95 protein-coding genes and 1 pseudogene (1 of these 96 running past the window's edge) are annotated in these 115,343 nt (G+C 69.6%); 66 read left to right on the top strand and 30 right to left on the bottom strand.

Annotation, left to right across the window (positions count from 1 at the left end; all coding sequences use genetic code 11):
- Positions 1–261: the 5' portion of an antibiotic biosynthesis monooxygenase gene (locus Q9R39_RS17155; RefSeq protein WP_035717146.1), read on the bottom strand. It extends 48 nt beyond the left edge of the window; only the first 261 of its 309 coding nucleotides appear in the window; it begins with the start codon at positions 259–261; the stop codon falls past the left edge of the window.
- 111 nt (positions 262–372) lie between these two features.
- Here Q9R39_RS17155 and Q9R39_RS17150 point away from each other — a divergent pair, with 111 nt between their 5' ends.
- On the top strand, positions 373–1,203 hold the full coding sequence (locus Q9R39_RS17150) for an alpha/beta hydrolase (protein ID WP_311277861.1): 831 nt from the start codon (positions 373–375) through the stop codon (positions 1,201–1,203).
- Between the two features lie 69 nt (positions 1,204–1,272).
- Here the strand turns inward: Q9R39_RS17150 and Q9R39_RS17145 are convergent, their stop codons facing one another.
- Positions 1,273–2,223 (bottom strand): hypothetical protein, encoded by a 951-nt coding sequence (locus Q9R39_RS17145; RefSeq protein ID WP_068972210.1) that lies wholly within the window; start codon positions 2,221–2,223, stop codon positions 1,273–1,275.
- A gap of 163 nt (positions 2,224–2,386) precedes the next feature.
- Positions 2,387–3,283, bottom strand: coding sequence for an A/G-specific adenine glycosylase (locus Q9R39_RS17140; RefSeq protein ID WP_068972209.1), 897 nt, complete (start codon positions 3,281–3,283; stop codon positions 2,387–2,389).
- On the opposite strand from Q9R39_RS17140, the gene Q9R39_RS17135 reads away from it, so the two are divergent.
- From Q9R39_RS17135 to Q9R39_RS17125, 3 genes are all read left to right on the top strand, one after another.
- Positions 3,282–3,932 carry a carbonic anhydrase gene (locus Q9R39_RS17135; protein WP_055475232.1) on the top strand — a complete coding sequence of 217 codons (651 nt, stop codon included), beginning with the start codon at positions 3,282–3,284 and terminating at the stop codon, positions 3,930–3,932. The genes Q9R39_RS17140 and Q9R39_RS17135 overlap by 2 nt on opposite strands.
- A 133-nt stretch (positions 3,933–4,065) precedes the next feature.
- A complete protein-coding gene (locus Q9R39_RS17130; protein WP_058252679.1) occupies positions 4,066–4,836 on the top strand; it encodes a hypothetical protein in 771 nt (256 codons plus the stop codon).
- Between the two features lie 187 nt (positions 4,837–5,023).
- Positions 5,024–6,103, top strand: coding sequence for an alpha/beta hydrolase-fold protein (locus Q9R39_RS17125; RefSeq protein WP_311277860.1), 1,080 nt, complete (start codon positions 5,024–5,026; stop codon positions 6,101–6,103).
- A 97-nt stretch (positions 6,104–6,200) separates the two neighbouring features.
- Here the strand turns inward: Q9R39_RS17125 and disA are convergent, their stop codons facing one another.
- A complete protein-coding gene (gene disA / locus Q9R39_RS17120) occupies positions 6,201–7,286 on the bottom strand; it encodes a DNA integrity scanning diadenylate cyclase DisA (RefSeq protein ID WP_055475230.1) in 1,086 nt (361 codons plus the stop codon).
- A gap of 106 nt (positions 7,287–7,392) precedes the next feature.
- On the opposite strand from disA, the gene Q9R39_RS17115 reads away from it, so the two are divergent.
- Entirely contained in the window at positions 7,393–7,941 is a 549-nt protein-coding gene (locus tag Q9R39_RS17115; RefSeq protein WP_055475229.1) for a PaaI family thioesterase, read from the top strand.
- 22 nt (positions 7,942–7,963) lie between these two features.
- Here the strand turns inward: Q9R39_RS17115 and radA are convergent, their stop codons facing one another.
- Complete coding sequence (gene radA, locus Q9R39_RS17110) at positions 7,964–9,343, bottom strand: DNA repair protein RadA (protein ID WP_055475228.1); 1,380 nt, start codon at positions 9,341–9,343, stop codon at positions 7,964–7,966.
- A gap of 86 nt (positions 9,344–9,429) precedes the next feature.
- Positions 9,430–10,113, bottom strand: a complete 684-nt coding sequence (locus Q9R39_RS17105; protein WP_311277859.1) for a hypothetical protein — start codon at positions 10,111–10,113, stop codon at positions 9,430–9,432.
- Positions 10,114–10,559: 446 nt separating this feature from the next.
- Here Q9R39_RS17105 and Q9R39_RS17100 point away from each other — a divergent pair, with 446 nt between their 5' ends.
- The 3 genes from Q9R39_RS17100 to ispF are packed head-to-tail and all read left to right on the top strand — an operon-like array spanning position 10,560 to position 12,235.
- Positions 10,560–11,048, top strand: a complete 489-nt coding sequence (locus tag Q9R39_RS17100; RefSeq protein ID WP_004020903.1) for a CarD family transcriptional regulator — start codon at positions 10,560–10,562, stop codon at positions 11,046–11,048.
- A 30-nt stretch (positions 11,049–11,078) separates the two neighbouring features.
- Positions 11,079–11,771: a 2-C-methyl-D-erythritol 4-phosphate cytidylyltransferase gene (gene ispD / locus Q9R39_RS17095; RefSeq protein ID WP_311277858.1), complete on the top strand. Its 693-nt coding sequence runs from the start codon at positions 11,079–11,081 to the stop codon at positions 11,769–11,771.
- Positions 11,768–12,235 (top strand): 2-C-methyl-D-erythritol 2,4-cyclodiphosphate synthase, encoded by a 468-nt coding sequence (gene ispF, locus Q9R39_RS17090; protein ID WP_311277857.1) that lies wholly within the window; start codon positions 11,768–11,770, stop codon positions 12,233–12,235. The genes ispD and ispF overlap by 4 nt, the downstream gene beginning before the upstream one ends.
- Here the strand turns inward: ispF and Q9R39_RS17085 are convergent.
- Together Q9R39_RS17085 and Q9R39_RS17080 are read right to left on the bottom strand one after the other, a co-directional pair.
- Positions 12,232–13,464 carry a nucleotide disphospho-sugar-binding domain-containing protein gene (locus Q9R39_RS17085; protein WP_311277856.1) on the bottom strand — a complete coding sequence of 411 codons (1,233 nt, stop codon included), beginning with the start codon at positions 13,462–13,464 and terminating at the stop codon, positions 12,232–12,234. The genes ispF and Q9R39_RS17085 overlap by 4 nt on opposite strands.
- Positions 13,461–14,813 (bottom strand): hypothetical protein, encoded by a 1,353-nt coding sequence (locus Q9R39_RS17080; RefSeq protein ID WP_311277855.1) that lies wholly within the window; start codon positions 14,811–14,813, stop codon positions 13,461–13,463. Before Q9R39_RS17080 ends, Q9R39_RS17085 begins: the two co-directional genes overlap by 4 nt.
- A 497-nt stretch (positions 14,814–15,310) precedes the next feature.
- On the opposite strand from Q9R39_RS17080, the gene Q9R39_RS17075 reads away from it, so the two are divergent.
- The 5 genes from Q9R39_RS17075 to rlmB all read left to right on the top strand — a co-directional run bounded on the left by Q9R39_RS17075 (position 15,311) and on the right by rlmB (position 22,018).
- Positions 15,311–16,819: a condensation domain-containing protein gene (locus Q9R39_RS17075; protein WP_311277870.1), complete on the top strand. Its 1,509-nt coding sequence runs from the start codon at positions 15,311–15,313 to the stop codon at positions 16,817–16,819.
- Positions 16,819–18,270, top strand: a complete 1,452-nt coding sequence (locus tag Q9R39_RS17070) for an acyltransferase (RefSeq protein ID WP_311277854.1) — start codon at positions 16,819–16,821, stop codon at positions 18,268–18,270. The genes Q9R39_RS17075 and Q9R39_RS17070 overlap by 1 nt, the downstream gene beginning before the upstream one ends.
- On the top strand, positions 18,267–19,613 hold the full coding sequence (locus Q9R39_RS17065) for a condensation protein (protein ID WP_311277853.1): 1,347 nt from the start codon (positions 18,267–18,269) through the stop codon (positions 19,611–19,613). Before Q9R39_RS17070 ends, Q9R39_RS17065 begins: the two co-directional genes overlap by 4 nt.
- A 63-nt stretch (positions 19,614–19,676) precedes the next feature.
- On the top strand, positions 19,677–21,068 hold the full coding sequence (cysS, locus tag Q9R39_RS17060) for a cysteine--tRNA ligase (RefSeq protein WP_065629179.1): 1,392 nt from the start codon (positions 19,677–19,679) through the stop codon (positions 21,066–21,068).
- Positions 21,068–22,018 (top strand): 23S rRNA (guanosine(2251)-2'-O)-methyltransferase RlmB, encoded by a 951-nt coding sequence (rlmB, locus tag Q9R39_RS17055; protein WP_065629180.1) that lies wholly within the window; start codon positions 21,068–21,070, stop codon positions 22,016–22,018. Before cysS ends, rlmB begins: the two co-directional genes overlap by 1 nt.
- Before the next feature lie 20 nt (positions 22,019–22,038).
- Here the strand turns inward: rlmB and Q9R39_RS17050 are convergent, their stop codons facing one another.
- Positions 22,039–22,797, bottom strand: coding sequence for a LamB/YcsF family protein (locus tag Q9R39_RS17050; protein ID WP_055475217.1), 759 nt, complete (start codon positions 22,795–22,797; stop codon positions 22,039–22,041).
- A 98-nt stretch (positions 22,798–22,895) separates the two neighbouring features.
- On the opposite strand from Q9R39_RS17050, the gene Q9R39_RS17045 reads away from it, so the two are divergent.
- Positions 22,896–24,443, top strand: a complete 1,548-nt coding sequence (locus tag Q9R39_RS17045; RefSeq protein WP_311277852.1) for a carboxylesterase/lipase family protein — start codon at positions 22,896–22,898, stop codon at positions 24,441–24,443.
- A 293-nt stretch (positions 24,444–24,736) separates the two neighbouring features.
- Here Q9R39_RS17045 and Q9R39_RS17040 read toward each other — a convergent pair whose 3' ends face one another.
- A complete protein-coding gene (locus Q9R39_RS17040) occupies positions 24,737–25,540 on the bottom strand; it encodes an alpha/beta hydrolase (RefSeq protein ID WP_311277851.1) in 804 nt (267 codons plus the stop codon).
- 269 nt (positions 25,541–25,809) lie between these two features.
- Between Q9R39_RS17040 and Q9R39_RS17035 the strand changes: the two genes are divergently transcribed.
- Genes Q9R39_RS17035 through Q9R39_RS17020 form a run of 4 tightly spaced genes read left to right on the top strand, consistent with a single transcriptional unit; the run spans position 25,810 to position 32,550 of the window.
- Complete coding sequence (locus Q9R39_RS17035) at positions 25,810–27,726, top strand: LPXTG cell wall anchor domain-containing protein (protein WP_311277850.1); 1,917 nt, start codon at positions 25,810–25,812, stop codon at positions 27,724–27,726.
- A gap of 5 nt (positions 27,727–27,731) precedes the next feature.
- The gene (locus Q9R39_RS17030) at positions 27,732–29,342 is read left to right on the top strand and encodes a hypothetical protein (protein WP_058252620.1); all 1,611 of its coding nucleotides are present in this window, start codon (positions 27,732–27,734) and stop codon (positions 29,340–29,342) included.
- Complete coding sequence (locus Q9R39_RS17025) at positions 29,339–30,898, top strand: glycosyltransferase (protein WP_311277849.1); 1,560 nt, start codon at positions 29,339–29,341, stop codon at positions 30,896–30,898. The genes Q9R39_RS17030 and Q9R39_RS17025 overlap by 4 nt, the downstream gene beginning before the upstream one ends.
- The gene (locus Q9R39_RS17020; RefSeq protein ID WP_058252622.1) at positions 30,895–32,550 is read left to right on the top strand and encodes a glycosyltransferase family 39 protein; all 1,656 of its coding nucleotides are present in this window, start codon (positions 30,895–30,897) and stop codon (positions 32,548–32,550) included. Before Q9R39_RS17025 ends, Q9R39_RS17020 begins: the two co-directional genes overlap by 4 nt.
- A 24-nt stretch (positions 32,551–32,574) precedes the next feature.
- Here Q9R39_RS17020 and Q9R39_RS17015 read toward each other — a convergent pair whose 3' ends face one another.
- Positions 32,575–33,723 carry a beta-mannosidase gene (locus tag Q9R39_RS17015; protein ID WP_082652958.1) on the bottom strand — a complete coding sequence of 383 codons (1,149 nt, stop codon included), beginning with the start codon at positions 33,721–33,723 and terminating at the stop codon, positions 32,575–32,577.
- Positions 33,724–33,736: 13 nt separating this feature from the next.
- On the opposite strand from Q9R39_RS17015, the gene Q9R39_RS17010 reads away from it, so the two are divergent.
- Positions 33,737–34,282, top strand: a complete 546-nt coding sequence (locus Q9R39_RS17010; RefSeq protein WP_058252623.1) for a DUF2599 domain-containing protein — start codon at positions 33,737–33,739, stop codon at positions 34,280–34,282.
- Positions 34,283–34,334: 52 nt separating this feature from the next.
- Here the strand turns inward: Q9R39_RS17010 and Q9R39_RS17005 are convergent, their stop codons facing one another.
- Genes Q9R39_RS17005 through Q9R39_RS16995 form a run of 3 tightly spaced genes read right to left on the bottom strand, consistent with a single transcriptional unit; the run spans position 34,335 to position 37,032 of the window.
- On the bottom strand, positions 34,335–35,204 hold the full coding sequence (locus Q9R39_RS17005) for a metal ABC transporter permease (RefSeq protein ID WP_058252624.1): 870 nt from the start codon (positions 35,202–35,204) through the stop codon (positions 34,335–34,337).
- Entirely contained in the window at positions 35,201–36,043 is an 843-nt protein-coding gene (locus Q9R39_RS17000) for a metal ABC transporter ATP-binding protein (RefSeq protein WP_058252625.1), read from the bottom strand. Before Q9R39_RS17000 ends, Q9R39_RS17005 begins: the two co-directional genes overlap by 4 nt.
- The gene (locus tag Q9R39_RS16995; protein WP_058252626.1) at positions 36,040–37,032 is read right to left on the bottom strand and encodes a metal ABC transporter solute-binding protein, Zn/Mn family; all 993 of its coding nucleotides are present in this window, start codon (positions 37,030–37,032) and stop codon (positions 36,040–36,042) included. Before Q9R39_RS16995 ends, Q9R39_RS17000 begins: the two co-directional genes overlap by 4 nt.
- Before the next feature lie 127 nt (positions 37,033–37,159).
- Between Q9R39_RS16995 and mshA the strand changes: the two genes are divergently transcribed.
- The 3 genes from mshA (at position 37,160) to Q9R39_RS16980 (ending at position 40,885) form a co-directional block, all read left to right on the top strand.
- Positions 37,160–38,515: a D-inositol-3-phosphate glycosyltransferase gene (gene mshA / locus Q9R39_RS16990; protein ID WP_311277848.1), complete on the top strand. Its 1,356-nt coding sequence runs from the start codon at positions 37,160–37,162 to the stop codon at positions 38,513–38,515.
- A gap of 60 nt (positions 38,516–38,575) precedes the next feature.
- The gene (locus tag Q9R39_RS16985) at positions 38,576–39,196 is read left to right on the top strand and encodes a YbjN domain-containing protein (protein WP_311277847.1); all 621 of its coding nucleotides are present in this window, start codon (positions 38,576–38,578) and stop codon (positions 39,194–39,196) included.
- Positions 39,197–39,277: 81 nt separating this feature from the next.
- Positions 39,278–40,885 (top strand): 4-coumarate--CoA ligase family protein, encoded by a 1,608-nt coding sequence (locus Q9R39_RS16980; protein ID WP_058252628.1) that lies wholly within the window; start codon positions 39,278–39,280, stop codon positions 40,883–40,885.
- 69 nt (positions 40,886–40,954) lie between these two features.
- On the opposite strand, the gene Q9R39_RS16975 is transcribed toward Q9R39_RS16980, so the two are convergent.
- Positions 40,955–42,403 carry an APC family permease gene (locus tag Q9R39_RS16975; RefSeq protein ID WP_078113001.1) on the bottom strand — a complete coding sequence of 483 codons (1,449 nt, stop codon included), beginning with the start codon at positions 42,401–42,403 and terminating at the stop codon, positions 40,955–40,957.
- A 151-nt stretch (positions 42,404–42,554) separates the two neighbouring features.
- Here Q9R39_RS16975 and Q9R39_RS16970 point away from each other — a divergent pair, with 151 nt between their 5' ends.
- The 4 genes from Q9R39_RS16970 (at position 42,555) to Q9R39_RS16955 (ending at position 45,938) form a co-directional block, all read left to right on the top strand.
- Positions 42,555–43,301 (top strand): phosphoglyceromutase, encoded by a 747-nt coding sequence (locus Q9R39_RS16970; RefSeq protein WP_058252630.1) that lies wholly within the window; start codon positions 42,555–42,557, stop codon positions 43,299–43,301.
- An 81-nt stretch (positions 43,302–43,382) separates the two neighbouring features.
- Positions 43,383–43,703 (top strand): GNAT family N-acetyltransferase, encoded by a 321-nt coding sequence (locus Q9R39_RS16965; protein ID WP_058252631.1) that lies wholly within the window; start codon positions 43,383–43,385, stop codon positions 43,701–43,703.
- Between the two features lie 139 nt (positions 43,704–43,842).
- Entirely contained in the window at positions 43,843–45,255 is a 1,413-nt protein-coding gene (locus tag Q9R39_RS16960) for a cell wall metabolism sensor histidine kinase WalK (protein WP_205334081.1), read from the top strand.
- Complete coding sequence (locus Q9R39_RS16955) at positions 45,252–45,938, top strand: response regulator transcription factor (RefSeq protein ID WP_058252633.1); 687 nt, start codon at positions 45,252–45,254, stop codon at positions 45,936–45,938. The genes Q9R39_RS16960 and Q9R39_RS16955 overlap by 4 nt, the downstream gene beginning before the upstream one ends.
- 28 nt (positions 45,939–45,966) lie before the next feature.
- On the opposite strand, the gene Q9R39_RS16950 is transcribed toward Q9R39_RS16955, so the two are convergent.
- Entirely contained in the window at positions 45,967–46,827 is an 861-nt protein-coding gene (locus Q9R39_RS16950) for a hypothetical protein (RefSeq protein ID WP_311277846.1), read from the bottom strand.
- A 54-nt stretch (positions 46,828–46,881) separates the two neighbouring features.
- Between Q9R39_RS16950 and Q9R39_RS16945 the strand changes: the two genes are divergently transcribed.
- The 11 genes from Q9R39_RS16945 to Q9R39_RS16895 all read left to right on the top strand — a co-directional run bounded on the left by Q9R39_RS16945 (position 46,882) and on the right by Q9R39_RS16895 (position 59,048).
- Positions 46,882–47,859: a Ppx/GppA phosphatase family protein gene (locus Q9R39_RS16945; protein ID WP_176455923.1), complete on the top strand. Its 978-nt coding sequence runs from the start codon at positions 46,882–46,884 to the stop codon at positions 47,857–47,859.
- A 54-nt stretch (positions 47,860–47,913) separates the two neighbouring features.
- On the top strand, positions 47,914–49,704 hold the full coding sequence (locus Q9R39_RS16940; protein ID WP_311277845.1) for a hypothetical protein: 1,791 nt from the start codon (positions 47,914–47,916) through the stop codon (positions 49,702–49,704).
- Between the two features lie 52 nt (positions 49,705–49,756).
- Positions 49,757–50,659: a sugar phosphate isomerase/epimerase gene (locus tag Q9R39_RS16935; protein ID WP_311277844.1), complete on the top strand. Its 903-nt coding sequence runs from the start codon at positions 49,757–49,759 to the stop codon at positions 50,657–50,659.
- A gap of 38 nt (positions 50,660–50,697) precedes the next feature.
- A complete protein-coding gene (locus Q9R39_RS16930; protein ID WP_311277843.1) occupies positions 50,698–51,555 on the top strand; it encodes a thioesterase family protein in 858 nt (285 codons plus the stop codon).
- Between the two features lie 6 nt (positions 51,556–51,561).
- Positions 51,562–52,422 carry a pyrroline-5-carboxylate reductase gene (proC, locus tag Q9R39_RS16925; protein WP_311277842.1) on the top strand — a complete coding sequence of 287 codons (861 nt, stop codon included), beginning with the start codon at positions 51,562–51,564 and terminating at the stop codon, positions 52,420–52,422.
- Between the two features lie 188 nt (positions 52,423–52,610).
- A complete protein-coding gene (locus Q9R39_RS16920; RefSeq protein WP_004019963.1) occupies positions 52,611–52,844 on the top strand; it encodes a helix-turn-helix domain-containing protein in 234 nt (77 codons plus the stop codon).
- 293 nt (positions 52,845–53,137) lie between these two features.
- On the top strand, positions 53,138–53,239 hold the full coding sequence (locus Q9R39_RS16915) for a 30S ribosomal protein bS22 (protein WP_003402602.1): 102 nt from the start codon (positions 53,138–53,140) through the stop codon (positions 53,237–53,239).
- A gap of 97 nt (positions 53,240–53,336) precedes the next feature.
- Complete coding sequence (locus tag Q9R39_RS16910; RefSeq protein ID WP_311277825.1) at positions 53,337–54,389, top strand: NAD-dependent epimerase/dehydratase family protein; 1,053 nt, start codon at positions 53,337–53,339, stop codon at positions 54,387–54,389.
- A 192-nt stretch (positions 54,390–54,581) separates the two neighbouring features.
- Complete coding sequence (locus Q9R39_RS16905; RefSeq protein ID WP_311277824.1) at positions 54,582–55,757, top strand: lysophospholipid acyltransferase family protein; 1,176 nt, start codon at positions 54,582–54,584, stop codon at positions 55,755–55,757.
- 71 nt (positions 55,758–55,828) lie between these two features.
- Positions 55,829–56,992, top strand: a complete 1,164-nt coding sequence (locus Q9R39_RS16900; protein WP_078113005.1) for a zinc-binding dehydrogenase — start codon at positions 55,829–55,831, stop codon at positions 56,990–56,992.
- A 337-nt stretch (positions 56,993–57,329) separates the two neighbouring features.
- Positions 57,330–59,048: a DUF222 domain-containing protein gene (locus Q9R39_RS16895; protein ID WP_311277823.1), complete on the top strand. Its 1,719-nt coding sequence runs from the start codon at positions 57,330–57,332 to the stop codon at positions 59,046–59,048.
- 32 nt (positions 59,049–59,080) lie between these two features.
- Here the strand turns inward: Q9R39_RS16895 and Q9R39_RS16890 are convergent, their stop codons facing one another.
- On the bottom strand, positions 59,081–60,208 hold the full coding sequence (locus tag Q9R39_RS16890) for an HAD family phosphatase (RefSeq protein ID WP_068972464.1): 1,128 nt from the start codon (positions 60,206–60,208) through the stop codon (positions 59,081–59,083).
- Positions 60,209–60,388: 180 nt separating this feature from the next.
- Between Q9R39_RS16890 and Q9R39_RS16885 the strand changes: the two genes are divergently transcribed.
- The 9 genes from Q9R39_RS16885 (at position 60,389) to Q9R39_RS16845 (ending at position 68,540) form a co-directional block, all read left to right on the top strand.
- Entirely contained in the window at positions 60,389–60,643 is a 255-nt protein-coding gene (locus Q9R39_RS16885; protein ID WP_055475263.1) for a glutaredoxin family protein, read from the top strand.
- Positions 60,644–60,793: 150 nt separating this feature from the next.
- On the top strand, positions 60,794–61,600 hold the full coding sequence (locus tag Q9R39_RS16880) for a redox-sensing transcriptional repressor Rex (protein ID WP_311277822.1): 807 nt from the start codon (positions 60,794–60,796) through the stop codon (positions 61,598–61,600).
- The gene (locus Q9R39_RS16875) at positions 61,597–62,976 is read left to right on the top strand and encodes a glutamyl-tRNA reductase (RefSeq protein WP_311277821.1); all 1,380 of its coding nucleotides are present in this window, start codon (positions 61,597–61,599) and stop codon (positions 62,974–62,976) included. Before Q9R39_RS16880 ends, Q9R39_RS16875 begins: the two co-directional genes overlap by 4 nt.
- On the top strand, positions 62,973–63,917 hold the full coding sequence (gene hemC, locus Q9R39_RS16870) for a hydroxymethylbilane synthase (RefSeq protein WP_065629205.1): 945 nt from the start codon (positions 62,973–62,975) through the stop codon (positions 63,915–63,917). The genes Q9R39_RS16875 and hemC overlap by 4 nt, the downstream gene beginning before the upstream one ends.
- Before the next feature lie 49 nt (positions 63,918–63,966).
- Positions 63,967–65,658 (top strand): bifunctional uroporphyrinogen-III C-methyltransferase/uroporphyrinogen-III synthase, encoded by a 1,692-nt coding sequence (locus Q9R39_RS16865; RefSeq protein ID WP_055475195.1) that lies wholly within the window; start codon positions 63,967–63,969, stop codon positions 65,656–65,658.
- A gap of 112 nt (positions 65,659–65,770) precedes the next feature.
- Positions 65,771–66,748, top strand: coding sequence for a porphobilinogen synthase (gene hemB, locus Q9R39_RS16860; RefSeq protein WP_311277820.1), 978 nt, complete (start codon positions 65,771–65,773; stop codon positions 66,746–66,748).
- A gap of 48 nt (positions 66,749–66,796) precedes the next feature.
- Positions 66,797–67,543, top strand: coding sequence for a hypothetical protein (locus Q9R39_RS16855; RefSeq protein WP_311277819.1), 747 nt, complete (start codon positions 66,797–66,799; stop codon positions 67,541–67,543).
- Entirely contained in the window at positions 67,540–67,965 is a 426-nt protein-coding gene (locus Q9R39_RS16850) for a hypothetical protein (protein ID WP_078113010.1), read from the top strand. The genes Q9R39_RS16855 and Q9R39_RS16850 overlap by 4 nt, the downstream gene beginning before the upstream one ends.
- A 5-nt stretch (positions 67,966–67,970) precedes the next feature.
- Positions 67,971–68,540 (top strand): DUF3093 domain-containing protein, encoded by a 570-nt coding sequence (locus Q9R39_RS16845; RefSeq protein WP_137809726.1) that lies wholly within the window; start codon positions 67,971–67,973, stop codon positions 68,538–68,540.
- Here the strand turns inward: Q9R39_RS16845 and Q9R39_RS16840 are convergent.
- The 3 genes and pseudogenes from Q9R39_RS16840 to Q9R39_RS16830 form a co-directional block, all read right to left on the bottom strand.
- On the bottom strand, positions 68,522–69,226 hold the full coding sequence (locus Q9R39_RS16840; protein WP_137809725.1) for a hypothetical protein: 705 nt from the start codon (positions 69,224–69,226) through the stop codon (positions 68,522–68,524). The two genes, Q9R39_RS16845 and Q9R39_RS16840, sit on opposite strands and share 19 nt — an antisense overlap.
- A gap of 25 nt (positions 69,227–69,251) precedes the next feature.
- Positions 69,252–69,416 (bottom strand): annotated as a pseudogene (locus tag Q9R39_RS16835) (catalase); the annotation flags it as partial.
- Between the two features lie 97 nt (positions 69,417–69,513).
- The gene (locus tag Q9R39_RS16830; RefSeq protein WP_226512572.1) at positions 69,514–71,607 is read right to left on the bottom strand and encodes an acyl-CoA dehydrogenase; all 2,094 of its coding nucleotides are present in this window, start codon (positions 71,605–71,607) and stop codon (positions 69,514–69,516) included.
- 157 nt (positions 71,608–71,764) lie between these two features.
- Between Q9R39_RS16830 and Q9R39_RS16825 the strand changes: the two genes are divergently transcribed.
- A complete protein-coding gene (locus Q9R39_RS16825; protein WP_078113015.1) occupies positions 71,765–72,460 on the top strand; it encodes a TetR family transcriptional regulator in 696 nt (231 codons plus the stop codon).
- A gap of 170 nt (positions 72,461–72,630) precedes the next feature.
- Positions 72,631–73,794 carry an acyl-CoA dehydrogenase gene (locus Q9R39_RS16820; RefSeq protein ID WP_311277818.1) on the top strand — a complete coding sequence of 388 codons (1,164 nt, stop codon included), beginning with the start codon at positions 72,631–72,633 and terminating at the stop codon, positions 73,792–73,794.
- A 142-nt stretch (positions 73,795–73,936) separates the two neighbouring features.
- Here the strand turns inward: Q9R39_RS16820 and Q9R39_RS16815 are convergent, their stop codons facing one another.
- Positions 73,937–74,539, bottom strand: coding sequence for a YdcF family protein (locus tag Q9R39_RS16815; protein WP_265967935.1), 603 nt, complete (start codon positions 74,537–74,539; stop codon positions 73,937–73,939).
- A 94-nt stretch (positions 74,540–74,633) separates the two neighbouring features.
- The gene (locus Q9R39_RS16810; protein ID WP_269554056.1) at positions 74,634–76,103 is read right to left on the bottom strand and encodes an NAD-dependent succinate-semialdehyde dehydrogenase; all 1,470 of its coding nucleotides are present in this window, start codon (positions 76,101–76,103) and stop codon (positions 74,634–74,636) included.
- A gap of 135 nt (positions 76,104–76,238) precedes the next feature.
- Between Q9R39_RS16810 and Q9R39_RS16805 the strand changes: the two genes are divergently transcribed.
- The 7 genes from Q9R39_RS16805 (at position 76,239) to ccsB (ending at position 83,499) form a co-directional block, all read left to right on the top strand.
- Positions 76,239–77,180: an SGNH/GDSL hydrolase family protein gene (locus tag Q9R39_RS16805; protein ID WP_311277817.1), complete on the top strand. Its 942-nt coding sequence runs from the start codon at positions 76,239–76,241 to the stop codon at positions 77,178–77,180.
- Between the two features lie 83 nt (positions 77,181–77,263).
- Positions 77,264–78,613, top strand: coding sequence for a glutamate-1-semialdehyde 2,1-aminomutase (hemL, locus tag Q9R39_RS16800; protein ID WP_078113018.1), 1,350 nt, complete (start codon positions 77,264–77,266; stop codon positions 78,611–78,613).
- Complete coding sequence (locus Q9R39_RS16795) at positions 78,613–79,239, top strand: histidine phosphatase family protein (protein WP_058252659.1); 627 nt, start codon at positions 78,613–78,615, stop codon at positions 79,237–79,239. Before hemL ends, Q9R39_RS16795 begins: the two co-directional genes overlap by 1 nt.
- 15 nt (positions 79,240–79,254) lie before the next feature.
- Positions 79,255–79,848, top strand: coding sequence for a TlpA disulfide reductase family protein (locus Q9R39_RS16790; protein ID WP_247451513.1), 594 nt, complete (start codon positions 79,255–79,257; stop codon positions 79,846–79,848).
- Positions 79,848–80,690 (top strand): cytochrome c biogenesis CcdA family protein, encoded by an 843-nt coding sequence (locus tag Q9R39_RS16785; RefSeq protein ID WP_247451515.1) that lies wholly within the window; start codon positions 79,848–79,850, stop codon positions 80,688–80,690. The genes Q9R39_RS16790 and Q9R39_RS16785 overlap by 1 nt, the downstream gene beginning before the upstream one ends.
- A gap of 11 nt (positions 80,691–80,701) precedes the next feature.
- A complete protein-coding gene (locus Q9R39_RS16780) occupies positions 80,702–82,459 on the top strand; it encodes a cytochrome c biogenesis protein ResB (protein ID WP_311277816.1) in 1,758 nt (585 codons plus the stop codon).
- A 20-nt stretch (positions 82,460–82,479) separates the two neighbouring features.
- Positions 82,480–83,499 carry a c-type cytochrome biogenesis protein CcsB gene (ccsB, locus tag Q9R39_RS16775; protein ID WP_311277815.1) on the top strand — a complete coding sequence of 340 codons (1,020 nt, stop codon included), beginning with the start codon at positions 82,480–82,482 and terminating at the stop codon, positions 83,497–83,499.
- A 36-nt stretch (positions 83,500–83,535) separates the two neighbouring features.
- Here ccsB and Q9R39_RS16770 read toward each other — a convergent pair whose 3' ends face one another.
- The 3 genes from Q9R39_RS16770 to Q9R39_RS16760 form a co-directional block, all read right to left on the bottom strand.
- Positions 83,536–84,012, bottom strand: coding sequence for a helix-turn-helix domain-containing protein (locus Q9R39_RS16770; protein WP_058252664.1), 477 nt, complete (start codon positions 84,010–84,012; stop codon positions 83,536–83,538).
- A gap of 123 nt (positions 84,013–84,135) precedes the next feature.
- A complete protein-coding gene (locus Q9R39_RS16765) occupies positions 84,136–84,354 on the bottom strand; it encodes a hypothetical protein (RefSeq protein WP_058252665.1) in 219 nt (72 codons plus the stop codon).
- Between the two features lie 136 nt (positions 84,355–84,490).
- Positions 84,491–84,715: a BldC family transcriptional regulator gene (locus Q9R39_RS16760; protein WP_058252666.1), complete on the bottom strand. Its 225-nt coding sequence runs from the start codon at positions 84,713–84,715 to the stop codon at positions 84,491–84,493.
- A 190-nt stretch (positions 84,716–84,905) separates the two neighbouring features.
- On the opposite strand from Q9R39_RS16760, the gene Q9R39_RS16755 reads away from it, so the two are divergent.
- The 6 genes from Q9R39_RS16755 to Q9R39_RS16730 all read left to right on the top strand — a co-directional run bounded on the left by Q9R39_RS16755 (position 84,906) and on the right by Q9R39_RS16730 (position 90,966).
- Positions 84,906–85,283 (top strand): DUF4229 domain-containing protein, encoded by a 378-nt coding sequence (locus tag Q9R39_RS16755; protein WP_396275676.1) that lies wholly within the window; start codon positions 84,906–84,908, stop codon positions 85,281–85,283.
- A 12-nt stretch (positions 85,284–85,295) separates the two neighbouring features.
- The gene (locus tag Q9R39_RS16750) at positions 85,296–86,429 is read left to right on the top strand and encodes a PLP-dependent cysteine synthase family protein (protein WP_058252668.1); all 1,134 of its coding nucleotides are present in this window, start codon (positions 85,296–85,298) and stop codon (positions 86,427–86,429) included.
- 45 nt (positions 86,430–86,474) lie between these two features.
- Complete coding sequence (locus Q9R39_RS16745) at positions 86,475–87,176, top strand: ABC transporter ATP-binding protein (RefSeq protein WP_159371825.1); 702 nt, start codon at positions 86,475–86,477, stop codon at positions 87,174–87,176.
- Positions 87,176–89,740 (top strand): FtsX-like permease family protein, encoded by a 2,565-nt coding sequence (locus tag Q9R39_RS16740; RefSeq protein WP_277242492.1) that lies wholly within the window; start codon positions 87,176–87,178, stop codon positions 89,738–89,740. The genes Q9R39_RS16745 and Q9R39_RS16740 overlap by 1 nt, the downstream gene beginning before the upstream one ends.
- A 91-nt stretch (positions 89,741–89,831) precedes the next feature.
- On the top strand, positions 89,832–90,113 hold the full coding sequence (locus tag Q9R39_RS16735; RefSeq protein ID WP_065629224.1) for a hypothetical protein: 282 nt from the start codon (positions 89,832–89,834) through the stop codon (positions 90,111–90,113).
- Positions 90,106–90,966 (top strand): Clp protease N-terminal domain-containing protein, encoded by an 861-nt coding sequence (locus tag Q9R39_RS16730; RefSeq protein ID WP_277242493.1) that lies wholly within the window; start codon positions 90,106–90,108, stop codon positions 90,964–90,966. The genes Q9R39_RS16735 and Q9R39_RS16730 overlap by 8 nt, the downstream gene beginning before the upstream one ends.
- 30 nt (positions 90,967–90,996) lie before the next feature.
- On the opposite strand, the gene Q9R39_RS16725 is transcribed toward Q9R39_RS16730, so the two are convergent.
- Positions 90,997–91,866: a 1,4-dihydroxy-2-naphthoate polyprenyltransferase gene (locus Q9R39_RS16725; RefSeq protein WP_311277814.1), complete on the bottom strand. Its 870-nt coding sequence runs from the start codon at positions 91,864–91,866 to the stop codon at positions 90,997–90,999.
- Positions 91,867–92,012: 146 nt separating this feature from the next.
- Here Q9R39_RS16725 and Q9R39_RS16720 point away from each other — a divergent pair, with 146 nt between their 5' ends.
- On the top strand, positions 92,013–92,888 hold the full coding sequence (locus Q9R39_RS16720; protein WP_068971444.1) for a type IV toxin-antitoxin system AbiEi family antitoxin domain-containing protein: 876 nt from the start codon (positions 92,013–92,015) through the stop codon (positions 92,886–92,888).
- 42 nt (positions 92,889–92,930) lie between these two features.
- On the opposite strand, the gene menE is transcribed toward Q9R39_RS16720, so the two are convergent.
- From menE to Q9R39_RS16700, 4 genes are read right to left on the bottom strand one after another with little or no spacing between them, the layout of a single operon-like run.
- Positions 92,931–94,055 carry an o-succinylbenzoate--CoA ligase gene (gene menE, locus Q9R39_RS16715; protein WP_311277813.1) on the bottom strand — a complete coding sequence of 375 codons (1,125 nt, stop codon included), beginning with the start codon at positions 94,053–94,055 and terminating at the stop codon, positions 92,931–92,933.
- Between the two features lie 38 nt (positions 94,056–94,093).
- The gene (locus Q9R39_RS16710) at positions 94,094–94,438 is read right to left on the bottom strand and encodes a DUF3349 domain-containing protein (protein ID WP_078113028.1); all 345 of its coding nucleotides are present in this window, start codon (positions 94,436–94,438) and stop codon (positions 94,094–94,096) included.
- A 29-nt stretch (positions 94,439–94,467) separates the two neighbouring features.
- Entirely contained in the window at positions 94,468–94,749 is a 282-nt protein-coding gene (locus tag Q9R39_RS16705) for a hypothetical protein (RefSeq protein ID WP_065629227.1), read from the bottom strand.
- Between the two features lie 2 nt (positions 94,750–94,751).
- Positions 94,752–96,047 carry an inorganic phosphate transporter gene (locus Q9R39_RS16700; RefSeq protein ID WP_065629228.1) on the bottom strand — a complete coding sequence of 432 codons (1,296 nt, stop codon included), beginning with the start codon at positions 96,045–96,047 and terminating at the stop codon, positions 94,752–94,754.
- Positions 96,048–96,190: 143 nt separating this feature from the next.
- Here Q9R39_RS16700 and Q9R39_RS16695 point away from each other — a divergent pair, with 143 nt between their 5' ends.
- The 4 genes from Q9R39_RS16695 (at position 96,191) to Q9R39_RS16680 (ending at position 115,161) form a co-directional block, all read left to right on the top strand.
- Positions 96,191–97,255, top strand: coding sequence for an LLM class F420-dependent oxidoreductase (locus tag Q9R39_RS16695; RefSeq protein WP_311277812.1), 1,065 nt, complete (start codon positions 96,191–96,193; stop codon positions 97,253–97,255).
- A gap of 604 nt (positions 97,256–97,859) precedes the next feature.
- Complete coding sequence (locus Q9R39_RS16690) at positions 97,860–112,787, top strand: non-ribosomal peptide synthetase (protein ID WP_311277811.1); 14,928 nt, start codon at positions 97,860–97,862, stop codon at positions 112,785–112,787.
- Complete coding sequence (locus tag Q9R39_RS16685) at positions 112,781–113,404, top strand: low molecular weight phosphotyrosine protein phosphatase (RefSeq protein WP_231742510.1); 624 nt, start codon at positions 112,781–112,783, stop codon at positions 113,402–113,404. Before Q9R39_RS16690 ends, Q9R39_RS16685 begins: the two co-directional genes overlap by 7 nt.
- Positions 113,401–115,161, top strand: coding sequence for a DUF4012 domain-containing protein (locus Q9R39_RS16680; protein ID WP_058252676.1), 1,761 nt, complete (start codon positions 113,401–113,403; stop codon positions 115,159–115,161). Before Q9R39_RS16685 ends, Q9R39_RS16680 begins: the two co-directional genes overlap by 4 nt.
- The last annotated feature ends 182 nt before the right edge of the window (positions 115,162–115,343 follow it).

The following is a 115,343-nucleotide window of genomic DNA, read 5'->3' as shown; positions in this document are numbered from 1 at the left end:
CGCACCCGAGGCGACCGGCTTCGCGCGCTCACCGGAGTGCGCCTCGCGGGCCGGACCCGCCGACCAGGCCTGGAAGTCCTCTTCGGACTCCCACTCGGTGACGACGAAGTAGCGGTCGTCACCCTTGACCGGACGCAGCAACTGGAATCCGAGGAACCCCTTGGACCCGTCGACCGAGTGGGCGCGATTGGCGAACCGCTTCTCCAGTTCGGGGCCCGCGCCCTCGGGGACGGAGATGGCATTGATCTTCACAACAGACATGCGTCCACCATAGGCGCTGCGCGCGGGCGGTCGTCTGGGGAACGACGACACGGCGGTCGGGCCCCGTGCCGGTCGTCGGTGGCACTGCGGTTCTGCGACTACAGTTCTGGCATGTTCGACGGTGAGGTTCCGCAGGAGACCGGACTTCGCGACCACGGTGGTCCCGAAGTCGCGGACAACGCGAACGGATCGTCGGCCACAGTCGAGCGCGCGGCGCCGCCCATCGTGTTGCTGCACGGCCTGATGGGCCGCGGACGGACATGGCGCCGCCAGGTCCCGTGGCTGCGCCGGTACGGCCGGGTGTTCACCTACGACGCCGCGTTCCACACCGGCGCCGACGCCGAAGAACCCTGCGACGGCGGCGAACTCGCGACGGAGCGGTTCGTCGCCGACCTCGCCGAGGTCCTCACCTGGATCGACCGCGGGCCTGCGGTCCTCATCGGGCATTCGATGGGAGCCCTGCACGCCTGGTGCGCGGCGGCGGAGTACCCCGAACTCGTCGCGGCACTGGTCGTCGAGGACATGGCCCCCGACTTCCGCGGCCGGACCACCACGAGCTGGACCCCGTGGTTCGAGTCCTGGCCGGACCGATTCGCCTCCGAGGCCGAAGCCGTCGAGATGTTCGGGCCGGTGGCCGGCCGCTACTTCTTCGAGGCCTTCGACGACGGCCGGTTACACGGCCGGATTCCGTTGTGGACCGCGATCGCCGAGGAATGGGGCCGACGCGACTTCTGGACGCAATGGCGTTCGGTCGACGTGCCGGCGCTGCTGATCGAGGCCGAGCACGGGGTCACCCCGCCGGGGCAGATGCGGACGATGTGCGCGGTCAACGACCACGCCCGATACCTCCGCGTGCCGGGTGCCGGACATCTGATCCACGACGACGCGCCGCATGTCTATCGCGGTGCGGTGGAGGCATTTCTGTCCGGCCTCGACCGCTGAGGCTGCTGCGCAACGTAATTCGGGGCGTACACGACGAATCGTGTACGCCCCGAGAAGGAACGGGTGGCGTCAGGCCGGGTCGGCCGGCGCGATGGGCGCGCCGTTGAGCCGGCGCCAGCAGTGCACCAGGAACAACTGGGCCACCGGAGCCGCGACGATGAGTCCCACGTAGCAGAGGAGCACACCGACGAGGTTGATGGCGTAGGTGACCAGCAGGGTCAGGATCGAGTCGCCGACCTTCGACTTGGTCAACTCGAAGGACGCCTTCATCGCGTTGATCGGCGACAGACTCTTGTCGATGGTCGCGACCACCGAGAACATCAGGAAGAACATCGCGATGATGCCCGGGATGATGCACAGCGCGTAGCCGATACCCGTGATGAGGCCGACGAGGATCGCGGTTCCGATGACCGGCCCGAAGCGGATCGGGGTCAGGAACGACTTCGCCGTCACCGGTTCGCCGTTGGCCACCCGGACCGCGCCCGAGATGATGCTCGCCTGGATGTAGAGGAGGCCCAGGATGAAAACGAGGTACACCAGGCCGAGGAGGATGCCGCCGCCGAGGCCGAGCGACGTCTCCTCGTAGTAGAAGCCATTGCCGTAGTCGACGGTCTCGGTGGTGCCGAAGATCGACACCGCGGAGAACCCCACCGCGATGAGTGCTGCGCCCAACAGGAACACCGCGAGGCCCGGCAGGATCATCGCGCCGACGTTGTTCTTGAACTTGCCGAAGGCCCACGAGAACGCGGTGCCCACGTCGATCTTGCCCGAATCTCCCGGCGCGCCGTAGGGATCCGGGGCTCCGGGATAGGCCCCGGCGTCACCGTACTGCGGCCCGCCCGGAGGCGGCGGAGGCGGGGCCTGGCCGTACTGCGGCTGCGGCGGCGGCTGCTGGCCGTACGGCGGTTGCTGCCCGTACTGCGGCGGCTGCTGCCCGTATTGGGGCGGCTGCTGCCCGGGGAAGCCGCCCGGTTGCTGCGGGTCCGGCGGCGGGACAGGGGGATACGGCGGCTGACTCATGGATCGGGACATTAGCAACGATCCGGGCGTGGTGGGAGACTATCTCCGAACGATCAAACGACTGGTCAATGAACCCGGCACGGATTATGAGGTCTGTCATCGCCGGCTCGAGCGGAGTTCCGGTACAGCCGTCTCGGTGCCGTTCGGCGGAGTCCCGGCGGAGCTATGCCTCGCCGGCGAGGCAGTAGCGTCCGCTCGCGGTGATCTCCACGAGCCCGTCGACGAGCAGCGAATCCAGGGCCCGGTCGCGCTGGGCGGTGTCGGAGGTCCACACGACGTCGAGTGCGGCTCGGTCGACGGCGTCGTCGGTGTTGCGCAGGACATCGAGGAGCAGACCGCGCACCTGGCGGTCGGTGCCGGCGAACTTCTGCACCCGGCGCGGCGGTCCGGAGTGCGCCGGCCGGCCGAGACCGACCCAGGTGCAATTGTCGACGAGAGGGCACTTGTCGCACTTGGGGTTTCGGGCCGTGCAGACGAGCGCGCCGAGTTCCATCAGCGCCGCCGAGAAGCGTGGCGCCGACGCGGCGTAGGTGCCGTCGTCGGACCGGGGGAGCAGCGCCTGCGCGTCGGCGAGATCCCGCCGCGACGGATTCGCCGGTTGTTCGCGCCCGTGAACCGCGCGGACGATGACCCGCCGGACGTTGGTGTCGACCACCGGCACGGCCTGTCCATAGGCGAAGCAGGCGACCGCCCGTGCGGTGTAGTCCCCGATACCGGGCAGTCCCAGCATGGTCTCGACATCCTCGGGAACCCGATCGCCGTGGTCGGCGGCCAGCACCTTGGCGCACTCGTGAAGGCGGAGCGCGCGTCGGGGGTAGCCGAGCTTGCCCCACGCCCGCAGGACCTCCCCGGCCGGTTCGACCGCCATCGCCGAGGGGACCGGCCATCGCCGGACCCACTCCCGCCAGGGTTCGACCACCCGGGACACCGGCGTCTGCTGCAACATGATCTCGCTGATGAGGATCTGCCAGCCGCTACACGACGGGTCACGCCACGGAAGATCCCGTTCATGCATATCGAACCAACCGAGCAGATGGCCCGATGGCACACTATTGGGCATGACCGCAACGACACCACGGCAGGCCTGGCGCATCCTGCGCGACGGCAACAACCGATTTGTGACAGGTGAATCTCAGCATCCCAGCCAGGGTATCGAGGACCGGGCGCGACTCGCCGGGGGCCAGCACCCGCACGTCGCGCTCTTCGGTTGCGCCGACTCCCGCCTGGCGGCCGAGATCATCTTCGACCAGGGTCTCGGCGACATGTTCGTCGTCCGCACGGCCGGTCAGGTCATCGACTCGGCGGTCCTCGGTTCGCTCGAGTACGCCGTCGAGGTGTTGCAGGTACCGCTCATCGTGATCCTCGGGCACGACAGCTGCGGCGCGGTGAAGGCCACCCTCGACGCGCTCGACGACAACCAGATCCCCGGCGGTTACATCCGGGACGTCGTGGAACGGGTCACCCCAAGCATCCTCGCCGGCCGTAGCGAGGGCCTGACACGAGTCGACGAGTTCGAGGCCCGCCATGTGGTGGAGACCGGGCAGCTGCTCATGCAGCGCAGCCGGATCATCGCCGACCGGATCAGTACCGGCCGCCTGGCGATCGTCGGCCTGACCTACCAGCTCAGCGAGGGTCAGGTGAACGTCCAGGGCGTGTACGGGGACATCGGTGAACGCCCGGCGCCCACCGCGGTGGCCGAGTCTGCCTGACGTCGTATTCGTCTCCGCATGCGGTGGACCTGAAGGCGAACTCTAGACTTTGCCTGCTCGGGACCGCTTTCCCGCTGCGACACGCCGCACGTGATGAACCAGAAGTCAAGACCCGGCCGTTAGCGTTGTGGTCGTGATCGAACCCCAGGGCCCGCTGCCACCCGAGATCTACTGGCGACGCCGCGTCGTCGCCGCGGGTGGTGCGCTGGTCGTGGTCGGTCTGGTCGTAGCACTGATCGTGTGGATGACGTCGGGAAGCGGGGATCCGCAGAACACCGCAGCCACCGCGAGCGTGTCGTCGAGCTCATCGGCGTCGTCGACGACATCCGCGCCGCCCGCGTCGGAACCGCAGGCGGGTGGCGCCTCCGGTGAACCGGATGCGGGGGGCGGCGCCGGCGGCGGGGCGGGTGCTCCGGCGGGGCCGCCCGCGGGGTCCGCGACCCCGGTCGAATCGGCAAGTCCAGCAGGCGTTCCCGGAGCGGCCGGCGGGCCGGCCCTGTGCCCGGATCAGGCGATCTCGGTGGTCCTCTACACCGACAAGCCCACCTACACGATCGGACAGAACCCGGTGTTCACCATCGTGACCACCAACGCGGGACTGTCCGAGTGCACCCGCGACGTCGGCAAGGCCGTGCAGAACGTCATCGTCCGCACCCTGGACGGCACCCGGACGCTGTGGTCGGCGCGCGACTGCTCGCCGCTGAACACCGTCAACAACGTGGTGCTCAAGCCTGCGCAGCAGGTGAAGGACACGATCACCTGGTCGGGCACCACCAGCAGCCCCGGTTGCGAGCGCCCGCGGACCCAGGTGCCCGCCGGCTCCTACTCCGCCATCGGCAAGATCGGCGAACGCGAATCGTTCCCGATCACGTTCAACATGGTCGCCCCGGCCCAACAGCCCTGAGCGACGGTCACGTTCGCCGGGCCAGGCGACTAGTCGTAGCGCTCGATGCTGGTCTCGGCCAGGCGGGTACCGCGAACTATTCGTTCGCTAGGTAAAGTACCGACTCGTTGAGTATCAATGATGAGATCTCCTACCTCGGTCTCGTCTGGCGGGGAGGTCTCTCATCCGAGTCGGATTCAAGGCGTTCATGCGTCGCTGTGTGGTTGCCGCGGGCGTTGCGGTGACGTGCGCATCATCAACGCTGGTGTGGGGCAGCGGGCCCGCAGTGGCATCCGACCCGGAGATGCTCAGGGCTGACGCGGGTTGCGTCTGGAGAACGCCGGCCGAGCGCGCTCAGAACCTACAGACATGTACCTTCGACTCGACTGCGCTCGGGCGAGAGGCCACGGTCCAGATCCGAGCCGCAGACACACGAGAGCGCCAGGCAGGGCGCGGAATCTACTTCCTGGACGGATTGGGGTCGAATCCGGAGTTCAGTACGTGGACAGCGGAGCCTGAAACCGTCGCTGCCTACGATTCCGTCAACACTCTCGTCTTTCCGGCCGGTGGTGCAGGTGAGTGGATGACAGACTGGGAGAAAGCGCCCACCGGTCAGTCGATTCCGCCGCAATGGAGCTCGTTCATCGGGGTCGAACTGCCGAAGTATCTGCAGCGGAACTTCGATGTGCCGAGATCGGGCAACGGCATCGTCGGGGTATCGATGTCCGCGGGTCCGGCGATCGTCCTTGCGCTGGACCATCCAACGGTGTTCAAAGTGGCCCGTTCCTACTCCGGCTACTATCCGACTGACAACCCGCTCGGGTGGTTGGGAATACCTGCCATCCAGCGTGAGCGTGCCGACATCGAGAACGGACGCACCGCGATGTGGGGAGACCCTGAGGCGCCGGGTAACCGCTGGGCACAGAACGACGTCCTGTCCCGTATCGGCGAAGTCGCGCGAACTCGCCAGACCGTGATTGTTTCCTCCGGGAACGGAATTCCGACCAGCAATGAACTCCGCGAAGCCAACCAGGTCCTTCAGGAACGATTGGCTGCTGATCCCGGATCGGGTCCGAAGCTCGTGCAGCAGGCGGCAACCGCGCTAGCTCTGGGAGTTGCGCTGGAGTCTGGCGCTATGTTCTCGACGGTGGCCCTCCAGGCCGTATCGACACGTCTCGGACTGCCGATCTCGTTCAACTATCGGAACGGCGGACACAACTGGTATGCGTGGTCGGCGGACGCGAACGATGACGCGCAGATGATCGAACGAGCACTGCTGTCCAGATAGCGGCCTCGCGGCCGTTGCCGTGATCGTCCTGGGACGAGACGCCCGAATACTAGACTGAACGGCTGCCAGTTCACTCAGCCGCATTTCGGTGGCGCGATCAGTCGTAGCGCTCGATGCTGGTCTCGGCCAGGCGGGACAGTCCCTCACGGATGTGGCGAGCCCAGATGCTGCCGATACCCTCGACCGCCTGCAGGTCGGCCGACGAGCTCGCGAGCAGCGCCTGTAGGGTCCCGAAGCTGCGCACGAGCCGGTCCACGTGGGCGAACTGCAGTCGCGAGATCCGGGCGAGCAGACGGTAGCCGCGGGGACTCATCGCCGTGTCCTGGGCCTCGATCGTCGTCGGGTACCCGAAGGCCCCGGCGAGCAGGGTGAGGTCGAGAAGGTCTGCGTCGCTGAGGTTTTCGACGACTTCGAGCGCCTGGCGGACATCCTCGGCGGTCGCCGGCTCGGGGCTGGCGTAGTAGTCGCGGACGAGCAGTTCGCGCATGGTGTCGTTGTCGCTGATCAGCTCCTCGAGCTGCAGGCTGACCTGCCGGCCGTTCACACCGAGTTCGAGGACGTACTCCTCGATCTCGGCCGACACACGACGGACCATCTCCATGCGCTGGGCGGTCGACATCGCGTCGCGCAGCAGCACGTAGTCCTCGATCTCCGCGCGCGACAGCGCCGAGATCACCTCGTCGAGCCGGGCCTTGTACCGCTCGAGGGTGGCCAGCGCGACGTTGGCACGGGACAGGATCGGGTCCGGGCTCTCGACGACCCGGCGGGCGCCGTCGACGTAGACGCTCACGATCGACATCGACGCGCTCACCGAGATCACCGGATGCCCGGTCTGGATGGCGGTCCGCTCCGCCGCGCGGTGACGGGTGCCCGACTCCTCGGTCGGGATGGAGGGATCGGGGACCAGCTGGACGTTGGCCCGCACGATGCGCTTGCCGTCGGTGGAGAGCACGACTGCGCCGTCCATCTTGGCGAGCTCGCGCAGTCGCGTCGGCGCGAACTCCACGTCGAGGTGGAAACCGCCGTCGCAGATCTTCTCGACGTCGGAGTCGTGCCCCAGCACGATGAGGGCGCCGGTGCCGCCTCGCAGGATGCGTTCGAGGCCGTCACGAAGCGGCGTGCCGGGCGCGACGCGCGCCACCGTGTCGCGCGTCAGCTCCGATCTGACCACCTCGGCAACCATGACTTCCCTCCAGCTACCCGTCCGTCCCCGCGGGGACGGCGCCCACCCGCGCAAGGCCGGATGCCCGCGACATCGGCCGTTCTGATGGTGACTAGGGTACCGGGGTGTGAAGAGCAGCAGTTTCGTGGTGCCCGACGACCTGGACGAGGTGGAACGCCACCCGAAGGCGGCCAAGCCGGGCGAACCCGTCCGCATGCACAACCCGACCTGCTATGGCTGTGGACCGGACTCCCCGCAGGGCCTGCATCTGGTGGTGCATGCGGGTGAGGGGTTCACCGTCGACGCGTCGATGGAGGTCGAGACCCGGATGGAGGGCGGCCCCGGCGTCATCCACGGCGGCATCCTGAGCACCGCGTTCGACGAGGTGATGGGCACGATCCCGCTCCTGATCGGGCCCTCCGGGGTGACGGTGCATCTCGAGGTTGATTACATCCGGCCCATCCCGGTGGGCTCGACGCTGCAGTTCACCGGCACCTTGCTGGGCCGACAGCGCCGCAAGATCTTCACCGAGGCGGTCGCCCACATCGGTAATCCGGACGAGCCGGTGGCCAGCGCACACGCGATCTTCGTGACGATCGATGTGCGGAAGCACTTCGCCGCCCATGTCGAGAAGAGCGCCCGGGCGGAGGAGTACAAACGCCGGATGTACCCCTAGGCGCAGCGGCCAGGGGGACGGGTCAGAAGGGCGCGTCCACCGGATCGGCGTCGCGGAGACCGACGGCGTCGCCGAGGTTCGCCACACGCAGGATCCGGATGCCCGTCGGCAGTTCCTCGTCGGTGGCCGCGGGGATGATCGCCTCCCGGAAGCCGAGTCGCTTCGCCTCTGCGAGTCGGCGCGCGACGGCCGAGACACGACGGACCTCACCGCCGAGCCCGACCTCGCCGACGACCACCGTCGACTGCGGGATCGGCTGGTTCTTCACCGTGGAGTACACGGCGAGCGCGATCGCGAGATCGGCGGCCGGCTCGGTCACGCGCATGCCGCCCACCGTGGAGAGATACACCTCGCTCTTCGCGATCTGTTTCAGACCCCCGCGTGCCTGCAGTACCGCGAGCACCATCGAGACGCGGTTCATGTCCAGGCCGGAGACCGCCCGGCGCGGAATGTTCATCTCGGTGCCGTTCGCCAGCGCCTGGACCTCGCCCACCAGTGCGCGTTTGCCGTCCATGGTCACCAGGGTCGCGCTGCCGCTCACATCCGAATCACGTTGATGCAGAAAGATTCCGGAGGGATCCGGGACCTGATGGATGCCGTCGTCGCGCTGTTCGAAACACCCCACCTCGTCGGCCGCCCCGAACCGGTTCTTGACACCGCGGACCATGCGTAGCGTCGAGTGCCGGTCACCCTCGAACGCGAGTACGACGTCGACGAGGTGCTCCAGCGACCGCGGCCCGGCGACCGCGCCCTCCTTGGTGACGTGGCCGACGAGGATGACCGCGACCCCGCGGTTCTTGGCGAGCGAGACCAGTGCGGTCGTGACCGCCCGGATCTGGGTCACGCCGCCGGTGACGCCGTCGGCCCCGGAGGCGACGAGGGTCTGTACCGAGTCGACGATCATGAGTGACGGCGCGACGGAGTCGACGTGGCCGAGGATCGTCGCGAGGTCGGTCTCGGCGGCCAGGTAGACGTTCGGGTGCACCGCGCCGGTGCGCTCGGCCCGCATGCGGACCTGCCCGGCAGATTCCTCGCCGGTGATGTAAAGCGCCGTGCGGTCCTGTGCCGCCCAGTGTTTGACGGCTTCGAGCAGCAGCGTCGACTTGCCGACGCCGGGCTCACCGGCCAGCAGGATGACCGAGCCCGGGACGACGCCGCGGCCCAGCACCCGGTCGAGCTCGCCGATGCCCGTGGGGATCGCGGCGGACGATTCGGCGTCGACCTCGGTGATGCGCAGAGCGGGGCTCGACGGTGCGACCGCCGCGGTCGAGCGCGCCGACGGTGCCGGCCCGGCCACCTCGCCGATGGTGCCCCATTCGCCGCACTCGGGGCAGCGGCCCACCCACTTGGGCACCTGATGGCCACACGCGGTGCAGCGGAAGGACGTCTTGGTTCTGGCCACCCGGTCAGCCTAGGTGGCGGGGCCGACAGAACGAGCGAGGCCCGGCGTGTGCCGGGCCTCGCTCGTGGAAGTGGTTCGACCGGTGGTCAGTGGCCGCCTTCGCCGTGACCCTCGCCGTCGGCGCCGTGTTCGCCGGTGCCGGCCCCGGAGCCCTCTTCGCCGTGGCCCTCGTCGCCGTGATGCTGGTTGTAGAAGGTCGGCTCGGCGTTACGTGCCACGTCCTGGCGCTCGAGCTCGGCGCCGCCGTCGACCGGGGCGTCGACGGTGGTCTGGCCGGCATCGACCCAGCGGCCGTCGGCCTCGCGCTTCTCGAACACGAACGTCAGCTCGGTCGTCAGACCCGCCGCGACCGTGTCACCGGTGTTGTCGAGCTCGACGCTGAGGCGCTTCTCGAACTCGGGGTTGGCGCCGACCGGGGTGCCGCCGCGCAGCGCCCCGTTGGGCGGGATGACGCGATCATCGGCCTCAGCGCCCTCGATGAAGGTGACCTGCCCCTCCTCGGGGTTGATCTCCTTGAGGCGGTAGTAGACCAGCGGATCGGAGTTGGCGATGACGAACGCCAGCTCGAACGGTCCGCCGTCGCCGAAGACCGTCGATGCGTCGTTCTCGGGGTAGAGGATCTGCACGTCGCGGAGCCCGAGTTCGTCGTAGTTGACGTTCGCGCCGTTGATCGCGGGCAGCTGATTGGCGGTCTGCGAGATCTGACCCGCACCGCAGCCGGTGGTGCCGAGGGCGACGGCGATGCCGATCGCGGCAACCGCGGTCACCATGCGAGATGGCCGAACCGCCGACCGCCGCGCGGAAAGTGATAGCACTGACACCCGATCCTCCCAGGTCAAACGAAGCCGACATGCAGCGCGCGAAACCCTGCACTACGCAGCGTAGTGGGCGCGGTGCGGAAAAGTCCGGCCGGGTACCCGATTGGTCTTTCGCCGTCGCCGGCGCCACGGCCCCGCAGCGGTCGCCGGGTGGTCGAGCCCACGTCGTCCCAGGGGTCTGCGGGCGGTGCCGGGGAGCCCGGTCGACACCGTGGTGGGGCGTACCCCGCGCCAGGCCGACGGGGAGCTCCGGTGGGGTAGCCCACCCTCACCGCGCACCCCTCGCGACCTCGCAAGAGCCTGTCATGAAACCTGTTCACCGCGTTGACCTGCACCGTTGGGTGGGTGCCTCGGAACGCCCGTGCTAGACTGGCTTCACTCGAAAGGGGCAAGGAACATTGAATTTCAAAGTTGGCGACACCGTCGTTTACCCCCATCACGGTGCTGCCCGGGTCGAAGACATCGTGACCCGGACCATCAAGGGTGAGCAGATCGAATACCTTGTTCTCAAGGTTGCCGACGGTGACATGACCGTTCAGATTCCCTCGACGAAGCTCGAGTACGTGGGCGTTCGCGACGTCGTCGGGCAGGAAGGTCTCGATCAGGTCTTCCAGGTTCTGCGGGCCCCGCACACCGAGGAGCCGACCAACTGGGCGCGCCGGTTCAAGGCGAACCAGGAGAAGCTGATCTCGGGCGACATCATCAAGGTCGCCGAGATCGTCCGCGACCTCTGGCGTCGCGAACAGGATCGTGGGTTGTCGGCCGGTGAGAAGCGGATGCTGACCCGAGCCCGTCGCGTTCTGGTCGACGAGTTGTCACTCGCCCAGAACACCGACGACGAGAAGGCCACCAGCATGCTGGACGAGGTCCTCGCCGCCGCTTCCTGACCGCCGGTCGTACCTGGTTCAGGACTCTTCGTGACCCCTACGCCGGAGCTTTCCGGCGCAGAAGTCTGTGTCATCATCCCGGCCGCCGGGTCGGGAACCCGACTCGGTGAGCCGGTGCCCAAGGCCTTCGTGGATGTGGGCGGACGGACGATTCTCGAGCGATGCATCGACAACATCCCCGCCTCGCTGGGGGCGACCGTGGTCGTCGTGGTGCCCGCCGACCTCGTCGATCGGGCGTCGGCGTTGCTGACCGGCGTGCGCGTCGTCGCCGGTGGCGCTCACCGGTCGGATTCGGTGCGCGCCGGCATCGCCGCCGCCGGCCACGCCGGCATCCTGCTCGTGCACGACGCCGCGCGACCACTCACCCCCGCGCGGGTGTTCACCGACGTCGTCGCCGCGATCCGCGCCGGGCATCAGGCGGTCGTCCCCGCCGTTCCCGTCGTCGACACCCTCAAACAGGTCGAGCCCGGCCCGGCCGGTCTCGAACGCGTGACGCGGACCGTCGACCGCGAGGAGTTGCGCGCCGTACAGACCCCCCAGGGTTTCACCCGTGACGCCCTCCTCCGCGCGCACGCCGATGACGCCGGTATCGCGACCGACGACGCCGGCCTCGTCGAGACATGCGGAATCGATGTCCACCTCGTCCCCGGAGACCCGCTTGCCATGAAGATCACCACGCCCTGGGACCTGCGTATCGTGCGCGACATGGTCGGTGGGCGATGAGGGTCGGCATCGGTACCGATGCCCATCGCGTCGACGCGTCCGCCGAGTGCTGGATGGTCGGTCTGTATTTTCCCGACGAACCGGGGTGTGAAGGCCACTCCGACGGCGACGTCGGCGCCCACGCGCTGTGCGATGCGGTGCTGTCGGCGGCGGGTCTGGGTGACGTGGGTTCCGTGTTCGGCACCGGTCGCCCGGAGTGGGAGGGTGTCTCGGGAGTCCAGATGCTCTCGCACGTACGGACTCTCATCGAGGCCGAAGGGCTCCGCGTGGTGAACGCGGCCGTACAGGTGGTGGGCAATCGGCCCAAGATCGGACCGCGCCGTGCGGAGGCGCAGCAGGTGCTGTCCGACGTGCTGGGCGGCCCGGTGTCGGTGTCGGCGACAACGACCGACGGCCTGGGCATGACCGGCCGCGGCGAGGGGATCGCCGCGGTGGCCACCGCGCTGCTGGACGCCGCGGGCTAATTCCCCGAGCTCAGCAGGATGTCGCAGGCCCGGCCGGTGGCCTCGGCCGACGGGGTGAGACGCGCGGCGAGACCGGCCGCGCCCGCCGCCACCGCGGGATCGGTGAGGGGGGCCAGATCGTCCGGGCCGAACCGGGCGAGACGATTGCCCGCTCCGGCGCCGGCTCTGCGCAGGGCGGCCGCCCACATCGGCTGATCGGCGCTCAACCACGCGACCACCGACGGGATCCCGGCGCGCGCCACGGCCGCCGTGGTGCCGGCGCCACCGTGGTGAACGGCACCGCCGCACTGCGGCAACAGGAGCTCGTGGTCGACGGGCCCATCGATGTGCAGCAGCCGGTCGTGGTGTGGCAGCGGGTGTTCGGTGTGCCCGATGACGCGCAGGCCGCGGGCGAGCAGAGTGGACACGATGGCGGTGATCTGCTCGCTGCTGATCTTCATGCTGCCGAAACCGACATACATCGGCGGTTCGCCTCCGCCGATCCAGTCCAGCGCGGCGGCCGTCGCGTCGTTCCCGGCCGCCATCGCACTCCGGGACGCGCTGTCGGGCAACAGGAATCCGACCAGCGGACGCTGCGCGCCCCACTCCTCGTCGAGACCGGGGAAGAGCGCGGCGTCGTAGGCCTGGATCTCCGGCACGCCCCGCGCGCGGAGCCGGCTTCCGAGTGGGCCTTTCGCGACCGGTAGGTCGAGTTCGTGGCGGAGTCGACGGTCCGCCCCGCGCACCGTCAGCCAATAGGTGCGGTCGGCGAGCAGCCACATCGCTCGCGAGACGGGCCGGGGGTAGCGGCGGTAGCGGACGTCGAGGCTCGCGTTGGGCCGCAGCGGACAGAAGTGCAACGGCACGAACGGGATTCCACGACTCTGTGCGATCGCCTCGCCGCGGTCCTGGGCGAGCGGACCGGTCACGAGCAGATCCGAGGAGTCGGCGAGCTCGCGCATCACGCGCTCGGAGGTCGCGCGCCCGTGTTCGGCGACCTCGCCGAGTGCACGCAGACGTACGCGCGGGTTCTTCGATTTGAGGCGTTCTTTCACCAGAGGGCTCGCGAGGAGCTCGGCGGTCGACGGTGCCAGCACCTCGGTCGGCAGACCCGTCGCGGCGGTCATGTCGACCAGATCCTCCGGTACGGCCAGACGTACCCCGTGTCCGCGCCGGGTGAGCTCGGCGCCGAGCGCGATCGCCGGCTGGATGTCACCCCGGCTGCCGTGGACCGCGAATGCGAACCTCATGCGCCCCAGGGCTTTCCCGAGATCCCCCAGGCGGCGAGCTCGTCGTCGACGAGGGACCGCAGGGACGCGGCGTCGGGGATGCGGACCGGGTCGAGGGAACTGACGCTGAACATCACGTGGCCGTCGTTGATCGCGAGCCAGCCGCTGACACCGCCCTTGCGGTCGCGCAACCGCACCGGGTCGCCGGTCGCGGTGATGGCCCGGATCGACAGTGCACCAGCGGTTCCGGTGCCGAGCGTCGCGAACTCGTCGGGGGCCTGGCCGACGTTCGACGCCAGGCACAGCGGTGTGGTCACCTTGGACGCCAGGCGCCGCGTGATCGACGGGCTCAGCGCCTGCAACACGACGGCTCGTTGCGCGACGGCGCCCGAGTTTGCGGCGAGTCTGCCGTAGGCGTCCTTGCATGCGGTGCGCACCGCGGTGAGGTCGTCGTAGCGCCCGGGGACGACCTCCACGAAAGCCGTTGCGCCCGAGCTGGCGTTGGCCCGCCGGTCGTCGAGCGTGCGGGAGGAGACCGGCAGCGAGACCGGGACGACGTCCCCTTCCGACACGCGACCGCTGCGCTCGAGGATGCCGACCATCAGGGCGGCGAAGAGACTGTTGTCGGTGCCCCCGCGGGACTTCGCCGCCCCGGCGTAGTCCGCCTGCGGGATCAGGACCGTGACATTCGGCGCGGTCTCGGCGCTCGAGACGTCGGTGTCGGGTGTGGTCCGGCCGGTCACCCGCACGGGGGAGGGCGGCGGGGTGGACCGGCTCGCCCGCCAGATCCGCGCCGCGGTCGTGCCCGCGGTCCACAGCAGGTCCGCCGCATCGCGGACGTCGGAGACGAGGCCGGGTTCGGCGCCGGGCACGTAGTCGAGGCCGTGGATGGCCTCGATGACCGCGACCGCTCCGGTGCCGCCGTCGGCGATGACATGGGAGATGATCAGCGAGACCAGCACCGAGTCGTCGGCGGCCGCGCGGGCGACGACGAGCCGCCACGCCGGCCCGTTCTCGAAGTCGAGCGGGGCGTCCGCCTGTGCCCGCCCCCAGGCCTCCTCGTCGCCGGCCGGTACCGGTTCGGTCTGCACCGAGACCGCGCCTGCCTCCGGGGTGTACCGCCAGTACGCGCGGCCCGGTCCACGGTGTCGGGTGACGAGCCTGCTCAGGCGCCCATAACGCAACTTCTGGCCGAGTGCGGTGATGGTGTCGACGTCGACCGTGCCGGGGAACCGCCAGAGTGTCTGGTTCACGACGGGGAGGCCGAGGACGACGTCCATCCGGACGAACAGGTCGTCGTCGGCGGTCAGGCGGTCGACGGCCTCCGGTGCCGACGTGCGGTCGGGGCGGACCAGGGATGCAAAATTCATGCTTGCCTTGCCGTTGGTTGATCGGGTCAGGTGATTGCCGGTACGGACTCCGCACTCTTCACCGCAGGACGCGCACACTACCGGACGCCTCTCCGGGAGACACGAGAGGGAAATCGCGGTTCGGTAGGGGTTCTGACGATGAGATCTTTCACACCGAGTCACGGACCAAAGGGCGACTCCCGCGCGCCCAGCGGTCATTGCTACGGCAGAAAAGCGCTCCGGCGACCTCAAAACTAAGGGTCAGAGCCATACGAGCACGTTAGTCGGACCTACGGACGTTCGAGTTCAGGTTGTCGGCCGACTCTTGCCACCGCATAGCCTCGCATTCATTTTGCTCGCCAAACTATCAATCAAGGCGGATCCGGGTTACTGTCTTGACCGTTGATAAGGGCGTCCTAACCACGTTGGTGCGATCGGCTGTGGTGTCTGGGTCTGCGGTGGTGTCGTTGAGGACGTCCACCGAGGTGCTCGAACGCGTGGCGAACACGGAGGAAGTTGTGGAATACACCGAGCTGACCGACTATTCGATGCCCGGCGGCACCGTCACCGCCTGGGAGCCGCAGGTCGACGCCACCGAGTGGCAGACGGACTCCCGACAGCTGTCCTACATGCACCTCGAACACGCCCGCCGGGCGGTCCGCGAGGGGTCGGAGTGGTACAGCCAGTGGATCGGCACCGCCTTCCGGATCGAGCATCCGCTCGACCGGGAAGCTCTCTCCCGCACCATCATCGCGTGGTATCGCCGGCACGAGGCCTTCCGGACCTCGGTACGCGTCCACGAACCGGAGCATCCGCAGGGCGACCTGACCCGGATCACCATATCGGCCGATTCGATCACCGTCCGCCAGCGCGACTTCGGGTCGGACCTGGCCGCCGACGAGGTCTCCGGCCTGGTCACCGACTACTTCAATCGCACGGTCACGCCGCTGAGCTGGCCGCACTGCATCGCCGTGACCGTGGAGCCGACCGGTGACGACACCGGGTTCCTGCTCGTGTTCGCGGCCGACCACACCGTGATGGACGCCTACACCCAGGTGTTCGCCATCCGCGAGCTCACCGCACTCTACGCCGCCGAGGTGACCGGTGAACCCCACGCGCTGCACCAGTTCGGCAGCTACCTCGACTTCAGCGACGCCGAGCGTCGACTCGGTGAGCAGATCGACGCGAACAACGTCGCGGTCAGTCAGTGGCGGGACTTCTTCGACGACACCCCGACCGCCGTGCAGCCCGAACCCGTCCCGCGTTTCCCGCGGTTCGAGGTGCCGGCCGGGTCGCCGCGCACCATCGTGTCGGAACGCCTGCCGGACAACGGGTTCCAGGCGACCTTGTCGCACTGGCTGCTCGACGCCGCGGACACCAAGCGCTTCGACGCGGTGTGCAAGGGTGCCGGATCGTCGATGACGGCGGGGATCTACACCGCGCTGTCCATGACCTCGGCCGCGCTGTCGGGCAGTGCGGATCTGCGATTCATCGGCCCGGTGCACACCCGTAACGCCATCGAGTGGGGCGAAGCCGTCGGCTGGTTCGTCGGCATCATCCCCGTCGCGGTCCGGCCCGGCCGGCCGGCGAAGTTCACCGACGCGCTGACGGCCGTGGCGGCGACCTCCACGCAGTACAAGAGCGTGGGTGCGGCCCCGTTCGCGCCGGTGGCCGAACTCATCGGCGGCGACGTGACCCCGCCCGGCTTCGTGGTGTCCTACATCGACCTCCGTCATGCCGAGGGTGCGGCCGACTGGACACCTCGCCAGGCGCGGGTGCTGCGCAGCGCGACGCGCGACGCCGACGAGGTCTACTTCTGGATCAACCGGATTCCGACCGGGCTCAACGTGTCCGCGCGATTCCCCGCCGACGAGAACGCCGCCGCCGTCGAGGTCTTCCTCTCCACGTTCCGTGAGATCCTGACGACGATCGTCGCCGACGGTGACTGCGAGTACACCTACCGTGCGGTCGAATCCGTGCCGGCCGGAGCGCACACCGGAGGGTCGACGGCCGCACTCGGCAGCTGATGACCGGCGCCGTGCGGACCGTCTTCGCCACGCCCCGGTTCGGTGCGCCGGGCTCGGTGGTGGTCCCGCTGCGCGACCACCTGATCGGCGGTCGGACCGTCGAATGGGAACTGCGCGAAGCCGATCGAGTGGGCCGTGCCGCGCAGCAGTGGGGGAGCGGGGTCTCGTTCCTGCAGTCCGACCACCTGGCGACGATGGGCGACAAGCGGCGTCGCGGCGAGGTGCACACCGGATTCCTGCTCGCCGCCATGCGTTTCGACACCGTCCTCGACGAGGGCGCGATGGCCGCGGCGCTCACCGACTTCGTGCGTCGGCACGAAGAACTGCGCGCGCACTACCGCCCCGGACCGGACGGTCCCCAGCGGTGGGTGGCGCCGCCCGAGGAGTACGTGATCGAGGTCGCCGACTCCGAATCCGTCGTCGTGGACGGGGCCGATCTCGGCACCTGGGTCGGGCGTCGGGCATCGGAAAAGGCTCGCGCGGAACTGGTTCCGGGGTCCTGGTGGGCGGCGACCGTCGGCGACGGCGGTTTCACGTTCTTCGTGGCCACGGATCACGCACACGGCGACGGATATTCGTCGGTGCTCGCACTGACCGAGATCACCGCGCTCTACCGTGCACACTGCGCGGGGAGGACACCCACACCGCCGGCGCCGGGCGCGTTCGGCAAAGCCGTGCTCGCCGAACGGTCCGCGGCGGCCGCGCTCCCGCCCGACGACGAGCGGGTGGCGATGTGGCGAGAGGTGTTGCTGGCCAACGACGGTCGCGCACCGCGGTGCCCGCTCGACCTGGGCCTCACCGACGACGCCCCGGCCCCGGCGGTCGCGGTGGAGCAGTGGTTGCTCGATCCGGATGCGCTCGCGCGCTGCGACGCCCGACTGGACCGGACCGGCGGGGGATTCGCCGGTCTCCTGTACGCCGCCCTGGCGGTGCGTCACCGCGAGATCACCGGTGAGTCGCGGTTCTTCGTCTCCACGGTGCTCGCCACCCGCGACGCCGGGACCGCGTGGACCCAGGGCTGGCTGTGCAACTTCGCCCCGATCGCCGTGGAGCTCCCCGCCGAGCCGGTGCCCTTCGACGACGTGGTGCGCGCGGCCGGGCGCAGCGTGCGCGCCGCGCGCCGCGCGAGTTCGGCACCCGCACACGGGGTCCTGGCGTTGCTGGCCGCCGAAGGCGTCTTCCGTGGCCTGGACGGCAGCCCGTACATGGTGTCCTATACCGATCTGGCGCGACTACCGATCGGCGACGACCCGGCCCTGACGACGATGCAGACCTCGAGTGGTGTCGGCCCCACGCGCAACGCCAACCTGTGGTTCACGCGGACCCCCGCGGGCCTCGTCGTCCGGTGTCATCTCCCCGACAACGACGTGGCACGCACATCGGTCGCCGACCACCTCGCACGTGTCGGCGGCATCCTCGACGACTATGCGAGCGGGAGGCCCGAGCGGTGAAGCTCTCGAGTTCGGAGACCTGGGAGGTCGAGCCGGGGGAACTGATCCGATGGCTCCCGATACCCGGCGGCTGCGCGGCGTCGTCGAGCGCGCCGGTGTCGGAGAACGAGCGATTCCACCTGGGCTCGATCGCGCAGGGGCAGCCCGGCTGGATCGCGCTCACGCTCGACTTCCCCGAGCGGCTCGAGCTCGCGCGCCTGGGCGAGGTGGTGTCCACCGTCATCGCGCGGCACGACGTCCTGCGCAGCCACTACGTGGCGACCGACACCGGATACCAGCGCGTGCTGCACGGCGGCGTCGACGTCAAGGAGGACTCGCCCGAACCCGACGCCGGGCTCGGGCCCGCGGGATTCGCGGCCGACCTGTCCGGACGGATCACCGCCACGTGCAACCCGTTCGAGCCGGTGCCGCACTTCCTGGCCGCCGTCCGCAGAGCGTCGAGCACGACCCTCGTCTGCGGGTTCGACCACTGCTACGTCGACGCGCGCTCGATGGCGCTGCTGTCCTCCGAGATCTGCGATCTGCTCGCCGGAGCGGCCCTCGCTCCCGCGGAGTCCGGGCTGGACGCGCTGCGTCGGGTCGCGGGCGACGAGGCGGCGGTGACCCCCGACGACCCCCGACTGGTCGAGTGGGGACGATTCCTGGCCGCGACCGACTGGCAGGTCCCGGAGTTCCCCGTCGACCTCGGTGTCCCGGCGGGCGAATCCGTGGAGATGCGCACGATCGTCGAGACCCTCCTGCCGGGCGATACTGCGCGGGCATTCAGTTCGGCGGTCCACCGACACGGCGGACGGACGTACCCCGCGGTGCTCACCTGCGCGGCGATGGCCGTCAAGTCGCTCGGCGGGCCCGACGAGCTCGCCACCGTGGTGCCCACCGGCACCGGCGCGGGCCCCGGGTGCGTCGGCTGGTCGGTGGGCAACGCGCCCCTGCGGATCACCGCGGGCGACGATCTGTTCGCGGCGGCAGAGATCAACACGGCCCGGCTCGCCGCCGCCCTGCCGCTGGCCGAGATCGGGCTGACCCCGGTCTACCTCGCCTTCGGCAACCGGCTCCGCCAGCGCCGGTCGGACGTCTTCATGATGTCCTACGTCGACTACACGCGGCTGCCGGGTCCGCACCGCGGGGTACGGGCCGAACAGGTCTCCAGTGCCAAACCGACCGACACCGCACAGTGGTGGTTCTGGCGCGATGCGGACGGGATCCACGTCCGCGTGCGGCATCCCGCCACCGAAAGGGCGGTCGCGGTCCTCTCCGCGACCATCGCGGAGATGAGGGCGACCGCCGCCGCCGTCGTCGCGGAGCCGGCCGGCCCGGTCGGCGTCCCCGGTGAGCGTGCGTGAGGTGCGCGCACCTGCGGCTCGGGCCGTAGGTGGCCAGGTCAGGGTCCGGTAGGATTGCCGGTCGTGACCCTGCGCCTGTATGACACCGACTCCCGAGAGGTGCGCGACTTCGTGCCGCTGCACCCAGGCCAGGCGTCGGTGTACCTGTGCGGGGCGACGGTCCAGGGAGTTCCGCACATCGGGCACGTCCGCAGCGGCATCGCCTTCGACATCCTGCGGCGCTGGCTGACCCACCAGGGCCTCGACGTGCTGTTCGTGCGCAACGTGACCGACATCGACGACAAGATCCTGCGGAAGGCCGCGGACGCGGGACGGCCGTGGTGGGAATGGGCGGCCACCCACGAGCGTGCGTTCGACGACGCCTACCGCGCGCTGGGGGTCCTGCCGCCGTCGGCCGAGCCGCGGGCCACGGGGTTCGTCACCCAGATGATCGAATACATGGAGCGACTGATCGACCGCGGACACGCCTACGTCGCCGACGGCAATGTGTACTTCGACGTCCTGAGCCTGCCGGAGTACGGGTCGCTGTCCGGACACCGGCTCGACGACGTGCATCAGGGCGAGAGCGCGGGGACCGGCAAACGCGATCCCCGCGACTTCACCCTGTGGAAGGCGGCCAAGCCCGACGAGCCGTCCTGGCCGACGCCCTGGGGCCCCGGCCGTCCCGGCTGGCACCTCGAGTGCTCGGCGATGGCCACCTCGCTGCTCGGCGCTGAGTTCGACATCCACTGCGGCGGGATGGATCTCATCTTCCCGCACCACGAGAACGAGATCGCGCAGGCACACGGTGCGGGAGATGCGTTCGCGCGCTACTGGTTACACAACGGCTGGGTCACCATGGGTGGCGAGAAGATGAGCAAGTCGCTGGGCAACGTGGTGTCGATCCCCGCGATGCTGCAACGGGTCCGGGCGGTCGAGCTCCGCTACTACCTCGGCAGCGCGCACTACCGGTCGATGCTGGAGTACTCGTCTGGCGCGCTCACCGAGGCCGCCGCCGGCTATCGGCGCGTCGAGTCGTTCGTGGCCCGGGTCGGCGCGCGCGTGGGCGAGGTGGTCGTCGGGGATGTCGACCCCGAGTTCGCCGCCGCGCTCGACGACGACCTCGGCGTCCCGGCCGCACTCGCGGTCGTGCACAACGTGGTTCGGCAGGGCAACACCGCGTTGGAGTCCGGTGACGGAGCCGCCGCGCTGGCGGCGGCATCCACGGTCCGCGCGATGATGGGGATTCTGGGCGTCGACCCGCTGGACGACCGGTGGGCGGGTGCCGCCGACGAGTCGGCCACCACCTCCGCACTCGACGTGCTGGTGCAGGCGGAATTGCAGCGACGCGCCGACGCGCGCGTCGCCAAGGACTGGGCGACCGCGGACGCGGTGCGGGATCGGCTGGCGCAGGCCGGTATCGAGGTCACCGACACCCCCGACGGTGCGCAATGGGCATTGAAGGGTGAGGCGTGATGGCAGGGAATTCCAAGCGCAGAGGCGCGATTCGCAAGGACGGCACCAAGAAAGGACAGACCGTCGGGTCGGGTGGTCAGCGTCGCCGCGGCCTCGAGGCCCGTGGCGCGACACCGAAAGCGGTTGACCGGCCGTATCATCCGGCCCACAAGCGAGCCAAGGCGGCGTCGAAGTCGGCGGCCGGCCGCGGCGGGGCGCGGGCCCGGGACGAAGGCCCCGAGTATGTCCTCGGCCGCAATCCGGTTGTGGAATGCCTGCGCGCCGGCGTGCCGGCCACCGCGCTGTACATCGCCACCAACTCCGAGCCCGACGAGCGGGTCGCCGAGGCGGTGAAGATCGCCGGCGACTCGGCGATCTCCATCCTCGAGGTCGGCAAACCCGAACTCGATCGCCTGTCCACCAACGGAATGCACCAGGGCATCGCGCTGCAGGTGCCGGAGTTCGAGTACACCCACCCGGACGACCTGATGGCGGAGGCCAAGGCCAGCGGCACCCCGCCGCTGCTCGTCGCCCTCGACAACATCACCGATCCGCGCAACCTGGGCGCGGTGATCCGCTCGGTCGCGGCCTTCGGCGGGCACGGCGTGGTCATCCCCGCACGACGCAGCGCGAGCGTGACGGCCGTCGCCTGGCGGACCAGCGCCGGTGCCGCGGCGCGCCTGCCGGTCGCCCGCGCGACCAATCTGACTCGCACATTGAAGGATTGGGCCGACGCCGGGGCGCAACTGGTCGGTCTCGATGCAGACGGTGACGTCACCCTCGACGACTACGACGGCAGCGGCCCCACCGTGATCGTGGTCGGTTCGGAGGGCAAGGGGCTCTCCCGCCTCGTCCGCGAGAGCTGCGACTCGATCCTGTCCATTCCGATGGCCGGCGACGTCGAGAGCCTCAACGCCTCGGTCGCCGCGGGTGTGGTCCTCGCCGAGTTCGCCCGCCAGCGACGCGGCTAGGCAGCATCCCTCCCGGCCGGTCAGGCCGGTGGCGCGCCGATGACGATTCCGGCGGCGGTGAGTGCGTCGCGCACGGCCTGCGCGTGTCCGACCGCGCCCGGGGTGTCGCCATGGAGGCAGACCGATCCGGCGTCGACGTCGATCAGGGTTCCGTCGATCGCGCCGATCCGGCCCGTCGTGACGAGTTCGACCACCCGTCGCGCGATCTCGGCGCTGTCCGACAACACCGCGCCGTCGGTTCCGCGCGGCACGAGGGTGCCCTCCGGGGTGTAGGCGCGGTCGGCGAACGCCTCGGAGATGGTGTCGAGTCCCGCCCGTCGGGCGCGTGACAGCACCTCCGATCCCGGTAGCCCCATGACCGCCAATCCGGCGTCGACATCGCGGACCGCGGTGACCACGGCCTCGGCCTGCTGCTCGTGATGGACGATGGTGTTGTACAGCGCGCCATGCGGTTTGACGTAGGTGACGGCCCCGCCGACCGATCGGGCGAGGGCGTCGAGCGCGCCGATCTGGTACACCAGGTCGGCGACGAGGTCCGGAGTCGTCATCTCCATGAACCGGCGCCCGAAGCCGCTGCGATCGGGGTAGGACACCTGGGCGCCGATCCGGACCCCGGCGTCGACCGCGGCCCGGCAGGTGGCGAGCAACTGCGCGGGGGTGCCGGCGTGAAAGCCGCACGCCACGTTGGCGCTGGTGACGATCCCCAACATCGCCGCGTCGTCGCCGATGCCTTCACCGAGGTCGGCGTTGAGGTCGATGCGTGCCGCGCCGGAACCCATGAGCGCATCGTAGTGGTGGCCGACCAGCGGGGACCGCCCGATCGGTGTGTGTGCGGCGGCGGGTAGACGAACTCGTCGTTTCGTCTACGGTGGTGGGTATGGCAGTACTCGACAGTAAGGTGACCACCCGTAACGGCGTGGTCGAGGGCGCCCGGGGGAAGCGGCTGCGCAAGGGGACCATCAGCTGGCGAGGCATCCCGTTCGCGGCACCGCCGGTGGCCCATCGCCGGTTCCGTGCACCGGAGCCCGCCCACGACTGGCCCGGCGTCCGCGACTGCACCAAGGTGGCCAAAGCGGCCATCCAGGAGAAGCGGTTCACGGCCATCGCACCGGGCAAGTTCGCGCCGATGGCTGAGGACTGCCTCACGCTGAACGTCTACTCGCCGGATGTGGTGTCCTCGACGCCGCGACCGGTGATGGTGTTCATCCACGGCGGTGCGTTCATCCTCGGCACGGCCGCCACCCCGCTCTACGACGGCGCCTTCCTCGCGCGTGCCCAGGACGTCGTCGTCGTCACCATCCAGTACCGGTTCGGTCCGTTCGGCTTCCTCGACCTCGGTCAGTTCGCCACCGAGGATCGTCCGTTCGACTCCAACGTCGGACTGCGTGACCAGATCGCGGCCCTGCAGTGGGTCCAGGACAACATCGAGGCGTTCGGCGGCGACGCGGAGAACGTCACGATCTTCGGCGAGAGCGCCGGCGGGTCGTCGGTGCTCTCGCTGCTGTCCGCCCCGTCGACGACCGGTCTCTATCACCAGGCCATCGCGCAGAGTCCCGCCCCGGAACTGATCGTCGAGCAGGACGCGGCGAAGATCTACGCGGACGAGTTCGTCCGGCTGTTGCGCGACCCGCAACGTCGGGCGACCTCTCTCGAACGGGACGAGCCGCCGGTCGACACGGTCCACGCCCAGCGTCTGCTCACCTCGCCCAACCCGGCGTTGCTGCTGGCGGCGGGGAACCGGCTGATGCGATTCGCCACCAAGACCGCCGGTGGTGCGATCCCGTTCGCGCCCGTCGTCGACGGCGACCTGCTGCCGCGGTCGCCGCTCGCCGCCGCCGCGGGTGGGCTCACGCAGCCGGTGCCGCTCGTGATCGGCAGCAACCGCGACGAGGGCAAGCTGTTCGCCAAACTCTGGAACGTCCTGCCCGACGCCGAACGCACCCTGATGCGCGTCGAGGACGAGGAGGTCCGGCGCGAGATCGCCTCGCACTACGAGGACGGGGACCGCGATCGCATCCGGCTGGCCGGCGACTCGATCTTCTGGGCACCGATGAGCGCCTTCGCCGACGGGCACAGCGCCGTCGCCCCGACCTACGTGTACCGCTACGACTACCAGACGAAGGTGCTCGAGGCCACGGGCTTCGGGGCCACGCACGCCACCGAGCTGTTCAGCGTGTTCGGTGCCTACCGGGCCCCGATGGGTGCCGGTCTCGCCCTTGCCGACTGGCCCGCCACCGGCCGGGTCACCAAGAACGTCCAGACCCGCTGGGGCGGGTTCGCCCGCACCGGCGACCCCGGTTTCGGCTGGCCCGCCTACACCACCGCCGACCGCAAGGTCCTCGTCCTCGACGACCCCGACCACGTCGAGGCCGACCCGGACAGCCTGCGGCGCCAGGCGTGGTACCGGGTGCATTCGTCGGCCTAGGCGGCCGTCGTGCACAACGAGAGAACACTCCTCAGCATCCACATCTCTGCTCCCTGAGGTGCGAGCGAAGCGAGCCACGAAGGGCTTCGCAACGTGTCTCACCAGGCCCTTCGTGGCTCGTCGCTCACGCTCCTCACACCTCAGGGAGCAAAGGGGCAATCGCTGACGCTCCTCACACCTCAGGGAGCAAAGGGGCAATCGCTGACGCTCCTCACACCTCAGGGGGCAATGGGTATGTCGTTCTCTCGGATCAGGGAGCAGGGGCAGGTCGTGCTTTCGGTCGGGGAGGGGGGTCAGCCGAACTCCCAGACCGACGGGGGGTCGGCGGCCAGGAACGACAGGACGAGCGGGTTGAACAGCTCGGGCGATTCGACCGGCAGGATGTGGGTGCCCGGGATCACGGCCAGCCGGGCCGACGGCAGCGTCCGCGACAGCTCGAGCGCGTGCTCGAGGCGGACGAGCCCGCGATCGCCGACCACCACCAGCGTCGGTACCTCGACGCCGGTGAATTCGCTTACCTCGCACTCCGGTTCGGCGGCGAGCATCCGGACCGCCTTGTCGAAGACCGTCTCGAAATGCTCGGGCCCGTCCGGTGACGTGGTGTCGTAGTAGATGCGCAGGTAGTCCATCGTCACCGGGTCGCGGCGAGACACCCGGGAGATGAACTCGTCGGCCATCCGGCCGGCACGGTTCAGGTATCCGCCGACGAACACCAGCCGATGGACGAGGTCCGGGCGGTCCCGGGCGACGAGCAGGGCGACGGTGCCGCCGTCGGCCCATCCCACCAGATTGGCAGGCCGGCGCACGACGGTCTCGAGATAGACGATCGTGCGTGCCACGATCCGGTCGAGGTGGAACTCGCCGGGGAGGTCGGGACTGTGACCGTGACCGGGCCGTTCGGGTACGAACACCTGCTGACCGGCGTCGAGGAAGGCGGGGATCTGCGTTCCCCACGTCGACGCCGACGCGAACAGCCCGTGGAGCAGGACCATCGGCGGGCCGTATGACTCGCCGGCGGTGAAGTGCCAGATCGTCGCGTCGGCGATGTCCACGTAGACGCCGCCGTCGACGCGTTCGCCGGCGTGAACCTGTCGCATCGCGCTCCCTCGAATCTCGCCGGACGTGTCGACCTGCAGGACATGGTCGCAGAGTCGGGTGCCGGTTCGGGGCATCGTTGGCGAATCGAGATGGCACGGATGACTCGCACCGGGCGGCCCACCGGTCCGATCGCGTGAAAATATGTGCCGAGCCGTGTCGTGGGATAGGTTCTCTTCGGGGCGTTAAGGGTCGGGACGGGGGTCACTCGAAGGGTGGCGAATGCACGTGTCCTGGAAAACCCGCGGCGAGTCGCGTTGTCGACGTAGCCGTGCGTGGGCCGGCGTTGTTGCTGGTGGGCCTGCTGTTGGCCGGCATCGCCTCGATCGGGGCGCCGTCGACACCGGCCGCGCAGGCGGCGCCGGGGGATCCGCCTGCGCCGCTGAACCTTCGCGATCTCGGTTCGTCGCCGACCATCGCGTTCCCGGGACAGCAGGGCGAGGTGAGTCTGTCCCTCGCGATACCGCCGGATCTCGCCCTCACCGAATTGCGCGGCGTCACGCAGTATCCCGCTTTCGTCACCGGCGGCAACATCGACGTCCTGCAGGAAGGCCGGCTGATCTCGCGGACGCCGATCAATCCGGCTGTGAATTCGCCGATCTCGCTGTCGCTACGCGGCGTGCGGGTCGAACGCAACGCCGCCGACATCGTCCTGCGGACCTATCTGCGCACGGCCGGATCGTGTCTGTTCGACCCCGATTCGGGGTTGCGCATCCAGAACGCGACCGTCACATACGGCGGCCGAGAAGCCGCGCCGAACAGCGTCGCCGAGTTCCTGCCGCCGGTTCTGCGCAAGCTGACCATCTTCGTCCCCGACGACGTGCGGCCCGCCGAGGGCGCTGCGGCCGTGTCGCTCGCGACCGCCGTGATCGCGAATTACGGTGCGGCGACAGTGGAGATCGAGACGGACTCGCTGCCGCGCGGTGATGCCGCACCCGACGAGGAGATCGAACCGCTCGAACGGCAGATCGTCATCAACTCGGCCCTGCCCGACGGACTCAGCCTGGGGCCGGGTGCAGGCTGGCCGGTTTTGCGGATCGGCGGCAGCGAGGACGACCTGGAGACCCAGGTCGAGTTCCTCACCTCTGATCTCTCGTCGATCGCCGTCAGTTCTGCGGCCGTGGCCGGACCGCCTTTTGCCGCACCGCAACTCGCGCCGGAGGTCACCACGCTCGCCGAACTGGGCGTGGGGGATCAGCGCGTCTCGGCGACCGGCTGGCCGACCATCTCGTTCGGGGTCGACCAGACGCGCCTGGGACGGCCGTCTCAGAACGTGCGAATCCAGCTGAAGGGCACCTACACCCCGATGGGCGGCCAGATCGCGGTGTCCGTCGGGGACCGGGTCATCGCCTCCTGGCCCGCCGACTCCTCCGGCAGCTACAACTCCTGGGTCGACATCCCCGCCGACCTGCTGACGCGTTTCACCGAGGTCACCGTCACCTACAACCACGGCGACGTCGGCGAGCAGTGTGGCGCGGGAGTGCGGAGTTCGCTGAGCCTGGACTCCTCCGGTGAGGTGCGATCCGAGGTCGCCGACCCGCCGACACCATCCGGGTTCGCATCGTTGCCGCAGGCGTTGATGCCGCGGAACTCGTTGGCCTGGACCCGCGGTGACGTCGCCGACGTCGCCCGCGCGGTGGCACTGATGTCGGGCCTGCAGCGACTGTCGGCGGTGCGTCTCGGAGTCGACGTCGTACCGCTCGACGACGCCATGTCGGCCTCGGCCCCCGCGGTCGTCATCGCCGCGGACGGCCAGGGATTGCCCGAGCTGTCGCTGCCGGTGACCGCCGACGGCGGCACGGTCTCGGTGCTCAATCCGGACGGCCGGCGCGCCGAGGTGCTGCTGTCGCCGACCGTGCGCTTCGGTTCGCTGCAGGTGGCCCGTGATGCCGGCCGGTCGGTGCTGGTCGCGACGTCGACGAACGACGCCGCTGATCTCGACGCCCTGCTCGACTGGCTGGCCGCCGATCCCGATCGCTGGCCGTCGCTGAACGGCGACGCCTTGTTGCAGGTGTCCGGCCAGGAGCCCGTCCTCGTGGTCGATGACGACGCGCAGCAGCCGGAATCGTCGACCGGCGACACCTCCTGGGTGGCGTTCGCGGTCGTCGGGGTCGGCATCGTCGTGGTGGCGGCCGTCGCGGCGACCCTCATCCTGCGCCGTCGACGGCAACGGACCGCCGAGAGCTGACCGGCGTGCCCGAGGCTCCCGCGACGACCACGGCCCAGAACCCGGAACCGTCGACCCCGGATCCGGGGTCGGCCGGTGCGACGAGTGCGGTCGCCACGCTCGTCGGCGTCGTCACGCGCCGCAAGCCCGAGACGCCGCACCCCGCTTTTGTCGATCACCCGGAGTGGCTGGTGGCGGCCCGGTGGCTGTTCCTGATCGGGTGCACGGCCCTGGGGTTCTGGAACACGATCGTCGCGATCGTCGACGAGTTGATGGCGCAGACGCTCATCCTCTACGTCCCGGTGCTGGTCGTCCTCGCGCTGATCGCCGTCATCGGGGTGTCGTGGCGCACCGTCGACGAACTGCCGATCTACGACCGGCAGACCGACGTCATCGTCGGCATCGTGGTGCTGATCCTCGCGCTGGCGATGAAGTATCTGGTCAACCCGCGCTATGCGCGCGCGTACCTCACCACCCACATGGATCTGCTCGCCCTGTGGTTGTTCGTCTTCGGCGCCGCGGTTCTGCTCTTCGGGCTGCGTCCGGTCGCCCGCTACCGGTGGGTGTGGCTGCTGTTGGTGCTCATCTTCCCGCCGCCGGTCCGCGCCGTCGTGCTGATCATGGGTGGGACGTCGCTCGCCGCCGGTTTCGTGGTGGTGCTGATGGCCGTCGCCGCGACCGCGATCGCGGTGGGTCGGACCTGGCGCCGAAAATTGGTCGCGGCGCTGCTGGCCGGTGCGGTGGGCCTGGTCGCGCTGTTCGTGCTCGACGCGCTCGGCGCGCCCCGGAACATCGTCGTGCCCTATCCGGGCCTGATCGCGGCCCTCGCGACGTCGGCCTACATGCTGGTCGACTATCGGCGGCGCGGCGGCCGGCAGTGGTCGCCGCCCGAGGCCGGCCGGATCAGTCCGCCGAAAGTCCCGTTCGTGGGCCGGCCGGGTCTGGTGGTGCTGCTCGTGGCGGTCCTGCTGGCGCTGTGCCCCACCCCGCCGGTGGGTAGCAACTACCAGAGCAATCGCTATCCGCAGCTCGGTATCGGTGAGCCGCTCGTGGTCCCGGTCGGCTGGCGGCAGGAGTCCCTGGGTGTCTACGGGTGGGTGTCACGCCTCTACGGGCCGGGGTCCGTGCTGATCCGCCAGGTCCTGGTGCAGACCCGCGGCAACCGCGCCTACGACAAGTTCGCGCGTCCCCGGCGGGTGGTCGTCGACAGCGTCGACAGCAGGCGGCCACTCGTCCTCGACGTCTACCCGGACATCTTCCGCTACGACCTGTCCAGCGAACGCACGAGCCTTCCGATCGAGGTGGACCTGTCGAACGGGGTCCGGGGTCGGGTGTGGAGTGTCGTCGACGACGAGCGCTACCTCACCTACACGGCGTTGTCCTGGCGATGGAACAACGGCAACCGGACCCAGCAGGTCATGCTGTGGGCAGTCGACAACCACGAGCCCGAGGCCTACTTCCCGGAGCCGCGGATCACCATCCTCGCGAACATGAACTCGCTGATGACGATCCTGCTGCGGGGCAACTCGGTCCTGCTGGACACCGACCCGCAACTCAAGGACGAGGCCCTGCTCATCGGCTTGGCCGGGGAGCTCATCCGGGCCCAGCTCGGGGCCGCTCGGGGGGCCGGTGCATGAGCATCGACAAGGCCGGCCCCGGGCACGCCGCAGCCGCCTACAAGCCGGGGGTCGCGCGCAGCACCAGACCGACGCGTCCGGTGGCCGAACTGCTCGCCGACCCGGGCTACCGGGCGCAGGCCCTCGAAGACGCCGTGAACCGTCTCCGCAACGCCGACGAGGACATGTCGGCCTCGGTGGCCTTCAGCCGGATTCAGAAGATCATCGGGTTCACGCTGCTCGGCATCATCGCCGTCGCGATGGTGATCGAACCGGTCGGGACCTGCGCGACCCTGGTCTCGATCGCCACGATCGGATACGTGGTGACCCTCGCCGACCGCCTGGTGATCTTCCGGCGGGGACTGGTCAACGGTGCCATCCGCGTCTCCGACGAGGACGCCCGGTCCATCCCCGACGACGAGTTGCCCGCCTACACCGTGTTCGTCCCGGCCTACGGCGAGCCGGAGGTGGTGGGTCAACTGGTGGCCGCGATGGAGACGATCGAGTACCCACGGGACAAGCTCCAGGTCCTGCTGCTGTTGGAAGAGGACGACGAGCCGACGATCGAGGCGGCGCGCGGGGTGGAGGAGAACGGGATCGTCACGGTCGTCCTGACACCCCCGGCGCAGCCGCGGACCAAACCGAAGGCCTGCAACTACGGCATGCACTTCGCCACCGGCGACATCGTCACCATCTTCGACGCCGAGGACAAACCGGACCCGTTGCAGCTGCGTCGGGCGGTGTACGTGCTGAACAACTCCGGCGACGACTCGGTGGTCTGCGTGCAGGGCAAGCTCAGCTTCCACAACGTGCGCGACAACATGCTGACCGAGTGGTTCACGGCCGACTACGGCATCTGGTTCGGCTTCCTGCTGCCGGGCATGATGGTCAGTCGAGCGCCGATCCCGTTGGGCGGCACGTCGAATCACTTCCGGCGCGATGTCCTCGACACGATCGGCGCCTGGGACCCCTACAACGTGACCGAGGACGCCGACCTCGGGGTCCGGATCGCCGACCACGGATACCGCACCCTGGTGCTCGACTCGGTCACGATGGAAGAGGCCAATGTCGATGCCATCAACTGGGTCCGCCAGCGCTCCCGTTGGTACAAGGGCTACATGCAGACGTGGCTCGTCCACATGCGGCACCCGGTCAAGCTCTGGCACATCCTCGGGCCCGTCGCGTTCGTGCGCTTCACGCTGCTGATCGCCGGGACCCCGGTGATCGCCTGCCTGAACATGGTGTTCTGGCTGATCCTGGCGCTGTGGATCGGCGGACAGCCACCGGTCGTCGCCGAGCTGTTCCCCGGACCCATCTACTACCTGTCGCTGATCTCGCTGCTGCTGGGCAACGGGGCGGCGCTGTACATGAACCTCGTCGCGATCCGCGAGGACGATCGCAGCGAACTGCTCGGTTCGGCCCTTCTCATCCCGCTGTACTGGCTGATGATGAGTGTCGCCGCCATCAAGGGCATGTGGCAGATCCTGGTCAATCCGTCCTACTGGGAGAAGACCTTTCACGGTCTGTCGACGAGCAGTTCACCGGACACCGATCCCGACGGGCAGGAGACGACGTGACCCGCCGTGTCCCGGCCTCGGTGCTGATCTTCCTCGCGACGTGGATCCCGTACCTCGTCATCGGGGTCTACCTCGTCAGCGAGGTGCAGCTGTTCTTCGGCGACGCGCTGTCGAGGGTGCAGTCGGCACAGAGCGTGCTGTTCAGTCGGACACCGCATCTCGCGGCGATCGGATTCATCTTCACCCCGCTGACCGCCATCGTCCAGCTGCCGCTGACCGCGCTCACCCCGTGGATCCCGGAGATGACGACGCAGGCGCTCTCGGCGGTGATCATGTCGTCGGCGTTCATGGCCGGATCGGTGGTGCAGGCGTCGGGGATCGCGCGCGACCAGGGCCTGCGTCCTCTCGTGGCAGGCACTTTCACGACCTTCTACGCGATCAATCCGATGATCGTCCTCTATGCCGCGAACGGGATGAGCGAGGCGCCGTACCTCTTCTTCTTGGCCTGGGCCACCCGTCGTCTGATCCGGTGGGTCTCCTCAGACGACGTCCACGAGCTCGTGGTGGCCGGGATCGCGCTCGGCCTGTCCTATCTCACCCGCTACGACGGCGGTGCCGCCGCATTGGCCGCGGCCTTCGTGGTCGGCTGGGTGACCTACACACGTCGCGACCGCCGAAAACGGGTGTCGCGCACGCTCCTCGCCATCACCCTGGTGGTGGCGCCCAGCGCACTGGCCTTCCTCGCCTGGGCGGCGGCGGGCTGGCTCATCACGGGTGACGCGTTCGCGCAGTTCACCTCTGAGTACGGCAACGCCGCGATCATCGCGCAGTCCGGCGGTAGCGGGTCGTCGACGACCGGGGATGCGATCGGGTTCTCCCTCACCGAGATCTTCATCCTCGCGCCACTGCTTCCGATACTCATTCTCGGAGTCATCGGGGTCCGTGCCCGACGTCATCGGCTTGCGGCGATGTTGCCCGCACTGTTGATCGTGGCCGTGCTGGCGTTTCAGGTCTTCGGTTACTCACGCGGTTCGACGTTCGGCTTTCTTCGGCTCTACATGACCGTGGTCCTGCTCGCCGCCGTCATCGCGCTGTTGTCTGTGCCCCTGCGGGAGCAGGTTCCGATGCGTCGCGAGGGCAGGCATTCGGACATTCTGCCGGCCCGCCCCTATGCCTCGCGTTGGAGTAACAAGATCGCCGCGACGATCGTGATCGTCGTGGTCGCCACCGCGATCCCGGTCACCGCCGCCGGGATGACGTCACCCAAGTACGCGCCCCAGGAGTTCGCGCTCGGATCGGTGGTCGATCCGCGCCCGGACTCGGTGGACCAGAAGTACCTCGGCGAGCAGCGCATCGTGCGGTCGTTCTCCACCGAGCGGGCGCTGGCGCAGTATCTCGACGGTCTGGACCTGCCCGACGGCGCGGTGTTGTGCGACACCGTGTACGGCTTCGCGGTGGTGGTCCAGTCCGAGCGGCCGCGCCAGTTCGTCATCCCGTCGGATCGCGACTTCGCGCAGCTGCTCAACGACCCGGTCGGCGGCGGTGTGCGCTACTTCCTCACCGTCCCACCGGAAGGTCGGGGACTCTCCGACGCGGTCAACCAGCGGTATCCGACCATCTACGAGAACGGCGCCCAGATCGGGGTTCTCGTCCTCGAGGCGCGCAACCAGGGCGCGGATCTGCCGGACTGGCGGCTGTATCAGCTGGTGTGAGCTCGCGCGGGCCATCGCAGGTGGTCAGGAGGAGTTCTCGCGCACCACATTCCAGGCCGGGTCATCGAGCCCGATGTCGTACGTGCACTGCGCACCGCGCGGGTCCGGGACGAAGGACCACAGCAGCGCGCCGGCGACCCCGGCGTCGCGATGGCGCGCGACGATGGTCTCGAACTGCGCGGCCCGATTCGCGATCGAGCCACATGAGCCGGCATGTATCCCGATCTCGTTGACCACCAGCGGTTTTCCGAGCTCGCGGGCCTGTGCCAGTCGTGCGCGCAGATTGCTGCCCGCGGGCCCCGATTCGGGGTCGACATCGGAGCGGTAGTCGTGGAAGTCGAGCACGTCCACGCCGGCCGAGCCCAGGACCTCGGCATAACCCGCGCCCGCGAGGCCGCACTGGTCGCCGCCCACCACTCCCGAGAAGATCGGCCGGTCGGCGTCGTAGGCCCGGAGATGGGCGCCGGCGCGGTCGAAGAACGAGCGCAACACGGCCGTCGCATCGTCGGGACACGTTCGCGCCTCCCAGTCGCACGAGGCCGGACCGCATTCGCTCGCCTCGGGCTCCCCGACGAGTTCCCAGCCGGCGATCGACGGCTCGTCGTGCCAGCGGGTCACCGCGATCTCGACCCACTCCGCGTACGTCAGCCCGCCGACGATCTCCTGGCTCTGCCAACCGTCGACGTAGAAGTCGCGCTCCTTGAACCGCTCGTCCTCACAGTCGCCCGAGCCTCCGGTGAGGACCGGCAGGACCATCTGGTGATGCCGGGCCGCGGCCCGGAAGACCCGGTCGATCGGCCCGAAATCGATGAGCCCGCTGCGCTTGTCGACGGCGAAGACCGAGTACAGGTTGAATCGGGTCAGCGCACGGGGCGGGAGTCTGTCGAAGTACCCGTCGACCTCGACCTGGGCGCCGCAGCCGCGGTTGACCGACCAGTCGGTGCTGAGCTGATAGGCGTTGAACCCCGCTGGCCACCAGGGTTTCCCGTCGAGCATTAGGCCGGTGGGAGTGGTCGAGGCCCGATGCGACTGGGTGACCTGGGGAGGTCCCGGATCGGGGGTGCGCGCACACCCCGCGAGGCACAGCACGACGACGGCGATCGCGGTGACGAACAACCCGACCGCCCGCTTCTGCGTGCGCCGGCGGACCACAAGGTGCAGGCTACCCGTCACCTAGGGTGTCGGTATGTCGACGGGGTTGCGCAGGGCGGGTGCGGGAGAGGCCGACGGAGGGCGGCGGCGGTGGCGCGCCGCGGCCGGCGCGCTGGCCGTCGCCGCGGTCCTGTCCGCGTGCGGGACAGACGCGGTCGACCCCGGAGCACTGGGTCCGAGCACGACCGGCTCGAGCACGACGAGCCCGTCGCCCACCCCGTATTCATCGGGCCCGTACTCGCCCACCGAGAGCGCGCCGACGATCGTCTACCGCCCGCCGTACATCGAGCGGACCGAGTGGACCGACACCGCGGTCGGTCCGAGCCTCTCGGTGTTCCCCACGAATTCCGGGCGCTACACCACCGACCCCGGCGCGATGGCCGCCGCGTGGGCGGAGGTCGTCGCTCTCGACCCCACCGCCGACACCCCCGGGATGCAGGCCCAGTTCGATTGCCACTGGCGGTTCGCCCGCATCGTCGAACCCGAGAAGCCCAGCTGGAACCTCGAACCCGGCCGGCCGGTCGTCGCCGAGGAGGACATGGTCGGCGCCGGCTGCAACCCCGGTTTCGCCGAGGAATGACAAGTACTGCGGTGCGAGCGAGGCGGCCCGGCGGTGGTTGTGTTCTGTCGGATCAGCGCGTGCGATGCACGCGGCGGTTGCCGATGATCCGGCACACGACGTAGATCGCGAACGAGATGATCGTGACGAAGACCGACACGGGCAGCTTGGGAGCGAGCGACATCAGCAACCCGCCGACCGCCGCGACCTCGGCGAACACGACCGACAGCACCAGCGTGCGCGTCGGATTCGACGTGACGCGGGCGGCGGCGGCGCCCGGGGTGATCATCAGCGACATCACCAGCAGCGCGCCGATGATCTGCACGCCCTGCGCGGCCGCCAGGCCCATGATGATCGCGAACACCACCGACAGGGTGCGGATGGGTACCCCCCGCGCCTGCGCGACGCGGGGATCGGTGGAGGCGAACAGCAGTGGCCGGTAGATGACGGCCAGCACGACGACGACGATGCCCGTGGTGATGGCGATCGCGACCAGGCCGTTGATGCCCACGCTCACGACCTGACCGGTCAGCAACGCGAAGCCGGTCCCGATCCGGCCGTACAAGGCCAGGAACAGGACCCCGATGCCGAGGCCGAACGCCATCACGACGCCGATCACCGAGTCGCGCTCCCGCGCCTTGTTGCCGAGGAAACCGAAGACCGCCGCGGCGATGACCGCGCCGATGACGCCGCCGAGGTTCACGCTGAACCCGATCAGCAGGGCCGCCGCGGCACCGGTCACCGACAGTTCGCTGGCGCCGTGCACCGCGAAGGACATCTGCCGGGCGACGATGAGCGGGCCCAGCAGGCCGCCCAGGAGACCGAGCAGCACCATCGCGAGCAGTGCCTGCTGCATGAAGTCGTAACCGAGCAGGTCGATGGTGGTGGAGAAATCCCAGAGGTCGCTCAACGAGCGGTCGACGGAGAGGTGGGTGACGCTCACGCCGGACCGCCTCGCCTCGCGACACCCGGTTCGCTGTCGGCGGCGCAGTGGTGGGCGTCCTCGCCGCCGATCACGACCAGACGGCCGTTGACGCGCAGCACCTCGACATCGCTGCCGTACAGCTCGCTCAGCGTCTCCGTCGTCATCACCTCATGCGGCTCGCCGATGCGGAACCGGCCGTCGACGAGGTACAGGACCCGGTCGACAAAGGGCAGGATCGGGTTGATCTCGTGGGTCACGAACACGACGGCCGTCCCGGCGTCCCGGCGCCGGCGATCGATGAGGTCCACGACCACCTGTTGATTGGTCGGATCGAGACTGGCGAGCGGCTCGTCGCAGAGCAGCAGCGCGGGATCGCTCACCACCGCCTGGGCGACGCGTAGCCGTTGCTGCTCGCCGCCGGACAGGACGCCCAGCGGGGCGTCGGCGTATGGCAGGGCGTCCACCGAACCGAGCGCGGTGTCGACGAGTGCGCGGCGTCGTGCCCGGCCCCGGAGTCCGACACCCCAGCGGCCGCCGTCGACACCGAACCCGACGAGGTCCCGGCCGCGGATGGCCATCGGGTCGGCGTCGTCCTCGGCGTGCTGCTGGGGGATGTAGCCCACGGCGTCGGTGGTGGTCACGGTGCCGCGGTCGAGCGCGTACTGGTGCAACAGAACCCGCAGGAACGACGTCTTGCCGGAGCCGTTGGGCCCGAGGACCGCGACGAACTCACCGGATTCGATCGTCAGGTCGAGGTCGTCCCAGAGAACCCGGTCGCCGAACGCGAGCCGGGCGCCGGTGAACTCCACGACCGGCCTGCCCTTGCCTGCTCCGGTCGAGTCGCCTGCCCCGGTCAATTGGAGCCGGAACCCAGCGCCGCGGTCAGGGCGTCGATCTGGGCGCCCTGCCACACGACGTAGTCGGTGACGCCGTCGGGCAGGGTCTCGGTGAACTCCACGACCGGGACGCCCGCGGAGCGCGCGACGTCGAGCATGGCCTGTGTCACCGGGTCCACGGCCTGGGTGTTGTAGATCAGCACCTTCGCCCGACGGTCGGCCAGGATGTCCTGCAGTGCCGCACGGTCGGCGGCCGCGGGTGACTGGCCCTCCTCGACGGCCTGGGTGAAACCGGCCGGTGCGATGTCGACGAGCCCGGCCTCGGTCAGCATGAAGCCCGCGAGCGGCTCGGTCTGGGCGACCTCGGTGTCGGCGTGCTGTTCCCGGATGGTGGTGAGCTTCGCGCGCAGACCGTCGATGCCGGTGGTCAAGGTCTCGGCGTTGGCGCGGTAGGTCTCCGCGTTGTCCGGGTCCTTCTCGGCCAGCGCGTCGGCGACCTTGTCGGCCACCTGGGCGACGACGGGGAGGTCGTAGAAGACGTGCTCGTTCTGGTCGCCGTGCGCGTGGTCGTGGGCCCCGTCGGAGTGATCACCGTCGGAGTGATCGCCGGACGCGTGCTCGTCGCCGTGATCGCCACCGGCCTCGTCGGCATGCTCGTCGCTCCCGAGCAGGGCGTAGGCGTCGACCGCCGTCGCGTCCGAGTTGGCCGCCGCCTCCTCCATGTAGGAGTCGTAGTGGCCGCCGTTGAAGACGAGGATGTCGGCATCGGCGATCGTCGCGGTGTCCGCTGCCGAGGGCTCGAACTCGTGCGGATCACCGTCGGCGTTGGTGTACAGCGCGGTCACCTCGGCGTTGTCGCCGGCGACCGCGGCCGCCACCGAACCCCAGACGTTCGTGGACGCGACCACGGTCGGGGGGCCGTCGGTCCCGCCGGAGTCGCTGGAGCAGGCGGACAACACCAGGGCGGCGGCGGACAGCACACCGGCCGTGGCCAGCAGGGATTTCTTCATCGACAACCTTCACGCAAATGACAATCGTTACCGAAAGCAGTCTAGGTGATCGCGGCGACGGGCGTGCAGGGTGTCCGCAGGCCGGGGGACTCCTCGCCCGACACGGCGTTTCTCTATGGTGGAGACCATGACCTCGAGCCCGTCCCCGCGGCGTGTCGCGCTGATCTCCGTGCACACCTCGCCGCTGGCGCAACCGGGCACCGGCGACGCCGGCGGGATGAACGTCTACGTCTGGCAGACCGCGACGCGGCTGGCCCGTCGGGGAGTCGAGGTCGAGATCTTCACCCGCGCGACGTCGTCGGCCGACCCGGCGTCGGTCGCCGCAGCGCCGGGGGTGACGGTGCGCAACGTCGTCGCCGGCCCGTTCGAGGGCCTCGACAAGCGCGACCTGCCCGCCCAGCTGTGTGCGTTCACGGCCGGGGTCCTGCGTGCCGAGGCCGCGCAGGCGCCCGGTCACTACGACGTCATCCACTCGCACTACTGGCTCTCCGGCCAGGTGGGGTGGCTCGCCCGCGACCGGTGGGGTGTACCGCTGGTGCACACCGCGCACACCCTGGCCGCGGTCAAGAACGCATCGCTGGCCGAGGGCGACACCGCCGAGCCGCAGCTGCGGGTCATCGGGGAGCAGCAGGTGGTCGGGGAGGCCGATCGCCTGGTCGCGAACACCCAGACCGAGGCGACCGAATTGCTCTCGATGTACGGTGCCGCCGCCGACCGTATCGACGTGGTGACCCCTGGTGCCGATCTCGACTGTTACACACCGGGTTCCGCCGCGGCCGCCCGCGCGGAGCTCGGCCTCGACCCCGACGAGATGATCGTGACGTTCGTCGGGCGCATCCAACCGCTGAAGGCCCCCGACCTCCTCGTCGCCGCGGTCGCGCCGCTCATCGGTGAGTCCGCCGCGACCGGGCGGAGGCTGCGGGTGCTCATCGTCGGCGGGCCGTCGGGGTCGGGGCTGCAACGGCCCACCGCGCTGATGGATCAGGTCGCCGAACTCGGGATCGCCGATTCGGTCACCTTCCTGCCGCCCCAGCCGGCGAACCGTCTGGTGCAGGTCTACCGGGCGTCGGATGTGGTTGCCGTGCCCAGTCATTCGGAGAGTTTCGGACTGGTCGCGATCGAGGCGCAGGCCTGCGGGACGCCCGTCATCGCCGCGAATGTGGGTGGCCTCGGGGTGGCGGTCGACGACGGTCGGACCGGTGTGCTGGTCAACGGGCATCGGGTCGGGGACTGGACGAATGCGCTGGAAAAGCTTCTCGCGCAACCCGATCGACTCGTCGAGCTCGGACACAACGCCCGCGCCCACGCCGAGCAGTTCTCCTGGGAACACACGGTCGATCAGCTGCTCGAGAGTTACGGCCGGGCGATGTGGTCGTTCGCCGCGCACCAGCGCCCGGCGTCGCCCGAGGTGTCCGCGACGGCCGCGGCCTCGGCTCGTCTCCGACGCCGCTGGCGTCGTCGGCGCAACCGGGTCACCGTCTGACGCTGTACCGAAGTCGCCCGCTGCGCAAGGGGTTTCCGATTCCACCGACGAGAGGATGCCGTGAGTCGCAACGAGGTCGTCGACCTGCTGGAGAAAACGCTGGGCGAGAACGAGATCGCCTTCGCACGCAAGAGCGGCGGCGGGGCCGACGTCGATCACGTGGTCGTCGAGCTGCCCGGCGAACGCAAACTCAAGACCACCGTGCTGCTGACGGCGAGCGAGCACGGCGTCCGGGTGGAGGCCTTCGTGTGCCGCCGGCCCGACGAGAACCACGCCGGCGTGTACAAGTACCTGCTGAAGCGCAACCGCCGGCTGTACGGCGTCGCCTACACCATCGACAACACCGGTGACATCTACCTCGTGGGCCGGATCTCCGTCGACGGGTTGAGTTCCGGCGAGGTCGACCGGATCCTGGGGCAGGTCCTCGAGGCCGCGGACGGGGATTTCAACACCCTGCTCGAACTCGGGTTCCTGACCTCGATCCAGCGCGAGTGGGCGTGGCGGGTGTCGCGCGGCGAGTCGCTGCGCAACCTGCTCGCGTTCGAGCACCTCATCGACAAGGAATCCCTGCCGGAGGCGGGGGAGCCGCTCGAAGGCCGCTATGTACCGGGCGAGTCGGTCGTCGACGGCGCGCAGAGCACCACCGGGGATCCGTCGATCGCCGAATCGGACGAATCGTAGACTCTCTCGAGAGAGGTCCACGTCACATCGTGTCAACATGCGTTGTACGATGCTGTCGAGAAATTCCCCAATGGAGGTGTCATGAGCTTCACGAGTCCGTTCCCCGACGTCGAGATCCCGGACGTGAGTGTGTTCGAGTTCCTGTTCGGCGCGGTGGCCGAGGAGGACCTCGCCCGTACCGCGCTGGTGGACCCGAAGTCGGGGGCGACGACCACCTATGCGCAGCTGATCTCGCAGATCGAGGCGGCGGCGGGCGCGTTGGCGTCGCGGGGGATCGGCGTCGGCGACGTGGTGGGCATCCTGTCGCCCAACATCCCGGCGTTCGCGACGGTGTTCCACGGGATTCTGCGGGCCGGCGGCACCGCGACGACGATCAACGCACTCTTCACCGGACCCGAGATCGCCAAGCAGCTGCGGGATTCCGGCGCCAAGATGCTGGTGACGATCTCGCCGATGCTGGAGCAGGCCAAGGCCGCCGCCGATGAGGTCGGGCTGGCGGATGCCGACCTGATCGTCCTCGACGGCGAGGGCCAGGACGCCTCCGGACACCCGAACGCGGCGGACCTCCTGGGCGCCGGACTGGCCGCACCGGAGGTGTCGTTCGATCCGGCCACGCACGTCGCGGTCCTGCCGTATTCATCGGGCACGACCGGGAATCCGAAGGGTGTCGCGCTCTCGCATCGCAATCTGGTCGCCAATGTCGCGCAGATCCGACCGTTGCAGGGCATGGGCGCCGACGATGTGGTGATCGCGGTGCTGCCGTTCTTCCACATCTACGGCATGACGGTGCTGCTGAACGCGGCGCTGTACAACCGGGCGTCGCTGGTCGTGATGCCGCGGTTCGACCTCGTCGAGTTCCTCGAGAACATCCAGAACCACAAGGTCACCATGGCCTACATCGCGCCGCCGGTGGCCGTGGCGCTGGCCAAGCACCCGATCATCGACAACTACGACCTGTCCTCGCTGCACACGATTATGTCGGGCGCGGCGCCGCTGGACGACGAGCTGGGCCAGGCCGTCGCCAAACGTCTCGACCTGCACATGCTGCAGGGCTACGGCATGAGTGAGTTGTCGCCGGTGAGTCACATCATCCCGGCCGACACCCCCGGCCTGCTGGGTCAGCAGGACCCCCCGCTGTCCTCGACCGGGTGGGCGGTGCCGAACTCCGAGAACAAGATCGTCGACCCCGCATCGGGTGCCGAGATCGAGCTGCCGAGCGAGGGACTGTCGGAGCCGGGCGAGCTGTGGGTCAAGGGGCCGAACGTGATGCTGGGCTACCTCAACAACGAGCAGGCGACCGCCGACACCATCGACGCCGACGGCTACCTGCACACCGGCGACATGGCGCAGGTCGACCCGACCGGCTGCGTCTACATCGTCGACCGGCTCAAGGAGCTCATCAAGTACAAGGGCTACCAGGTGCCGCCCGCCGAGCTGGAGGCGCTGCTGCTCACCAACGACAAGATCGCCGACGCCGCGGTCATCGGCGTGATCGAGGCGGAGTCGGGCGAGGAGATCCCCAAGGCCTTCGTGGTGCGCCAGCCCGATGCGGAGATCACCGCCGACGAGGTCATCGAGTTCGTGGCGTCGAAGGTGGCCCCGCACAAGAAGGTCCGGGCGGTCGAGTTCATCGAGACGATCCCCAAGTCGGCCTCGGGCAAGATCCTGCGCAAGGACCTCCGCAAGTAGTCTCTGCTTCTGACATCGAGTATGACGTTGTGCCCGGTTGCCGGGCACAACGTCATACTCGTCGGTGCGTCAGGGGATCTCGTGGGGAGGGATGTCGTCGTAGGAGGCCGCTTCGGCGCCGGTTCGCTTCTGATGCCAGTAGGTGAACGCCCACAGCACGACGCCGAGCAGGAGTAGCCAGGCCGCGATCACGTACTGCTGGTTGTCGGCGCGGGCAAACGGGAGGGTGAGCGCCCCGGAGGTCACGGCGCCGAGCACCGCAACCGGCGTATAGGTGCGGAAGTGGTTGTGTCCCACGTGATCCTTGCGCAGCACCAGGACGGAGACGTTGACGACGGTGAACACCGCGAGCAGCAGCAGCGCGGTGGTGCCGCCGAGCAGTCCGACGATGGAACCCTTCGGGTCGGCGCTGACGTAGACCAGTAGGCACAGCGCGATGACGGTGGTGAACACAATCGCGGCGAACGGGGTACGGCGTCCGGGATGGACGTAGGCCAGGAACTTGGGCAGGACACCCTGCTTGGCCATGCCGTACAGCAGCCGGCTGGCCATCATCATGTTGATCAGGGCCGTGTTGGCCACCGCGAACATCGAGATCCACGGCAACAGCTCGGTCATCGGGAAGTCCGGGGCGGCGGTCTGCACGACGTCGACGAGCGGGGTCTCGCTCTCGGCGAGCACACCCACGGGCACGATCGCGACCGCGAGGATCGCGATGAGCACGTACACCACCGCGGTGATCCCCAGACCACTGAGCATGACCTTGGGGAAGATCCTGGTCGGTTCCTTGCACTCCTCGGCCATGTTGACCGAATCCTCGAATCCGACCAGTGCGAAGAACGCCAGCGCCGTCGCCGCCGACACCGCGATGAGGATGTTCCTCTCCTCCGGCGATTCGAAAACCACCACCGCATCCCAGTGATCGGCGTTGCCACCGAACACGAAGAACAGGGCGATGAAGATGACCAGCAGGAGACCCGTCAGCTCGACAAGGGTCAGGACCACGTTGGTGCCCACACCTTCGGCGACGCCGCGGAAGTTGATGAACATGACCAGCAGCAGGAAGCCGATCGCGATGAACAGCAGAGCGGGGTGCGTCGCATCCGGGGACTCGCCGCCGTTGATGCCGGTCAGCATGTTCACCGCGAACGCGCGGGACGCGGTGGTCGCCGAGGTGATACCCGAACACATCACGGTGAACAGCACGATGAAGGTGATGAAGTGGACGCCGAAAGCCTTGTGCACGTACAGGGCAGCGCCGGCGGCCTGGGGATATTTGGTCACCAGCTCCAGGTAGGAGAACGCCGTCAGCGTCGCCACCGCGAACGCGATGAGGAACGGCAGCCACGCCGCGCCCCCGACCTCGCCGGCGACCTGGCCGGTGAGTGCGTAGACGCCGGTGCCCAGGATGTCGCCGATGATAAACAGCAACAACAGCTTCCAGCCCAACACGCGTTTGAGCTCGGGCTGCTTCTCCGCATTCTGGCCGGTCGCGCCGGCGTCTGTACTGGCTGTCATGCGCTAACGCTAGACCCGCCCATGGCCGTTCGCGCGGCGAATCGACCGGTTCATTACCATTTCGTCGTCACCAGGTGCGCGCCGGGGTCCGGCCGGGGGTTCAGGCGCCGGTGAGGAGAGGGTGCGCACCGACTGTGGAAAACTATCGGCCATGAGCAACGGCACCCTGATCCTGATGCGGCACGGCGAGAGCGAATGGAATGCGTCCAACCAGTTCACCGGTTGGGTCGATGTGGCGCTCACCGACAAGGGCAGGGCCGAGGCCGAACGCGGGGGCGAGCTCCTCGTCGAGCACGACCTGCTGCCTGACGTCGTCTACACGTCGCTGCTGCGCCGCGCGATCACGACCGCGCACATCGCCCTCGACCGGGCCGACCGGCTCTGGATCCCGGTGATCCGCGACTGGCGACTCAACGAACGTCACTACGGCGCGCTGCAGGGCCTGAACAAGGCCGAGACCAAGGAGAAGTTCGGCGACGAGCAGTTCATGCTGTGGCGCCGCAGTTACGACACCCCGCCGCCGGCGATCGAACCCGATGCCGAATACAGCCAGGTGGGCGACGCGCGGTACGCCGATCTCCCCGAGGTGCCGCTGACCGAGTGCCTCAAGGACGTCGTCGAGCGGTTCATCCCGTACTACCTCGAGACGATCGTCGCCGACGTCCGGGCGGGGAAGAACGTGCTGCTCGCGGCACACGGCAACTCGCTGCGCGCGCTCGTCAAGCACCTCGACGGCATCTCCGACGACGACATCGCCGGACTGAACATCCCCACCGGCAACCCGCTTCGTTACGACCTCGACGACGACCTGAAGCCGCTCAACCCGGGTGGTACCTACCTCGACCCCGAGGCGGCCGCCGCGGGTGCCGCCGCGGTGGCGGCCCAAGGGCAGAAGTAGTCGTCGGGGTCCGTTCGGACATCCAGACGTGACACGTTTCGCCATGGCGTCGACGGTGTGGCGCGCGCTACATTAGACGGCATGGCGGACATGGGCACCCTGCGAATCGAGCACTCACCTGCCCAGGAGCGGTACGAGGCGATCCTCGTCGCCGATTCCCAGGGCGACGACGAGATCGTCGGTTATCTCGACTACGTCTCCGAGCCCTACCAGGTGGTCATCACGCACACCGTGATCCGCGAGCAGTTCAGTGGTCACGGGTACGCGGGCCAATTGGTCCAGGCGGTCCTCGAGGACATCCGGCGCGGCGGCAAGCAGGTCGTGCCGGTCTGCTCCTACGTGCAGCGCTTCATCGAACGTCACCCCGAGTTCGCGGACATGGCGGTTCCGGTTCCGCAATGACCGGTCCGGACACGGCCGCCCCGGTACCGGGGAAGCGCGCCGCCGCGTCGGCAGGGACTCCGGCCAACTCCGCGTGAACAACTGTCGAACACCTTCGTCAGATGTGCGTTCGGTGTTGGTCGAGCCGTAAGCTGCCCCTGTGACCGCCGCAATCTTCGCCGCGACGATCGCGTTCGTACTCGCGCTCTGCCTCGGTGTCGTGATCGGTCGACGCACCCGGGACCGGGACCGGTCCCGAGGGTTCGCGTTCCTCGATCGCATCCCGCGTCGTTCCGCATCCACCGCCGCCGAATTCGTTCCCGAGGCGACCCTCGGTCCCCGTGAGGTGCCGGCCTCGGCCGAGGTCCGTGACTCCGACGTGCAGGCGACCACCGACGACGGCCGCATGACCAAGGCCGGTCTGTTGAGCATGGTCGTGCGTAACACCGAGACCGCCATCGCCGTGGTCGACGAGTTCCGCGACGTCGTGCTGTACAACCAGCGGGCCGTCGAACTCGGGCTCGTACGCGAGATGCTGCTGGCCGACCCGGTGTGGGAGGCCGTGAAGGAAGTGCTCGACACCGGCGTCGAACGGCGCTTCGAGTTCAGCCCGCCGATGTCGAGTCTCGGTTTCGTCTCTACCGGCCGGACGCCCCGGCCCAGTGTCGAGCACGTGCGCTGTCACGCGCGGATCGTCGCGCAGGGCGAGGAACGCTATGTTGTCGCGTACGGACTCGACGACACCGAACACAAACGCGTGGAGGCCACCCGGCGCGACTTCGTCGCCAACGTCTCGCACGAACTCAAGACCCCCGTCGGCGCGATCGGGCTGCTCGCCGAGGCGTTGCTCGAGTCGGCCGACGACACCGATTCGGTGCAGCACTTCGGTCGCCGCGTCGTCGGCGAGACCAAGCGCATGGGCAACATGGTGAGCGAGTTGCTGGCGTTGTCCCGACTCCAGGACGGCGTCACACCGGAGTTCACCTGCATCGACGTAGACTCGCTCATCGACGACGCGCTGACCGCGGCGACGCTCGCCGCCGAGGCGGCGGCCATCGAACTGCGCGCCGACGGTCCGATCGGCGTCATCATCCGCGGCGACCGTCCGCTGCTGCTCACCGCACTGAACAACCTCATCTCGAACGCCATCTCGTACTCGGCGTCGGACACCGTGGTCTCGATCAGCCGCCGCGTGATCAAGATCGACGGGCGGCCGATGGTCGCCATCGCGGTGACCGACCGGGGGATCGGGATCGAGCCGGAGGATCAGCAGCGGGTCTTCGAGCGGTTCTTCCGGGTCGACAAGGCCCGGTCCCGGATGACCGGCGGCACCGGACTCGGACTGGCCATCGTCAAGCACGTGGCCGCCAATCACGGCGGGACCATCAACCTGTGGAGCAAACCCGGCACCGGCTCGACCTTCACGCTGTGCATCCCGGAGGACCTGTCCGACGCCGGCTGGCCGCCGGCCGCCCAGCAGGCGCTGTCGGATCCCGATGCGCCGCCCCGCGCACTTCCCTCCGCGGAGGGTGACGACCCATCTGCCCGACCCACCGAAGGAAACAAGAGTTGACCCACGTTCTGATCGTCGAGGACGAGGAATCGCTGGCGGATCCGCTGGCCTTCCTGCTGCGCAAAGAGGGCTTCGAGGCCAGCGTCATCACCGATGGCGCCCAGGCGTTGCCGACCTTCGATCGCGTCAGCCCCGACATCGTCCTCCTCGACCTCATGCTGCCCGGGATGTCCGGAACCGAGATCTGCAAGGCCCTGCGCACCCGGTCGAACGTCCCGGTGATCATGGTGACCGCGCGCGACAGTGAGATCGACAAGGTCGTCGGCCTCGAACTCGGCGCGGACGACTATGTGACGAAGCCGTATTCGGCGCGCGAGCTGATCGCCCGCATCCGCGCGGTGCTGCGACGCGGCGGGGAGGTGCCCGACGACGGTCTGGAGATCGGGATCCTGGAGGCCGGGCCGGTCCGGATGGACGTCGAGCGACACACCGTGTCGGTCAACGGAACGTCGATCACCCTGCCGCTCAAGGAGTTCGACCTCCTCGAGTATCTGTTGCGCAACTCCGGCCGCGTCCTGACCCGGGGTCAGCTCATCGACCGGGTGTGGGGCGTCGACTACGTCGGCGACACCAAGACACTCGACGTACACGTCAAGCGCCTGCGCTCGAAGATCGAGCCCGACCCGGCGAATCCGAAGCACCTCATCACCGTCCGCGGCCTCGGGTACAAGCTCGAGGCGTGAGCCGGCCGGGCCGCGGCGCCCCGGGGGGCTACTCCGGGGGCTGCAGCTCGTATTTGACGTCGGTCTCGCGGCGCTCGGTCGCGGCCTGCGTCGCCGGGTGGATCGCGATGAGCCCCAGCCCGTTCCGGCGCCGGCAGGCCGCTGCCAGCGCCGCATAGGCGGCCTCGCCGAGCAGCGCGGTGAGCTCGGGTGCGTACGACTCCCACACCTGCTTGGCCCCGATGTGGACGTCGGGGGAACCCGAGCAGTACCACTTCAGATCGTGGCCACCCTCGCCCCAGCCACGCCGGTCGAATTCGGTGATCGTCGTCTGGAGCACCTGGGTGCCGTCGGGGCGTTCGATCCAGTCCTGCTCACGACGGATGGGCAGCTGCCAGCACACGTCGGGTTTGACCGTGAGCGGTTCGAGTCCCTTGCGCAGCGCCATCGAGTGCAGCGCGCATCCGACGCCGCCGGAGAAACCGGGTCGGTTCAGAAAGATGCACGCGCCCTTGTGGAGTCGCGTCTTCAAGGCGGGCTCGTCGTCGAGGTCGCTGTCCTCGAGGTACCCCTTCGGGCCGACCGGGTCCTTGCCGGAGCCCTTCTTGTAGAACTGCCAGTCCTCGGGCGTCAGCATCGCGACGCCGCGGGCGAGGGTCTTGCGATCGTCCTTGTCGGACAGATACGCGCCGTGACTGCAGCACCCGTCGGTCTCCCGGCCCGGGAGGATGCCCTGACATGCGGGTGTGCCGAACACACACGTCCAGTGCGAGAGCAGCCAGGTGAGATCGGCCCGGATGACGTGCTCGGGGTCGGCGGGATCGGCGAATTCGTACCATTCGCGCGGAAAGTCGAGTTCAACCTCCGGCGCGGGATCGATGCGAGGCGCGGACGGCGAAATGGCGGTCACCTTTACACGGTAGCCGGGATCGGGCGGTGCAGGCGGCTGCACTACCGTTGACCCGTGCGCTTAGGAGTCCTCGACGTGGGCAGCAACACAGTCCACCTCCTGGTGGTCGACGCCCATCGTGGCGGTCACCCCACCCCGATGAGTTCGACCAAGGCCGTCCTGCGCCTGGCCGAACAGATCGACGCCGACGGCCGGATGAGTGATCGCGCCGTCGCCAAGCTCATCGAGTCGATCGACGAGTTCACCCACATCGCCCGGACGTCCGGTTGTGAGCAGATGATGGCGTTCGCGACGTCGGCCGTGCGCGATGCGACGAACTCCGACGACCTGCTCGACGAGATCGAGCAGCGGACCGGGGTGCGCGTGCTCGTCCTGTCGGGGCGCGACGAGGCCAGGTTGACGTCGCTGGCGGTGCGCCGCTGGCGTGGCTGGAGCGCCGGCCGCATCCTCGCTCTCGACATCGGCGGCGGCTCCCTGGAGATGTCCAACGGCGTCGACGAGGAACCCGACGTCGCGCTGTCGCTGCCGCTGGGGGCCGGACGTCTCACCCGCGAGTGGCTGCCCGACGATCCGCCGGACCGGCGGCGGGTCGGCGTGCTGCGCGACTGGCTCGACGCCGAGCTCCGCGCACCCGCGTCCCAGCTGCTCGCACCCGGTGCGCCGGATCTGTGCGTCGGCACGTCGAAGACCTTCCGGAGCCTGGCCCGACTGACCGGCGCGGCGCCGTCGAGCGCCGGACCGCGGGTGCGCCGCGAACTGACGACGAGCGGGCTTCGTCAGCTCATCTCCTTCATCTCCCGCATGACCAAGGCCGATCGCGCCGAACTCGAGGGCGTCAGCTCGGACCGGGCGGGCCAGCTGGTCGCCGGGGCGCTGGTCGCCGAGGCGGCGATGCGCGCGTTGCAAGTCGATACACTGGAAATCTGTCCGTGGGCACTCCGGGAAGGTGTGATCCTGCGCCGACTCGACGCGGAGCAGGCCGACGCGCTGGAGCCGACACCGGTGCAGGGCGTTCGCGAGGGCGTCGGCTGACGCCCTGGTAGACCCGGACCCAAACGTTCGAGAACGAGGACGGAGAGCCACTACATGCCGAAGGATTCGGAGCCCGAATCCCGACCCATCTCGGTGTCGGAACTTCTCGCCCGCTCGCAGGGGTCCCAGGGGGACTCGCCGGCACGTACCCGTGACGGCCGCGGCCGCCGACGCGCCGGCCGGGACGGATCGTTCTCGGTGTCCGAGCTGACCGGCGAGATCCCGAAGGTCGCCGACGCGGGAGAGGGTTCCGCGGCGCCCGCGGCCCGGCCCGAGCCGGCAACCCGGCCCGAGCCGGCAACCCGGCCCGAACCCGCAACCCGGCCCGAGCCGGCTGCCCCACCAGCGAGCACCGCGCCTGCGGAGACGGCGGCCCCGGAGAAGGCAGCTCCGGAGAAGACTGCTCCAGAGAAGACGGCTCCGGAGAACGGTGCCCCGGAGCGGGACACGACCCCGCGGAACCGTCCGGCCGCGGCCGCCGCGCCGTTCCCGCGTTCGACGAACCCGGTCCCACGCCGCCCGGCCGACGATCAGCCCGTCGTCGACCGGCCGCGCGCCGACCAGCAGCACCAGGCACGGCCGGGTAACCGCACCGCCAGCGGGATGCCCGGTTACGGCCAGGGAGCCGTCCCGCCGATGTCGACGCGCGACTTCAGCTCCGAGGCGGTGGCACGTCGCCTCGGGCAGACGCCGCCGCGAGATTCCGCTCCCGTCGACCAGGAGTCGGCGAACGCCGTCACCGGCATCATCCCGGTGGTGGGTGAGAACGGGTCGGATCTGTCGGTCGTCGACTCCGACGACGTGGTCACCTACGACCTGACCGAGGTCGATGCGGGAACCGACGGCCCCCGCGAGCGCGGCGACGGCGGGTTCTCCGACGTCATGGACTTCGACGCCTATCGCAACTTCGCCGACGTGGAGAGTGGGAACGACGGGCCGGGGGGCAAGGGCCGGTCCGGGGGCCCGGCCCGCAAGATCGGGGCGTCGAAGAAGACGGGGCCGTCGGGTGTCGTCGGGTTCGCGCGAAAGCTCTTCGGCGGCAAGAACCGGGACCGGAACGACCCCGATCGCCACACCGACGACCACCCGGACGCACACACCGACGGCGACGAGTCGACGCACGACTGGGCAGCCACCGCGGCCGCCGCCGCGACCGCGGGTGGGACGACGGCGGCGATCGCCGCGGCGCACCCCGAGACCCATGACGCCGACGGTCGGTGGACCGGCTCGGACGAGACCGAGAGTCTCCAGACCGCAGGCCGCCCCACCGACGACCACCCGACCGAGGCCATCGAACCGATCGAGTCCACTTCCGAGGGCGACGAGGACCGGGTCGACCTGGTGGAGGAGCGCGAGCCGGAGGGTCCCGCCGAGCCCGAGGGCCCGGCAGAGTTCGATGCCCTGAACGACACCACGGACATCGACGAGACCTCCGATGACGACGCCGATCCCGACTCGGCAGCCGCCACGGCGGAGCACGCCGGCCAGGACGTCGTGCATTCGGCCGCGGACGCGGAGTCCGCCGAGCGGACCGGCACCGTCGACACACCGGCACCGGACGGTCGGGCGACCGACGACGCCGAGGAGTCGCCGGTGAAGGCCTGGCTGGTGTTGTTCGGACAGGCGATCGTCGGCCTCGCGGTCGGCGTCGGCCTGTTCTGGGGTTTCACCGAACTGTGGCGATGGAATCCGTACTTCGCGCTGGTGCTCGCGGTCCTGGTGATCTTCGGCATCGTGACGCTGTCGCATGTGGTCCGGCGCACCAAGGACCTGCCGACGACGCTGCTCGCGCTCGGCGTGGGTCTGCTGGTCACCATCGGGCCGCTGGTGTTGTTGGCCGCGTGAGCCGGTGTGAACCGATGAACCCGTCGGGAGCGGAGCGAAGCGGGCGGACCGGATGAGACCTGACCTCCCGCGTCCGTCCGCCGAGATCCCGATCGGTCTGTCGACGGCGTCGGTCTATCCCCAGAACACCGAGGCGGCCTTCGCCTACGCCGCCGAACTGGGCTTCGACGGCGTCGAGTTGATGGTGTGGGGTGACGCTCTGAGCCAGGACATCCGGCGGGTCGAGTACCTGTCGGACCATTATCAGGTTCCGGTGCTGTCGATCCACGCCCCGTGTCTGCTCATCACCCAGCGGGTGTGGGGACGCGACCCGGTCGTGAAGCTGGCCCGTGCGGTGGAGGCGGCCGAGGATCTCGGTGCGTCGACCGTCGTCGTGCATCCACCGTTCCGGTGGCAGCGTGGCTACGTCGCCGCCTTCGACGATCTCGTCGACGAACTCGAGGCGGACAGCGGGGTCGCGGTCGCCGTGGAGAACATGTTTCCCATGCGGGCCGACCGGCTGTTCGGCGCAGGGGAGCCCTCGGTCCGGCGACTCAGCAAGCGCGGCGGTGGTCCCGGTCTGGCGGCATCGGCGTTCGGCAAGTCGATCGATCCGACCGATGACGGCTACGCGCACTACACGCTCGATCTCTCGCACACCGCGACCGCCGGCGTCGACGCCCTCGCTCTTCTCGACCGGATGGGCTCGCGCCTCAACCACCTGCATCTCGCCGACGGCAATGGTGCCGCCACCGACGAGCACCTGATCCCCGGCGACGGGGCGCAGCCCTGCGCCGAGGTGTGCCGGCGCATCGCGGCGAGCGACTTCGCCGGGGCGGTTGTGCTCGAGGTCACCACGGGGAGCGCGCGCACCAAACCCGAGCGCAGCGCGCTGCTGGCCCGTTCGCTAGATTTTGCGCGGCGGCATCTCAAACGGGAGCTGCACCCCGGGCCCACCGGCCAGTTGAGCAGCTGATTCGTCGGGGGACGGGTCTCCTCGACGAAGGCGGGACGATGACCAGCAAGATCACCCAGGTGCAGGAGCTGACCGAGGTCGACCGTGGCGGTCCGGACTCGATCACCCTGCGGGCGCACATCGACGAGACGTTCACGATCGGCCCCAAGGTGCACGGCGGCACGCTGCAGATGGTGGTCGCGAAGGCGGCCCGGACCGCGCTGACCGCGCTCACGCCGGACGGCGACCGGCTCGCCGAGTCGGCGGCCGCGATGATCCCGGTGGCGATCTCCAGCGACTACCTCACCGCTCCCGATGCCGCGGACGTCGACCTGGTGATCAGTGTGCGCAAGCGCGGGCGCACCGTCACGGTCCTGTCGGTCGACGCCGTGCAACTCGGTCGGACTGTGGTGTCCTCGTCGGTGACGATGGCCCGTCCCGACAGCGGCCGGCCGCACCACTCCGGCCCCACGGTCCTCGACTCCGTGCCCGTGGAACCGTCGTCGACCGGCATCCCGCTCGACGGTTCGCCCATCGCCGAGGTCAACCACCTCGGCGCCGCCATCGACCTGGTCCTCGACTCGGAGACGTTCCCCGTCGTCCGCGGCGAGACCGGCGAGCCGCTCGTCCGCGGGTGGATCCGGCCGAAGGGCGTCGAACCCGACGAGTACTTCACGGTCCTGGTCGGTGACATCTCGCCCCCGGTCGTCATGAACCTGGCGCTGTTCGGGTGGGCGCCCACGGTGCAGCTGACCACCTACGTCCGGCGCCATCCCGCACCCGGCTGGCTGCGTTTCGCCGCGACGAGTTCCGAGGTCGGCCCCGGGATGTTCGAGGAGGACCACCTCGTGGTGGACTCGATCGGGACCGTCGTCGCACAGTCCCGTCAGCTCGCCCTCATCCCCGCAGGAAGGTAGACATCCGTGTCCGAACGCATCGCCATCATCGGCGGAGGCAAGATCGGTGAGGCACTGCTCGCCGGTCTGATCGGTGCAGGCACCCCCACCAAGGACCTCGTCGTCGCCGAGCGGGTGGAGAGCCGCGCCGCCGAGATCGCCGAGGAGTACGGCGTGCTGGTCACCGACGTCAAGAGCGCGGCCGAGTCGGCGCAGTATGTGTTCCTGGCGATCAAGCCCGACGACGTCGACTCGATCCTGCGCATCCTCGCCTCGGCGGAGGACAACGCGGAATCCGAGCGAGTGACCGTGACCCTGGTGGCCGGCCTGCCCCTGTCGCGCTACGAGAGCGCGCTGCAGGCCGGGTCGCCCATCATCCGGGTCATGCCCAACACCCCGATGCTCGTCAACGAGGCGATGTCGGCGGTCTCGGCCGGCCGGTACGTCGGCGACGAACAGCTGCAGGCGGTGGTCAAGATCCTGCAGACGGTCGGCCGGGTGACGGTTGTGCCGGAGAAGCAGATGGACGCGGTCACCGCGGTGTCCGGTTCCGGTCCGGCCTACGTCTTCCTGCTCGCCGAGGCGATGATCGACGCCGGCGTCGGCCTGGGGCTCACCCGTGCCCAGGCCTCGGAGATGGCGGTGCAGACCATTCGCGGCGCGGGCATCCTGCTGAGCGACTCGGGGCTGTCCGCGGTCGACCTGCGTGCGGCCGTCACCTCGCCCGGCGGCACCACCGCCGAGGCGATCCGGGAGTTCGAGGCCAACGGTCTGCGGCACGCGGTCTACCAGGCGACTCGTGCCTGCGCGGCCGCCAGCGCCCGCGGCGGACGTCGAGTGGAAGTCGAGGGTTTGGCGCAGGGACACGCCGTCACGGACACCCCATGAATTGTGGTCGAACGGCCGACAAACCCCAGCATGTTGGGGTCGAGTCACAGGAATCTCAGAAATACCGGTCTCTCACGTCGCTTTTTTCACATCTGCCACGCTAAGCTTCTTTAAGCACGTGCGTGTCTGATGTCCGCAGGAGGGGAAGCCTGCGGCCGCGACGCGTGCACCGGAGGTATGAGTGATTCATGGCACCTGCAGACACTCCTGGTGACAGGACAGGCGCAGTGAGCAACGCGGCTTCGGCGTCGCAGTTCCTCACCGTCGCCGAGGTTGCATCGTTGATGCGCGTTTCGAAGATGACCGTCTACCGTCTCGTCCACAACGGCGAACTGCCCGCGGTTCGGGTCGGACGCTCGTTCCGTGTGCACGCGAAAGCGGTCCACGACTACCTGGAGACGTCGTACTTCGACGCCGGCTGATCCGGCTTTCGCACCACGCCTGAACAGCAGTTTCTTCGAAAGGTCTCCGTGACCGGCCCACGCCGGTCACGGGGCCTTTTGCGTGTGGGCGTCCTCGGCCGCCGCTCGTCGGCCATCGCGATTTCCCGATCCGGCGTGCCGCCCGGTAGGCTCGGTGGTCGCGTACCTGGATGCGCCGGTGAGCCCTACGTGACGCACCGCCGCTCGTCGCTTCGCTCCCGGCGCCGTACCCGGCTGAAGTGCTGACCAGGGCCGAACAAGTACATCAGTGTCAATCGTGAGGAAGCGCCCCGATGGGTTCAGTGATCAAGAAGCGCCGCAAGCGCATGTCGAAGAAGAAGCACCGCAAGTTGCTGCGTCGGACCCGGGTGCAGCGTCGCAAACTCGGTAAATAGGCTTTTCTTCGGCATCAGGACCCGCTACGGCGGGTCCTTTTGTCGTTCCGGGATTCCTCGGTGCGCCGGAACGCCCGACTGGCGATAGCCTCGGGGCATGGCCGAATCCACCTCCGCACCGCCCAGGGTGGTCCTGGTCACCGGGGCGTCGACCTTCCTCGGCGGCTACCTGGTGGCCCGTCTCGCGGCCAATCCGGACATCGAGAAGGTGCTCGCCGTGGACTCGCGGGTGCCGCGCAAGGATCTCCTCCGCCGGATGGGGCGAGCGGAGTTCCTCCGGGTGGACATCCGGCGTCCCGCCATCGCGAAGGCGCTCGCCGCCTATGACGTGGACACGGTCGTCCACGCCGCGACGTCGATCGCCGACACCGCCCCGCACTCCGCTGCGATCAAGGAGTTCAACCTCGTCGGTGCGATGCAGGTCTGCGCGGCCTGCCAGCGCACACCATCGGTGAAGCGCCTCGTGCTGCGTTCCACCGCCATGGTGTACGGCGCGGGCAGCCGCGACCCGTCGCACTTCGCCGAGGAGACGCGCGCTCCCCGGGAGCCGAAGCGGGGATACGGTCGAGATCTACTCGACGTCGAGGGTTACGTCCGCGGCCTCGGTCGGCGGCGTCAGGACATCGACATCACCATCGTCCGCCCGCAGGCCATGTTGGGTCCGCGCATCACCACCCGGATGAGTTCGTACCTCTCCCTGCCGGTCGTGCCGACGGTGATCGGATTCCAGCCGCGCCTGCAGTTCCTGCACGAGGAGGATGCGCTTGCGGCGATGGAGCACGTCACCCTCGCCGGGAAGGTCGGCACCTACAACATCTCGGGCGAGGGCGTGGTGACGCTCACGCAGGCGATCCGACGCGTCGGGCACATCGAACTGCCTGTTCCGAGCAGTCTGCTGGCGCCGATCGCGGGGGTGTTCCAGGACCTGCGGTCGGCGAAGCTGCGGTCGTCGCAGACGGAGTTCCTCACCTACGGTCGGGTGCTCGACACGACCCGCATGCGGACCGAACTCGGCTTCGTCCCGCGGTACACGACGCTGGAGACGTTGGACGACTTCATCGAACGCAGCGGGGTGACGCCGGTGATCGGGTCCGATTCGTGGAGATCGTTCGAGCGACGGGTCGTGTCGGCCGCCCACCAGTTGCAGTGAAATTCAGGGTCATGATGGCGGTGAAGTCGCCGTGAGCATGCGCAACGTGGGTGCAACCTCTAGACTTGGACGCCAGACCCACATCGCGCCCAGCGCTCCTACGCCGCGACTCGTTCGCCCCGGCGGTCCGAGTGCCGGCAGCAACCCGAGCCCTGACCCGGCCCGGATTTCGAACCCAGGACTCAGCTAGGGGTGAGCACTTTGGCAGGTGGCGGAGCGACAGATGCACGTACCGCGAAAGTCATTCAGCTCTACACATCGCCGACGGGTCCCGATGCCCGGGGTGTCCGGGAGTCGGGTCGCCGACGCCATCCGAGTCAGCAGGTCGGTCGTGAACGATCGAAAAGCGCAGCGGCGCAACGGGGATCGTCGACGCTCGGACACCCCAACACCGATGGGTTCGGCCGCGCGCCCGCGCAGGTGACCCCGATCAGCGACGAGATCACCCTTCCCGACGAGGTGCTGGGCGTCGAACATCGCGGTCCGTCGAAATCGAGTCCGCTGTTCAGCCTGGGCGGTCTGCGCGGCGCGGTCGCCGACACCCTCACCTCGACCGCCGGGTTCATCCGGGAACGGATGGCGGGGGAGTACGAGGTCGACGAGTTCGGATTCGATCCCCACTTCACCGAGTCGGTGTGGTTCCCGGCGATCCGGCAGGTCTACGAGAAGTGGTTCCGCGTCGAGGTTACCGGTGTGGAGAACCTGCCGCGCGAGGGTGGGGCGCTCCTGGTCGCCAACCACGCGGGCACGATCCCGGTCGACGCCGTGATCACCTCGCTGGCCGTGCGCGACAACCACCCGGAGGGCCGGTACCTGCGGGTCCTGGCCGCCGACATGGCCTTCGACACGCCGGGCGTCAGTGAGGTCGCGCGGCGGATCGGTGCGACGCTGGCGTGCAACTCCGACGCCGACCGTCTGCTGCGCGCGGGTGAGCTGACCGCGGTCTGGCCCGAGGGGTACAAGGGCATCGGCAAGCTGTACAAGGACCGCTACAAGCTCCAGCGGTTCGGCCGCGGCGGGTTCGTGACGACCGCGCTGCGCAACGCCGCGCCGATCATCCCGGTGTCGATCGTCGGCTCCGAGGAGATCTACCCGATGCTCGCCGACCTCAAGCCGCTCGCCAAGATCCTCGGCCTGCCGTACTTCCCGGTGACCCCGCTGTTCCCGTGGCTCGGGCCGCTGGGCATGGTGCCGTTGCCGTCGAAGTGGCACATCCACTTCGGCCGGCCCATCGAGACCGGCTCCTACGACGAGGCGTCCGCCGACGACCCGATGGTGGTCTTCGATCTCACCGACCACGTGCGCGAAGAGATCCAGCAGACCCTCTTCCGGATGCTGAGCCGGCGCGGAAGCGTCTACTTCGGCTGAGCTCGGTGTCGCGCGGGGGCGTGGCGCGCGTTCGACGCCCGTTCCGGTCCGTCAGCTGATACTCATGGAGCATGCGTGCAGTCGTGTGCCGGCAGGGCGAGCTGACGGTCGAGGAGATCCCCACCCCGGAGCCCGGCAAGGGTCAGGTACTGCTCCGCGTTCTCCGCGCGGGCATCTGTGGTTCGGACCTGCACGCCCGGGTCCATGCCGATGCCACGGCGCAGGTGTCCGCCGAGGTCGGCTACGACGCATTCATGCGATCCGGGCAGTCGGTGGTCATGGGACACGAGTTCGCCGGCGAGGTGGTCTCCTACGGGCCCGGTTGCCGTAAACGCTGGTCTCCCGGGACCCCGGTGGTGTCGGTCCCGATGATCCGGCACGGCGCCGACGCCCACCTGACCGGACTGTCGGAGTCCGCGCCGGGCGGGTACGCCCAGTTCGTCCTGGTGTCGGAGGACATGACCTTCGAGATCCCGGAGAACCTGCCCGCCGAGCATGCTGCGCTGACCGAGCCGATGGCCGTCGCCCATCACGCGGTCCGACGCGGGGAGGTGGGACGCCGGGATGTCGCGGTCGTCGTGGGTTGCGGCCCGATCGGGCTGGCCGTCATCACGATGCTGAAGGCCGACGGAGTTCGCACGGTCATCGCGAGCGACCCGTCACCCGGCCGCCGGGTGCTGGCTCATCGCGTGGGGGCCGACATCGTCGTCGACCCGACGGTGTCGTCGCCGTTCGAGCGGTGTGCCGAGGTCGGCAAGTACATCACTCGCGCGCAGGATCTGCTGGGCGCGGCGTTCGACGCCATGCGGACGCTGCGGCGGATCCCCTTGGCGCCGTGGTCCTCGGTGTTCCGCATGGCCGACCGCCTGGGTGCCACACCGAAGGGCCCCGTCGTCTTCGAATGTGTGGGGACGCCCGGGATGATCGAGCACATCGTGACCGAGGCGCCGTTCCGGTCGCGGATCGTCGTGGTCGGGGTGTGCATGGAGCCCGACACCTTCCGCCCGGCGATGGCGCTCAACAAGGAACACGAGTTGCGGTTCGTGTTCGCCTACGACCCCGCCGAGTTCCACGACACGCTGCACATGATGGCCGACGGCAAGGTCGACGTCGCACCGCTGATCACCGCGACGGTCGGTCTCGACGGCGTGGGAGCGGCATTCGATGCCCTCGGCCGCGCCGAACACCACGCCAAGGTCCTCATCGACCCGATGAGTGAGGTGGACTCGCTGTAGGGGGAGGGTTCGTCGATCGTGCGCAGGATTCCGTCGACTGTGCGGCCCCTCCGCTGGTTGAGCCGGCCCCGAGCGGAGCGAGGCGCCGTGTCGAAACCACCTGGCGACCACCCCCACCCCCCGCTGGTTGAGCCGGCAACGAGCCGTTAGGCGAGTCGCCGTGTCGAAACCACCTGGCGACCCGCACAACTCAGCTATCGGCGAACCTCGCCGACCTCAGACCGCAACGCTCAGAGTCTATTTCGTCAACGACGATGATGCGCCGTGGAGACTCATCCGAAATTGTCGGTGGTCGGGTTTAGATTGGTCTGTAACAGAACACGCCCCGGTCACCGGGGTGACGAAACAAGCGTCGGGGGGCGTTGTGAAGGCGTGGACCGATCTACCGAGCGAGTACATCGCCGGGGTCGATCCTGCCCACACGGCCGAGACCGACATGGTCATGTTGATGGCCGGCCTCGACGCCACCCGGCGAGGCGAGTCCTACCTCGCCTGGCACCGCTATCAGACGATCGCGGTGATGACCGACCGCCTGATCACCACCAGCGCGTCCGGGTTCGTCATGGACGGTCACGCCGACTGCGCCGCCCGTATCGCCCGCCAAGCCGGGGTGTCCCGCCGCCACGCCGAAACCCTCATCGACGAGGCCCTCGCACTACGGGATCGGCTCCCCGAGGTAGCGGACACGCTGCGTGACGGGGTCCTGTCGCAGTGGCAGATCCGGTTGGTCATCTCCCGCACCGAACTGATCCCCGCCGATGACCCGATCACCCCTGCGTTGGATGCCGAGATCGCCGATACTGTGCGCCGCCGTAAGGGTGTGTGGGATCGGGCGCGGTTGCGGGACATGGTCGACCGCCTGGTCTTCCGCCACGATCCGGATGCGGTGCGGCAACGCCGCAAAGACGCGATGGATCAGCGTGGGGTGTGGACCCACGAACTGCCCGACGGCACCGCCGAACTCACCGCGGTGATGTCGGCGGAGAATGTGCGGATCTCGGCCAAAGCCGTCGCCATCCTCGCCGACTCTGCCTGTAAGCGGGATGGCCGCAACCAGGGGATACGACGATCCGATGCGATGTTCGCGCTGTTGACCCGCACCAGCTTCGACTGCCAGTGCGACGACGAACAGCCGTGCACTGCCGACATCCCCGACCCGCAGAGCGTCCTCGACGCGGTCCGCGCCGAAGTCGTGATCCATGTCGTCACCGATGCCGCGACCCTGGCCGGGGCACCCGGGGTGGGGTTCCTCGACGAGCACGGCATCATCAGCGACGAACACGTCCGTGACCTCGCCGCCCGCCCCGACGCCACCCTGGCCCCGGTCACCCCCGCCCGCACCCAACCCACCTACGCCGCCCCCAGCACCAACGACGATGACCAGCGGCGGACCGCCCAGCGCCCGGCACCAGCCGAGGACACCCGAGCCGACGACGCCACGACCGGCGCACACGGCGAAAACGAAACGGACGCAGCCGAACCCGATCGACCCGTCGAGACCACCGCGAGTGTCGCGGTGGTGTATCCGGCGACCCATCCCGGCAACGGGTACCGGCCCACCACGTCGTGTGCTGATTTCGTGCGAGTGCGGGACGGCTACTGCACCGAACCCGGCTGCACCCGTTCAGCGTTCGCGTGCGATCTCGACCACGTCACCGAGTACGACCACACCGACCCCGCCCGGGGTGGGGCGACGTCGAGTGAGAACCTCAACGCCAAATGCCGTCCCGGTCACCTGTTCAAAACCCACGGGGACTGGGTCGATGTGCAGTACCGCGACGACGACGGCCGTCTGGTCACCGAGTACGAGACCCCCGAAGGGGTCACCCTGCCCGGCGACGCCGAAACCCTCGAAGACACCTTCCCGAACCTGCGGCGTATCCGGTTCGAGCAAGCCGCCCAAGCCCCACCCACCCCACGGGTCATCGCCCCGGCCGACAACCCGGAGCGCACCACCAGCCGACTGGACGCCAAACTGGCCCGCCGGCGACAAGAACGCGCCCGCAACAAACGAGCCCGCGAAGAACTCGACCGCCTCGACCCACCGCCCTTCTGATCCGGGGAGCCAGGGCCGTCGGCGTCGAACGGTCAGCGCTGCCGCAGGAACCGCGCCGCGGCTGCGGCCCCACCGCCCGCGGCGCCGAGCACGATCGCGGTGCCGGCGCCGTACTTCGCGGCCTTTCGCGCGGTGCGGAAGTCGTACATCTCCCAGCCGCGGACCTTGGCGACGTCGCGCAGGTCGGTGTCGGGGTTGATCGCCACCGCGCGGCCGACGAGCGACAGCATCGGTACGTCGTTGTGCGAATCCGAGTACGCCGTACAGCGTTTCAGGTTGAGACCCTCGCGGATCGCGAGCGCGCGCACCGCATGGGCCTTACCGGGGCCGTGCAGGATGTCGCCGACGAGCCGCCCGGTGAAGACCCCGTCGACGCTCTCGGCGACGGTGCCCAGCGCACCGGTCAACCCCAGCCGGTCGGCGATGGTCTGCGCGAGTTCGACGGGTGTCGCGGTCACCAGCCAGACCTGCTGTCCGGCATCGAGGTGACGCTGGGCCAACGCCCGCGTACCCGGCCAGATCTTGTCGGCGATGTAGTCGTCGAAGATCTCCTCGCCGAGCTCGACGAGTTCGGAGGTCGGCTTGCCCGCGATGAACGACAACGCCTTCTCCCGGCCCTCCGCGACGTCGCGCGCATTCTCCTTGCCGGTGATCCGGAACTTCGCCTGCGTCCACGCGAAATCCATGATGTCGCCGTAGGTGAAGTACTTCCGCGCGGCGAGACCGCGAGCGAAGTGCACGATCGACGCGCCCTGGACCAGGGTGTTGTCGACGTCGAAGAAGGCGGCGGCGGTGAGGTCGCGGCGGGGTTCGCCCGGGATCTCGGCCGTCGGGCGCGAACGCAGCGAGTCGACGGCGGCCTTCGCGCTCGCCTCACCGGCCAGGGTCTGGCGGAGTTCGTGCGCGGTCTGCCGGAAGCGGCCGGTCGCGGCGGTCGCTCGCTGGGAGATCCAGGTGGTGACCCGGTTGGTCTCGTCGTCGACGAGTTCGTGGAGTTCGGCGTCCTCGTCGAAGTCGTCGGTGAACTCCACGCTCGCGGCGTGGGCCTCCCAGTCGTCGCCCGTCGGGCCGTCGCCCTGCATCGGATTCGGCGGGAGAAGTGCGGCGTCGTCGGGCGTCTCGTCGTCCTGCCGGTCTTCCGGGCCCGGGGTCTCGCCCACTGCCCACCTCCCACGCGTAGCGCCAGCACTGCTTGCCGGGTACAGCCTAGTGGTGCGCCTGGGAACCGGGCGACTGGTCTCCGGCGTTCGATCCCCACGCCCGGTGACGGACCGCACACCGTCGGCGGGGGAGGGTCACCCGGCTGATCCCGCGGGCGCTGCGCTGGGAGGATGGTCGGCATGACGGTGGAACTGTTGACCCGTGCGGGGTGCGCGGCGTGCGCGGCGGCCCGCTCCGAACTGACCCGGATCTGCGCCGACATGGGCGTGGAGTTCACCGAGGTCGACGTCGACGAGGCGGCCGAAGGGGGTCGGCCGGACGTGCGCGCCGAGTTCGGCGACCGGCTCCCGGTGGTCCTCCTCGACGGTGACGAGCACAGCTACTGGGAGGTCGACGAACCGCGTCTGCGGGACGATCTCGCGGCGCGGCGGTGATCGGCGCCCACGTTCGACGAGACGCCTAACACAGCACCGCCGATCCCGAGGGGCCGTGTGAACAGATTCACAGGGAAGTTATATCCTCCGTTGGTCGGGAAGAGTCGGGTCCCGGTGTCTGGTGACGCCGGCAGATGTGTGGGAGTGCGAGTGGGCGCGGAGAGTGCGAAGTCGGCCGACGCCGACCCTCCGGCGTCCGCCGTCCCTCCGGTCGACGACCCCGCCACCGACATCCCCGGTCCCACGGTCGCCCGGTTGGCCACCTACCTGCACGTACTGCGCTCGTTCAGTCGTCGGGGCATCCTGCTGGCGTCGAGCGGCGAGCTCGCGACGGCAGCCGGGGTCAACCCGGCCATCCTGCGCAAGGACCTCTCCTACGTCGGCGCCAACGGCGTGCGCGGCGTCGGATACGACGTGGGCAAGCTGACCGCCCGGATCTCGATGACGCTGCACACCGACAGCATCCACACCGTCGCGCTCGCGGGCGCCGGCTCGCTCGGCCGTGCGCTGCTGTCGCACGCCGGCTTCGGACGCGGCTTCCGGGTCGCCGCGATGTTCGACGCCAATCCGGCCCTGACCGGCGCGGTTCTCGAGCCGGGCGGCCCGCGGGTCGCCCCGCTGACCGACATCGCCACCGTCTGCGCACAGGTGGTCCCGTCCGTCGAGATCGCGGTGATAGCCACCGCCGACGACGACGCCCGACGCGTCTTCGACGCCTTCGTGGCCGCGGGTGTCCGGCAGGTGCTCAACGTCACGCCCGTGTCGCTTCCGGCGGAGTCGGATGTTGTCGTCAGACAAGTTGATCTAGCCTTGGAACTACAGGTGCTGGCTTTCCAGGCCTCTCGCGGGCCGCGCGACGACGTCAAGGAGCCGCGCGAGGCGAAGCCGACGCGGGGGCACCGGGGAAGTGCCGGACACCAGGGAAATGTGATGGGTGAAGAAACGGTGACAGCGTGAGTGTTCTGTTGTTCGGGGTATCGCACCGCAGTGCTCCCGTCGAGGTGCTCGAGCGGTTGGCGGTCTCCGACCACGACCGCCCCAAACTGATCGACGAACTGCTCTCCTCGCGGGCGATCTCCGAAGCCATGCTCGTGTCCACGTGCAACCGCGTGGAGATCTATGCCGTCGTCGACGCCTTCCACCCGGCACTCGAGGCCGTCGGCTCGGTCCTCGGCGACCACTCCGGCATGACCGTCAACGAGATGACCCGCCACGCCTACGTTCGTTACTCCGAGGCCGCCGTCGAGCATCTGTTCACCGTCGCGGCGGGCCTCGACTCGCTCGTCGTCGGCGAGCAGCAGATCCTCGGTCAGATCCGCAACGCCTACCTCAGCGCCGACGCCAACGACTCCGCCGGACGAGTGCTGCACGAGCTGGCGCAGCAGGCGCTGCGGGTCGGCAAGCGCGTGCACACCGAGACCGGGATCGACCGCGCGGGTGCCTCCGTGGTCTCCGTCGCGCTGCACCGTGCCAAGTCGCTGCTCACCGATCCCGCGACGGGCGCGCACCGCCTGCGCCGCGCGGTGGTCGTCGGTGCCGGCGCCATGGGCGGTCTGGCGACCGCGCAGCTGGCCCGTGAGGGCGTGACCGAGATGGTCGTCGTCAACCGGACCGTCGACAAGGCCGACCACCTCGCGGGCAACATCGCCGCCAACCACGGCATCAGCGTCCGCGGCGTCGGGCTCGACGACATGCCGGAGGCGATGGCCACGGCCGACGTCGTCGTCACGTGTACGGGCGCGATCGGCGCGGTCGTCGGCGTCGGGTCGGTGCACTCGGCGCTCGCGGCCCGTACCGGGGACGCAGCACCGCTCGTCATCTGCGACCTCGGGCTCCCGCGCAACGTCGACCCCGCCGCGGCCCGCCTGCCCGGCGTGCACATCGTCGACATCGAGGGACTGCGCGGCGACTCCGAGACCCAAGCCGCCGAGAATGACACCCTCGCCGCCCGGTCGATTGTCGCCGCCGAGCTCGCCGACTACCTCACGCACCAGCGTCAGGCCGAGGTCACCCCGACCGTCGCGGCCCTGCGCCAGCGCGCGGCCGACGTCGTCGAGGCCGAGATCCTGCGCCTCGAGACCCGCCTGCCCGACCTCGAGGGCGCACAGCGCGACGAGGTCGCCAAGACCGTCCGCCGCGTCGTCGACAAGCTGCTGCACGCACCGACCGTGCGCGTCAAGCAGCTCGCCTCGACCCCCAACGGGGATCACTACGCCGAGGCGCTGCGTGAGCTGTTCGAACTCAAACCCGGTGCAGCCGAAGCGGTTTCGGCTCCCGACCATCTCGGTGGCCTGCCTTCGGGCGACGCGGCCGGCGATCTGGGTGACCGATGAGCGAACCCTCCACCGCGCCGATCCGGATCGGTACGCGGGGCTCGCTGCTGGCCCGGACCCAGTCGCAGACCATCGCCGACGCCCTGACCGCCGCCGGACATCCCGCCGAACTGGTCATCATCAAGACCGCCGGTGACGCCTCGGCGGCCCCCGTCACCGAGATCGGCGTCGGGGTGTTCACCACGGCGATCCGCGTCGCGCTGCGGAACAACGAGGTCGACGTCGCGGTGCACTCGTACAAGGACCTCCCGACCGCCCCCGAGAACGACCTCACGATCGCGGCCATCCCGCCGCGCGTCGATCCCCGGGATGCGCTGGTCGCACGCGACGGAATGGTGCTCGGCGAACTGCCGCCCGGCTCGGTGATCGGTACCTCGGCCCCGCGGCGGGCCGCGCAGCTTAGAGCACTGGGTCTCGGTTTGGAAATCCGCCCCCTACGAGGCAACCTAGACTCTCGGTTGGGCAAAGTCGCCAGCGGCGAACTCGACGCAGTCGTGGTCGCCCGCGCCGGACTCGTGCGGATCGGACGGACCGACGTGGTCTCCGAGGCGCTCGAACCGGTGGTCATGCTGCCGGCGCCGGCGCAGGGTGCACTCGCTGTGGAGTGCCGCTCAGACGATGCCGAACTGGTGAGAATTCTCGCCGAGTTGGACGACCAGTCCACCCGCGCGGCCATCGAGGCCGAACGGGCGGTACTCGCGGCTCTCGAAGCCGGATGTACCGCACCGGTCGGTGCGATCGCCGAGGTGGTCGAGTCGATCGACGAGGACGGGCGCATCTTCGCCGAACTGTCGTTGCGTGCGGCGGTGGCGGCCGAGGACGGGTCGGACGTGATCCGCGCTTCGGTGGTGGGTCCGGTCGATCGTGCCGTTCAGCTGGGCAAGGACCTCGCCGCCGAACTGCTGGAGCTGGGAGCGGGCGACCTCGTCAACTCTCCCTAGCAGAGAACGAACTGCAGCCCTCGCCGAGAGGGCAGGAGAGTGCGAACCCATGAGCCGTACGAAGAAGGCAAATCCCGGACGGATCCTGTTCGTGGGGTCGGGTCCAGGGGACCCAGACCTGCTCACCGTGCGGGCACGCACCGTGATCACCAACGCGACCACCGCCTACATCGATCCCGATGTACCCGCGCCGGTGGTGTCGCTGATCGGCAGTGCGCATCGCGACGAACCCGCCGCCGACACTCGCCGATCCACCAAGAAGGCCGAGAAGCCCGCTGACGACGCCGCGTCGACGCCCGCCGCACCGGCCGACGATTCGCAGGCCGCCGGTGACGAGGCCGGCGCGACCGATGCCGGGCAGACCGACGAGGAATCGGTGGTCCGGCCGGCGCTCGGCGATCCGGCCGAGGTCGCCAAGACCCTCGTGGCCGCGGCCCGCAACGGCGACGACGTCGTGCGCGTCGTCGCCGGCGACCCGCTGACCACCGATTCGGTCCTCGCCGAGGTCAACGCCGTCGCCCGTACGACGGTCACCTTCGAGGTGCTGCCGGGCCTGCCCGCCGCATCCGTGGTCCCGAGCTACGCCGGCATGCCGCTCGGTTCCACCCACACCGAGGCCGACGTGCGCGGCGAGGTCGACTGGGCGGCGTTGGCCGCCGCCCCGGGCCCGCTGGTGCTGCACGCGACGTCGGGCCACCTGGCCGAGACCGCCAGCGCGCTCACCGAGCACGGCATGGCTCCCCAGACCCCGGCCGCGATCACCATCAACGGCACCACCTGTGCGCAGCGCACCATCGAGGCCACGCTCGCGACGCTCAACGAGCAGGGCAATGCGCTCACCGGTCCGCTGATCGTCACGGTCGGCAAGGTCGTGGGTGCGCGCGGCAAGCTGTCGTGGTGGGAGTCGCGCGCCCTGTACGGCTGGACCGTCCTGGTGCCGCGGACGAAGGACCAGGCCGGCGACATGAGCGAACGCCTCGTCAGCCACGGTGCGATGCCCAAGGAGGTGCCGACCATCGCGGTCGAGCCGCCGCGGAGCCCCGCGCAGATGGAACGCGCCGTCAAGGGTCTCGTCGACGGGCGGTACCAGTGGGTGGTGTTCACCTCCACCAACGCGGTGCGCGCGGTGTGGGAGAAGTTCGCCGAGTTCGGGCTGGACGCCCGGGCGTTCTCCGGCGTCAAGATCGCCTGCGTCGGTGAGGCCACCGCCGAGAAGGTGCGCTCCTTCGGCATCAACCCCGAACTCGTGCCGTCGGGTGAGCAGAGCTCGCTCGGTCTCCTCGAGGACTTCCCGCCCTACGACGACGTCTTCGACCCGGTGAACCGAGTCCTGTTGCCGCGCGCCGACATCGCGACCGAGACACTGTCCGAGGGACTGCGCGACCGCGGCTGGGAGATCGACGACGTCACCGCGTACCGCACCGTGCGCGCCGCGCCGCCGCCCGCCGAGACCCGCGAGATGATCAAGACCGGTGGTTTCGACGCGGTCTGCTTCACCTCCAGCTCGACCGTGCGCAATCTCGTGGGCATCGCCGGAAAGCCGCACGCGCGCACCATCGTCGCGTGCATCGGGCCCAAGACCGCCGAGACCGCAACGGAATTCGGCCTCCGGGTGGATGTGCAGCCGGAGAACGCATCGGTGCTCGAACTCGTCGACGCGCTCGCCGAGCACGCCGCCCGACTTCGGGCCGAGGGCGCACTTCCGCCCCCGCGCAAGAAGTCTCGCCGCTCGCGTTCCTGAGCTGCTCCTGCTCCCTGAGGTGCGAGGAGCGATAGCCGCCGGGCCGAGCAAGCGACGAAGGAGCGCGTCGAGGTCGACGAGCCTCGAAGGGCCCGTGAGACGAAGGAGACCCATGCCACCCGTGATCCGGCCCCGACGACTGCGGACCACCCCGGCCATGCGCCGGCTGGTCGCCGAGACCTCGTTGGAGCCGCGACATCTGGTGCTGCCGATGTTCGTCGCCGACGGCATCGACGACCCGGTACCGATCTCGTCGATGCCGGGCGTCGTGCAGCACACGATGGATTCGCTGCGGACCGCCGCGGCCGAGGCCGTCGACGCCGGTGTCGGCGGGCTCATGCTGTTCGGGGTGCCGCGCGCCGAGGACAAGGACGCCACCGGGTCGGGTGCGGATGCCGACGACGGAATCCTCAACCGGGCTCTGCGCACCCTCGGCGAGGATCTCGGGGATGCCACGGTCCTGATGGCCGACACGTGCCTCGACGAGTTCACCGATCACGGGCACTGCGGCGTCGTCGACGGGCGGGGTCGCGTCGACAACGACGAGACCCTCGCACGCTACGTGTCGATGTCCCTGGCCCAGGCGCGGGCGGGTGCGCATCTCCTCGGGCCGAGCGGGATGATGGACGGCCAGGTCGCCACGATCCGGGCCGCCCTCGACGCGGCGGGCTTCACCGACACCGGGATCCTGGCCTACGCCGCGAAGTACGCCTCGGCGTTCTATGGCCCGTTCCGCGAGGCGGTCGGCTCGTCGTTGCAGGGCGACCGGCGCACGTACCAGCAGGACGCGGCCAACCGGGTCGAGGCGCTGCGCGAGGTCCGGCTCGACCTCGAGGAGGGCGCCGACATCGTGATGGTGAAGCCGGCGATGAGTTACCTCGACATCGTGCGCGACGTCGCCGACATGAGTGACGTGCCGGTCGCGGCCTATCAGATCAGCGGCGAGTACTCGATGATCTCCGCCGCCGCCGAACGCGGGTGGATCGATCGCGACGCGGCGATCCTGGAATCGCTGACCGCCATCCGACGGGCCGGTGCGTCGATCGTCCTGACCTACTGGGCGGCCGAGGTGGCGCAGCGCCTGTCCTGACCTGAGCGTGTAGGGCTCATCGTGCTGCCCGTTCACTAGGCTGGTCCCATGTCCGCACCGTACGACCCCGCGTCCGACCCCGGCGCGCCGTCGCGACCGAAGATCCCCGACTCCGTCTCCATCGCCGTCGAGCTGTGGGTGGTGGTGATCGTCGGGCAGATCGTGGCGATGTTCGCGCAGACCGGCACCTTCGTCGAAATGATCCGCGATCAGGTGAGTTCTGCTCCGCAGGAAGGGGTCCCGCCCGAGCAGATCGACTTCATGACCTCGTCGGGGTTCGTGGTCGGTGTGCTGGTCGTGACGTCGCTGTTCCTCACCGCGATCACGGCCTTGGTCGTCTGGTTCACCCGTAAGGGCTACAACTGGGCGCGGATCGTGCTGTCGGCGATGGGTGTCTACGTCGTGGTCAGCCTGCTCTTCTCGCTGTTCGGTGGCGACACGTCGCCGGCGTGGGCGATGGTCCCGCAGGTGATCAGCGGCGTCGCGGCGCTGGGTGCGACCGTGCTCCTCATGCGCGGGGACTCGGAAAAGTACTGCCGGGAGATGGCCGCGGCGCGGAAGCCGCAGCCGGTCCACCCGCCGTCACCCCCGTACCCATACGGCCAGAACCCGTATGGCCAGAACCCGTACGGCCAGAACCCGTACGGCCAGAACAGGCCGTATGGTGACAGCGATCATCGCGGCGCGCCCGGCCCGTACTCCGACGACGCCCGATCCGAGCCCGTTCACCTCGACAAGCCGCATCCGGAGAACCGGGGCACCGACACCCAGAACGAAGGACCGAAGAACCAGTGACAAGTCCTGATCCGGCGCTGCGTCCGAAACTCGTCGTCTGGGCCTACCGGTGCTGGCTGACCTCCGGCGCACTGCTGATCGCGCTCGGTGCACTGGTCATCGTCGTGTCGGCGGCCAGCGACACCGGGACCGTCACGTCCGGGGTGCTCGGCGCCATGGTCGCCGTCGTGGGTGTCGGGTACATCCTGCTGGGCAGCAAGGCCTACACCGGCGATGCGCGGTGGCGGTCGTCGCTGGCGGCGCTGACCCTGGTCGTCGTGGCCATGCTGCTGTTCCTGAGCCTGGGGATGAACTTCTTCGCGTTCCCGTTGCTCGCTGGCCTCGTCGGTCTGTTCGGGTCCCTGCTGGCCTACCGTCCGCCCGCCGAGACCTGGTACACCGGCAAGGAGCCGGAACCCAAGACGCCGCGGTCGCGCAAGTAGGGCACATGACCGACGACGATCCCGAAGGTCACGACTCCGACCCCGTCGAGCCGGCGGGTGAGGTGCTGTTCGCCGAGTCCGGCGGCAGCTGGTGGGTGGTGCTGATCGGTCCGGTCCTGGTGGGTGCGGTCCTCGCGATGGAGATCGCCGGGCCCGGTCAGGTGCACTGGCCGGTGCTGGCGATCTTCTTCGTGCTGCTGCTGGGGTTCTCGCTCGTGCAGGTGTCCGCAGCCCGTCGGCATGTCAGCGTCGAGCTCACCGAGACCACGCTCCGCCAGGGAGCCGTCACGACGCCGCTGGCCGACATCGCGAAGATCTTCCCGCCCAATCACAGCCACACCCCCGAGGACTGGGAGAGTGCATCCGCGTTGGGCGAGCTGCACGGTGTACCGCGCCGGCGCAAGGGAATCGGTGTGCAGCTGACCTCCGGGCGGATCGCCCAGGCGTGGGCCCGCGACGTCGAGCGGTTGCGCAGCGAGCTCACGCAGGCGCACGAGGCCGTCCGGCTGGGGCTGCCGCCTCGGGGGACGTCGACGACGGAACCGTCCTCGGCGGATCAGGACACGACGGAGTGACGCCCCGCCCGGCTGTCGCGGTAGGCGCGGCGTCGTAGATCCCCGAGCCACGACGGGGCGAACTCGACGCCCTCGGGCCGGTGCAGGATGGGGTCGAAATCCACGTCGAGTCCGGTGAGGACGTGGTCGAGTTCGATCCGGACGACCGGCACGAACCGTCCGGCGCCGGCCTCCAGGACGATGACGATCGGTTGGTTGCGGCGGAGACGGGCGGCCAGGTCCTCGATCGACAGGCCCGACGAGTCCGCCGGTTCGAGGATGCGCGCCCGAATCCAGTACAGGTCACCGTCGTACCGGTACGGCGTCAGGCTCGACACCGCGGTGGCCCAGTGCGTCGTCGGCAGCGGGACGGGTAGTCGGCCGTCGAGCGGCGCCGGGCCGGCGAGCAGGAGATCCCAAGCGCCGGTGGCGTTGGTCGACGGCGACACCCCGCCGCCGCCGACGGTGCCGGGGTCGGTCGACGGGAAGCGGATGGCCAGGCCGACGATGTCCGGTAGGCCGCCGGGTGTGCCGATGCCCTTGGAGACCCGCACCGACACCGGGCCGCTGTGAAAGGGCAGTGGGTGGTCGGCCGACAGCGCGGCCGTGCCACCACACAGCAGACCGTCGGGGTGGAACACCCGGGCGTGTCTGAGGGCGGCCAGCCAGCGGAACGGGGTCGTGATGAGGTCGGGTAGTGCGCTCATGAGAACTCCGGTTGTCGGTGCATTCCTAGCCGGACGGGTCCGGATCGACGACGTCCTTGATCTTGCCCATGACACCCTTCTCGGTGCCGAACTGCGGCTTCTGCGGGGTGCCCATCGCGCCGTCGTAGGTCGCGTAGAGCTTCGGGTCCGGCGGCGGCCCCGACTGCCGATCGCCCAGCGGCTGCGGGTCAGTATGCCCGTGGTGCGCAGGCCCAAACACCGGTGCCGAAACGACAACGCGGCCACCGTCTGTTCGACGGTGGCCGCGATGGTCTCGAGAGCGGGGGTCAGCCGTTCTGGAGCATGGGTGCGCGCAGCAACTCTTCCGGGACGCCGAAGGCGTCGACGAGCGACCGGGCATGCGGCCGCAGTTCCTGGCAGAGCTCGTTCACGCCGCGGCGGATCGCCTTGGCGCGCTCCACCGAGATGTGCCGGTGCATCATGAACCAGGACAAGTCGTCCTCCAGTGCCGAGTAGACGTACAGGTCGCACACCTTGCCCAGAAGCTCTGCCGCCGAACGGGAATCGCAATTCTCGATCGCCTCGACGAAGGCCTCGAGCACCACGCGTTCGATGTGCGCGTGCCCGACCTTCAGCAGGTGGTCCTGCGCGTTGTTGAACACCTCGAAAGCGTCGTTGTCGTCGTCGAGCGCGCGGCGTAGTCGTTGCGCGCACGTCCGGACGAGGTGGTCCTCACGGTTACGGAACAACCGGATCTGGGTGCTGCGGTCGGTGAGCGCCGACTTCTCGGTGTCCTCGTCGGAACCGTCGAGCAGGGTCTGCACGACCTGTCGGACCGCGGTCTTCTCGGCCACCACGTCGCGGGCCATGCCCGCGATGAAGCGCACCCAGCCGCCCGCCGAGAGTCCTTGGACGTCTTCGGAGTACGCCGACAGCAGCTCCTTGGCGATGAGCTGCGTCATGATCGTGTTGTCGCCCTCGAAGGTGGTGAAGACGTCGATGTCGCCCCGCATGATCGACAGCTGGTTCTCGTCGAGATAGCCTGCGCCGCCGCAGGCTTCACGGCTGACGTTGATCGCGTGGGAGGCGTGCCACGTGGCGTAGGCCTTGAGGCCGGCGGCCTGCCCCTCGAGCTGGCGCTGCCGTCCGGCGTCGGAGTCGTCGGGCGCGACCGACTGGACCTCGTGCAGTTCGTCGACGATCTCGTTCTGCGCGAATCCGATCGCGTACGACTTCGCGATGAGCGGCAACAGCTTTCGCTGGTGACCGAGGTAGTCCATCACGGTGATCTCGTCGGTGCCCTCGGGTGCCTCGAACTGCTTGCGGATCAATCCGTAGCGGGTCGAGAGTGCCAGCGCCTTGCGGCCGGCGGCACCCGCGGTCGCCGCCACGCTGACGCGGCCGCGGATGAGGGTGCCCAGCATGGTGAAGAAGCGACGGTTGGTGTTCTCGATCGGCGAGCTGTAGCTGCCGTCTTCGGCGACGTCGGCGTAGCGGTTGAGCAGGTTCTCCGCGGGGATGCGGACGTTGTCGAACATGATCCGGCCGTTGTCGACGCCGGCGAGTCCGCCCTTGTACCCGCAGTCGCTGGTGGTGACGCCGGGCAGGTCGGAGCCGTCCTCGTCGCGGATCGGCACCACGAAACAGTGGACGCCACGACCTTCGGGCTCCTCGTCGGGCCCGCCGGTGACGAGCTGGGCGAACACCGCGGCGTACCGGGCGTGCGCGGCGGCACCGCCGATGTAGTCCTTGCGGGACGACGGGGTGGGGGAGTTGATCACGAACTCGCGGGCCTCACGGTCGTAGGTCGCCGTGGTCTCGATGGCCTGCACGTTCGAACCGTGCCCGGTCTCGGTCATCGCGAAGCACCCGAGGACGCTCAGGTCGATGATGCCGGGCACGTACTTCTCGTGATGCCGTGCGGTACCGAGGTTTTCGACGGCGCCGCCGAAGAGACCCCATTGCACGCCCGCCTTGACCATGAGGGACAGGTCCGCGTAGCCGAGCATCTCGATGGCGGTGATCGACGCGCCGATGTCGCCGCTGCCGCCGTGGTCCTCGGCGAAACCGGCGGCCGCGAAACCCTGCGAGGCGAGCTCGCGCATCACCTCGAGGGTGTGGGCGCGCGCCTCGTCGAGCGTCCGGGACGGGTCGGGCAGGAGGTCGGCGCGGTTCGAGTTCTCCCGCACCGTCTCCCTCGTCGCGCGCCAGCGACCGTCGAGGACGAACCGCAGATTGTCGACGAGCAGGGCACGCTCGTCCGCGGACAGTTCGTCGTCGGCGGAGACGTCGGTCGGGGCGACCGGGTCGTCGACGGTCGGTTCGGTCGCGATGGGTGTCGGACTCGTCGTCGACGGGGTCTTCTCCGTCGAGCTCTTCTCAGCCGGGGTCTTCTCGGTGGGAGCGGTGGGGGTTGCCATGGCTCCACCGTACGTAGTGACCACGCGTCGGACCCAGCTTTTGTGGCGGTCGCTACTGACGAGTAATGCGCACCGATCCGCTGCACGGGTCCGCGCCGAACTCCCGGTTCGGGACGGTCCGAGGGTCTCGTCGCCTCGATGTGGTGATACTTGTCCCATGTCAGTCGCGGACACCGATCCGGCCGCCTTCCGCACGCGTGTCGTCGCCGAGTCCATCCGTCTGTTCAGCGAGCACGGTTACGAGTCGACGACCGTCGAGCAGCTCGCGGCCGCCGCCGGGATGTCCCGTCGCACGTTCTTCCGGCAGTTCGGGTCGAAGGAGGACGTGATCTTCGCCGACCACGAGTCGCTGCTCGCGCAGGTCGGCGACCGGCTCGCGGCCTCCGACGAGGATCCGTGGCTGGCGGTATGTGCGGCGGCCGAGCTGGTCTTCGCCCACTTCGTCCGGGATCGCGAACTCGCGGTGCGGCGCGCACAGGTGGTGCAGGAGGTGCCCGCGCTGCGGGATCGGGAGCTGGTGACGACGTACCGCTACCAGGGTGCGTTCGAGGAGTTCCTGCGCGCACGGTTGCCCGGCGAGTCGCCGGTGCGGGTGGTTGCCTACGTCGCGGCGGTCACGGGCACCCACAACTTCCTGCTGCGGCAGATGATCCGCGGCGACGCCGAAGCCACCCCCGAACGACTGCGGGACGAGCTGCACCGAGTGGCGATGGCACTCGGTGCCGGGGGCGCCGGCGGCGCATCGGTCCCGGGCGGCGGGTCGCGCGGACAGGTCACCGTGGTTGCCTATCCGGCCGGGATGTCTCGCTCGGAAGTCGCACGTCGGGTGGCCGAAGAGCTGGGGGAGGACTGACCCGGCGGAGGGCTGCGGGACATCGGCGCCGGTTTCGGGGACAATCGGCGGGGACGGGGATTGCATCGATTGACATGGCACTCAGTGCCGTGCTGAACTGGTTGTCAACATCTGCCGGCACCCCGTGTGCCGGGAACGAACAGGCACTCGCTGTGCCGTGAGGAGTTGTCATGGGCTACGGAAATCCCGACTTCAACGTCTTCGAGCTCCCGGAAGAGCACATCGCGCTGCGCGAGGCGATCCGTGCGCTCTCGGAGAAGGAGATCGAGCCGCACGCCGCAGACGTCGATGAGAACTCGCGCTTCCCGCAGGAGGCCCTCGACGCACTCGTCGCATCGGGCTTCAACGCCATCCACGTGCCCGAGGAATACGGCGGCCAGGGTGGCGACTCCATCGCCGCCTGCATCGTCATCGAAGAGGTCGCCCGCGTCGACGCATCGTCGTCGCTCATCCCCGCGGTCAACAAGCTCGGCACCATGGGCCTGATCCTCAACGGCTCCGACGAGCTCAAGCAGCAGGTGCTACCCGGCATCGCCGCCGGTGAGGACATGGCGTCGTACGCCCTGAGCGAGCGCGAGGCCGGTTCGGATGCCGCGGGCATGAAGACCCGCGCCCGCAAGGACGGCAACAACTGGGTACTCAACGGCTCCAAGTGCTGGATCACCAACGGCGGCAAGTCGACCTGGTACACCGTCATGGCCGTAACCGACCCGGAGAAGAAGGCCAACGGCATCTCCGCGTTCATGGTCCACAAGGACGACCCCGGCTTCACCGTCGGACCGCTGGAGAAGAAGCTCGGCATCAAGGGTTCGCCGACCGCGGAGCTGTACTTCGAGGACTGCACCATCCCGCTCGACCGCATCATCGGCGACGAGGGCACCGGCTTCAAGACCGCCCTGCAGACCCTCGACCACACCCGCCCGACCATCGGCGCGCAGGCCGTCGGCATCGCGCAGGGCGCGCTCGACCAGGCCATCGCATATGTCAAGGACCGCAAGCAGTTCGGCAAGCCGATCAGCTCGTTCCAGGGCGTCGAGTTCATGATCGCCGACATGGCGATGAAGGTCGAGGCCGCTCGCCTCATGGTCTACACCTCGGCCGCTCGCGCCGAGCGCGGCGAGAAGAACCTGGGCTTCATCTCCTCGGCGTCGAAGTGCTTCGCCTCCGACGTCGCCATGGAGGTCACCACCGACGCCGTCCAGCTCTTCGGCGGTGCCGGTTACACCCGCGACTTCCCGGTCGAGCGCATGATGCGCGACGCCAAGATCACCCAGATCTACGAGGGCACCAACCAGATCCAGCGCGTCGTCATGAGCCGCGCGCTCCTGCGCTGATCGCCCCTGAAGCAACACGATCTCGCCCCGTCGGCTTCGGCCGGCGGGGCGAGCTGCGTTCTCGCGGTGCCGTTTCCGTCCCGCTGATGGGATCGAATCAGCGGGATGGAAATGGCGACGCGAGAAGGGTATTCGCGAGGTGCTAGGCGTACGCCGACCGGAACTCGATGCGCGCGCCCTGTTGCCGGGCCGCGTCGCGGAAGTTCTTCATCGCGCGTTCCATGTGGAAGCCGTTGGTCACGATGATCGCGCCGTTGGCGCCCATGTGCTTCAGCATCCGCACCGTGTTCTGGGCGTTCTGCACCGTGGAGGTGGAGGCGCCCTCGTTGACCATCTGCCACATGGGAATTCCACGTCGGATGAGCCCGAGGTTCATGAACTGGGCCTCGGTGACGGGCAGCCAGTGGGTGTCGCCCCCGGAGACGATCATGCGGTTGAACGGGTGCTTCTTGCCGAGGTTCGCCGCGACGTCGAGACGACGCTTGAGGACATCCGGAGTTTGCCCGAGAACGCCGAACTTCGCGCCCAGGACGACGATGTACCGGGTCGGGGGACTCATCCAGAGGAAGTTGCTGTTCGGGGTCCCCAGTTCGGAGCTGCCGAGGTCGACGCTGCCGAAATCGGTACTGATCGCGGCATTCTCGACGTTCGCAACCGGGCCGGAGGGTGCGACGGCGACCGCCACCGAAGCGGCAGTGGCGATCGCGGCCGCGGCAGCCGCGGTCGTGAGGGTTCTACGACGCATGGTGACCGAGTGTAGAGATCAGTACGGCCGTGCAGGTGTCGGATCGGTAACACCTGCATCACTAGTCACATACGTAACACATGACGAACCCGGGTCAGGTGAGGGCGATGTACTTCACCGAGAGGTACTCGTCGATGCCCTCGCTGCCGCCCTCGCGTCCGATCCCGGACTGCTTGATGCCACCGAACGGTGCTGCGGCGTCGGAGATCACGCCGCGATTGACCCCGACCATGCCGGAGTCCAGGGCGCCCGCGACGCGCATGCAGCGCTCGAGGTCGCGGCTGTAGAAGTACGACGCCAGGCCGTACTCGGTCGAGTTGGCGGCCTCGATGCCCGCGGACTCGTCGTCGAAGGTGCTGATCACCGCGACGGGCCCGAAGATCTCCTCGCGCGTGACCGGCGCGTACGGATCGACGTTGTCGAGAACCGTTGCGGGATAGAAGAAACCCCGACCTTCCGGACGTTCGCCGCCCAGTCGCACGCGGGCACCGTCGGCGACGGCCTGCTCGACCGCGTCGGCGACCTTGTCCCGCTGGTCGGCGTTCACCAGCGGCCCCAGCGTCACCCCGTCGTCGTACCCCGGTCCCATCCGGACCTCCGACATCTTCGCCACCAGTTTCTCGGTGAATTCCTCGGCGACACCGGACTGCACCAGGAACCGATTGGCGGCGGTGCAGGCCTCGCCCCCGTTGCGCATCTTGGCGGCGAAGGCCCCCTCGACCGCGGCGTCGACGTCGGCGTCGTCGAAGACCAGGAACGGGGCGTTGCCGCCGAGTTCCATCGACGTGCGCAGGACGCGATCGGCGGCCTGGCCGAGCAAACTGCGACCCACCGGCGTCGACCCGGTGAAGCTGATCTTGCGGATGCGATCGTCGGTGATCAACGTCGACGACACGTCGCCGCTCGACGTGGTGGGCAACACCGACAGCACGCCGGGCGGCAGACCGGCTTCGGCGAAGGCCTCGGCCAGAGCCAGCATCGTCAGCGGCGTCTCGCGGGCCGGCTTCACGAGCATCACGTTGCCCGCGGCGAGCGCGGGTCCGATCTTGCGCGTCCCCATCGCGAGCGGAAAGTTCCACGGGGTGATCGCCAGGCACGGCCCGACGGGCTGGTGGGCCACCAGGATGCGCCCATTGCCGGCCGGCGCCGGACTGAACCGACCGCCGATCCGGACGGCCTCCTCGGCGAACCACCGCAAGAACTCGAGTCCGTACGTCGTCTCCGCCCGGCTGTCGGGGAGGGCGCGGCCCAGCTCGAGGGTCATCAGCATGGCGATGTCGTCGGCGCGATCGGTGAGCAACTGGAAGGTCCGACGGAGGATTTCGCCGCGCTCCCGGGGCGCGGTGGCCGCCCAGTCCGCCGACGCGGCGACGGCGGAATCGAGAGCGCGGCGGGCATCGGCAACCCCCGCGTCGGCGACCGAGACGAGCGACTCCTCGGTCGCGGCGTCGTAGACCTCGAAGGTCCCGCCGTCGGCTGCGGGTGTGGACCGGCCGTCGATCCAGAGCCCGGTCGGCACACCGTCGAGCACGGCCTGCGGGTCGAGAATCTCCTTGTCGCTCATGCGCATTCACATCCTCGTGACTCGGCTGCGGGACTCCGCGCGGAGCGGCGATCCCCTCGGCGAACCACGCTACTCGCGTGGGCGGGCGGCCGGTCGGTGGTTGCCGACGGGCTTCACCGCACGCAGGATGGCGGCATGACGGCACGCAGGTTCGACGATCGACGTCCACGGCGGCTCATCCGGTCCGGACTCGTGCTGCTCGCGGCAGGAGCGGTCCTCGCCGGCTGTGCCCAGTCGACGCAGAACGACGCCCAGTCGACGGAAACGCCTGCCCAGTCGACGCAAACGCCCGCCCAGTCGACGGAGAACGACACCCGGTCGACGGAGTACGTGAACCTCGGCGACAGCTTCAGCGCCGGGACCGGCGTGCGGCCGCTGGAGGAGGACTCGCCGATCTACTGCCTGCGGTCGTCGAGGAACTACGCGCATGTCGTCGCGGCGGACGAGGACTTCGACCTCACCGACGTCAGCTGCGCGGGCGCCGACACCGACGACTTCGGCGAGTCGCAGCACCAGGGCGTGCCGCCCCAACTCGACGCGCTCGACGACGACACCGACGTGGTCACGATGATGATCGGCGGCAACGACGAAGAGACCTACGGTCGCGCGATCCGGCTCTGCGGCGAACTGGCCGACGCCGACCGCACCGGCTCGCCGTGCACGGACCGTTACGGACAGGCGCTGATCGAGCCGGTCGCCACCGACATCTATCCCGCCGTGCGCCAGGCCCTGCGCGACGTCCGGGACCGCGCGCCGAACGCGCGCGTCCTGCTCGTCGGCTATCCCTGGCTGGTCCCGCCGACGACCGGCTGCTATCCCGAGATGCGGCTCGCCGCCGGGGACGTACCGATGATCCGTGAGCTCCAGACCGCGCTCAACACGTACGGGCGGCGCGCGGCCGAGGACGAGGGCGTCGAGTTCGTCGACATGTCACAGGTGTCCGAGGGGCACGACGCGTGTGCCGGTGAGCAGCGCTGGATCGAGCCGATGACCACCTCGGGACCCGGCGCGGTGCACCCCAACGAGGCGGGTCAGGCGGCGATCGCCGAGCAGGTGCGCACCGCGCTCGCGAGCTGACCGGGTCCGGTTCGAGCCGGGTCGCACCCCCTCCCACCAGCGAGGATTTGGGTCACCCGGTGCCGTTTGGAACACTGTAGGCCGTGACCCCTTCCGCTGCTGCCACGCCCGCTCCCGGCACGGCCGCCTCCGCCGCGCTGTTCACCCGCGCGACCCAGGCCATCCCGGGCGGCGTCAACTCCCCGGTGCGCGCGTTCTCCGCGGTCGGCGGGACCCCTCGCTTCATCGCCTCGGCGTCCGGATGCCGGCTGACCGACGCCGATGGCAACGACTACGTCGACCTCGTGAGCTCCTGGGGCCCGATGATCCTGGGGCACGCGCACCCGGCCGTCGTCGAGGCGGTGCGTGAGGCGGCCACCGGCGGCCTGTCGTTCGGCGCCCCGACCGAGGCCGAGATCGAACTCGCCGAGGAGATCATCGGCCGCGTCGACCCCGTCGAGCGCGTCCGGCTGGTGAACTCCGGCACCGAGGCGACGATGTCGGCGATCCGGCTGGCCCGCGGGTACACGGGCCGGTCCAAGATCATCAAGTTCGCCGGCTGCTACCACGGTCACGTCGACGCACTGCTGGCCGCGGCCGGCTCCGGCGTCGCCACGCTCGGCCTGCCGACGAGCCCCGGCGTCACCGGTGCGTCGGCGCACGACACCCTCGTGCTGCCCTACAACGACCTCACCGCCGTCGCCGACGCCTTCGCCGAGTTCGGCGACGACATCGCCGCCGTCATCACCGAGGCGGCGGCGGGGAACATGGGTGCGGTCGCGCCGGTGGAGGGCTTCAACGCCGGACTCCGCGACCTGACACGCCGCCACGGCGCGCTGCTGATCATGGACGAGGTCATGACCGGGTTCCGGGTGAGCCCGAGTGGCTGGTACGGACTCGAGGGCGTGGCCGGTGACCTCTACACCTTCGGCAAGGTCATGAGCGGGGGACTGCCCGCGGCGGCGTTCGGTGGCCGCGCGGATGTCATGGAACGTCTCGCGCCGACCGGGCCGGTGTACCAGGCGGGCACGCTGTCGGGGAATCCCGTCGCCGTCGCCGCCGGCCTCGCGACCCTGCGCAACGCCGATGTCGAGGTCTACCGCACGCTCGACGCCAACGCCGACCGCCTCGCGACCCTGCTGCACGAGGCCCTGTCGGCGGCGGGGGTGGCCCACCGCGTGCAGAAGGCGGGCAGCCTCCTGAGTGTGTTCTTCACTACCGATCCGGAGATCCCGATCTTCGACTACGACGGCGTCGCCGCCACCGAGACCTGGCGGTTTGCGCCGTTCTTCCACGCTCTGCTCGAACGCGGCGTGTACGCGCCGCCGAGCGCCTACGAAGCCTGGTTTGTGTCCGCGGCGCTCGACGAGGATGCTTTCTCGCAGATCGCCGATGCGCTGCCCGCGGCAGCGCAGGCGGCCGCGACCGCAGCCACCCCGGGGGACAACGCCTGATGCACACGATCGTCCACATGATGCGCCACGGAGAGGTCGACAACCCCGACGGCATCCTGTACGGCCGTCTCCCCGGCTTCCGCCTCTCCGGCGACGGCCAGGCGCAGGCCCGTAAGGTCGCCGACACCCTCGCCGACCACGACGTCAAGGCCGTGTTCGCCTCGCCGCTGCAGCGCGCGCAGGAGACCGCCACCCCGATCGCCGCCGCGCACGGCGTCCCGATCCTCACCAACGACGACCTCATCGAGGCGGACAACGTCTTCGAGGGTCTCAAGGTCTCCGTCGGCGACGGCGCGCTGAGCAAGCCCCGGCACTGGCCCAAACTCCGCGACCCGTTCACGCCGTCGTGGGGCGAGCCCTACATCCAGCTCGCGCACCGCATGCTGGCCGCGGCGAACAAGGCCCGCGACGCCGCCCGCGGTCACGAAGCCGTCTGCGTCAGCCACCAGCTGCCCGTGTACACGTTGCGCCGGTTCCTCGAAGGTCAGCGCCTCTGGCACGACCCGCGTCGCCGCCAGTGCTCGCTGGCCTCGCTGACCAGCCTCATCTACGACGACGACGCCCTCGTCGACATCATCTACTCCGAGCCGGCCGGGTCCTCGGACCCACTGGCCACCGGTGCGTGAAGAAAGCCTGACGTAGTGCGCAAGTTCCTCCTGCCGACGATGTTGTCGGCCCTGATCCTGCTGGTCGCCGGATGCAGCACCGGCGACGACGCGGTCGCGCAGGGGAACACCTTCCAGTTCGTGTCACCGGGCGGGCAGACCGTCATCACCTACGCGCCCGACGAGCGCAAGCCGATCGCCGAACTCGCCGGCGAGGACCTCGTCACCGAGCAGCCGCTGTCGCTGTCCGACGAGCGGTTCGCGGACAAGGTCGTCGTCGTCAACGTGTGGGGTTCATGGTGCGGACCCTGCCGCGGTGAGGCCGACGACCTCGAGCGCGTCTACGAACGCAATCGCGCCGACGGGGTGGAATTCCTCGGGATCAACCTGCGCGACGACCGCGAGTCGGCCAAGGACTTCGTCATCGACCGCAAGGTCGGATTCCCGTCGATCTACGACTTCCCGGGGATGTCGCTGGCCGCTCTGACCACGCCCACCTCGGTGGTGCCGACGACGATCGTCCTCGATCGTGAGCACCGGCCGGCGGCGGTGTTCCTCAAGGCGGTCTCCGACAACGAGCTCGACGAGGTCGTCAAGCGCGTCGCGGCCGAGCCGGCGGGGTCGGTGTGATGGACCCGACCACCTTGGATCCGACCACCTTGGACCCCACCACCCTGGTGCTCGCGTCCTCGATCGGCGACACCTTCGCCGACACCGTCTCCAGCGGACCGCTGCTGCTCGCCTTCGCCGCCTGCCTGCTCGCCGGGCTCGTGTCCTTCGCCTCCCCGTGCGTCGTGCCCCTCGTCCCGGGCTACCTGTCCTACCTCGCGGGTCTCGTCGGGGCCGAGGCGCCCGCGGTGAAGGTGGGGGAGAGCGCCAAGAGCGGCCGGTCGCGGGTCGCGCTGGCCGCCGGCCTGTTCGTCCTCGGCTTCACCGTCGTCTTCGTCGCCGCCACCGCCACCGTCCTCGGCGTGACCAGTACCTTCGTGTTGAATCGCGAACTGCTGCAACGCATCGGCGGGGTCGTGACCATCGCCATGGGCCTGGTGTTCATCGGCCTCATCCCGGCGTTGCAGCGCGAGGTCCGCTTCGAACCGCGGCGGGTCTCCAACATCGTCGGGGCGCCGCTGCTCGGGGCGGTCTTCGCACTCGGCTGGACGCCGTGCCTCGGGCCGACCCTGGCCGCGGTGATCGCGACCGTCAGCGGGACCGAGGGGTCGACGGCGGCCAAGGGCGTGACCCTCATCGTCGCGTACTGCCTCGGCCTGGGCCTGCCCTTCGTGATCCTGGCCTTCTCCTCGGCCTGGGCCCTGCGCAGTCTCGGCTGGCTCCGCCGGAACGCCCGCACGATCCAGGTGATCGGGGGCGTCCTGCTGATCGGGGTCGGCGTCGCCCTCCTGACCGGCTGGTGGGACCAGTTCATCGTCTGGGTCCAGGTCCGCTTCGTCACCGACACCCAACTACCGATCTGAGTGCTGTCCTGATGACCGATGTGACCGACCGCCCGCAGGTGGACACCCCCGAGCCGGCCCCGAAGCCCCACTGGGCCCGCCGCCGGGTGCTGTGGCCGCTGCGCAACCTGTGGCGTTCGCTGACCTCGATGCGGACCGCGCTGATCCTGCTGTTCCTGCTCGCCCTCGCCGCGATCCCGGGTGCCCTGCTCCCGCAGCGCGAGCTCAACGAGCAGAAGACCCTGGAGTACATCGCCGCCCGCGGTCAGCTCGGCGTGTGGATGGACCGCCTGCAGCTCTTCGACGTCTTCTCCAGCGCCTGGTTCACCGCGATCTACGTCCTGCTCTTCATCTCCCTCGTCGGCTGCCTGACGCCGCGCATGGTCGAGCACTTCCACAGCCTGCGCGCGAAACCCGTTGCCGCACCACGCAACCTGTCGCGCTTGCCGCGGCACGTGACCCACACCGTCGACGGGGATCCGGAGACGGTCGCCCGACGGATCGACGGCCGGTTGCGCGGGTGGCGTCGCGAGGTCGTGGTCCGCGAGCCGAGCAAGGCGTATCCGGACGGGTGCGTCGAGGTCTCCGCGGAGAAGGGCTATCTGCGCGAGTTCGGCAACCTGGTGTTCCACTTCGCGCTGCTGGCGCTGCTGGTGTCGATCGCGCTGGGCAAGATGTACGGCTACGAGGGCACCCGCAGCCTCGTCGCCGACGGCGAACAGGGACTGTGCAACACCTCGACCGCGGTCTACGACTCGTTCCGCGCCGGCAACCTGGTCGACGGCACCGACCTGTCGCCGTTCTGCTTCCGCGTCGACGACTTCTCGGCGACCTTCCTGCCCAGCGGTCAGCCCGACATGTACGACGCCACCATCCGGTACGCCGCGGGCGGTGACGGCAGCGTGGGCAACCTCGGCGATCCCGCCGGCTGGGACACCGCGTCGGTGCGCGTCAACGAACCGCTTCGCGTCGCGGGCGACCGGGTCTACGTCCTCGGCAACGGTTTCGCGCCGATGTTCACGGTGACCTTCCCCAACGGGGAGAAGCGCACCCAGACCACCCCGTTCGTGCCGGACGAGCTCCAGACGATGCTCTCGTCGGGCGCGGCACGCTTCGACACCCCGGCGGGCCTGTACCCCGACGCCGACGACCGCCGGAAGAACCAGATCGCGCTGGAGGGCCTGTTCGCGCCCACCGCGTCGTTCCACGGCTCGCTGCTGACGTCGTCGTCGCCGACCCCCGACGACCCCTTCGTCGCGATCCGGATCTTCAAGGGCGACACCGGTCTCGACACCGGCAGACCGCAGAACGTCTACTCGCTCGATCAGGACCTCATCGAACAGGGCCGCCTCCAACGTCAGGCGCAGGTCAACCTCGCGGTCGGCCAGAGCCACACCCTCGCCGACGGCACGACGGTGACCTTCGACGGCTACGAGCGGTGGGTGTCGGTGCAGGTCTCGCACGACCCCGCCCAGATCTGGGTGCTGGTGAGCTCGATCGTCATGCTCGGCGGCCTGCTGGTGTCGCTGCTGATCCGCCGCCGCCGCATCTGGGCCCGCCTGGTCCCGGTGCCGGCCGCGAGCGCTCGTGCCGACGGCGATGGCCAGGACACCGGTGGCCCGGACACTGATGGCCCGGACAGTGGGCAACGACGTACTGTAGTAGAAATCGCCGGGCTGGCGCGTACCGATCAGGCCGGTTGGGGTGAGGGCTTCGACGAGCAGGCGGCCGAGCTGGTGGCCGACGACGCCGACGGACCTGCCTCGCGGCGGACGACCCGGCGGCTCTAGCGGCCGGCGAAAGGAAGCACATGAACACCGACGCTCCGGCGATGCCGATCGACGAGACTCTCGCGCGGTACTCGGACCTGCTCTACGGCACGGCCATGACGGTCTACGTCGTCGCGGTCATCTTGTTCCTGGGCGCCCTCGCCGCGGTCCGCGGCCGACGCCTCGAGCAGAAGCAGCTGGTCAACGCCGGGGTGAACGGAACCGACACGCGGGTGCCCGGGCGGGTCGACGAGTCGTCGCGCCGGACCCTGGGCGAGAAGCTCGGCAACATGGCGCTCCCGGTCGTCGTCGTCGGCCTCGCCGCGCACATCGGTTCGATCGTGCTCCGTGGCATCGCGACCGACCGTGCGCCCTGGGGCAACATGTACGAGTTCATCTCCATGACGTGTGCCGCGGGCGTGCTCGCCGCCCTGATCATCTTGCGCAAGCGCGAGCACCGGCCGCTGCTCTCGTTCGTGCTGTTGCCCGTCATCCTGCTGATGTTCATCGCCGGCCGCTGGCTCTACACCCAGGCCGCACCCGTCGTCCCGGCCCTGAAGTCCTACTGGCTCGCCGTGCACGTCTCGATCATCTCGGTGTCCTCGGGGATCCTGCTGGTGTCCGGTGTGGCGAGCATCCTCTACCTGGTCAAGATGCGGTGGGCTCCGACCTCGTCCGACGACTCCGCCACAACCGCGACCCGTCCGGGTCTGGGCGGCGCGGTCCGTCGGGTCGTCGAGCATCTGCCGTCCGTCGAGCAGCTCGACCGCCTGGCCTACAAGTGCGTCGTGATCGGCTTCCCGCTCTTCGGCCTCGGGGTGATCTGCGGTGCCATCTGGGCCGAGGCAGCCTGGGGCCGGTTCTGGGGCTGGGACCCCAAGGAGACGGTGTCCTTCATCGCCTGGGTGATCTACGCGGCCTACCTGCACGCACGCGCGACGGCGGGCTGGCGCAGCAATGCCGCGGCCTGGATCAACGTCGCCGGATTCGTGGCGATGCTGTTCAACCTGTTCATCATCAACCTGGTCGTCTCGGGACTGCACTCCTACGCCGGTCTGTGAGGAACGCCCGGTCGTGAGGCGCGCCGGCGGAACCCGTCAGCCGGACGCCTCGCTCGGGGAGTTCTCCTCGGCCCGCTTGGCGATCGCCTGGGCTTTGACCAGTTTGAGCAGGTCGATGAGTGCGTCGATGGTGTCCGGGCACAGCGAACCCATGTCGATCCCGGACAGGTGACTCCCGGTGACCTGGAGCATCTCGACGTAATTCTGTTGCTGCCGAACGCGTTCGAGATCTTCGTCGGGGTTGGACAGGAAGTAGGTGACGCTGACGTCGAAGGCGCGGGCGATGGCCTCGACGGTGCGGAACGACGGCGTGCGGGCCTTGCCGGTGCGTAGCTGGGAGATGTACGCGTCGGACAGCGAGTAGCCGAGACGGTTGGCCTTCTCGGCGATCTTCTTGCCGGTATATCGGATGCCGTTCTCGTCACGGCTGTGTTCGAAGAGGTATCCGATCTTCTCGGCGAAGCTCAGGTCGTCATCGGTCGACGCCCCTCGCGGAGATCGTCCCGGGTTCAACGGCGCCTTCTCTCGGTCCGGCCATCGGGGAGTCGATGGTGAAGTGGACAATACCCTACCCACGGGTATGTTCCGCAGAGACGTTCTGAACCTGGTCTCAGCTTTTCGGCCGCGCGTCACGCCTCAGATCTCATCACCGTCGGTGCCGTTGGTGCCGCGGGTGCGATTGTCCAGGTCGCGCAGGAAATCGGGGTCGTCGTCGGGGCCGAGCGGGCCGCGGGGACGGGATCGACGCGGGCCGGGCGAAGGGGTGTCGCCGGACTCGTCGGAGTGGGGCCCGAAGGCGCGCCACATGAGGAAACCGATGGCCAGCAGACCCAGAACGGCGAACAGATAGATCATGACAACCTCCCGACGACCAGCGTACGTGAGACGCCTGAGAGGTCAGGGCGAAAGCCGACCTGACCCGCACTTCTCCACTGATCGGATGAGGTCCGGCCGGGCGTCGGGTCGTCGGGAGAACTACAGGGCCGCCGGGTCAGTGGGCGCGGCGGTTGAGCAAGGCTACGACGTCCTCCTCGCGGAAGCGTCGGTGGCCGCCTGGGGTGCGGATCGAGCCGAGGATGCCGGAGCTCGCCCAGCGGGCGACCGTCTTGGGATTCACGTTGAACATCGCGGCGACCTGGCCGGGGGTCAACGTGTGCTGGCTGGCCAGTCCCGGGGTGATGTAGGTCGTGGGCGGTGCGGTCTCGATGCTGGTCATGATTCCCCCTGTGCGTGTTGGAGTGCTCGGTCGGTGCGCCGAGATGGCGAAGCGGCTCTGCACGGTGGTGGACGAGTTCCTTATGAATACACGCAAATCGCCCAGGTACTCGAACCGTCAGTGGGAGGTAAAGAGCATGCAAAGGCCCGCGACCTGCGGGAGCGCCGAGACCGCCCAGTACGCTGAGGGGGTGAGTGAAACGCCCGACCCCACCCCCGGCAAGAAGGCCACGCCCGACGCGGCCACCCGCGAGACCACGGCCGGCGACGCCACGCCGCAGGCGAGTGGACGCCCGATGACCCTGGCGTTCGCCCTGTTCGCATACACGTTCGCGCGTCTGCTGCTCGTCACCGCGGTCGTGGTGATCATCATGGTCGGCGGCAACCTGGTCGGCGTCGAGGTGCCGTTCCTCGTGGCGGCGGTGTTCGGGGTGCTGATCGCGCTCCCGCTCGGCATGGTCCTGTTCAAGACCCTGCGTCTGAAGGTCAACAGCGAGATCGCGGCACTGGAGGCCGGTCGCCGTTCCAAGCACGACGACCTGCAGGCCCGGCTCCGCGGCGAGAAGTGAGTTCGGCGACCCGTGGAACCCACGCGAGTCGTCGACCGTCGCGCTGATCGGGCCTGGACCCGGAACGCCGTCCGCCTCATCGAGGCCGACGGCCGGCGCAGTGCCGACACCCATCTCCTCCGCGTCGCGCTGCCCGCATGGTCCCGTTGGACCGTCGCCGACGGCGACACGAGCCGCGAGGTCGGCGTGGACCTCTATGTCAAGGACGAGTCGACCCATCCGACGGGGTCGCTGAAGCACCGGCTCGCGCGCTCGCTGTTCCTCTATGCGCTGTGCAACGGGTGGGTCGTCGAGGGCACGCCGGTGATCGAGGCGTCGTCGGGGTCGACGGCGGTGAGCGAGGCCTACTTCGCCGAGCTGATCGGCGTCCCGTTCATCGCGGTGATGGCACGGAGCACGTCCCCGGCGAAGACGGCACTCATCGAACGCCACGGCGGGCGGTGTCATTTCGTCGAGCACCCCGGTGAGGTCTATGCCGAGGCGTTGCGTCTCGAGTCCGAACTCGGTGGCCACTTCATCGACCAGTTCACGATGGCCGAACGGGCCACCGATTGGCGCGGCAACAACAACATCGCCGAGTCGATCTTCGCCCAGCTGGCCGAGGAGGAACACCCGATCCCCACCTGGATCGTCGTGGGGGCGGGTACCGGCGGTACATCGGCGACCCTCGGACGGTATGTGCGCTACCGGCGCCACGACACCTGGCTGGCCGTCGTCGACCCGGAGAACTCGGTGTTCCTGCCGGCCTACGCGTCGGCGGACGGCACGCTGACCGCCCAGACCGGCTCGCGCATCGAGGGCATCGGCCGGCCGCGGGTCGAGCCGTCGTTCATCTCGCAGGTCATCGACCGCATGATCGGGGTGCCCGATGCGGCGTCGATCGCGACCGCGCGGCGCGTGAGCGACCTCCTGGGTCGTCGGGTCGGTGGCTCCACCGGCACCAACATGTGGGGGGCCTTCTCGCTCGTCGCCGAGATGGTCGCCGCGCGCACGCCCGGCAGCATCGTCACCCTGTTGTGTGACTCGGGTGACCGGTACGCGACGACCTACTTCGACGACGACTGGCTCGCCGCCGGTTCGTTCGACCTCGGCCCCGCCGAGACGGTGCTCGACCAGTTCCTCGCCACCGGTCGCTGGACCGCCTGAGACCCGGGCCGGTCGCCGCGGGTGGGTTACGATCCGGGAGTGTCGATGGAACCCGGGCGGACGCCCGGCACCGGAAGTGCCCTGGTGGAAGCGGTCGATCTGGTGCGCGAGTACCAGATGGGCGAGGAACGGGTTCGCGCCCTCGACGGTCTGAACCTGTCCATCGACGGCGGTCAGTTCGTCTCGGTGGTCGGCCCGTCGGGAGCGGGCAAGAGCACCCTGCTGCACGTACTCGGAGCTCTCGACACCCCGACGTCGGGCCGGATCAGCATCGACGGCGTCGACCTCGGGGCGCTCGACGACACCGCCGCCTCCGAGTTCCGGCGCAACCGCGTCGGGTTCATCTTCCAGTTCTTCAACCTCGTGCCGACGATGTCGGCGTGGGAGAACGTCGCGCTGCCGCGACTGCTCGACAACCAGTCGCTCCGCAAGGCGAAACCCCGTGCCGTGGAACTGCTTGCGCGGGTCGGACTCGGCGATCGAATCGACCATCGGCCCTCGGAGCTGTCCGGCGGCCAGATGCAGCGGGTCGCGATCGCCCGCTCGCTCATCATGGACCCGACGATCCTGCTCGCCGACGAACCGACCGGCAACCTGGACTCCAAGACGGGTGAGGCGGTACTCGAACTGCTCTCCGAGGTCGCCCACGACACCCCCGACCGGCTGGTGGTGATGGTGACCCATGACCCGAAGGCCGCTGCGGTCGCCGACACCACCATCACGGTCCGCGACGGGAAGATCGCCTAGTGGCGGGACGGGGTTCTCGGGCAGCCGCCGTCGCCGCCGGTCTGACCCGCATCCGCCTGCTGAACCTGCGCGAGATCCGTACCCACCGGCTGCGCCTGCTCACCTCGCTGGCGGTGGTGGTCGTGTCGTCGGCGTTGCTGATCGCGGTGCTCGGCACCTACGGGTCGGCGTCGGAATCGGTGCGGGACTTCAACAATGCGGTGTCGGGGGTCGCCGACATCGAGGTCGCCGGCATCACCGACACCGGCGTCGACGAGTCGCTGGCCGGCGAGATCCGTCGCGACGTCGATGCGGCGGCGGCCGTCGTGCCGATGATCCGCGGGTCGGTCGTCGTCGATGGATCGGCCGTGCCGCTGCTCGGCTCCGATCAGCGCGTCACCCAGCTCTCGGGCAGTCTGCGCGGCGCCCTGCAACAGGGGCAGGCCTGGACCGGTCCGGGGACCGTCGACCTGGACCGACTGCGCACCGGCGTGTTCGTCGGCCCGGGACTCGGGCTCGACCGCGGAGACCGATTGACCGTCAACGGGATCGAGGTCGAGGTCCTCGAGGTCGTCGACAACGAACAGGCCGCCGGTCTCAACAACGGCCGCTTTCTCTTCGCCTACGTCGACCTCGCGCAGCGGCTCGTCGGACTCGAGGGCCGGCTCGACTCGATCCTCATCGTGACCGAGCCCGGCGCCGATCTGTCCGCCGTGCGCTCGCAGGTGCAGGGCATCGTGGACGGCCGCGCGGTGGTGGTCGATCCGGACTTCCGCGCCAAGCAGGCCGAGGTCGCGAGTTCGGTGACCCGCGATGCGACCCTGCTGGTCTCGCTCGTGTCGCTGGTGATCGCCGCCTTCCTGGTGTTCAACACGATGAACATGGCGGTGGCGTCGCGGCGGAGGTCGCTGGCGATGATCCGGGCGTTGGGGGCCAAGCGGTCTCACCTCGTCGGGGACATGCTCGGCGAGGCCGCGCTGATGGGTCTCGTCGGCGGCGTACTCGGCATCCCCCTCGGAATCCTGGCCGGGCGGGCGGTGATCAGCAGCCTGCCCGAACCCCCGGCCGATTCCGTCGGCACCGTCATCAACTACCACCTGCCCGGATACGCGCCCGCGGCGGCGGTGATCGCCTGCGTGGTCGCGTGTGTCGCGGCGACGACGCTGGCCGCGCGGGCGGTGTTCGCGGTCTCGCCGGTGGAGGCGATGGCTCCGGTCGAGGTGTCGGACTCCGCCGCGCGGCGTGGTCCCGCGGTGGTGATCGCCGCGGTGCTCGGGGTCGCCGGCCTGATCGCGTCGTGGGTGGTCGTGGCAACCGTGCCGGGCCGCCCGGCCATCGTCGCCGGCGTCTTCTATCTGGTCGGCGCACTGCTGCTGTGCTTCGCGCTGTCGAAACCATTGGCCTGGGCGGTGGTTCGGGTGGCCTGCTGGTTCGGTGGCCCCGGACAGCTCGCCTCGGTGAACAGCGAGCGCGCCCCGCGGCGCGCGTGGGCCACGCTGATGACGGTCGCGGTGGCCATCGCGGTCGGCATGGGGACGTCGGGAGCACTGGACAACCTCGTCTCGTCGATGTCGAAATCGCTCGACGGACTGGGGGATCCGGACTTCTACGTGTCGTCGACGTCGGCCGCGAGCCTGCCCCTGGGGCCGATCCTGCCGCCCTCGGTGGTCGAACGCGTCGCGGCGGTTCCCGGGGTCACCGAGGTCGTCGGTGGTCAGTGGGCCGCGGTCAACATCGGCGAGAGCAAGGCGAATGTGCAAGGGCTAGAGCCCGGTTCGCGCGCACCGTTCATGCGCAAGGCGTCGCCGGAGGCGGTGGCGAGCGTCCTCGCCGGCGACGGCATCCTGATGTCGAACGTCCTGGCCCGCGCATTGGGCGTGGGCACGGGCGACACGGTGGAACTCGCGACCCCCAACGGTCCGCGGCAGACGGTCGTACGCGACACCGTCGACTATGTCTCCCTCGACTCCGGTGTGGCGGCCATGTCGCAGGAGTTGCTGGGGGAGTGGTTCGATCGCGACGGCGACACCTACCTGCAGGTGATCACCGCGCCCGATGCCGACCCGGAACAGGTCCGCCGGGACCTCGAGGCGCTCGTCGACGGTGTCCCGACGACGGGCAACAAGCCCATCAGTGTCTACAGCGGTGCCGAGGCCCTCGCGGCCACCCAGGCCACCGTCGAGCAGGCGGGCGCGTTCGCGGTCGCCATCCAGTGGATCGTCGCCGGTGCGGCCGCGATCGCGCTGCTCAACACGCTGTTGCTGTCAGTCCTCGAACGACGCCGTGAGCTAGGCGTCCTGCGGGCGATGGGGGCCTCCCGCCGGTTCGTCTCGCGGACAGTGCTCGCCGAGGCGGGAGCGGTCGCCCTGGTCGGGTCGGTCCTCGGCGTCGTCCTCGGTGCCGCCATGCATCTGCTCAGCAACCAGATCCTGACCATCACGACGTCCCTGACGGTGCTGTACTCGCCACGGCCGTCGGCCCTGCTCTTCGTGACCATCGCCGTGGCCCTCTGCCTGATCGGTGCCTTCGTCCCCGCGGTCCGCGCCGGGCGGATGAACATCAGCGAGTCGATCCAGAACGAGTAGTCCCGTCGTGGCTGCGCGGTCGGGCAGATGTGACATGCCCAGCTCGTCAATAATTCTTGACACATTGTCGATGTCAACATAACCTGACATCATGCACGACGACCACAGCACCGACACCGCACCCGACGCGCCGAGCGCCGAGCTGGCCGGAGACGCCGCGAGCGGCGATCCGGCGAGGGGCTTGGCCGCGGTACGCGCCCTGCGCACCCTGGCCGACCGACTCGAGGACGTGCAGGTGGCCAACGCCCGTGCCCACGGGTGGAGCTGGCAGGCGATCGCAGAAGTGCTGCAGATCAGCCGACAGGCCGTGCATCAGAAGCACTCACAACGTGAGGCCCGCGCGAGTGGGCCAGAAGGAGACACAGATGTTTGAGCGAATCAGTCGCGATGACAAGATGCTGCTGGCTTTCGCCACGCAGGAGGCCGGCGACCTGGGTCACCGGCAACTCGGCAACGACCACCTGATCCTGGGCATGCTCTGCAACGCCCGCAGCCCGTTGTTCGCGCTGCTGGCCGACCAGGGGCTGACGCTGACGTCGGCCCGGGAGGTGGTCCGGAAGTACCACGACGAGCACGCGGAACGGTCCGACACCGCGGAGACCGCCGACGACGAGTCGGCCCGCGAACGCTATGAGGAGGATCGAGAAGCCCTGCGCGGCATCGGAATCGACCTCGACAAGGTCCGGGAAGCGGTGCGCGGACGTTTCGGCGAGGACCTGACCGACGGCTGGGGCGAGCGTGCCGAGCGCGGCCCCCGGGGACGTGGTCACGGGCGTCGGGGGCACCGGCACCATGGTCGCGGTCGCGGACCCCGGCCGGATTGCGGCCCACAGGGTCTCGGGCCAGAGGGTTTCGGGCCAGAGGGTTTCGGGCCGGAGGGTTTCGGACCGGGTGGTTTCGGGCCAGGAGGTTTCGGGCCGGGTGGTTTCGGGCCGGGCGGACCGTTCGGCGGCGAGGGGCCTTGGGAGCCGGGTCGCGGCCGGCGCGGACCGCGGGGCCGGGGCGCCCGTCCGCGTTTCGCGAACGACACCCGGACGGTGTTCGGCCGGGCCATGGAGATCGCGCGGGAACGGGGTGACCGCCGCCTCCGCGCGGAGTACCTGTTGCTGGGCATCATCGACACCGCCGACGACGCGTCGCGGGCGCTGATCGAATCCGCCACCACCGCCGACGAACTCCGCGCCGCGGTCGTGGCGAGCCTGCCCGACGTCGAGGCGCAGGTCTGATCGTCGGCGCAGGTCTGGCGTCGAGGTCCGTCAGGTGAGCGCGAGTGCGACCGCCGTGACGACCGCCCAGGCGAGCATCGCCTTGCCGGTCGTCCCGATCGACGGGATCAGTCCCGGTCCGGCCGCCCCGGTCCGGACCGGGGCGTAGGCCTGCCACAGCAGCGGGAACGTCACCAGGCCGAGCAGCGCCCACGGGGTCGCGAACGCCAGGACCACGCTCATCGCGAGCGGGGTCAGCAGAAGCACGGCGAACAGGATCCGGGTCCGGGCGTCACCGAGGCGCACGGCGAGGGTGATCTTGCCGGATTCGGTGTCGCTGGGGATGTCTCGGAGGTTGTTGACGACCAGCACGCTGCTCGAGATCGCGCCGATCCCGATCGCGCCGGCCAGTCCGACCCAGTCGACGCGGCCGGCGGAGACGAACTGGGTGCCGAGGACGGCCACGAGCCCGAAGAAGGTGAACACCGCGACCTCGCCCCAGCCGGCGTAACCGTAGGGGCGTTTGCCGCCGGTGTAGAACCAGGCGCCGGCGATGCAGATCGCGCCGACCAGCACGAGCCACCACGCCGTCGCGATCGCGAGGACGAGGCCGCAGACCGCGCCGATCCCGAAGCACAGGAACGCGGCGGTCTTCACGGCCTTCGGCGACGCGGCGCCCGACCCGACCAGGCGCATCGGACCGACCCGATCGTCGTCGGTTCCCCGTACGCCGTCGGAGTAGTCGTTGGCGAAGTTCACGCCGATGATGAACGCGACGGCCACCGCCAGCGCGAGTACGGACTTCCACCACGTGACGTCGCCGGAGTGCAGCGCCGCGCCGACACCGACCACGACCGGCGCGATCGCGTTGGGGAGCGTGCGCGGACGAGCGCCCTGGATCCACTGCGAGGGGGTAGCCACGGGGTTCATCGTGTCACGGCCGCGCGCGCGAGCCGGCGGCTGCCCGGTAGGTGTAGAACTCCGTAGCGCCTGGCGCGACGACACACTACATCTGCGGGGGCCGTCGAGCGATGGAACCGGTTGCGGCGCAGGTGCGTCTGAAGGTCATGCATCTTCCGCCGGACTTTCGGGCGCTCGCCCTCGAACAGGATGGCGTGTTCACCGCTGCCGATGCCCGCGAACACGGCATCAACCGGTCGGCGGTGCACCGTCGGGTGCGGGCCGGCGAGTGGGTATCGGTGCATCCTCGTGTCTATCGGCTCGCCGACCACCCCGAGACCGACCGCACGCGAATCCGGACCGCGACGCTGGCCGTCGGCACTCACGGGGTCCTCTCGGGACTCGCTGCAGCGTGGTGGCATGGGATTGTCGATGCCCCACCCACCTCGCCCACGGTCACCGCTCTTCGCGGACGCCACGGTCATCCGGTGACGGGAGTCCGGATTCTCAACCGCGCTCTCGCCGACGCCGACGTGCTGACCCGGGACGGGCTACGGGTCACCGGGGTCGCGTTGTCGGCTTTGGAGGGTGCGGTAGAGGGCGGCATCGAGGTCATCGATGCCGCGTTGCAGCAGCGGCGCACCACGGTCGAGCGTCTCGTCGAGGCCTACGAGCGGCGGCGCCGGTGCGTCGGCGCGGCGGACATGGGTTCGATGGTCGAGCTGCTGGAATCGGGTGCGCGGTCGGCCGCGGAGCGGCTCGCTGTCACGATCCTCCGGACCGCGGGTATCGAAGGGTGGGTGGCGAACCATCCGACCTGCGGGTACGAGATCGACTTCGCGTTCCTCGACCGGATGGTGGCGGTGGAGATCGACGGGTTCGCCTTCCACCGCGACTCGAAGACGTTCCAGCGTGACCGCACCCGACGCAATGCGCTCCTCGCGGCGGGTTGGACGGTGCTGAACTACACCTGGGGTGACCTCCGCGACCGAGCGGAGTACGTCGCGACGTCGATCTCCCAGGCACTTGCGACCGCCGCCTGAACTGCAGTTGTCGCACATCGTTGCGCCAGGCGCGACGACACACTACATCTGCGCACCGAAGCGGGCCCGCAACGCGCGACGGTCGTACTTGCCGGGTCCGCGGAGGGGGAGGGCGTCGAGTTCGACGACCCGCCGGGGGGCCGCGTACTTGTCGAGCCGCTCGGTGACCGAATCGCGAATGCGGTTGACGTCGAGGCGTTCTCCGGGACCGACGACGACGAATGCGGTGACCGCCTCGCCGAGCCGGTCGTCGGGGAGTCCGACGACGACGCATTCGGCGACCGCCGGGTCATCGGCGATCACGGCCTCGACGACCTGCGGTACGACGGTCAGGCCGCCGGTCGAGATGGCCTCGTCGGCGCGGCCGACGATCGAGAGCAGTCCGGCGTCGTCGACGCGGCCGAGGTCGTCGGTGCGGAACCAGCCCGGCTCGGCGAAGGCCGGATGGTCGGGCAGATTGCGATAGCCGGAGGCGACGACCGGACCGCCGAGCAGTACGCGCCCGACGCCGTCGGGTGCCGGATCGGCGATGCGGGCCGCGACGCCGTCGAGGGGTCGCCCGTCGTAGACGCACCCTCCGGCGGTCTCGCTCATCCCGTATGTCGCGACGACCGGGAGACCTTCGTCGACCGCTCTGTCCCACAACGGTTTCGGGGTGGCCGCGCCGCCGACGAGGATGGCGTCGAGCTCCCGCGAGGCGGCGGTCGCGGCGGGCTGGTCGAGAACCTTGACGAGCTGGGTGGGCACCAGCGAGGTGTATCGCCGCGGACCTTCGAAGTCGCGTACGGCGCGGGCGTAGACCTCGGGATCGAAACCGGCCCGCATGTCCAGGACCACCGGCGTCTGCCCGGCGGTCAGCGCCCGGAGCAGGACCTGCAGGCCGGCGATGTGGTGCGGTGCCAGCGCGAGCAGCCAATTGCCCGGCCCGCCCAGATGATCGGCGGTGGCCTGCGACGACGCGGCGAGGGTCGCGGGAGAGTGCTGCGCGCCCTTGGGGGTGCCCGTCGACCCCGACGTCGAGACGACGAGGGACACGGGGTCGTCGATCGGTGCGTCGACCTGCAGCGCCGAGGCGAGTTCGGTTGCGGCGCGGGCGTTGTCGGGCACGGGCAGGAAGGCCGAGGAACCGTCGAGGATCGCCCGGAGGTCGTCGACGTGGTCGAGCACGGCGGCGGTCGACGGCAGCGGCAGGGTTCGCAGGGTCCTCAGGACGGGTCCCCATCGGTCGGACGGCCCCCATCAGGATCGGGGTCGTCGCTGAACGGCCATCCGCGGGCGACGAGGTGTGCGCGTACCCGCGCGATGTCGTCCTCGTGCGGCAGTTCATGGGTGTAGTGGGTGATCTTCACCGCCGCGTCGATCCGCGATATCGGTTCGGGTGGTGGCGGGGACTCGCGGGCCAGCTCCGCCGACACCTGGCTCACCTCGTCGTCGGTCAGCTGCCGGCGCAGCAGCGCCACGAGCGGTATGTAGTCGTTGTGCGGGACGCCGTCGGGGTAGCCGGCGCGCAACCACTCCACGACCTTCTGCAGAAGTGTCGGGCGGTCCACGGGGTGTCTCCGATCAGAAGCGGGGACGATCACTTGTAGCCGAACGGGAAGATCTTGACGCCGGTGTAGTAGAAGATCGTCTGCCGGGTGATCCAGAGGATCCCGACGACGATCACCAGGATGACGACGCCGAAGATGAGGTACGCCACGGGCTTCAGCGCGGGATGCGGATCGGAGGTCGTTCCGTCGGCGGCGACGGAACCCTCGGCGAGGGACCGCAGACGCAACCCGACTGCGAACAGCGCGGGCAGTCCCGCTCCCAGTACCAGTCCGACGATGAGAACTTTGCCGATGGCCTCGAACGTCTCCATTCTCAAGCGCTCCTCTCCGGGTCGTGCTGGACGATGATCTCGGCCGGGATGACCGGCGGCAGCGGGAGGGTCGTGTCGTCCGTCTCGGTGGCGACCGCTTCCTCCCACTCCTCGCCCGCGAGGGCCTCGCCCTCCCAGGCGTCGTTGACGTTCTCGTGGTCGACCTTGTTCTCCTGCGCGCGCCAGTACATGTAGCCCGACGCGACCACCAGGATCGCGAAGATGATGAGGGCCCCGGTGACGTCGCCGAACAGGTGCGCGATGAAGTAGCAGGCGGCACCGACCGCGCCGGCGGCGGGCAGGGTCGTCACCCAGGCGACGGCCATCCGGCCGGCGACCGACCAGCGGACCTGGGCGCCTTTGCGGCCGACCCCCGAACCCAGGATGGAGCCGGTAGCGACCTGGGTGGTCGAGAGCGCCATGCCCGCGGCACTCGAGGTGAGGATGATGGCGGCCGACGACGCCTCGGCGGCCATGCCCTGCGGCGAGGTGATCTCGACAAGCCCCTTGCCGAGGGTGCGGATGATCCGCCAGCCGCCCAGGTAGGTGCCGATCGCGATGGCCGCGGCGCAGCTGAACACCACCCAGAAGGGGAGTCCGTGGCTGACGCTCGACGCCTCGAGGTGTCCGGTGGCGATGAGGGCCATCGCGATGACACCCATCGTCTTCTGGGCGTCTCCGGTGCCGTGGGCCAGCGAGACCAGCGATGCGGTGGCGACCTGCCCGTAGCGGAAGCCGTCCTCCTTCTGCCGGTCGGCGATCCGGCGGGTGATCGCGAAGACCAGCCAGGTTCCGCACGCCGCGACCAGACAGGCGATGACCGGTGCGGCCAGCGCGGGGATGAGGATCTTGGAGGTGATCCCGGACCAGTTGATCCCGCTGACACCGATCGCGGCCAGGCCCGAACCGATCAGCCCGCCGAACAGGGCGTGGGACGAACTCGAGGGCAGCCCGAACAGCCAGGTGAAGAGATTCCACAGGATGCCGCCGATCAGGCCCGCGAAGATGATGAGCAGCGCCGTCGTCGCCGACAAGCCGGCCACCAGCTCCCCGGCGTCGGTTCCCGAGGTCTGCTGGATGTTCAGCACGTCCTTGGTGATGGTCGCCGCGACCTCCACGGACAGGAAGGCGCCGACCAGGTTGAGCACCGCCGACAGCCCGACCGCGACCTTCGGCTTCAGGGCGCCGGTGGCGATCGACGTCGCCATCGCGTTGCCGGTGTCGTGGAAGCCGTTGGTGAAGTCGAAGCCGAGGGCTGTGACCACCAACAGCACCAGGATCAGCATCTCGCCGCTCATGGTGACGATTGTGGGACCTACCGCCCCCATTTACCTAAACATCGGGCACAGTTCCGGTGCGCGGGGTCCCCGGCCGGGGCCGACCGATCGAACGTTCAACAGACCCTCGGAAACCGGTCGCCGCTGTGGAAGAATCCGTCGGCATGACATCGATGAAGCTGGGCATGCCGATCAACTACGCGGGCGACTTCCGCGAGACCATCAACAACCTCGCGGACTTCGAAGCCGCGGGCGTGCAGCGCATCGCGGTTCCGGAGGCCTACAGCTTCGACGCCGTCTCGCAGCTGGGGTACATCGCGGCCAAGACCGAGACGATGGAACTGCAGACCGCGATCCTGCCCATGTACTCGCGGACGCCCACCAACCTGGCGATGACCGCGGCCGGCCTCGACTACATCAGCGGCGGTCGCGCGGTGCTCGGTATCGGCGCATCCGGTCCGCAGGTGATCGAGGGATTCCACGGCGTCAAGTACGACTACCCGCTGGGACGCGCCCGCGAGCACGCCGAGATCTGCCGGATGGTCTGGCGCCGCGAGAAGCTGAACTACCAGGGCAAGCACTACACGCTGCCGCTCGACGAGGAGCACGGCGGCTCGGGACTGGGCAAGTCCCTGAAGATCATCAATCACCCCGTACGCGCCAACATCCCGTTGCTCCTGGCCGCCATCGGCCCGAAGAACATCGAGTTGGCCGCCGAGATGTTCGACGAGCTGCAGCCGATCCTGTTCCACCCGGAGCAGATCGACGCTGCCTTCGGTGAGTCGCTGGCGGCGGGCAAGGCCAAGCGCGATCCGTCGCTGGGGGATCTGGGCATTGTCGTCCAGGCCACCGCACGCATCTCCGACGACGCCGAGCAGATCGACAACGCCAAGCAACTCGTGCGCCATCATGCCGCCCTGTACATCGGCGGGATGGGCGCCCGCGGGAAGAACTTCTACAACCAGCTCGCCATCCGCTACGGCTACACCGACGAGGCGAAGCTGATCCAGGACCTCTACCTCGACGGCAAGAAGATGGAGGCCGCGGCCGCGGTCCCCGAGGACCTCGTCACGTCGATGTCGCTGATCGGTTCCAAGGCCCAGGTGGCCGAGCGGGTCGCGGCGTTCCGGGAGGCCGGTGTCACGTGCATCCTGGCCTCGCCCACCGCGCCGACCCACGCCGAGCGCGTCACCGAGGTCGAGCACCTGCGCGACATCTTCGGGGGCTGATCGCGCGATCGGCGATTGTTGTCCGGAAAACGACGGCCCGTGTACGCACGGCCGTCGTTTTCCTTTCTCGGTCATTTGCTCCTCGGGTGCAATTCCGAGACATTTCACTACACTTCGACGATGTTCTGCCGACCGTGAATTCGGGTGTGCATTCACGGTGTTTCCGAATCCCGTCGCAGGTCGCGCGAAATACCATTCCGTTCACATCGATTAGCGTCAGTAACGGCGTTCCCCCCGAGTTGTGAGGCGACAACCCGTCCCATAGGCTCTTGTCATCCGCTCGGCCCGCATCGGTTTCACGCCGAGCGGCCGTCGCGATGACAGTGTCGGGAAATGGCCGTTCGCCCCGGTGACGCGTCGATGATGAGAATCACCACGCGACCGGCGGCAACGGATCGGCGTGACAAGAGGACGGCACATGGTGGGTGGTGAGGCAAGGCGTTGAATTCGACGACGCCCGTGTTTCGATCTCGCGGCCGACGCATGCCTTTTTCATGCACGGCTGGGTGTGGCATGGCATTTCTGGGACCGGGGGGATCAGACGGTCGGCCCGCCCCGTGAGCCCCGTTCTCCCCGGCCGCACGCGTAGAGGCCGGGTCGTCGTATGAGCGATTCGTCCAAGCGCGAGTTCGTGGCCCCGTCGGGTCCCTCCGACCCCGACGCCCCGCGTCGTTTCACCCTCAGCGCGGCCCAGCGATCGCTGTGGTTCACCCAGCAGGCGGCGCTCGATGTGCCGATCAACGTCGCCCAGTACGTCGAGATCGACGGTCCCATCGACGCCGAGCTCTTCGTGCGGGCGACCAGCACGGTGGTGCAGCGCGCGCAGTTCACCCAGCTCCGGTTCGTCGACACCGAGGACGGGCTGGTCGGCGTGTACGACCCCGCCCTGCACTACTGGGCCGACATCATCGATCTCCGTGACCGGCCGGACCCGCGCGCCGTCGCCGAGGAGATGATGGCGCAGGACTATTCGCGACCCCTCGACCCCCGGGTGGACCGGACCGCACGCGGGTGCCTGTTCCGGCTGTCCGACGACAAGGCGCTGGTCTACAACCGCGGTCATCACCTGCTCTCGGACGGGATGGGCGGCAAGGACCGGATGGTCGAGGCCCTCGCGGCCTATCACGCGGCGGTCACCGGCGAGCCCGCGCCGCCCCAGAAGCCGGTCGACCTGGACCTTCCGGCCCGCGCCGACGCCGAGTACCGCCAGTCGAAGCGCTTCGCCACCGACCGCGCGTACTGGCGGGAGAACATGGCGGGCGTGGGGATCGCCGCGACCCTGGCGCACCGCCCGGGACGTCCCGCAGCCGTTGCCAGACGCGTCGCCGCCGCGGTGCCCGCCGACACGATGGCGCGGTTACGTGCTGCCGCACAACGCGGTTCGACGATCCTGCCCAACGTTCTCGTCGCCGCCTTCGCGGCCTATCTGGGCCGCGCGGCCGCGCAGGGCGACGAGGTGATCTTCCAGTTCCCGGTCGCCGCGCGGACGACCGCCGCGCTGCGTGCCACCCCGCTCCCGGTCGCCAACATCGTGCCGCTGCGCACCGGGGTCACCGGATCGGGCAGCGTCGCCGACGCGCTCGCGTCCACCCAGGCCGCGCTCATGGGCGCGCTGCGGCACCAGCGCTACCGCGGCGAGGACATCTGGGCCGACCTCGCCGCCGACGAATCCTCCGGGGCGACACCGCGCACGGCGGCTCAGGAACGCTCCGGTCCGATGCTCAACCTGATGCTGTTCGACCGCGAATTCCCCTGCGGCGAAGCACGAGCCACGTTTCACATCCTGACCGTCGGCCCAGCCGACGACCTGACGATCAACATCTACCCGGTACCCGGTGAGGATCAGGATTCCTCGCTGATGATCGGCGTCGAGGCGAACCCCAACCGATACGACGACGCGGAGGTCGCCGAACACCACGGGCAGTTCCTGTCGATGCTCGACACGTTCGCCGATGCGCTCCTCCGGGCGCCGGACACCCGCGTCGACGACCTGCCGCTGCGTTTCGCCGACACCTCGGCCGGAGAGGCGCGTGAGCTGCCGGCGAACGAGGCGCCGGACGCGGGCACCGTCTGGACGGCCCTCACCGACGTCGCGCTGCGGCACCGGCGTGATCCCGCCGTCGAGATCTCTGGAACATCTTCGGACGCAACGCTGCTGACCTTCGAACAGCTGCACGCGCGGGCTCGCGATCTCGGCGCCCGGTTGCGCACGCTCGGAGCGCGACCCGGCTCGGCGGTCGGCGTCTTGGTCGGGTCGGACGCGGACCGGGTGCTGTCGTGGTGGGCCGTCGCGGCGACGGGGGCCGCCGTGATCCTGCTCGATCCCGCAGCACCGCACTCGGTGTCGCCGGATGTCCCGGGGGTGTCCGGCGTGCTGGTGATCGCCGACGACGATGCGGACGTGCCGGCCGGTGTCCGCGCGGAGGACGTGCACACGCTGGCCGGACTGACCGGGGTCGCGCCGTCGGCGGAGCCCGCGTCGCCCCGTCTGGAGGACACCGCCTGCTTCGCCGTCGGCGCCGAGGGTGTGGTCGCACTCCCGCAGCGGGCCGTGGCCGCGCTCATCGTTGACGGCCTGTTCGCGCCGGAATCATTCGGCCACAACACATCCGATGCGGGACACGGACAGCTCGCGGTCACGGCGCCGATGGCCTCCTGGGCGGCCCACCTCGAGATCGTCGCCGGTGCCGCCCACGGGTTGCGGCTCGTCGAGCCCGACGCCGCCGGAGTGACGCACCGGATCGTGCCCTCCGGGTTACTTGCCGACGACACGGGGCGCGGCGCCGCGACGACGGTGCTGATCGTCGACGCCGGCGCAGCGCCGGCGCCGGCCGTCCGATACGCCGCCGGCCGGGATGTGCGGACCGCCTACAGCCCTCGGGGCGTGCTGGGCCCCTACACCGCTGCGAACCGTGTCCGTCCCGACCAGCCGATCGGCCGGCCACTCCCGAGCGGACACCCGCGCGACGGCGTCGGCATCGCGATCCTCGACCGCCGTCTACGACCCCTGCCGCCCGGCATCACGGGCGACGTGTACGTCGTGGGAAGCGTTGTGCCACAGCACTTCGCTGGGGAAGGCTCGCGTACGTCGCCGACACTCGTCGCCTGTCCGTGGCATCCCGGCCGGCGCATGCTGGTCACCGGCGACCGCGGGCATCTCGAACCGGGGACGGGACTTCTCGTCATCGATCACCGCGCCGGTGAGATCGTCGAGATCGACGGCATCCGAGTCGATCTCGCACTGCTCGAACGTGCCGCCACGGAGGTCCCCGGGGTCGTGGCAGCGACTGCGACCGTACTCGGCGACGGTGACGGGCTCGCGCTCGGACTCGTGCCGGCCCGTTCCTCGTCGGAGGCGACCGAACCATCGGATCCGCAACGGATTCGGGCGGCGGTTCGACGCCGGGTCAATGCGGAACTCCCGGCGGTGCTGTGGCTGCGCCGGGTCGCGATCCTGGATGCGGTGCCGCTCGACGGGTTCGGCGGCGTCGACCGGTCTGCCGCCGCCGGGTTGATCGCCGCGGCGCCCGAAACGCGGGCCGCGCGCCGCCGTCCGTCGACGCCGGTCGAACGCGCCGTTGCCGACGCGGTGACGTCCGTCCTCGGCGTGCCCGAGCCGTCCCTGGACGACGAACTGGTCCAGCTCGGCGCCACGTCACTGGGATTCATGCAACTGGCCACGCACCTCGGTGACACCTTGCAGGTCGTCGTCAGCGTGCGCGATCTCGGTGATGTCACGACCCTCGCCGAACTCGCCGCCGTCCTCGAGGCCTCCGCGCCGCGCCGCGCCGCGCCGGGTGATCCCGCGGGCACCGTCCGCTACCGGCCGACCCGCGCGCAGCAGGAGATCTGGCTGCTCAATCGCGCCGACCGGCAGGCGACCGTTTATCACCTGCCGGTGCATGTCGTTCTCGCCGAGGGCATCTCGGCCGAAGTCGTCCGCGCCGCACTCATCGACGTCGCGGCGCGGCACGAGGCACTGCGGACCGTGTACCCCGACAACGGCGGGGAGCCGGTCGCGGTCGTCCGCGGAGTCGACGAGGCAAAGGTTGCCGCGCCGGTGACCGCGGCCACCCTCGACGCGACCGGCATCGACCTCGCCGTCGCGGCCCCCTTCGACCTGACGGTGGACCTGCCGTGGCGTGCGGTCGTCGACGAGACCCGCGGACGGACCGAGCTCGTTCTCGTCGCCCACCACATCGCGATCGACGAGTGGTCGCTGCACATCGTCGTCGACGACTTCGCGCATGCACTGCGTGCTCGTCTCGACGGTGCGACTCCGGTGTGGACGGAGGACGCGGTGGCCTTCAGTGCCGCGCTGTCCGCGCGGCCGGCCGCGGCGGATGCGGCGGCCGAGGTCCACTGGGCGAAGACGTTGCGGGAGGCTCCTTCTCGCATCGTGCTGCCGGAGCCGGCGCAACCGGTGCCGGCGGGACTCACCTCCGGCCCGGCGACCGTCCTGCGTCGTGACGTCGACCGTGGGGCCCGGGACCGTGCCGCTGCTCGTGCACGCGAGTCCGGGACGACGCTCAACACGATGCTGTGCGTGGCGCTCTCGGCCGTACTGGCCGAGTACTCGGATTCCGACGACTTCGTGCTGTCGGTGCCGGTCTCAGGGCGATTCACCACCGAGGAACTACGCCCGGTCGGCATGTTCGTCGAGACGGTGCCGGTGCGGATCACCGGGGTACGGAGCAATAGCGTTGCGGAGGCCCTCGCCCGCGTGGGCGCGGGCCTGACGGCGGCGATCACCCACGCCGACGCGGCACCGACGGGGCTCGCCGATGTCATCTTCGCCTATCACGCCTCCCGGCCCGACGTCGCCGACCCGGCGGTGTTCGCCGAGGTCCAGACCTTGTCCGCCGGCCAGGCGCGAACCGCGTTGGAAGTAACCGTCTTCGACGAACCGGACGGGTTGTCGGTCGCGCTGACCGTCGCCGAACGCCGGGTCGACCCGATGGCTGCCGGCCACCTGCTCGACCGATTCGTCGAGACGGTCGCCGCGCTCGGTGTCGCGACGCCCGACTCGGTCGTCGCGGCGTGCATCCCGGTTCCCGCCGACCGGGCGCTCTCCGCCCGCAGCCGCCGGACCGCTCCCGTCGACCCGATCGATGCCCTGCGACGCCGTGCGCAGGCGAAGCCGGGCGCCGCCGCCGTCATCGCCGACGACGCGATTCTGACCTACCGGGATCTGCTCGGTCGCGCCGAGGCCCTCGCGAACACGTTGCGGGAGAACGGGGTACAACCGGGCGACCGAGTCGCGCTGTCGCTGCCCCGGAGCGTCGAGACCGTGATCGCGATCGTCGCGGTGCTCTTGGCCGATGCCGTGTACGTGCCGATCGAACCCGACGATCCGCCGTCGAGGACGGAGCTGATCGTCGACGCGACCGCACCCGTCGCGGTGATCGAAGCCGGGCCGGCGGTGCGCGCCGTCGCGACAAGCGAACGTGCACAACCGGTTCCGGGTGGCGCCTATGTGATCCACACCTCCGGCTCCACCGGCGTCCCGAAAGCCGTGTTGGTGACCCGCGCGAATCTGGCGGCCATGCTCGGCGCCGCGCTGGACACGATCGCCGCGTCCGACGACGACGTGTGGAGCTGGGTGCACTCCTACGCGTTCGACTTCTCCGTCTGGGAGATCCTGGGGCCGTTGGCCTCCGGTGGTGCCGTCGTCGTGCTGGAGCGCGCCACCGTGCTCGACCCGCGCTTGCTGGCGGCGGCGATCGACCGGTACGGGGTCACCGTCTGTTCGCAGACCCCGACGGCGTTCGGCAACCTCGTCGACCCGACGGTGGCCGCTGCCCCCCCGGACGCCGGATCACTCGCGTTGCGGGCCGTCGTCTTCGGTGGCGAACCGTTGTCGCCGGGGCTGTTACGGGAGTGGTCGGCCGCGCATCCGGACGTCCGGTTGGTCAACATGTACGGCATCACCGAGACGACCGTGCACCTCACGGCGGTCGACGTCGATGTCGACGACGCCCGCAGCGACATCGGTGTCCCGCTGGACGGCGTCTCGACGGCGATCCTGGGCCGCGACCTACGCCCGGTCCCGGTGGGCGCCATCGGCGAACTGTACGTGAGCGGCGATCAGGTCACGCTCGGCTATCACAACGCCCCGGCCACGACCGCCGCGCGGTTCGTCGCCGACCCGCGCGGCACCGGCCGCCGGATGTACCGTACCGGCGACCGCGTACGCGAGATCGCCGGCGGCCGCATGGTCTATCTCGGCCGCAGCGACGACCAGGTCCAGATCCGCGGGCACCGCATCGAACTCGGTGAGATCACGTCGGTGCTGCGCGAGCACCCCGGCGTCGGCGACGCGCGGGTGCTCCTCGACCCGGGCAGCCGCCGCGGCGAGGAACGGCTGCTCGCATTCGTCACCGAGGACGGCCTCGCCGACTTCGATGTGCTGGACGCCCTCTCCGCCGAGCAGATCCTCGTGTTCTGTGCGACCAGGCTCCCGGCGCACATGATCCCGGCGCGACTCGCGATCGTCGACGGCTGGCCGATGACCCCGACCGGCAAACTCGACCGCCACCGGCTCACGGATCTGCTGCCCGAGGTGCCGACGGGATCGACCCGAGCACTGACACCGGCCGAGCAGACCGTCGCCGACGCCATGCGCGCGGTGACCGGCACGGATGCCGTGGTCGCCGCGGACACCAACTTCTTCGCGACCGGAGGAACATCACTGTCGGCAGCGCGACTCGCGGCCACACTGACGGGTGTCGGCGACCAAGTCTCCGTCGCCGATGTGTTCGCCCATCCGACGGTGGCCGCGCTCGCCGCGCACATCGAGTCCGCGGCGAGTTCGGGGCGCACGATCGCCGACGGCTCCCGGACCGGTCTCGCCGACTTCGCAACCGCTGACGGGGTGGATCTGCCGCTGACCCCCGAGCAGATGGATCTATGGCTCCGATGGCGCACCGAGCCGGACTTCACCGGGTATCTGATGCCGCTCGCCCTCCCCGTCGACGCCGGCCCCGACGAGCTGCGCCGTGCCCTGCTCGAGATCGTGACGCGGCACGACGCGTTGTGCACCGTGTTCCCCTCGGGTCCCGACGGCCCGGTGCAGCGTCGCCGACCCGACTCCCATGTCGCGGGTGAACTGAGAGCGCAACTGGCGCAGACGGTCTCGGTCGCAGACATCGAGTCGGTCGACGCCGCTCTGCGTACGCTGCACACGCCGATCGACCTGGCCGCCGAACTGCCCTGGCGGGTACGGATCTGCGCGGTGGACGGGCAGACCTGGCTTCTCGTCGTCGCGCACCACATCGCGGTCGACGGCGAGTCGTTCGGCATCCTGTCCGCAGAGCTGCGATCCGCCCTGTCCGGGACCCTCCCGGCGCCCGCCGACGTCGACTACCAGGAGTACTCGGCGTGGCGAGCCGGGTCGCTGGCCGCCCGGCGGACCGAGCTCGTCGCGCACTGGGTCTCGGCGTTCGATCGGGCCGTCGAACCACTGCGCCTGCCCGAACTGAACCCGGCGGCCCCGCATCCGTCCGCGCCGGGACGAGCGGTGGTGCACCGTGCGCACCGGTCGCTCGACCGCACCGAGACCGGAGCACTCGACGATCTGGCGGTGGCCAGACACAGCACTCCGTTCATCGTCGTGCACACCGCGCTCGCGGCGGTGCTGACAAGGCAGTCCGACGCCGAGGTGGTCACGATCGGCACCGCTCTGTCCGGGCGGATCGACCCGCGCCTGGTCTCCGTGCCGGGGCTGTTCGCCCGTGCCGTACCCCTGCACACCCCGATCGACGTCGACCTGCCGTTCGTCGACCTCCTGGCCTCGGTCACCGCGGTCGACCTCGGCGCGTTCGCGCACGCCGACCTCCCGCTCACCGAGATCACCGAGATCGCCGATCCCGGTCGTGTCAAGGCGGGCACCCCGCTGTTCGAGGTCTCCCTCGGCGCCGTCCCGGACGAGCTGGTGGCGGCGAGTCCGGCTGCGGCAGCGAGCGTCCCGTCGGACGCGAGTGCCTTCGGGGGAGTGCCGCTGTTCGGTGTGGACGTGTCGATGTACCGCCGGGACGGTGCGCTGCATCTGATGATGACGTGCACGGATGCGGTGGCGAGTGCCGCGAGACTGGACGCTCTGTGCGACCTCGTCGTCGAGACGATCCGGCGCGGGGTGCGCGAACCGAACCGGACGGTCGCGGCGCTGCTCGCCCCGTCGGACCCGACGTCGGTCCCGGAAATCGCGCCGCAGAATCGGATTCGCGAGTTCGACACGCTCGACGAGCTGCTGACCGGTGGGCTCGCTGACGATCCGGATGCGATCGCGGTCGTCGACCGGCGCCATCCGGTGCCCGGGTCGGGTGTCTCGCTCACCAATTCCGACCTCGACCGGCTCGCGACGTTCACGGCTCGCTCGCTCATCGAGGCGGGAATCGGTCCGGGGGACGTGGTGGTCGCCCTGCTGCCGCGCTCGGTCTTCGGCGTGCTCGCCACGGTCGCGGTCGCCCGCGCGGGCGCAGCGTTCGTGAACGTCGATCCGGCCGACCCAGCGGGGCGCCGGCAGATGATCATCGAGCGGTGCCGACCGCGTGCCGTTGTCACCCTCGCGGCGACCGCGGAATCCGTGACCGGCGGCATCCCGGTGCTCGCCCTTGACGAGTTGCTCGCCCGACATACCGATTCCGGTGCGAATGCGGCGGATTCGCTGCCGTTCGCCGCCGCCGAGCGGGTGCGCCCGCTGTCGGTGGACGACGTCGCCTACATCACCTTCACCTCGGGGACGACCGGACTGCCCAAGGGTGTGCAGGTGACCCATCGGGGCCTCACGGACTGGGCGCGCGACACCGTGGCCCGACTGCGGCTCGACTCGTCGGACGCGGTGTTGCACACGTATGCAACCGGATTCGACGCACACCTGATGGGGCTCGTGCCCCCGCGGGTCGCCGGCGCCACGATCGTCGTGTGCCCGCCCGATGTCATCGCCGCGGACGAGCTCGCCGAGTTCGTCGGCGCCGAACGGGTCAGCGTCCTGCTGACCACCCCGTCGGTGCTCGCGACCCTGCGGCCCGACGAAGTCCCCGGTGTTCGTCACGTGGCGGTCGGCGGTGAACCCCTCGGCGCCGGGCTGGTCCGGGAGTGGACGGCCGGCCACACGCTGAGCAACGAGTACGGCCCGACCGAGGCCACCGTCGCGGTCAGCAGTGCGCGGTACACCGCAACTCCGGGCGGGCCGGTTCACATCGGCGCTCCGCTGCCGGGTGTGGGGATGTATGTGCTCGACCGTGCGCTGCGACCGGTGCCCGACCACACCGTCGGCGAACTGTACCTCTCCGGGAACTGCCTTGCCCGTGGGTATCTCGACGACCCGGCGACGACGGCCGGGGCGTTCGTCCCCGATCCGTTCAGCGCCGACCCGTTCAGCGCCGGCGGGCGGATGTACCGGACCGGTGACCTCGTCCACCGTCGTCCCGACGGCACGTTCGTGATCCACGGTCGCACCGACGATCAGGTGAAGGTCCGCGGCGTGCGGCTGGAGCCGGGTGAGGTCGATGCGGCGCTGTCGGGGCTGCCCGGCGTGGCGACCTCGGTGACCGCGACGAGGACCACCCCGGCGGGCGAGAAGATCCTCGTGTCGTGGGTCGTGGTCGACGGAGACGATGCGGAAGTGGCCGACCTGCCTCGTCAGCTCGCGCACCTGTTGCCGCGCAGCATGATCCCGAGTGCGATCGTCGGTGTCCCGGCGTTGCCGTTCGGACGCAACGGGAAAATCGACGTGGCGGCGCTGCCCGATCCCGATTTCGCCGGTGCGGCAGCGGGTTCGGGTGTCCGCCCCGGACGGCCGCCGTCGGGGGCCACCGAGGAACTGGTGACCGCGGTGTGGGCGGAGGTCCTCGACCGTCCCGTTCAGTCGCTGGACGCCGATTCCGATTTCTTCACCGAGGGTGGTACCTCGCTGTCGGCCACGCAGGTGACGTCGAGGCTGACGGCGGCGACCGGTGCGGACATCGGGGTCCGCGAGATCTTCGAAGCACGCACGGTCGCGGGAGTCGCGCAACGTGTCGACGAACTGCTGGCCGGGCCGGGTGATACCGGCGCCGGAAGCGGAGCGGAGTCCGGCGCGGCACCCACCCGACTCCCGGTGCCGGAGTTCCTGCCGCTCGCATATCCGCAGCGCCGCATGTGGATTCACCATCAGTTCGATCCGCGTTCGACGGCCTACCATGTTCCGCTCGTGTTGCGCATGAGTGGCCGGGTCGACCTCGCCCGCCTGCGGAAGGCGGTCGACGAGGTGGTCGCGGCTCATGCCGTCCTCCGGACGGTCCACCCGGATTCGCCGTCGGGTCCACGGCAACGCCGGATCGAGCATCGGAGTCCGGTGCTACGGCATCGCCTCGTCGACGCCGCGACGGGTCCCGAGGGTCTCCGTCGGGACATCGACGACTTCCTGCGACGGCCGTTCGATCTGGAGTCCGAGACCGGGTTCCGGGCCGCGGTCTTCGAGCTCGACTCTGCGGAGGATCCGCACACCCATCTGGCGGTGGTCCTGCATCACGTCGCGATCGACGGGTGGTCGATCCGGGTGCTGCTCACGGACCTGCTCCGTGCCTACGACGGCCAGCGGCTCTCGGTCCCCGCCGACGAGGCGTTCACCTATGCCGACTTCACGCAGTGGCAGATCGCCCGCCTCGGCGACCCGTCCGATCCGCGCAGCAGATACGCACGGCAACTGCGTTTCTGGACGTCGACGCTCGCCGATGCCCCCGGCCCGCTCCGGTTGCCGGGAATCGCGGACACCGTCGGGCGGCCGCGCGACGCTGCCGCACGACGGTTGTCGGCGTCGATCGTCGGCACGGATTCACTGCACCAGACCGCGAAAGCGATGTCGGCGAGTGTGTTCCAGGTGGCGCACGCCGCGCTCGCGACGGTGTTGGGCCGGTGGACCGGTGAGTGGGACCTGCTGATCGGCGTGCCGGTGCACGGCCGGCACGCGCCGGAGTGGGAGTCGGTGGTCGGCATGTTCGTCAACACCGTGGCCCTGCGGACACGGCTGCATCCGGGGCTCCCGATCCGCGAGGCCGTCGTGCGGGCTCGCGATGCCGCCCTGGCCGCCCAACCGCACAGTGAGGTCCCCTATGAGGACGTCGCCCGTATGGTCCGTCCCGACGGCCGGGAGGCCGGGGACCCGCTGATCTCGGTACTGCTGGTCAACCAGGACGTCGTGCCCCAGTCCTCCGGCGAGGTGGTGCTGGGCGGAGCGTCGGCGGGTGGCCCGGGTCCCGAGGCGGATGCCGTGATCGCCAGGCTGGTCCCGGAGTACACCGCGACCGTGGACGCCAAGTTCGACGTCGAGGTCGTTCTCGCCGAACGCGACGACGAGTTGCACATCACGGTGGTGCACTCCGCCGCCGTCCCGACCGTGGTCGCGCAGGCGCTTCTCGACGACTTCCGCAGATCGGTCGTCGCGGCGGCAACCGATGCCGATCGGCCGTTCCCGGAGGTCGACGGCCCGGCCGTCGACATCGTTGCGGCCGAACGGGTATCGGGCACCGCGGTGGCGCCGGCCGGTGCCGGGGCGCCGTCGCATGCGGTGTCCTCGGCTCCACTCGTCGCGGCGATCGCCGACGCGATGGCCGAGGTGCTGGAGGTCTCACCGGGTTCGGTGGGGGACGCCGACGACTTCTTCACGATGGGCGGTACCTCGCTCTCGGCCACACGGGTGACCTCCGCGCTGGGGCGCCGGCTCGGCGTCCGCGTGCCCACCCGGTTGCTCTTCGAGCACCCCAACCCGGTCGCGCTCGCGCGGGCGGTGACCGAACTCCCCGCGGAGGGGACGGATGCGGGAGGCGGCGCGCCGGCCGGCGCGTCGGAGTCCGACCTCGGCGACCTCCCACTCGCTCCGACGCAGCGCCGGATGTGGGTGGGCGCGCAGATGCTCGGAGCGGTGCCGATCTACGCCGTGCCCGCGGTGGTGCCCGTGCCGTCCGGAACCGACGAGTCCGCGGTCATCGGCGCGGTCGAGGCCCTCGTCGACCGCCATCCCGCGCTCCGTACCCGGTATCTCACGACACCTGACGGTCCCCGGCAGCGTGTTCTCGACGCCTGGCGCCCGTCCCTGCGGCGGGTGGGCGCGGCCGAGCTCACGACGCCCGCGGGGATCGGGATGCTCGGGGAGGCTTTCGATCTCACCGGTGAGCCACCGGTCCGGGTGTGGCTGGTCATCGGCGACGATCAGGTGACCCCGGTGGCGGTCGTGGTGATCGCGCACCACATCACCATGGACGGTGAATCCGCCGGCATCGTGCAGCGTGAGCTCGCGTCGCTGCTGGCGGGTCTCGACCTCGGCCCGGCGCCGACGGGTTTCGCGGCGGTCGCCCGGCAGATGGCTGCCGACGACGAGCGATCCCGGGTTGCACGGGTGGACTTCTGGCGGCGCGCGCTCGAGGGGCACAGCGGCGAGCTCGACCTCGCCCAGCGCCGTCCCGCCGTCCGGGACCTGCGGACCTCGACGACTGAGTATCTGCTGGAAGATGGGGTCGGCCAGGCGATTCCGGCAGCCGCGCGCCGGGCGTCGGCGAGCGAGTTCCACATCCTGCACGCGGCCCTGGTGCTGGCCCTCGCGGTGCAGTCGGGGGCCGATGACATCGCGCTGGCCACGCCCGCCTCGATGCGCCGCGACTCCGACACCGCCGGCACGGTCGGCATGCTCATCTCCACGGTCGTGTTGCGCACCCGGATTCGCCCCGGCATGACCGTCGGCGATCTGATCACGGCGGTCCGCGACGACGACCTGGCGGCGCTCGATCATGCCGCGATCGCCTTCGACGATGTGGTCGCCCTGATCGATCCGCCGCGCGTCCCCGGGCGGCATCCGCTGGTACAGGTGGCGTTCTCGATGGCCGATCCGGAGATGCCCGGGCCCGACCCGGCAGACACCGGCGCGCCGACGTGGATGTCGCCGCGCAGCGAGTTCGACATCCACGTCGAGGCGGTGCCCGACGCCGGCGGCTGGCGGTTGCGCGTCCACCACGGCCGGGAACTGTTCGACGAGGGCACGATCCGCGCCCTCGGCGAGCGAGTGGTCGCCGCGGTCGCCGCCGTCGTGGGGGAGCCGTCACGTCGCCTCGCGGCCATCGAGCCGCTGACCGGCGCCGAACGACGCTTCGTCGCCGACCGGGCGCGGGCATCCTCGACGACGGGGGCCGAACCGCTGCTGGCCGAGCTGTTCACGACGGCTGTCGCGGCGTACGGCGACCGTCCCGGCATCGCCGACGAGCACCGGTCCCTCACCTACCGCGAATTCGACGGGTGGGTTTCGGTGACCGCCCGCGCGATGCGACGTCGAGGGCTCGGTGCCGGTGACGCGGTGGCCGTCGTGGTGCCGCGGTCGATCGAGTCGGTCGTCGCCATCTGGGCGGTCAGCCGGATCGGCGCGGTGTGCGTACCGGTCGACGTCACCTACCCGACGGCCCGGATCGACCACGTGGTCGCCGGCGCGTCGGCGAGTGTGATCACGCCCGCCGACATCCCCGCCCAACCGACGGAACCGGTTGTGTCCGAACCCGTCACGCCGGTGTCGCGCGACGCGCTGGCCTACGTCATCACCACGTCGGGTACCACCGGGACCCCGAACATCGTCGGGGTCACCCATCGCGGTGTACACCGCGTGGCCTCGCTCGGCGACGTCGAACCAGACGACCGCGTCGGGATGGCCATCAGTCCGGGATTCGACGCCACGTTCCACGACATGCTGTTGCCACTCGCCGCCGGCGCGACCCTGGTGGTGGTCCCGGCCGGGATCACCGGCGGGGACGACCTCACCCGGTTCCTCGACCGCACCGGGGTCAGCGTCTTCACGGCGACGCCTTCGGTCGTCCGCACACTGCGACCGGCGGCGATCGGTGCGCTGCGCCTGGTGTACATCGGCGGCGAGGCACTCTCGGCCGATCTGGCCGCGATGTGGTCGGAGCACGCCCAGGTCCTCAACATCTACGGCCCCACCGAGACGACGGTGACCGTGTCCACCAGTGCGTTCCGGCGCGGCGAACCGATCCGGCTGGGGCATCCGCGACCGGGCATCGGCGCCGAGGTGCTCGACGCCCAGCTGCGCCACGTCCCGCCGGGTGTCGTCGGCGAGTTGTACATCGGCGGAACCGGGGTCGCCCGTGGCTATCTCGGTGATCCGGCGCTCACCGCTGCGACGTTCGTCGCCGGCGCCGACGGCGTGCGCCGCTACCGCACCGGGGACCTGATGCGGTGGGATCGCGACACCGGCGAGCTGGTCTACGTCGGCCGGGCGGACCGTCAGGTCAAGATCCGGGGTCAGCGAGTGGAACCCGCCGAGATCGACGCGGTGATCGTGCGGGCGGGCGCCGAGCGCTCGGTGACCGTCCTGCGGCCGGGTCCGGTCGGACCAGCGCTCGTGTCCTATGTGGTGGCACCGTCGGTGCCGGCCACCGAGCTCCGGGCCGCGTGCCGATCGTCGCTGCCGCGGCACATGGTGCCGAGCCGGATCGTCGTACTCGACGACCTGCCGCTCAGCGGCGCGGGCAAGATCGACGTACGCCGACTGCCCGAACCGGCCTGGTCGGAGTCCGTGCGCGAACCGGGAACCGCCACCGAGGCAGCGGTTCTCGACGCCTTCCGGGCCGTGCTGGGCGACGCGGCGGCCGGTCCGCACGCGGGCGCAGACGGTGCCGGGACACCCATCGGCATGGACGACGACTTCTTCGCCGCCGGTGGGCATTCGCTCGCCCTGCTGCAGTTGCGGGACGAACTGGCCCGCCGGACGGGCCGGGTCGTCGACGCGGCGGAACTCTTCGGTCATCGCACCCCGGCCGAGATCGCCCGGCTGCTCGACGACCCGGAAGGCGGCGTTAGCGGCCGACGCGTCGTGCCGCTGTCGCCCGGCACCGGCCGACGACCCGAGGTCTGGTGTGTGCACACCGCGACCGGGATCGTCGAACCGTTCCGGGCGCTGGGCGAGTCCCTGCCGTCGGCGTCGGTGTTCGGCCTGCAACTGCCCGAACTCGTACTCGCCGAACGGGATCTGCCGACGACGATCGAGGGCATCGCGGCACTGCACGTCGAGGCCATCCGGGCGACCCAGCCGCAGGGACCGTACCGGGTCGTCGGCTGGTCCGTCGGCGGCATCGTCGCCCATGAGATCGCGCGCCGGCTCGTCGAACTCGGCGAAGAGGTCGCGCTGCTGGTGCTGCTCGACGCGCGGACGCCGGCCGAACTGGCCACTGTGGACGACGCGGAGCTGCGAGCCGCCGATCACCCCCTGCGTGCCCTGGCCGAGCAGCACGACCCCGACGCACTGCGGCGGTTCGAGGACCGGACGAGGGGCCTGGCCGCGGCGGCGCGCTCCTACGACCTGCGTCCGGTGGCCGCCGGTAAGGTGCTCTACGTTGCGGCGCAGGACAACCCGGACCCGGACGCCTGGAGGCGTGCGGTCGATCCGGACGGACGGGTCGTCGTCGACGTGCTGCACGCCGGCACGACGCACGCAGAGCTGGGGCAGCCGGACGTATTGGCGCGGGTGGCCCGCAGAATCGAGGAGGAATGGTGACCGGATCCGAAGCGGCGACGCCGCAGATGTCGATCCTGTTCGTGTGCACGGGCAACATCTGTCGTTCACCGATCGGCGAACGCGTGCTGACCGGCCTCGCCGGCCGGGCGGGTGTCCCCGTGACGTCGTCGAGCGCCGGGGTCGGAGCGCTCAACGGGCAGCCCATCCATCCGCACGCCTCCGCCGTCCTGGTCGAGAACGGTTACGACGCATCGGGGTTCGAGTCCCGGTATCTGCGTCCGCCGATGCTCACCGAGGCCGACCTCGTGCTGTGCATGAGCCGCGAACACCGTGCCGCCGCGCAGCAGATGGCCCCGGCACGCTGGAAGCGGGTCTTCACGCTGACCGAGTTCGCCGCGCTCTGCGACCTCGGCGCGCTGCCGGAGATCATCGCCGGGCGTGGACGCCTCGATCCGAACTCGGACCTGCTCGACATCGTCGACCCGATGGGCCGCCCGCGCGAGGACTTCGACCGGGTTTTCGCCGAGGTCGAACCGAAGGTCGAGGCGTTGGTCACGTGGCTGGCGGCGCCGGGAGCGAAGCGAGCGGGCCAATCGTCCGCCGAGCAGGCCTCCGCCACTCGACCGGGCCGGCACGCGACGGGGGAGAGCCGATGATCCGGCGGCTGGCGGGTAACCGCGTCGTCCAGGTCGTCGCGGTGGTGCTGCTGCTCGTCGCCGCCGCGCTGATCTGGCTGGCGTACTCGGCATTCCAGGTCCGCGACGACCTGGAATCGGTGCGCGCGGATGCGAGCAGGGCCCGGGCGTTGATGCTCGACGGCGATCAGGCCGGCGCCCGTCAGGCGGCCGAGGCGGCGTCGGTGCGGGCCGAGGACGCCCAGGACCGTGCGAACGGTTTCCTGTGGTCGGCGGCTGCGGCGGTGCCGGTCGTCGGATCGCCGCTGAAATCGGTGCAGCAGATGAGCGATGCCGTTGCGGCGCTGTCGGCCGACGTGCTGGTGCCGGCTGCCGACCTCGCCACCGTGCTCGACCCGAATCGCCTGCGCACCGGCAACACCGTGAACCTGGCACTGCTGCGGGATGCGCAGCCGGCGCTGAAGTCGGTCGCGGAGGAGTCGGCGGCGGTGGCCGCCCAGGTCTCGGCGATCGAACCGAGTTGGCTGGGCGTCGTGGCTGATGCCCGGGCTCAGCTCGCCGAGCAGGTCGAGGCTGCCGACTCGACGGTGCAGGCGACGAGCATCGCGGCCGAACTCGTCCCGTCGATGCTCGGCGCCGACGGTCCGCGCAACTACTTCATGGCGTTCCAGACACCGTCCGAGGCTCGTGGAACCGGCGGCCTCGTCGGTGGTTTCGCGGTACTGAACGCGACCGGGGGCCGGGTGACCATCCCCGAGCTCGGTGCGAATTCGGAGTTCCGCGACCCGGCCACCCCGCAGATCAACCTCGGCCCCGAGTACGACGCGATCTACTCCTACTACCGCCCCTACACCGACTTCCGGAACGGCAACCTCAGCGCCCACTTCCCCGACGCCGCGCAGATCTGGCTGGCGAACTGGCGCGCCCAGACCGGCCGCCAGCTCGACGGGGCGATCGCGCTGGATCCGATCGCGCTGAAGTATGTCCTCGAGGTCGTCGGCCCGGTGTCGGTGGGACGGGAGAAGATCACCGCCGACAACGTCGTCCCGATCACGCTGTCGACGGCGTATCAGCGCTTCGCCGACGACAACGCCGCGCGAAAGGACTACTTGCAGGCCATCTCCCAGGCCGTTGTGAACAAACTCGTCACCTCCGGCGGAAGCACGCGGGATCTGCTCGAGGCGCTCGGCCGTGGCGTGCACGAGCGGCGGATCATGGTGTACAGCACCGATGCCGAGGATCAGAAGATCCTCGAGTCGACGAAGCTGGGTCACCAGATCTCCGACACGTCGTCGCCCTATCTGCAGGTGGCCATCGGCAATGCGTCCGGAACGAAGCTGGACTATTTCCTGCGGCGCGAGATCAGCTACACCTCAGGCGGGTGCGAGGGTGACACCAGGGAGTCGACGATCACGGTGAAGCTCACCAACACCCTCGACACCACGGACACCACCGACTACGTCGCCGGCAACCTCGGGACCGAACTGTCGGTGAAGAAGGGAACCAACCTCGCCAACGTCGAGTTCCTGGCGACGAAGGGCGCGGTCCTCAAGGAGATGACCCTCGGCGAGGGCGGGGCCTTCTACGTCGAGCAGGCCCTGCACGGTCGGCCGTACTACTCGACCCGCGTGGGCATCGCACCGGGCGAGACCGCCACCATCGTGCTGAAGATCGACGAGCCGACCTCGGCACACGGGGACGCCGAGGTCCCGATCCAGCCGCTCGTCGACGACCCGACCGTCACCGTCGACGTCCCGGCGTGTGGGCCGGAGAACTGAGCACCCGGAGCTTGCGGAGGGCGCGTCACGAAGGGTCTGGCGACCGAGGTTGCGAAGACCCTTCGTGACGCTCGCAAGCTCGCTCCTCAGGGCGCGGAGGGGGACGCTCGCAAGCTCGCTCCTCAGCCTGAATCTTTCATGGGTGGGTGGGGTTTCGCCGATCGGTTGTCGGTGTCGCCTTT

The sequence above is a fragment of the Gordonia sp. AC31 genome (assembly GCF_031844505.1).
GTDB classification, from domain to species: Bacteria; Actinomycetota; Actinomycetes; order Mycobacteriales; family Mycobacteriaceae; genus Gordonia; species Gordonia hongkongensis.
Note: the sequence above shows the minus strand (reverse complement) of the source record. Positions and strands in the feature narration are given on the sequence as shown.

Coding starts and splice junctions, on each gene's coding strand:
- Q9R39_RS17150 (WP_311277861.1), top strand. CDS start 373: ATGTTCGACGGTGAGGTTCCGCAGGAGACCGGACTTCGCGACCACGGT.
- Q9R39_RS17145 (WP_068972210.1), bottom strand. CDS start 2,223: ATGAGTCAGCCGCCGTATCCCCCTGTCCCGCCGCCGGACCCGCAGCAA.
- Q9R39_RS17135 (WP_055475232.1), top strand. CDS start 3,282: ATGACCGCAACGACACCACGGCAGGCCTGGCGCATCCTGCGCGACGGC.
- Q9R39_RS17140 (WP_068972209.1), bottom strand. CDS start 3,283: ATGCCCAATAGTGTGCCATCGGGCCATCTGCTCGGTTGGTTCGATATG.
- Q9R39_RS17125 (WP_311277860.1), top strand. CDS start 5,024: ATGCGTCGCTGTGTGGTTGCCGCGGGCGTTGCGGTGACGTGCGCATCA.
- disA (WP_055475230.1), bottom strand. CDS start 7,286: ATGGTTGCCGAGGTGGTCAGATCGGAGCTGACGCGCGACACGGTGGCG.
- Q9R39_RS17105 (WP_311277859.1), bottom strand. CDS start 10,113: ATGGTGACCGCGGTTGCCGCGATCGGCATCGCCGTCGCCCTCGGCACC.
- ispF (WP_311277857.1), top strand. CDS start 11,768: ATGAGGGTCGGCATCGGTACCGATGCCCATCGCGTCGACGCGTCCGCC.
- Q9R39_RS17085 (WP_311277856.1), bottom strand. CDS start 13,464: ATGAGGTTCGCATTCGCGGTCCACGGCAGCCGGGGTGACATCCAGCCG.
- Q9R39_RS17080 (WP_311277855.1), bottom strand. CDS start 14,813: ATGAATTTTGCATCCCTGGTCCGCCCCGACCGCACGTCGGCACCGGAG.
- Q9R39_RS17070 (WP_311277854.1), top strand. CDS start 16,819: ATGACCGGCGCCGTGCGGACCGTCTTCGCCACGCCCCGGTTCGGTGCG.
- rlmB (WP_065629180.1), top strand. CDS start 21,068: ATGGCAGGGAATTCCAAGCGCAGAGGCGCGATTCGCAAGGACGGCACC.
- Q9R39_RS17050 (WP_055475217.1), bottom strand. CDS start 22,797: ATGGGTTCCGGCGCGGCACGCATCGACCTCAACGCCGACCTCGGTGAA.
- Q9R39_RS17045 (WP_311277852.1), top strand. CDS start 22,896: ATGGCAGTACTCGACAGTAAGGTGACCACCCGTAACGGCGTGGTCGAG.
- Q9R39_RS17040 (WP_311277851.1), bottom strand. CDS start 25,540: ATGCGACAGGTTCACGCCGGCGAACGCGTCGACGGCGGCGTCTACGTG.
- Q9R39_RS17025 (WP_311277849.1), top strand. CDS start 29,339: ATGAGCATCGACAAGGCCGGCCCCGGGCACGCCGCAGCCGCCTACAAG.
- Q9R39_RS17010 (WP_058252623.1), top strand. CDS start 33,737: ATGTCGACGGGGTTGCGCAGGGCGGGTGCGGGAGAGGCCGACGGAGGG.
- Q9R39_RS16995 (WP_058252626.1), bottom strand. CDS start 37,032: ATGAAGAAATCCCTGCTGGCCACGGCCGGTGTGCTGTCCGCCGCCGCC.
- mshA (WP_311277848.1), top strand. CDS start 37,160: ATGACCTCGAGCCCGTCCCCGCGGCGTGTCGCGCTGATCTCCGTGCAC.
- Q9R39_RS16980 (WP_058252628.1), top strand. CDS start 39,278: ATGAGCTTCACGAGTCCGTTCCCCGACGTCGAGATCCCGGACGTGAGT.
- Q9R39_RS16975 (WP_078113001.1), bottom strand. CDS start 42,403: ATGACAGCCAGTACAGACGCCGGCGCGACCGGCCAGAATGCGGAGAAG.
- Q9R39_RS16970 (WP_058252630.1), top strand. CDS start 42,555: ATGAGCAACGGCACCCTGATCCTGATGCGGCACGGCGAGAGCGAATGG.
- Q9R39_RS16965 (WP_058252631.1), top strand. CDS start 43,383: ATGGCGGACATGGGCACCCTGCGAATCGAGCACTCACCTGCCCAGGAG.
- Q9R39_RS16940 (WP_311277845.1), top strand. CDS start 47,914: ATGCCGAAGGATTCGGAGCCCGAATCCCGACCCATCTCGGTGTCGGAA.
- Q9R39_RS16935 (WP_311277844.1), top strand. CDS start 49,757: ATGAGACCTGACCTCCCGCGTCCGTCCGCCGAGATCCCGATCGGTCTG.
- Q9R39_RS16930 (WP_311277843.1), top strand. CDS start 50,698: ATGACCAGCAAGATCACCCAGGTGCAGGAGCTGACCGAGGTCGACCGT.
- Q9R39_RS16920 (WP_004019963.1), top strand. CDS start 52,611: ATGGCACCTGCAGACACTCCTGGTGACAGGACAGGCGCAGTGAGCAAC.
- Q9R39_RS16915 (WP_003402602.1), top strand. CDS start 53,138: ATGGGTTCAGTGATCAAGAAGCGCCGCAAGCGCATGTCGAAGAAGAAG.
- Q9R39_RS16910 (WP_311277825.1), top strand. CDS start 53,337: ATGGCCGAATCCACCTCCGCACCGCCCAGGGTGGTCCTGGTCACCGGG.
- Q9R39_RS16900 (WP_078113005.1), top strand. CDS start 55,829: ATGCGTGCAGTCGTGTGCCGGCAGGGCGAGCTGACGGTCGAGGAGATC.
- Q9R39_RS16885 (WP_055475263.1), top strand. CDS start 60,389: ATGACGGTGGAACTGTTGACCCGTGCGGGGTGCGCGGCGTGCGCGGCG.
- hemC (WP_065629205.1), top strand. CDS start 62,973: ATGAGCGAACCCTCCACCGCGCCGATCCGGATCGGTACGCGGGGCTCG.
- Q9R39_RS16865 (WP_055475195.1), top strand. CDS start 63,967: ATGAGCCGTACGAAGAAGGCAAATCCCGGACGGATCCTGTTCGTGGGG.
- hemB (WP_311277820.1), top strand. CDS start 65,771: ATGCCACCCGTGATCCGGCCCCGACGACTGCGGACCACCCCGGCCATG.
- Q9R39_RS16855 (WP_311277819.1), top strand. CDS start 66,797: ATGTCCGCACCGTACGACCCCGCGTCCGACCCCGGCGCGCCGTCGCGA.
- Q9R39_RS16845 (WP_137809726.1), top strand. CDS start 67,971: ATGACCGACGACGATCCCGAAGGTCACGACTCCGACCCCGTCGAGCCG.
- Q9R39_RS16840 (WP_137809725.1), bottom strand. CDS start 69,226: ATGAGCGCACTACCCGACCTCATCACGACCCCGTTCCGCTGGCTGGCC.
- Q9R39_RS16830 (WP_226512572.1), bottom strand. CDS start 71,607: ATGGCAACCCCCACCGCTCCCACCGAGAAGACCCCGGCTGAGAAGAGC.
- Q9R39_RS16825 (WP_078113015.1), top strand. CDS start 71,765: ATGTCAGTCGCGGACACCGATCCGGCCGCCTTCCGCACGCGTGTCGTC.
- Q9R39_RS16820 (WP_311277818.1), top strand. CDS start 72,631: ATGGGCTACGGAAATCCCGACTTCAACGTCTTCGAGCTCCCGGAAGAG.
- Q9R39_RS16815 (WP_265967935.1), bottom strand. CDS start 74,539: ATGCGTCGTAGAACCCTCACGACCGCGGCTGCCGCGGCCGCGATCGCC.
- Q9R39_RS16810 (WP_269554056.1), bottom strand. CDS start 76,103: ATGAGCGACAAGGAGATTCTCGACCCGCAGGCCGTGCTCGACGGTGTG.
- Q9R39_RS16805 (WP_311277817.1), top strand. CDS start 76,239: ATGACGGCACGCAGGTTCGACGATCGACGTCCACGGCGGCTCATCCGG.
- Q9R39_RS16795 (WP_058252659.1), top strand. CDS start 78,613: ATGCACACGATCGTCCACATGATGCGCCACGGAGAGGTCGACAACCCC.
- Q9R39_RS16785 (WP_247451515.1), top strand. CDS start 79,848: ATGGACCCGACCACCTTGGATCCGACCACCTTGGACCCCACCACCCTG.
- Q9R39_RS16780 (WP_311277816.1), top strand. CDS start 80,702: ATGACCGATGTGACCGACCGCCCGCAGGTGGACACCCCCGAGCCGGCC.
- ccsB (WP_311277815.1), top strand. CDS start 82,480: ATGAACACCGACGCTCCGGCGATGCCGATCGACGAGACTCTCGCGCGG.
- Q9R39_RS16765 (WP_058252665.1), bottom strand. CDS start 84,354: ATGATCTATCTGTTCGCCGTTCTGGGTCTGCTGGCCATCGGTTTCCTC.
- Q9R39_RS16760 (WP_058252666.1), bottom strand. CDS start 84,715: ATGACCAGCATCGAGACCGCACCGCCCACGACCTACATCACCCCGGGA.
- Q9R39_RS16745 (WP_159371825.1), top strand. CDS start 86,475: ATGGAACCCGGGCGGACGCCCGGCACCGGAAGTGCCCTGGTGGAAGCG.
- Q9R39_RS16735 (WP_065629224.1), top strand. CDS start 89,832: ATGCACGACGACCACAGCACCGACACCGCACCCGACGCGCCGAGCGCC.
- Q9R39_RS16730 (WP_277242493.1), top strand. CDS start 90,106: ATGTTTGAGCGAATCAGTCGCGATGACAAGATGCTGCTGGCTTTCGCC.
- Q9R39_RS16720 (WP_068971444.1), top strand. CDS start 92,013: ATGCATCTTCCGCCGGACTTTCGGGCGCTCGCCCTCGAACAGGATGGC.
- Q9R39_RS16705 (WP_065629227.1), bottom strand. CDS start 94,749: ATGGAGACGTTCGAGGCCATCGGCAAAGTTCTCATCGTCGGACTGGTA.
- Q9R39_RS16700 (WP_065629228.1), bottom strand. CDS start 96,047: ATGAGCGGCGAGATGCTGATCCTGGTGCTGTTGGTGGTCACAGCCCTC.
- Q9R39_RS16695 (WP_311277812.1), top strand. CDS start 96,191: ATGACATCGATGAAGCTGGGCATGCCGATCAACTACGCGGGCGACTTC.
- Q9R39_RS16690 (WP_311277811.1), top strand. CDS start 97,860: ATGAGCGATTCGTCCAAGCGCGAGTTCGTGGCCCCGTCGGGTCCCTCC.
- Q9R39_RS16685 (WP_231742510.1), top strand. CDS start 112,781: ATGGTGACCGGATCCGAAGCGGCGACGCCGCAGATGTCGATCCTGTTC.
- Q9R39_RS16680 (WP_058252676.1), top strand. CDS start 113,401: ATGATCCGGCGGCTGGCGGGTAACCGCGTCGTCCAGGTCGTCGCGGTG.